This is a genomic window from Streptomyces sp. NPDC043854 (assembly GCF_056436005.1).
Genome location: NZ_JBWKDK010000021.1, coordinates 1 through 111476, shown reverse-complemented (window position 1 = coordinate 111476; position 111476 = coordinate 1). Strand labels below are relative to the sequence as shown.

At 74.8% G+C, this 111476-nt stretch carries 98 protein-coding genes and 6 pseudogenes (1 of these 104 running past the window's edge); 60 read left to right on the top strand and 44 right to left on the bottom strand.

Annotated elements, in window-relative coordinates; all coding sequences use genetic code 11:
• Both AC068A_RS20560 and AC068A_RS20555 read left to right on the top strand, forming a co-directional pair.
• Positions 1-313, top strand: partial view of a MarR family winged helix-turn-helix transcriptional regulator gene (locus AC068A_RS20560; protein ID WP_478586802.1) — the 3' portion only. 149 nt of this gene lie to the left of the window's left edge; only the last 313 of its 462 coding nucleotides appear in the window; the start codon falls outside the window, past its left edge; it ends in the stop codon at positions 311-313.
• Between the two features lie 45 nt (positions 314-358).
• The gene (locus AC068A_RS20555) at positions 359-658 is read left to right on the top strand and encodes a YkvA family protein (RefSeq protein ID WP_478586800.1); all 300 of its coding nucleotides are present in this window, start codon (positions 359-361) and stop codon (positions 656-658) included.
• Positions 659-835: 177 nt separating this feature from the next.
• Here AC068A_RS20555 and AC068A_RS20550 read toward each other — a convergent pair whose 3' ends face one another.
• A complete protein-coding gene (locus AC068A_RS20550; RefSeq protein ID WP_478586798.1) occupies positions 836-1480 on the bottom strand; it encodes an alpha-ketoglutarate-dependent dioxygenase AlkB in 645 nt (214 codons plus the stop codon).
• Positions 1481-1657: 177 nt separating this feature from the next.
• Here AC068A_RS20550 and dhaK point away from each other — a divergent pair, with 177 nt between their 5' ends.
• The 3 genes from dhaK (at position 1658) to AC068A_RS20535 (ending at position 3740) form a co-directional block, all read left to right on the top strand.
• Positions 1658-2656, top strand: coding sequence for a dihydroxyacetone kinase subunit DhaK (gene dhaK, locus AC068A_RS20545; protein WP_478586797.1), 999 nt, complete (start codon positions 1658-1660; stop codon positions 2654-2656).
• 86 nt (positions 2657-2742) lie between these two features.
• Positions 2743-3339, top strand: coding sequence for a dihydroxyacetone kinase subunit DhaL (gene dhaL / locus AC068A_RS20540; protein WP_478586795.1), 597 nt, complete (start codon positions 2743-2745; stop codon positions 3337-3339).
• On the top strand, positions 3336-3740 hold the full coding sequence (locus AC068A_RS20535) for a PTS-dependent dihydroxyacetone kinase phosphotransferase subunit DhaM (protein WP_478586793.1): 405 nt from the start codon (positions 3336-3338) through the stop codon (positions 3738-3740). Before dhaL ends, AC068A_RS20535 begins: the two co-directional genes overlap by 4 nt.
• Before the next feature lie 481 nt (positions 3741-4221).
• Here the strand turns inward: AC068A_RS20535 and AC068A_RS20530 are convergent, their stop codons facing one another.
• On the bottom strand, positions 4222-4605 hold the full coding sequence (locus tag AC068A_RS20530) for an RNA-binding S4 domain-containing protein (protein ID WP_478586791.1): 384 nt from the start codon (positions 4603-4605) through the stop codon (positions 4222-4224).
• Positions 4606-4739: 134 nt separating this feature from the next.
• On the opposite strand from AC068A_RS20530, the gene AC068A_RS20525 reads away from it, so the two are divergent.
• From AC068A_RS20525 to AC068A_RS20510, 4 genes are all read left to right on the top strand, one after another.
• A complete protein-coding gene (locus tag AC068A_RS20525; protein ID WP_478586789.1) occupies positions 4740-5135 on the top strand; it encodes a TOBE domain-containing protein in 396 nt (131 codons plus the stop codon).
• Between the two features lie 67 nt (positions 5136-5202).
• Positions 5203-6024 (top strand): molybdate ABC transporter substrate-binding protein, encoded by an 822-nt coding sequence (modA, locus tag AC068A_RS20520; RefSeq protein ID WP_478586787.1) that lies wholly within the window; start codon positions 5203-5205, stop codon positions 6022-6024.
• 208 nt (positions 6025-6232) lie between these two features.
• Entirely contained in the window at positions 6233-6736 is a 504-nt protein-coding gene (locus tag AC068A_RS20515; RefSeq protein ID WP_478586785.1) for a hypothetical protein, read from the top strand.
• Positions 6691-8241 (top strand): ABC transporter ATP-binding protein/permease, encoded by a 1551-nt coding sequence (locus AC068A_RS20510; protein ID WP_478586783.1) that lies wholly within the window; start codon positions 6691-6693, stop codon positions 8239-8241. Before AC068A_RS20515 ends, AC068A_RS20510 begins: the two co-directional genes overlap by 46 nt.
• A gap of 6 nt (positions 8242-8247) precedes the next feature.
• On the opposite strand, the gene AC068A_RS20505 is transcribed toward AC068A_RS20510, so the two are convergent.
• From AC068A_RS20505 to AC068A_RS20495, 3 genes are all read right to left on the bottom strand, one after another.
• Positions 8248-8751, bottom strand: coding sequence for an FBP domain-containing protein (locus AC068A_RS20505; RefSeq protein ID WP_478586781.1), 504 nt, complete (start codon positions 8749-8751; stop codon positions 8248-8250).
• Between the two features lie 34 nt (positions 8752-8785).
• On the bottom strand, positions 8786-12181 hold the full coding sequence (locus tag AC068A_RS20500; RefSeq protein ID WP_478586779.1) for a phosphodiester glycosidase family protein: 3396 nt from the start codon (positions 12179-12181) through the stop codon (positions 8786-8788).
• Positions 12182-12971: 790 nt separating this feature from the next.
• A complete protein-coding gene (locus AC068A_RS20495) occupies positions 12972-15059 on the bottom strand; it encodes a SpoIIE family protein phosphatase (protein WP_478586777.1) in 2088 nt (695 codons plus the stop codon).
• Between the two features lie 62 nt (positions 15060-15121).
• On the opposite strand from AC068A_RS20495, the gene AC068A_RS20490 reads away from it, so the two are divergent.
• Positions 15122-15619, top strand: coding sequence for an SRPBCC family protein (locus AC068A_RS20490; RefSeq protein ID WP_478586776.1), 498 nt, complete (start codon positions 15122-15124; stop codon positions 15617-15619).
• 57 nt (positions 15620-15676) lie between these two features.
• On the opposite strand, the gene AC068A_RS20485 is transcribed toward AC068A_RS20490, so the two are convergent.
• Complete coding sequence (locus AC068A_RS20485; RefSeq protein ID WP_478586774.1) at positions 15677-16825, bottom strand: DUF6777 domain-containing protein; 1149 nt, start codon at positions 16823-16825, stop codon at positions 15677-15679.
• 452 nt (positions 16826-17277) lie between these two features.
• On the opposite strand from AC068A_RS20485, the gene AC068A_RS20480 reads away from it, so the two are divergent.
• Positions 17278-18570: a streptophobe family protein gene (locus AC068A_RS20480; protein WP_478586773.1), complete on the top strand. Its 1293-nt coding sequence runs from the start codon at positions 17278-17280 to the stop codon at positions 18568-18570.
• A 202-nt stretch (positions 18571-18772) separates the two neighbouring features.
• Here the strand turns inward: AC068A_RS20480 and AC068A_RS20475 are convergent, their stop codons facing one another.
• The 3 genes from AC068A_RS20475 to AC068A_RS20465 all read right to left on the bottom strand — a co-directional run bounded on the left by AC068A_RS20475 (position 18773) and on the right by AC068A_RS20465 (position 22165).
• A complete protein-coding gene (locus tag AC068A_RS20475; RefSeq protein ID WP_478586771.1) occupies positions 18773-19441 on the bottom strand; it encodes a hypothetical protein in 669 nt (222 codons plus the stop codon).
• Positions 19442-19454: 13 nt separating this feature from the next.
• Positions 19455-21899, bottom strand: coding sequence for an FHA domain-containing protein (locus AC068A_RS20470; RefSeq protein WP_478586769.1), 2445 nt, complete (start codon positions 21897-21899; stop codon positions 19455-19457).
• A gap of 119 nt (positions 21900-22018) precedes the next feature.
• A complete protein-coding gene (locus AC068A_RS20465) occupies positions 22019-22165 on the bottom strand; it encodes a hypothetical protein (protein ID WP_478586767.1) in 147 nt (48 codons plus the stop codon).
• Positions 22166-22168: 3 nt separating this feature from the next.
• On the opposite strand from AC068A_RS20465, the gene AC068A_RS20460 reads away from it, so the two are divergent.
• The 7 genes from AC068A_RS20460 to AC068A_RS20430 all read left to right on the top strand — a co-directional run bounded on the left by AC068A_RS20460 (position 22169) and on the right by AC068A_RS20430 (position 30074).
• Positions 22169-23113, top strand: a complete 945-nt coding sequence (locus AC068A_RS20460) for a cation diffusion facilitator family transporter (RefSeq protein ID WP_478586765.1) — start codon at positions 22169-22171, stop codon at positions 23111-23113.
• Between the two features lie 128 nt (positions 23114-23241).
• Complete coding sequence (locus tag AC068A_RS20455) at positions 23242-23727, top strand: NUDIX hydrolase (protein WP_478586763.1); 486 nt, start codon at positions 23242-23244, stop codon at positions 23725-23727.
• A 48-nt stretch (positions 23728-23775) separates the two neighbouring features.
• Positions 23776-25032, top strand: a complete 1257-nt coding sequence (locus AC068A_RS20450) for a Tm-1-like ATP-binding domain-containing protein (protein WP_478586762.1) — start codon at positions 23776-23778, stop codon at positions 25030-25032.
• Positions 25033-25145: 113 nt separating this feature from the next.
• Entirely contained in the window at positions 25146-26828 is a 1683-nt protein-coding gene (locus AC068A_RS20445; protein WP_478586760.1) for a serine/threonine-protein kinase, read from the top strand.
• On the top strand, positions 26825-27394 hold the full coding sequence (locus AC068A_RS20440) for a hypothetical protein (protein WP_478586758.1): 570 nt from the start codon (positions 26825-26827) through the stop codon (positions 27392-27394). Before AC068A_RS20445 ends, AC068A_RS20440 begins: the two co-directional genes overlap by 4 nt.
• A gap of 249 nt (positions 27395-27643) precedes the next feature.
• Positions 27644-29143, top strand: a complete 1500-nt coding sequence (locus AC068A_RS20435; RefSeq protein WP_478586756.1) for a glycosyltransferase family 39 protein — start codon at positions 27644-27646, stop codon at positions 29141-29143.
• A gap of 163 nt (positions 29144-29306) precedes the next feature.
• Positions 29307-30074, top strand: a complete 768-nt coding sequence (locus AC068A_RS20430) for a trypsin-like serine peptidase (RefSeq protein WP_478586754.1) — start codon at positions 29307-29309, stop codon at positions 30072-30074.
• Positions 30075-30307: 233 nt separating this feature from the next.
• On the opposite strand, the pseudogene AC068A_RS20425 reads toward AC068A_RS20430, so the two are convergent.
• From AC068A_RS20425 to AC068A_RS20410, 4 genes and pseudogenes are all read right to left on the bottom strand, one after another.
• Positions 30308-30775: pseudogene (locus AC068A_RS20425) on the bottom strand (NUDIX hydrolase); the annotation flags it as partial.
• Positions 30776-30810: 35 nt separating this feature from the next.
• The gene (gene lnt, locus AC068A_RS20420; RefSeq protein ID WP_478586752.1) at positions 30811-32424 is read right to left on the bottom strand and encodes an apolipoprotein N-acyltransferase; all 1614 of its coding nucleotides are present in this window, start codon (positions 32422-32424) and stop codon (positions 30811-30813) included.
• 124 nt (positions 32425-32548) lie between these two features.
• The gene (locus AC068A_RS20415; RefSeq protein WP_478586750.1) at positions 32549-33064 is read right to left on the bottom strand and encodes a hypothetical protein; all 516 of its coding nucleotides are present in this window, start codon (positions 33062-33064) and stop codon (positions 32549-32551) included.
• Positions 33065-33212: 148 nt separating this feature from the next.
• Positions 33213-33549: pseudogene (locus AC068A_RS20410) on the bottom strand (FAD-dependent oxidoreductase); the annotation flags it as partial.
• 44 nt (positions 33550-33593) lie between these two features.
• Between AC068A_RS20410 and AC068A_RS20405 the strand changes: the two are divergent.
• On the top strand, positions 33594-33728 hold the full coding sequence (locus AC068A_RS20405; protein ID WP_478586748.1) for a hypothetical protein: 135 nt from the start codon (positions 33594-33596) through the stop codon (positions 33726-33728).
• Between the two features lies 1 nt (position 33729).
• Entirely contained in the window at positions 33730-34776 is a 1047-nt protein-coding gene (locus AC068A_RS20400) for an ADP-ribosylglycohydrolase family protein (protein ID WP_478586747.1), read from the top strand.
• 36 nt (positions 34777-34812) lie between these two features.
• Here the strand turns inward: AC068A_RS20400 and AC068A_RS20395 are convergent, their stop codons facing one another.
• Positions 34813-35616, bottom strand: coding sequence for a glutamate racemase (locus tag AC068A_RS20395; RefSeq protein ID WP_478586746.1), 804 nt, complete (start codon positions 35614-35616; stop codon positions 34813-34815).
• Between the two features lie 425 nt (positions 35617-36041).
• On the opposite strand from AC068A_RS20395, the gene AC068A_RS20390 reads away from it, so the two are divergent.
• The 5 genes from AC068A_RS20390 to AC068A_RS20370 all read left to right on the top strand — a co-directional run bounded on the left by AC068A_RS20390 (position 36042) and on the right by AC068A_RS20370 (position 42370).
• The gene (locus AC068A_RS20390) at positions 36042-37211 is read left to right on the top strand and encodes a glycosyltransferase (RefSeq protein ID WP_478586745.1); all 1170 of its coding nucleotides are present in this window, start codon (positions 36042-36044) and stop codon (positions 37209-37211) included.
• Between the two features lie 247 nt (positions 37212-37458).
• Complete coding sequence (locus tag AC068A_RS20385) at positions 37459-37989, top strand: DUF6643 family protein (protein ID WP_478586744.1); 531 nt, start codon at positions 37459-37461, stop codon at positions 37987-37989.
• Between the two features lie 197 nt (positions 37990-38186).
• Positions 38187-39011: an MOSC domain-containing protein gene (locus AC068A_RS20380; RefSeq protein WP_478586743.1), complete on the top strand. Its 825-nt coding sequence runs from the start codon at positions 38187-38189 to the stop codon at positions 39009-39011.
• 131 nt (positions 39012-39142) lie between these two features.
• Complete coding sequence (locus AC068A_RS20375; protein ID WP_478586741.1) at positions 39143-39745, top strand: Rv1733c family protein; 603 nt, start codon at positions 39143-39145, stop codon at positions 39743-39745.
• Between the two features lie 147 nt (positions 39746-39892).
• Complete coding sequence (locus AC068A_RS20370; protein ID WP_478586739.1) at positions 39893-42370, top strand: right-handed parallel beta-helix repeat-containing protein; 2478 nt, start codon at positions 39893-39895, stop codon at positions 42368-42370.
• Here the strand turns inward: AC068A_RS20370 and AC068A_RS20365 are convergent.
• Positions 42321-44855, bottom strand: a complete 2535-nt coding sequence (locus tag AC068A_RS20365; protein ID WP_478586737.1) for a hypothetical protein — start codon at positions 44853-44855, stop codon at positions 42321-42323. The genes AC068A_RS20370 and AC068A_RS20365 overlap by 50 nt on opposite strands.
• 379 nt (positions 44856-45234) lie before the next feature.
• A complete protein-coding gene (locus tag AC068A_RS20360; protein WP_478586735.1) occupies positions 45235-46371 on the bottom strand; it encodes a PLP-dependent cysteine synthase family protein in 1137 nt (378 codons plus the stop codon).
• A gap of 197 nt (positions 46372-46568) precedes the next feature.
• Here AC068A_RS20360 and AC068A_RS20355 point away from each other — a divergent pair, with 197 nt between their 5' ends.
• On the top strand, positions 46569-47228 hold the full coding sequence (locus AC068A_RS20355; RefSeq protein ID WP_478586733.1) for an ATP-binding protein: 660 nt from the start codon (positions 46569-46571) through the stop codon (positions 47226-47228).
• 169 nt (positions 47229-47397) lie between these two features.
• On the opposite strand, the gene AC068A_RS20350 is transcribed toward AC068A_RS20355, so the two are convergent.
• Both AC068A_RS20350 and AC068A_RS20345 read right to left on the bottom strand, forming a co-directional pair.
• Positions 47398-48669, bottom strand: coding sequence for an ROK family protein (locus AC068A_RS20350; protein ID WP_478586731.1), 1272 nt, complete (start codon positions 48667-48669; stop codon positions 47398-47400).
• Between the two features lie 109 nt (positions 48670-48778).
• The gene (locus tag AC068A_RS20345; protein ID WP_478586729.1) at positions 48779-49453 is read right to left on the bottom strand and encodes an alpha-ketoglutarate-dependent dioxygenase AlkB family protein; all 675 of its coding nucleotides are present in this window, start codon (positions 49451-49453) and stop codon (positions 48779-48781) included.
• A 37-nt stretch (positions 49454-49490) separates the two neighbouring features.
• On the opposite strand from AC068A_RS20345, the gene AC068A_RS20340 reads away from it, so the two are divergent.
• Both AC068A_RS20340 and AC068A_RS20335 read left to right on the top strand, forming a co-directional pair.
• Positions 49491-50231, top strand: a complete 741-nt coding sequence (locus tag AC068A_RS20340; protein ID WP_478586727.1) for a maleylpyruvate isomerase family mycothiol-dependent enzyme — start codon at positions 49491-49493, stop codon at positions 50229-50231.
• 98 nt (positions 50232-50329) lie between these two features.
• Positions 50330-50593, top strand: a complete 264-nt coding sequence (locus tag AC068A_RS20335) for a DUF6332 family protein (RefSeq protein WP_478586725.1) — start codon at positions 50330-50332, stop codon at positions 50591-50593.
• A gap of 36 nt (positions 50594-50629) precedes the next feature.
• On the opposite strand, the pseudogene AC068A_RS20330 reads toward AC068A_RS20335, so the two are convergent.
• A pseudogene (locus tag AC068A_RS20330) lies at positions 50630-50779 on the bottom strand (WHG domain-containing protein); the annotation flags it as partial.
• 2 nt (positions 50780-50781) lie between these two features.
• On the opposite strand from AC068A_RS20330, the pseudogene AC068A_RS20325 reads away from it, so the two are divergent.
• Positions 50782-51069: pseudogene (locus AC068A_RS20325) on the top strand (PNPOx family protein); the annotation flags it as partial.
• A gap of 560 nt (positions 51070-51629) precedes the next feature.
• On the opposite strand, the gene AC068A_RS20320 reads toward AC068A_RS20325, so the two are convergent.
• On the bottom strand, positions 51630-52847 hold the full coding sequence (locus tag AC068A_RS20320) for a geranylgeranyl reductase family protein (RefSeq protein WP_478586854.1): 1218 nt from the start codon (positions 52845-52847) through the stop codon (positions 51630-51632).
• Positions 52848-53114: 267 nt separating this feature from the next.
• Here AC068A_RS20320 and AC068A_RS20315 point away from each other — a divergent pair, with 267 nt between their 5' ends.
• Positions 53115-54479 (top strand): M20/M25/M40 family metallo-hydrolase, encoded by a 1365-nt coding sequence (locus tag AC068A_RS20315; protein ID WP_478586723.1) that lies wholly within the window; start codon positions 53115-53117, stop codon positions 54477-54479.
• Positions 54480-54584: 105 nt separating this feature from the next.
• Positions 54585-55286 carry an MBL fold metallo-hydrolase gene (locus AC068A_RS20310; RefSeq protein ID WP_478586721.1) on the top strand — a complete coding sequence of 234 codons (702 nt, stop codon included), beginning with the start codon at positions 54585-54587 and terminating at the stop codon, positions 55284-55286.
• Positions 55287-55824: 538 nt separating this feature from the next.
• Here AC068A_RS20310 and AC068A_RS20305 read toward each other — a convergent pair.
• Positions 55825-56862 carry an NUDIX hydrolase gene (locus AC068A_RS20305; protein ID WP_478586719.1) on the bottom strand — a complete coding sequence of 346 codons (1038 nt, stop codon included), beginning with the start codon at positions 56860-56862 and terminating at the stop codon, positions 55825-55827.
• Between the two features lie 100 nt (positions 56863-56962).
• On the opposite strand from AC068A_RS20305, the pseudogene AC068A_RS20300 reads away from it, so the two are divergent.
• Positions 56963-57070 (top strand): annotated as a pseudogene (locus AC068A_RS20300) (LacI family transcriptional regulator); the annotation flags it as partial.
• A 46-nt stretch (positions 57071-57116) separates the two neighbouring features.
• Here AC068A_RS20300 and AC068A_RS20295 read toward each other — a convergent pair.
• From AC068A_RS20295 to AC068A_RS20275, 5 genes are all read right to left on the bottom strand, one after another.
• Positions 57117-58415, bottom strand: coding sequence for a DUF6986 family protein (locus AC068A_RS20295; RefSeq protein ID WP_478586717.1), 1299 nt, complete (start codon positions 58413-58415; stop codon positions 57117-57119).
• A 162-nt stretch (positions 58416-58577) separates the two neighbouring features.
• Positions 58578-59540, bottom strand: a complete 963-nt coding sequence (locus tag AC068A_RS20290) for an electron transfer flavoprotein subunit alpha/FixB family protein (protein ID WP_478586715.1) — start codon at positions 59538-59540, stop codon at positions 58578-58580.
• A 62-nt stretch (positions 59541-59602) separates the two neighbouring features.
• Positions 59603-60388 (bottom strand): electron transfer flavoprotein subunit beta/FixA family protein, encoded by a 786-nt coding sequence (locus AC068A_RS20285; RefSeq protein ID WP_478586713.1) that lies wholly within the window; start codon positions 60386-60388, stop codon positions 59603-59605.
• Positions 60389-60591: 203 nt separating this feature from the next.
• Positions 60592-61053: a flavin reductase family protein gene (locus AC068A_RS20280; protein WP_478586852.1), complete on the bottom strand. Its 462-nt coding sequence runs from the start codon at positions 61051-61053 to the stop codon at positions 60592-60594.
• Positions 61054-61529: 476 nt separating this feature from the next.
• On the bottom strand, positions 61530-61871 hold the full coding sequence (locus AC068A_RS20275; RefSeq protein ID WP_478586850.1) for a thioredoxin family protein: 342 nt from the start codon (positions 61869-61871) through the stop codon (positions 61530-61532).
• Positions 61872-62226: 355 nt separating this feature from the next.
• Here AC068A_RS20275 and AC068A_RS20270 point away from each other — a divergent pair, with 355 nt between their 5' ends.
• The gene (locus AC068A_RS20270) at positions 62227-62949 is read left to right on the top strand and encodes a lysophospholipid acyltransferase family protein (RefSeq protein ID WP_478586711.1); all 723 of its coding nucleotides are present in this window, start codon (positions 62227-62229) and stop codon (positions 62947-62949) included.
• Positions 62950-63042: 93 nt separating this feature from the next.
• Here AC068A_RS20270 and AC068A_RS20265 read toward each other — a convergent pair whose 3' ends face one another.
• A complete protein-coding gene (locus AC068A_RS20265) occupies positions 63043-63720 on the bottom strand; it encodes a CGNR zinc finger domain-containing protein (protein WP_478586710.1) in 678 nt (225 codons plus the stop codon).
• A gap of 82 nt (positions 63721-63802) precedes the next feature.
• Here AC068A_RS20265 and AC068A_RS20260 point away from each other — a divergent pair, with 82 nt between their 5' ends.
• On the top strand, positions 63803-65053 hold the full coding sequence (locus tag AC068A_RS20260) for an MFS transporter (protein ID WP_478586708.1): 1251 nt from the start codon (positions 63803-63805) through the stop codon (positions 65051-65053).
• Here the strand turns inward: AC068A_RS20260 and AC068A_RS20255 are convergent.
• The 4 genes from AC068A_RS20255 to AC068A_RS20240 all read right to left on the bottom strand — a co-directional run bounded on the left by AC068A_RS20255 (position 64989) and on the right by AC068A_RS20240 (position 68939).
• Entirely contained in the window at positions 64989-65588 is a 600-nt protein-coding gene (locus AC068A_RS20255; RefSeq protein ID WP_478586706.1) for a transglutaminase-like domain-containing protein, read from the bottom strand. The two genes, AC068A_RS20260 and AC068A_RS20255, sit on opposite strands and share 65 nt — an antisense overlap.
• Before the next feature lie 89 nt (positions 65589-65677).
• Positions 65678-66739, bottom strand: a complete 1062-nt coding sequence (locus AC068A_RS20250; RefSeq protein ID WP_478586704.1) for a threonine aldolase family protein — start codon at positions 66737-66739, stop codon at positions 65678-65680.
• Complete coding sequence (locus tag AC068A_RS20245) at positions 66736-67506, bottom strand: SDR family NAD(P)-dependent oxidoreductase (protein WP_478586703.1); 771 nt, start codon at positions 67504-67506, stop codon at positions 66736-66738. The genes AC068A_RS20250 and AC068A_RS20245 overlap by 4 nt, the downstream gene beginning before the upstream one ends.
• 26 nt (positions 67507-67532) lie before the next feature.
• Positions 67533-68939 (bottom strand): DUF6421 family protein, encoded by a 1407-nt coding sequence (locus AC068A_RS20240; RefSeq protein ID WP_478586701.1) that lies wholly within the window; start codon positions 68937-68939, stop codon positions 67533-67535.
• Positions 68940-69321: 382 nt separating this feature from the next.
• Here AC068A_RS20240 and AC068A_RS20235 point away from each other — a divergent pair, with 382 nt between their 5' ends.
• Positions 69322-70014: a glycerophosphodiester phosphodiesterase gene (locus AC068A_RS20235; RefSeq protein ID WP_478586699.1), complete on the top strand. Its 693-nt coding sequence runs from the start codon at positions 69322-69324 to the stop codon at positions 70012-70014.
• Positions 70015-70097: 83 nt separating this feature from the next.
• Here AC068A_RS20235 and AC068A_RS20230 read toward each other — a convergent pair whose 3' ends face one another.
• Complete coding sequence (locus tag AC068A_RS20230) at positions 70098-70640, bottom strand: GNAT family N-acetyltransferase (protein WP_478586697.1); 543 nt, start codon at positions 70638-70640, stop codon at positions 70098-70100.
• 153 nt (positions 70641-70793) lie between these two features.
• Here AC068A_RS20230 and AC068A_RS20225 point away from each other — a divergent pair, with 153 nt between their 5' ends.
• The 4 genes from AC068A_RS20225 (at position 70794) to AC068A_RS20210 (ending at position 73944) form a co-directional block, all read left to right on the top strand.
• Entirely contained in the window at positions 70794-71393 is a 600-nt protein-coding gene (locus AC068A_RS20225; RefSeq protein ID WP_478586696.1) for a DUF5134 domain-containing protein, read from the top strand.
• 125 nt (positions 71394-71518) lie between these two features.
• Complete coding sequence (locus AC068A_RS20220) at positions 71519-72457, top strand: M56 family metallopeptidase (protein WP_478586695.1); 939 nt, start codon at positions 71519-71521, stop codon at positions 72455-72457.
• 104 nt (positions 72458-72561) lie between these two features.
• Positions 72562-73209, top strand: a complete 648-nt coding sequence (locus tag AC068A_RS20215) for a phosphatase PAP2 family protein (protein WP_478586694.1) — start codon at positions 72562-72564, stop codon at positions 73207-73209.
• 102 nt (positions 73210-73311) lie between these two features.
• On the top strand, positions 73312-73944 hold the full coding sequence (locus tag AC068A_RS20210) for a TetR/AcrR family transcriptional regulator (protein ID WP_478586692.1): 633 nt from the start codon (positions 73312-73314) through the stop codon (positions 73942-73944).
• A gap of 42 nt (positions 73945-73986) precedes the next feature.
• On the opposite strand, the gene AC068A_RS20205 is transcribed toward AC068A_RS20210, so the two are convergent.
• Together AC068A_RS20205 and AC068A_RS20200 are read right to left on the bottom strand one after the other, a co-directional pair.
• Positions 73987-75615: an MFS transporter gene (locus AC068A_RS20205; protein ID WP_478586690.1), complete on the bottom strand. Its 1629-nt coding sequence runs from the start codon at positions 75613-75615 to the stop codon at positions 73987-73989.
• A gap of 102 nt (positions 75616-75717) precedes the next feature.
• The gene (locus AC068A_RS20200; RefSeq protein WP_478586689.1) at positions 75718-77217 is read right to left on the bottom strand and encodes an LVIVD repeat-containing protein; all 1500 of its coding nucleotides are present in this window, start codon (positions 77215-77217) and stop codon (positions 75718-75720) included.
• A gap of 77 nt (positions 77218-77294) precedes the next feature.
• Between AC068A_RS20200 and AC068A_RS20195 the strand changes: the two genes are divergently transcribed.
• Together AC068A_RS20195 and AC068A_RS20190 are read left to right on the top strand one after the other, a co-directional pair.
• On the top strand, positions 77295-78002 hold the full coding sequence (locus AC068A_RS20195; protein ID WP_478586687.1) for a DUF305 domain-containing protein: 708 nt from the start codon (positions 77295-77297) through the stop codon (positions 78000-78002).
• 53 nt (positions 78003-78055) lie between these two features.
• On the top strand, positions 78056-79441 hold the full coding sequence (locus AC068A_RS20190) for an FAD-dependent oxidoreductase (RefSeq protein ID WP_478586686.1): 1386 nt from the start codon (positions 78056-78058) through the stop codon (positions 79439-79441).
• 106 nt (positions 79442-79547) lie between these two features.
• On the opposite strand, the gene AC068A_RS20185 is transcribed toward AC068A_RS20190, so the two are convergent.
• Positions 79548-80948: a wax ester/triacylglycerol synthase family O-acyltransferase gene (locus tag AC068A_RS20185; protein ID WP_478586685.1), complete on the bottom strand. Its 1401-nt coding sequence runs from the start codon at positions 80946-80948 to the stop codon at positions 79548-79550.
• A 222-nt stretch (positions 80949-81170) separates the two neighbouring features.
• Between AC068A_RS20185 and AC068A_RS20180 the strand changes: the two genes are divergently transcribed.
• From AC068A_RS20180 to AC068A_RS20170, 3 genes are all read left to right on the top strand, one after another.
• A complete protein-coding gene (locus AC068A_RS20180) occupies positions 81171-82280 on the top strand; it encodes a WD40/YVTN/BNR-like repeat-containing protein (protein WP_478586683.1) in 1110 nt (369 codons plus the stop codon).
• Positions 82281-82343: 63 nt separating this feature from the next.
• The gene (locus AC068A_RS20175) at positions 82344-83030 is read left to right on the top strand and encodes a uracil-DNA glycosylase (RefSeq protein ID WP_478586682.1); all 687 of its coding nucleotides are present in this window, start codon (positions 82344-82346) and stop codon (positions 83028-83030) included.
• A gap of 108 nt (positions 83031-83138) precedes the next feature.
• Positions 83139-84062 carry a sirohydrochlorin chelatase gene (locus AC068A_RS20170; RefSeq protein ID WP_478586681.1) on the top strand — a complete coding sequence of 308 codons (924 nt, stop codon included), beginning with the start codon at positions 83139-83141 and terminating at the stop codon, positions 84060-84062.
• Positions 84063-84172: 110 nt separating this feature from the next.
• Here the strand turns inward: AC068A_RS20170 and AC068A_RS20165 are convergent, their stop codons facing one another.
• The 7 genes from AC068A_RS20165 to AC068A_RS20135 all read right to left on the bottom strand — a co-directional run bounded on the left by AC068A_RS20165 (position 84173) and on the right by AC068A_RS20135 (position 91840).
• On the bottom strand, positions 84173-85204 hold the full coding sequence (locus AC068A_RS20165; protein ID WP_478586848.1) for a lactonase family protein: 1032 nt from the start codon (positions 85202-85204) through the stop codon (positions 84173-84175).
• Between the two features lie 132 nt (positions 85205-85336).
• Positions 85337-86473 carry a nitric oxide synthase oxygenase gene (locus tag AC068A_RS20160; protein WP_478586679.1) on the bottom strand — a complete coding sequence of 379 codons (1137 nt, stop codon included), beginning with the start codon at positions 86471-86473 and terminating at the stop codon, positions 85337-85339.
• A gap of 190 nt (positions 86474-86663) precedes the next feature.
• Entirely contained in the window at positions 86664-88157 is a 1494-nt protein-coding gene (locus AC068A_RS20155; RefSeq protein ID WP_478586846.1) for an FUSC family protein, read from the bottom strand.
• Positions 88158-88434: 277 nt separating this feature from the next.
• Entirely contained in the window at positions 88435-89628 is a 1194-nt protein-coding gene (locus AC068A_RS20150) for an amidohydrolase family protein (RefSeq protein ID WP_478586677.1), read from the bottom strand.
• 13 nt (positions 89629-89641) lie between these two features.
• Positions 89642-90766: an MAB_1171c family putative transporter gene (locus AC068A_RS20145; RefSeq protein WP_478586676.1), complete on the bottom strand. Its 1125-nt coding sequence runs from the start codon at positions 90764-90766 to the stop codon at positions 89642-89644.
• Positions 90767-90768: 2 nt separating this feature from the next.
• On the bottom strand, positions 90769-91284 hold the full coding sequence (locus tag AC068A_RS20140; protein WP_478586674.1) for a hypothetical protein: 516 nt from the start codon (positions 91282-91284) through the stop codon (positions 90769-90771).
• A 97-nt stretch (positions 91285-91381) separates the two neighbouring features.
• Positions 91382-91840 (bottom strand): helix-turn-helix domain-containing protein, encoded by a 459-nt coding sequence (locus tag AC068A_RS20135; protein ID WP_478586672.1) that lies wholly within the window; start codon positions 91838-91840, stop codon positions 91382-91384.
• Between the two features lie 329 nt (positions 91841-92169).
• On the opposite strand from AC068A_RS20135, the gene AC068A_RS20130 reads away from it, so the two are divergent.
• From AC068A_RS20130 to AC068A_RS20070, 13 genes are all read left to right on the top strand, one after another.
• Positions 92170-92601: a GntR family transcriptional regulator gene (locus AC068A_RS20130; RefSeq protein WP_478586670.1), complete on the top strand. Its 432-nt coding sequence runs from the start codon at positions 92170-92172 to the stop codon at positions 92599-92601.
• Positions 92602-92959: 358 nt separating this feature from the next.
• Positions 92960-93079 (top strand): keywimysin-related RiPP, encoded by a 120-nt coding sequence (locus AC068A_RS20125; RefSeq protein ID WP_478586668.1) that lies wholly within the window; start codon positions 92960-92962, stop codon positions 93077-93079.
• 4 nt (positions 93080-93083) lie between these two features.
• On the top strand, positions 93084-94877 hold the full coding sequence (locus AC068A_RS20120; protein WP_478586666.1) for an asparagine synthase-related protein: 1794 nt from the start codon (positions 93084-93086) through the stop codon (positions 94875-94877).
• 13 nt (positions 94878-94890) lie between these two features.
• The gene (locus AC068A_RS20115) at positions 94891-95142 is read left to right on the top strand and encodes a lasso peptide biosynthesis PqqD family chaperone (protein ID WP_478586665.1); all 252 of its coding nucleotides are present in this window, start codon (positions 94891-94893) and stop codon (positions 95140-95142) included.
• Positions 95139-95579: a lasso peptide biosynthesis B2 protein gene (locus AC068A_RS20110; protein WP_478586663.1), complete on the top strand. Its 441-nt coding sequence runs from the start codon at positions 95139-95141 to the stop codon at positions 95577-95579. Before AC068A_RS20115 ends, AC068A_RS20110 begins: the two co-directional genes overlap by 4 nt.
• Positions 95576-97453 (top strand): ABC transporter ATP-binding protein, encoded by a 1878-nt coding sequence (locus tag AC068A_RS20105; RefSeq protein ID WP_478586661.1) that lies wholly within the window; start codon positions 95576-95578, stop codon positions 97451-97453. The genes AC068A_RS20110 and AC068A_RS20105 overlap by 4 nt, the downstream gene beginning before the upstream one ends.
• Positions 97450-97758 (top strand): response regulator transcription factor, encoded by a 309-nt coding sequence (locus tag AC068A_RS20100; RefSeq protein WP_478586659.1) that lies wholly within the window; start codon positions 97450-97452, stop codon positions 97756-97758. Before AC068A_RS20105 ends, AC068A_RS20100 begins: the two co-directional genes overlap by 4 nt.
• 135 nt (positions 97759-97893) lie before the next feature.
• Positions 97894-98079: an FDLD family class I lanthipeptide gene (locus AC068A_RS20095; protein ID WP_478586657.1), complete on the top strand. Its 186-nt coding sequence runs from the start codon at positions 97894-97896 to the stop codon at positions 98077-98079.
• A gap of 97 nt (positions 98080-98176) precedes the next feature.
• Positions 98177-99532, top strand: a complete 1356-nt coding sequence (locus AC068A_RS20090) for a lanthionine synthetase C family protein (protein ID WP_478586655.1) — start codon at positions 98177-98179, stop codon at positions 99530-99532.
• Between the two features lie 5 nt (positions 99533-99537).
• Positions 99538-102606: a lantibiotic dehydratase gene (locus AC068A_RS20085; protein ID WP_478586654.1), complete on the top strand. Its 3069-nt coding sequence runs from the start codon at positions 99538-99540 to the stop codon at positions 102604-102606.
• A complete protein-coding gene (locus AC068A_RS20080) occupies positions 102603-104387 on the top strand; it encodes an ABC transporter ATP-binding protein (RefSeq protein WP_478586652.1) in 1785 nt (594 codons plus the stop codon). Before AC068A_RS20085 ends, AC068A_RS20080 begins: the two co-directional genes overlap by 4 nt.
• A gap of 10 nt (positions 104388-104397) precedes the next feature.
• A complete protein-coding gene (locus tag AC068A_RS20075) occupies positions 104398-105393 on the top strand; it encodes an LLM class flavin-dependent oxidoreductase (RefSeq protein ID WP_478586650.1) in 996 nt (331 codons plus the stop codon).
• 40 nt (positions 105394-105433) lie between these two features.
• Positions 105434-106735 carry an erythromycin esterase family protein gene (locus AC068A_RS20070; protein WP_478586648.1) on the top strand — a complete coding sequence of 434 codons (1302 nt, stop codon included), beginning with the start codon at positions 105434-105436 and terminating at the stop codon, positions 106733-106735.
• A 24-nt stretch (positions 106736-106759) separates the two neighbouring features.
• Here the strand turns inward: AC068A_RS20070 and AC068A_RS20065 are convergent, their stop codons facing one another.
• The gene (locus AC068A_RS20065) at positions 106760-107290 is read right to left on the bottom strand and encodes a hypothetical protein (RefSeq protein ID WP_478586647.1); all 531 of its coding nucleotides are present in this window, start codon (positions 107288-107290) and stop codon (positions 106760-106762) included.
• Positions 107291-107342: 52 nt separating this feature from the next.
• Positions 107343-107936 carry a histidine phosphatase family protein gene (locus AC068A_RS20060; RefSeq protein WP_478586645.1) on the bottom strand — a complete coding sequence of 198 codons (594 nt, stop codon included), beginning with the start codon at positions 107934-107936 and terminating at the stop codon, positions 107343-107345.
• A gap of 191 nt (positions 107937-108127) precedes the next feature.
• Between AC068A_RS20060 and AC068A_RS20055 the strand changes: the two genes are divergently transcribed.
• From AC068A_RS20055 to AC068A_RS20045, 3 genes and pseudogenes are all read left to right on the top strand, one after another.
• Complete coding sequence (locus tag AC068A_RS20055; protein ID WP_478586643.1) at positions 108128-108607, top strand: Lrp/AsnC family transcriptional regulator; 480 nt, start codon at positions 108128-108130, stop codon at positions 108605-108607.
• An 81-nt stretch (positions 108608-108688) separates the two neighbouring features.
• Positions 108689-110053, top strand: coding sequence for a cytochrome P450 (locus tag AC068A_RS20050; protein ID WP_478586641.1), 1365 nt, complete (start codon positions 108689-108691; stop codon positions 110051-110053).
• An 84-nt stretch (positions 110054-110137) separates the two neighbouring features.
• Positions 110138-111306: pseudogene (locus AC068A_RS20045) on the top strand (NAD(P)-binding domain-containing protein).
• Positions 111307-111476 lie beyond the last annotated feature (170 nt).

Genomic DNA, 111476 nt, shown 5'->3' with positions numbered 1-111476 from the left:
CGCCGCGGCCCCGGAACGGGAGCTGCGGATGACGGAACTCGCCAATGGCCTGATCAATTCGAAGAGCGGGCTGACCTACCAGGTCACCCAGCTGGAGAAGGCCGGGCTGGTCCGGCGCCGCAGCTGCCCTTCCGACGTGCGCGGCGTCTTCGCCGTCCTCACGGAGGCGGGCAACGCCCGCCTGGAGGAGGCCGCTCCCGGACACGTGGCCGCGGTCCGGGAGGCGCTCATCGACGTCCTCACCCCCGAGCAGCTCGACGCGATCGCCGCGGGCCTGGGCGAGGTCGGCAGCCGCCTGCGCGCCCAAGGCTGAGGCCTCCGACGAGAGAGGGCCCGGAGGACGGGGTATAGAGGGGTCATGGACGCTTCGGTCTGGCTGGTGATCGCCGCGGTGCTCGCCCTCGGGCTGGCCGCCGCGGCCGCCGTGCTGCTCGTACGGGTCTTCAGGACGCGGCGCCTGCTGCTCGACGCGGGGATTCCGCTGCGCGACAAGGCGCTGTTCTGGCTCGCCGTCGTCTACACCGTCTCGCCGGTGGACCTGGTCCCGGATCCGGTGTACCTGGACGACATCGGCGTGCTGCTGCTCGCCCTGCGCTCCCTCCAGGCCGCGGCGTCCGCGGTGCGGGCCGGCGGCCCGGCCGGGGCGAAGGAGGCCTGAGCCGCCGGGGGGTGCGGGGGCGCCGCGGGCGGAGTTCGCCTCGTGGTCGCACTTCGCGGCGAGGGTGCCGGGCCGCGAGGCCTACGCCCTCACCAAGCCGCGCGCTTGGGGCTTCCGGGGTGCCCGGGAATCCGGCCCCGGCCGGCGCTCCGGCGGAGGCCCCTGCGGGGCCTCTGCTCAGCGCACGCCCCGGGGGCGGTACTGGATGCTGATGCGGGGGCCCACGGCCCGGCTGGACTTGGGCACCGCGTGCTCCATCGTGCGCTGGCAGGAGCCGCCCATCACGACGAGGTCGCCGTGCCCGAGCGGCAGCCGCAGGAGGGTGGGGCCGCCGCCGCACGGGCGGAACGCCAGATCGCGCGGGTCCCCGACGGAGACGATCGCGACCATGGTGTCCTCGGTGGCGGAGCGGCCGATGCGGTCGCCGTGCCAGGCGACGCTGTCCCGCCCGTCGCGGTAGAGGCACAGCCCGGCGGTGGTGAAGGGCTCGCCGAGTTCGGCGGCGTAGTGCCGGGTGAGGGCGTCACGGGCCTCGGTGAGCACCGGGTCCGGGAGGGTTTCGCCCTCGTCGTAGAAGGCGAGCAGGCGCGGCACGTCCACCTCGCGCTCGTACATCTGCCGGCGCTCGGCCCGCCAGGGCACGCATTCGGCGAGCCGCTCGAAGAGGGTGTCGGCGCCGGAGAACCAGCCGGGCAGGTGGTCGACCCACGCACCGGCCCCGAGCGGGGTGCGCTTCAGGCCCGCGAGGGAGCCCGGACGGATCTCGTCCCCCTGGCCGAAGAGGGAGCCCTGGAGTGCGGAGAGACCCTGGATCGTGCGCATGGGTCCAGCGTAGCGCGGTACTCGAACATGCACTCGATTAACGGTCCCGGGGCCGGCCGGGTGTCACCCGTCGTGGCCGTTCGGTGACGATGAGCGGTCCGGGCGCATAGGCTCGCCTCCGGTCCGACCTGCTCCGCCACTCCGCCACTCCGCCACTCGTACACCCGGGGAGACGCCATGAGGATGCTGATCAACAGTCCCGAGACCGTCGTCGCCGACGCCCTGCGCGGAATGGCGGCCGCCCATCCAGAGCTGGACGTCGACGTGGAGCGGCGCATCGTCGTACGGCGCGACGCGCGCGAGGGGGGCCGGGTCGGGCTGGTGTCCGGCGGAGGCTCCGGGCACGAGCCGCTGCACGGCGGATTCGTCGGGTACGGGATGCTGTCGGCGGCCTGCCCCGGGGAGGTGTTCACTTCGCCGGTGCCCGACCAGATGCTGCGGGCGGCCGCCGCCGTGCACGCCGGCCAGGGGGTGCTGTTCGTCGTCAAGAACTACACCGGGGACGTGCTGAACTTCGAGATGGCCGCCGAGCTCGCCGAGGAGGAGGGCCTGCGGATCGAGCGGGTGCTGGTCCACGACGACGTCGCCGTCACCGGGAGCCCGGCGGAGCGGCGGGGCACCGGGGCCACCCTGTTCGTCGAGAAGATCGCCGGGGCGGCCGCGGAGGAGGGCGCCCCGCTGGAGCGGGTCGCGGCGATCGCCCGGCGGGTGGCCGAGTCCTCGCGGAGTTTCGGGGTGGCGCTCAGTGCGTGCACGACGCCGGCGAAGGGCAGTCCCACGTTCGAGCTCCCGGACGGGGAGTTGGAGTTGGGGATCGGCATCCACGGCGAGCCGGGCCGCGAGCGGCGGCCGATGATGCCGGCGCGGGAGATCGCGCGGGTCGCGGTGGACGCCGTACTGGCGGAGCCGGCGGAGGTGGGGCCGGCCGACGGACCGGTGCTCGCGCTCGTGAACGGGATGGGGGCGACCCCGCTGCTGGAGCTGTACGGGTTCCATGCGGAGGTGGCCGCGGCACTGGCGGAGCGGGGGGTGCCGGTGGCGCGGGCGCTGGTCGGAAACTACGTCACCTCCCTGAACATGGCCGGGTGTTCGGTGACGTTGTGTCGGGCGGACGAGGAGTTGCTGCGGCTGTGGGACGCGCCCGTGCAGACGGCGGCCCTGCGGTGGGGCCGCTGATCGTGAGTCGGGGTTGCCTGACCGGCGTATTGCGTATTGCGTATTGCGTGTGACGGGTGCGGCAAGTCGAGGCGAGGAGAACCGGGTTGCGTGACGCAGACTTCTTCCGGCGCTGGATGGCGGCCACCGCGGCGGTGGTGGAGCAGGAGGCGGACCGGCTGACCGAGCTCGACTCCCCCATCGGGGACGCCGACCACGGGGCCAACATGCTGCGCGGGTTCACCGCCGTGCGGCGGGTCCTGGAGGCGGAGGAGCCCGGGACGCCCGGGGCGGTGCTCCAACTGGCCGGCCGGACCCTGATCTCCACCGTCGGCGGTGCGTCCGGCCCGCTGTACGGGACGCTGCTGCGGCGGACCGGCAAGGAGCTCGGGGAGGCCGCCGAGGTCTCCGACGACGCGCTGCGCAAGGCGCTGGACGCGGGCGTCGGCGCGGTGGCGCAGTTGGGCGGGTCCGCGCCGGGCGACAAGACGATGCTGGACGCGCTGGTGCCGGGGGTGGCGGCACTGGGCACCTCGTACCGGGCGGCCGGGGAGGCGGCGCAGGGCGGCGCGGAGGCCACGGTGCCGATACTGGCCCGCAAGGGCCGGGCCCGCTACCTCGGCGAGCGGAGCATCGGCCACCAGGACCCGGGAGCGACCTCGGCCGCACTGCTGCTGGGGGCCCTCGCGGAGGTGGCCGGGTGACCGCGGGCACGGTGGGCATCGTGCTGGTGTCGCACAGCGCCCGCGTCGCGGAGTCCGTGGCGGAGCTGGCGGCGGGCCTGGCCGCGGGCGGGCCGGTGGCGCCGGTCGCCGCGGCCGGCGGCACCGCGGACGGCGGGCTCGGCACGAGCGCGGAGCGGATCGCGGCGGCCGTGCGGGAGGTGGACCGGGGGGCGGGGGTCGCACTGCTCGCGGACCTCGGCAGCGCGGTGCTGACGGTGAAGGCCCTGCTGGCCGAGAAGGAACTGCCGCCGGGGGCACGGCTGGTGGACGCGCCGTTCGTGGAGGGCGCGGTGGCGGCGGTGGTCGCGGCATCGGCGGGCGCGCCCCTGGACGCCGTCGCCCTGGCCGCCTCGGAGGCCTACACGTACCGCAAGACCTGACCCGCCGGGCCGACCACGGCACGGCTACAGGCCGGGCGGACCTACGGGCTGGGGTCGCACCGGCCCGGCAAGGGGCCCGACCCCGTACGACCCCGAGCCCGTACGCAGCCGAGCCCGTACGGCCCCGAGCCCGTACGACCCCGGCCGGCCCGCTCCGGCTGCCGACAGGAACCCGCCCCGGCCCGCGGCTGGGTGCCCGCGCACACCCGGGCTCGGCCCAGTCAGGCCGACACACGGCCCCGGACCGGCAACCGCGGGCAGGCCCGGCGCACCCGCGCGCCTGCGGGCCCGCGCCGACCGGTCGGCGCGGGCCGGGCCGGTGTGCCGCGCCGAACCGGGCCGCGTGAGGCGACACGGGCGGATCAGCGCCCGGCGGGAGCGGGTGCCGGCGCGCGGCGGCCGGAGTGGCCGCCGCCCGGGCGCCCCGGCCCGCGGCTGCGGGCGGGGCGGGCACGGGTGGGCGCGGGTGGGCGCGGGTGGGCTAGCGGCGGCGGAGGAGGTCGAGTTCGCGGCGGTCGCGTTTCGTCGGGCGGCCCGTACCGCGGTCCCGGATGCCGACGACCGCGGCCTCGACGGCGGTCGGGGCCGGCGGGCTGTTGTCGATGAAGCACTCGGCGGCCACCGGCGGGCCCACCCGCTTCGTCACCAGCCGTTTGACCACCACGATGCGCTCGCGCCCCGCGTGGAACAGCCGTACCTCGTCGCCCGCCTTCACCGACTGGGCCGGCTTCGCGCGTTCCCCGTTGACCTTCACGTGCCCGGCGCGGCAGGCCGTCGCCGCGATCGAGCGGGTCTTGGTCAGGCGGACCGACCAGATCCAGGCGTCCACCCGTGCGGTTCCCGTTTCGGTAGTTTCAGCTGCCATGCCCCGACTCTAGCGATCTGCGGTCACGGACGCGGAGCACATTTCGGCGGAACAGCCAATCGAGCAGGCATCTGCCATGGAGATCATCCCAAGAGAATTGCAAATGCGTGCTGCGTGCGCCTACCTTGTCGCACATGCAGTCCTACACCATCGGCCAGGCGGCGCGTCTGCTGGGCGTCAGCCCGGACACCGCCCGCCGCTGGGCCGACGCCGGCCGGATCGCGACCCATCGCGACGAGGCCGGCCGACGGCTGATCGACGGCCGCGACCTGGCCGCGTTCTCCGTCGAGGTCGGCCAGGGGGCCCACACCGAGGACGACGAGCCGCACACCTCGGCGCGCAACGCCTTCCCGGGCATCGTCACCGCCGTGACGCTCGGCGACGTATCCGCCCAGGTCGAGATCCAGGCGGGCCCGCACCGGCTGGTCTCCCTGCTCACCCGCGAGGCCGTCGAGGAACTCGGGCTCGAGGTCGGCATGCGGGCCACCGCCCGCGTGAAGTCGACCAGCGTGCACATCGACCGCGGCTGATCGGCCGCCGTTCCCCCGCACCCGCACCCGCACCGCCTCCCGCCGACCCGACCGAGGAGCACCAGCCATGTCCCTCCCCGTGAACCGCCGCAGCGCCCTGGCAGCGGCCTTCGCCGCAGCCCTGCTCGTACCCGCCCTCTCGGCCTGCGGCAGCAGCGAACCGAAAGCCGCCGACGGCGGATCCGGCGCCAGCGCCTCCGCCTCGTCCGCTGCCGCGCCGAAGGCCGCGCACCTCACCGTCCTCGCCGCGTCCTCGCTCACCGACGTGTTCAAGACCGCGGGCGCCGCGTACGAGAAGACCCACCCCGGTACGAAGATCACGTTCTCCTTCGCGGGTTCCCAGGAGCTCGCCGCCCAGGTCAAGCAGGGCTCCCCGGCGGACGCGCTCGTGACGGCCGACACCAAGACCATGGACGGCCTGCGGGGCGAGACCGGCGAGCCTTCGATCATCGCCAGGAACCGCCTGGTCATCGCGACCGGCAAGGGCAACCCCTTCAAGATCGCCGCGCTCAAGGACCTGGCCGACACCAAGATCAAGGTCGTGCTCGCCGCCCCCGAGGTCCCGGTCGGCCGCTACAGCAGGCAGATCCTCGACGCCCAGAAGGTCGAGGTGAAGCCGGTCTCCCAGGAGCCGAACGTCCGCGCCGTGCTGAGCAAGGTCGAGCTCGGCGAGGCCGACGCCGGCCTCGTCTACAAGACCGACTCCGCCAAGTCCGCGGAGAAGGTCGAGACCGTCGAGATCCCGGACGAGCAGAACGCCGTGGCCTCGTACCCGGCCGCCACGCTCAAGCAGTCCGGGAACGCCGACGCCGCGGCCGCCTTCGTCGCCTGGCTGAGCAGCCCGGAGGCCCAGAAGATCCTCCAGGACGCGGGCTTCCAGAAGGCCTGAGCCGGCACCCGCGCCGGCCGGGGATCGGGGATCGGGAGGGACTGCCCGGACGGGACGGGCGGTCCCTCTCGCATGTCCTGTCCAACGGCCGGCTTTCCCTCGCCCGGGCTCCTCCCACCCGGCTCCCCGCCCCGGCTCTCCCGCACCCGGCTCTCCCGTTGCAGGCGGCGCGCGCCCCTGTCCCCGTACGCTTCAGCCAGGAACCCGCATGAGCAGACACCGCACCGGCATCCGCGCCGGCACCCGCACCCGGCCCCCCGTCGCCCTGGCGCTGCCCGCGCTCGTCGCCGTCGCCTTCCTGCTGCTCCCGCTCGTCGGCATCCTCGTCCGCACCGAGTGGAGCGACCTCGGTACGCACCTCACCAGCCCCGGCGTGGTCGAGGCCCTGCGGCTCTCGCTCGTCGTGTCGTTCTGGGCCCTCGGCCTCTCCCTGCTCCTCGGGGTGCCGCTGGCCTGGCTGCTGGCCCGCGTCGAGTTCAAGGGCAAGGCGTTCGTCCGCTCGCTGGTGCTGCTGCCGATGGTGCTCCCGCCGACGGTGGGCGGTGTGGCGCTGCTGCTGGGCTTCGGGCCCGCCGCGGGCTGCTCGGGCCGTGGCTCGAGGACGGCTTCGGCATCACCCTGCCGTTCCACACCTCCGGTGCCGTCCTCGCGGCGACCTTCGTCGCGATGCCGTTCCTCGTCATCAGCCTGGAGGGCGCGCTCGGCGGCCTGAAGCGGAGCTACGAGGACACCGCCGCCTCGCTCGGCGCCTCACCGGTGCGGGTGTTCTTCACCGTGACGATGCCCATGGTGGGCCCCGGCCTGGTGGCCGGCGCCGCGCTCACCTGGGCGCGTGCACTGGGCGAGTTCGGCGCGACCATCACCTTCGCGGGGAACCTGCCCGGCACCACCCAGACCCTGCCCCTTCAGGTCTACCTGCTGCTCCAGGACAGCCCGGAGGCCGCGACCTCCGTCTCCCTGCTGCTCCTCGCGATCGCCATGGCCGTACTGATCGCCCTGCGCGGCCGCTGGAGCGGCAGCCCGGCCGCCGCCCGCGAGGCCGCAGTGGCGAGCCCGGCCGCAGCCGAGGAGGCCCCGGCCGCCACACGCCCGGCGCGCCACGTCCCGGCCCCCGACGAAGCCGGGGCCGCGGCCGAAGCCGAGGGCGAGGGCGTGAGCGCCGGAAGCCCGCATGGCGGGGGCCGCTGGCCCCTGCACGCCGCGGTCACCGGCTTCACCGAGCTCACCCTCGACGCCCCGCCCGGCACCACCATCGCCGTCGTCGGCGAGAACGGAGCGGGCAAGACCACCCTGCTGCGCGCCCTGCTCGGCCTGACCCCGCGCGCCCGCGCCGAGCTCCGCCTCGGCGACGCCGACGTCACCGCACTGCCCCCGCACCGGCGGCAGGTGGCCTGGGTCCCCCAGGACGGCGCCCTCTTCCCGCACCTCAGCGCGCTGGCCAACACCGCGTACGGGCTGCGGGCGAACCGGGTGCCGCGGTCCGAGGCCCGCCGCGAGGCCCGGCTGTGGCTGGACCGGCTCGGCGTCGGCCACCTCGCCCACCGCAAGCCGGGCCAGCTCTCCGGCGGCCAGGCCCAGCGGGTCGCGCTGGCCCGGGCGCTCGCCGCCCGGCCGCGCCTGCTGCTGCTCGACGAGCCGCTGGCCTCCCTCGACCAGGCCACCCGGGCCCGCGTCCGGCACACGCTGCGCACGCACCTGGCCGGCTTCGGCGGGGTCTGCATGATCGTCACGCACGATCCGGTCGAGGCGGTGTCGCTGGCCGACCGGGTGCTCGTCCTCGCCGACGGACGCGCCCTTCAGGAGGCGCCGCCCGCCGAGGTGACCCGCCATCCGCGGTCCCCGTGGGTGGCCAGGATGCTGGGCCGCAACGCCTGGCCGGGCACCGCGTCCGCGGAGGGGCTCGTCCTGCCGTCCGGGGGCCGGCTGGTGGTGGCCGAGGCACTGCCTCAGGGCTCCGAGGCCCTCGCGATCATCGGCCCGGAGGCGGTGTCCGTGCACCGCGACCGGCCGGGCGGCAGCCCCCGCAACGTGTGGCCGGGCACCGTACGGGAGATCACCTCGGTCGGCAGCCGGCTGCGCGTACTGGTGGGCTCGGCCGAGGTGCCGGACCTGGTCGCGGAGATCACCCCGGAGGCGGCCGCCGAACTGGGCCTGTCCGACGGCTCGCCGGTGTGGACGAGCGTGAAGGCCACCGAGGTGACCCTCGTCCGGCTCTGAGGGCCGTCAGCCGGTGACCTTCGCGGTGAGGACGTCGAGGTTGCCCAGGGCCCGCCCGATGCGCTCGTCCAGGGTCAGCGTCTCCTCGTACCGCCCGCCCCGCAGCTTCGGCTGCCGCTTGCCCCGCAGGTAGAGGGAGCAGGCGAGGTCCGCGCAGATGTAGAAGCCCACGGTGTTGCCCTCCCGGCCGCGCGGGCCGGCGAGCGGGGCGACGAGCAGGGACACTCCGGAGGCGGCGTGCCCGGTCAGGCATATCTGGCACACGCTCGACTTCAGGGCGCTGGTGCGGTTCGTGCCCGGGACGCGGAGGCTGATGCCGACGGCGGACCCGTCGGCCGCGGGGCGTACGAGGTGGGCGCGCAGCGGGGCGCCCGGGTCGACCCAGCCGAGGAAGTCGAGGTCCTCCCAGGGGAGTTCGTCGAAGTCCGGCGGGAGCTTCAGCCGGGCCGCCTCACCCTTGGTGCAGTTCACGAAGGACGAACGGATCTGCTTCTCGGTCAGTGGTTCCATGGGGTGCAACGCTACGTGCCGGTACGCCCCGGGTTCATCGGGTTTTCTCCCGGACCGAGAGCCAGTCCCCCGCGGCGAAGGCGTCCACCCCCACGAGGACGCGGCCCGCGGCGGCCGGCACCGAGACCGCGGGTACGCCCTCGGAGCGGCCGACCGCGAGGGCGGGGGCGCCGACGGTGATGAGCGCGGCGCGCTTGCCGGTGGTGCGCCGGAACTCGGCGAGCAGGCGCGCCGCCAGGGCCGCCTCCTTCCGGTCGACGGTCTGCGGGGCGTGGCGCCGTACGACGGCCAGCGCGCCGGTGTCCGGCTCCTCGGCGGCGGCCGCCAGGGCGGTGCGCAGGGCGCGCAACCGGCTCAGGCCGCCCCCGGCCAGGGTGCGGCGGGCGGTGTCGAGGGTGAGGAAGCGGACACCGCGGTGGACGAAGGGCGCGCGGGGTGCACCGGTGAGGACGAAGTCGGCGCGCAGGCCCGCGTCCGCGGCGGTGCCCGCGGGGGCCGCGGCCGCGGCGGCGGCGGGTTCGACGGCGAACCGCCAGGGCCGGGCCCGGACCGCGGCCTCGCCGGCCAGGATCGGGTCCCGGACGACCGGTTCCGCGACCCGTCCGGTGGGCGGGGTCCGGGCGCCGAGCGTGTCCAGCAGCAGCCGTGCGGGGCGGGCAGCGGCGACCGCGGAGAGCCGGGTGACGGTGAGCGGGGGCTGCGCCGTCACGGGCAGCGGCAGCGTCAGCTCCCGCCAGCCGGTCCAGTCGACGGCGGGCCCGGGAACGCTGACGGCGGCTCCGTCGGCGTCGGTCAGCTCCACCGCCGGCCGGGCCCCGGAGGCGTCCCCGCCGACCCAGAGCGTCAGCGAGCGGGCGAGCTCGGGGACGGGGAGCGGCCGCGGCGGGGTGGCAGAGCCGCGGCCGGCGGCTCCGGACAGCACCAGGGCGAGCCCGCGGCCCCGATGCCCGTCGGCCGGGCTCGCGCCGGGCCCGGTCCAGGCCGCGGCGTCGTCGAGCCCGGCCAGGGGCTGGGTCGCCAGCCCGACGCCGAGGGCGACTTCGGCGACGGTCGGCGCGCCGGCGGGCGGGCGCCCCACGGCAATGCGGGAGGCGACGGACCCCGGCCCGGCAAGCCTCGGCCCGTCCGGCCCCGGTCCGGCGGAGCCTAGTCCGGCGGAGCCCAGTCTGGGGCGGCCCGGTCCAACAGAGTCTGGCCCGGCGGGGCCCAATCCGGGGCGGCCCGATCCGGGGCGGCCCGATCCGGGGCGGCCCGATCCGGGGCGGCCTGGTCCGGGGCGGCCTGGTCCGACAGAGTCTGGCCCGGCGGGGCCCGGACTGGCAGGGCCTCGCCCAGCGGGGCCCGGACCGACAGAGCCTCGCCCAGCGGGACCCGGACCGACGGAACCTCGCCCGGAGGGGCCCGGACTGACGGAACCTCGCCCAACAAGAACCAGGCCAGCGGAACCTCGCCCAGCAGGATCCGAACCGGCAAGGCCACGTCCGACGGGACCCGAACCGGCAGAGCCCGGGCTGGCAGAGCCCGGGCTGGCAGAGCCCGGGTCGGCGGGGCGGCCCGGGCCGGCGGGGGCTGGACCGGGGCGGGCCGGGTCGGGGCGGCCCGGGTCGGGGCGGCCCGGGTCGGGGCGGCCCGGGTCGGGGCGGCCCGGGTCGGGGCGGCCCGGGTCGGGGCGGCCCGGGTCGGCGGGGGCTGGGCCGGGGCGGGCCGGGGCGGGCGGGCGGAGGGTGGCGCGTAGGGTGCCGGTGGCTCGGGCGGTGAGGGCGGTGACCGTGAAGCCGCCCCGGCCGTCGTCCTCGACGCGCCACTGCGACCGGTCGAACCGGAGGGCCACGTCCCGGGGTTCGACCACCGCGGACGCCCCCTGCGCGTCCTGGCCGAGCAGCCGGAACCCGGTGCTCTCCCCTCGTTCGGCGAGGCCGATGCGGGTCCGGTCGGGCCGGATCCGGGTCGGCGGGCCGAGCACCTCCAGGCGCAGCGCCCCTTGCGCCTGCGCGCGCCGGGCGTGCACCGTCGCGCTGCCGGGGCGCGCTGCCGCCCGGAACACCCCGGCGGGGCCGATCGTGCCGTTGCCGTCGGCGGACCAGGCCGGTTCGCCCGCGGCCGGGCCGAGCGCCCGGTCGTATCCGGTGGCGGTCAGGGTCCGGGTGAGGCCGGGGAAGACCCGGGTGAGGGTGGGGTCCTCGGTGGTGCCGCCGGCGGGTTCGACGCGGTAGCCGACGGGCCTGCCGGAGCCCGTCGGCGCCGTCAGGACGAGGCCGTTGGCGACCTGGCGCTGGAACCCGTCCGACGGGGCGTTCTCCAGGGTGAGGGCCGCCGCCCCGGCCTGGGCGGCGAGCAGGGTCGAGGAGCCGCCGCCGTCGAGGTTCAGGGCGTCGTACGCGCCGTTGCGGTGCATCAGACGGCCGAGCTCGGTCAGGGTGAGGCCGCCGCTGTCGCGCCGGCGGCCGTCCACGGTGAGGATCCGCATCTGCCGCCCGTCACGCGAGAAGCCGACGGCGGTGCGCGGGGCGGCGGTGTTGTTCGCCTTGCCGTCGTGGTTCTGCGGAACCCCGGCCACGACGAGGGGTTCCCGCCCGCCGACGGCCGTCACCGGGGCCGGCCCGGCCTTGGGCAGCGGGCGGGCGGTCACGGATAGGGCGTCTCCGGGGTGCAGGGCGGCGAGTTCGGCGACGGCCGCGGCGCCGGTGGCGGTGAGCAAGGTGGTTCCGGGGTCGGGGCGGCCGGGCCGTCGGCGCCGCTCGGGGCGTTCGGCGTGCCGGGCGTGCCGACCGGGGGCGTCTGACGTGACCCGGCCGTCCCGTACGGTCACGGCCGCGCCGGCGGCGGGCAGCGCGGCCCCGGGCCAGTCGGCGGTGTACGCGGCGAAGCCGTCGACGGGCGGCCGGGCCGCGTTGTACCCGGCCAGCGGGCGTACCGCGCCGCCGGGGAGGGTGATGCGGCCGTCGAGGCCGATGCGCTGGACCCGGCCGGTGGTGTCGGCGCCGAAGGCCATGGCCCGGGCGGGGCCGGGTCCGGGGCCGGCGGAGTGCAGCAGCCGGCCCGCGGCGATGCCGGGGCCGAGGGGGGCGCCCGTACCGCGGGCGTCGAAGAAGTCGCCGTTCACGGCGGCGACGACACGCCGCCCGGGCCCGGCGGAGTGGGCGGCGGCGGCCTGCGCGACGGTGGCCGTGCCGCGCCCGCCGAGGTACTCGGCCCGCACGCCGCTGCCACCCTCGCCGAGTTCGACGACCAGTTCGTCGATCCGCAGCCAGCGGTCGGCCTCCAGCCGGTCGTAGGACTCCAGCCGGACCCCGGGGGCGACCTGGCGGGCGGACCGCGCGGTCTCGGTCCCGTCCTCGGCCGCCGCACGGGCGGCGCGGACGGGACCGGCACCCCAGGCGAGGACGGAGACGACGAGAACGGTCACCAGCGAACGAACGGCGTTCGGCACGCAGGCAGCATCACCCGCCCCGCCCCACCCGTGGCCCAAGTCCCCGGCCCCACCCCGGAGTCCACCCGGCCGGCGCACCCGGCGGGACCGCCGGTCGTCTGCCGGCGACCGGGCCGGACGCACTGTCGGCGGCTCCGCTTCCGCCGGGACCGCAGCGCCCCCGGCTGCATCGGGTCGCCATCCGACGGTGACCCGGCCGGTGCGGCTGCGGCCAAGACCGCCGACGACGGCAACGGGCCGTACCGGCCGTCGTCGTGGCGGGCCGGCCGTAGGTCAGCCTCGGCCCCGACCGGCACGCGAGCGACTCCCGCCTTTCCGTGCGATGGCATCGGTGTGACGGCGGGTGCTCGCGCAGGCCCGAGAAACCGTCAGCCGCGTTGACGCCGCCCGAACCTGCCGTCGGGTCGGCTTCGCGCACGGCAGGCGGACATGGTGAGCACGGCGGCCGGCCCCGCGCACCGATCACCGCCGTCCTCCTCGCATCCCGCGTGTCGCGCGGCACGCCCGCAGCCTGTCGGCGTCGGCCGACGCCCGTTCCCGCGGGTATGGAGGTATACCTGCGGGACCCGGGCGGGCACGAGCGCCGCGGGCACGGCCACGGACAATTGGCGGGCCGCCTCAGACCGGTCGGCCGTGTACGCCCGCCCCACGGAACCGCGCACCGCAGGTACAGCCGCCCGCGACGCGTGCATGACCGGCCAAAGCCCTGGCCGACCCGCGCGACCGGGGCCAGGGCGACCTGCAACCAGCCAAGGCCAGGGCCGCGGACCCGTCGGGGCGCGGCCCGGGGTTACGGGGTCGGCGGCGGGGGCTCCGGGAGGGAGAACTCGCACCACACGCACTTGCCGCCGCCGCGCGGTTCCACGCCCCACTCCCGGGCCAGGCTTTCCACCAGCAGCAGGCCGCGGCCGGAGACCGCCCAGTCGCCGGCCTCCCGCCGGTGCGGCAGGGTGCTGCAGGAGTCCTCCACCTCGACGCGGATCCGGCCCTCCGCGGTCATGCGGAGGCTGACCTGGCCGCCGCCGTCCGTGTGCACGAGGGCGTTGGTCATGAGCTCGTCCGCCGCCAGCTCGATCTCGTCCGTCAGCTCCTTCGCGCCCCACGCGGCCACGGCCGCCCGGATCAGGTGGCGGGCCGTCGCCGGTCCCTCGGGGTCGCCGGGGGTGAGCCGCAGCCGCAGGGGGCCGCCGCCGCGCGGGGTGGGAGTGCCGCGGCGGCGCAGCAGGAGCAGGGCCATGTCGTCCCGGCCGCCCTGGTCGCCGACGAGTTCGCACAGGGTGTCGGCGAGCTCCTCCACGTCGACCGGTCCGGCGCAGACCGCCTCCATGAGGGCGTGCATGCCCTCCTCGCGGTTCTTCGTTCCGGGCTGTTCCAGCAGGCCGTCCGTGCAGAGCACGAGGGTGTCGCCGGGGTGCAACTCGATGCTGGTGACGGGGTAGCCCGTCCCGCCGGTGCCGGGCGGTCCGTTCGGCGGGAGTCCGAGCGGGGCCCCGCCGGCCACCGGGACCGGGTGGCAGGTGCCGTCGCCGCGCCGCACCACCGGGTCGTGGTGGCCGGCGCGGACCAGTTGCAGCATGCCGGTGCTGAGGTCCATCTCGGCGTAGGTGCAGGCGGCGAGGCGGTCGGTGGCGAGGTCCTGCAGGAAGGCGGAGGCGCGGGCCATGGCCGTGCCGGGGGTGTGGCCTTCGGCGGCGTAGGCGCGCAGGACGATCCGCAGCTGGCCCATGATCACGGCTGCGTCCGTGTCGTGCCCTTCGACGTCTCCGATCATGACCCCGACCCGGCTGTCGCCGAGCGGGACCACGTCGTACCAGTCGCCGCCGATCTCCCGCCCGGCCCGGGCGGCCCGGGCGGCCCGGTAGCGCACGGCGATCCGCGTGCCGGGCACGTCCGGGATCCGGCGCGGCAGCATGGCCCGCTGGAGGCCCTCCGCCAGGTCGTGCTCCTGCTCGAAGAGGATGGCGCGCTGGAGGCTCTGCGCGATGCCGCTGCCCAGCGCGACGAGCACGTTGCGCTCCTCGTCGGTGAAGTCGCCGTCCCGCTCGTACAGCAGCCCGAGTGCGCCGATGGCCCGGCCCTGGGCGATCAGCGGCAGGTAGACCCCGCTGTGCACGGTCAGCGGCTCGATGTACTGCCACAGGTCGGGGTAGCGGAGGCGGAACTCCTCGCGCGAGCCGATGAAGACCGGCTGGAGGTTCCGTACGGCCTCGCTCATCGGGAACCGGGCCTTGATGCGGGTGTACTCGATCTGCGGCACGTACGTGCCGAGCCGGCCCTCGGCGACCAGGTGGATGCGGCCCCCGTCGACGATGCCGAGCATCACGCTGACGGCGCCGAGGTGGCTGAGGGCCTCGGGGTCCTTGAGGACGTCGGTGACGTCGTTGACGGTGCGGGCGTGGGCCAGGATGGCGGTGGTGCGTTCGACGACGCCCGTCATCCGTCGCCGGCCCTCGGCCCGCTCCCCGCCGGCACCGGGGTCTCCGGGGTCGTGGGCGGCGTCGCGGAGGATCCCGATGATCCGGTAGGGGCGGCCGGCCTGGTTCCGCAGGATGTGGCCCTGGATGTGGGCCCACGCCCGGGATCCGTCGCGCCGCCGGATGCGTACGTACGCCCCGTAGTGGCTGCGGCCGTCCTTGAGGGCTTGCGCCACGCGGGCGTCGAGCCGTGCCTCCTCGGGCGGTGCCATACGTCTGCGGAGCCCGGCGGGGGTGCCGCTGAACTCGTCGGGGCGCAGGTCGAGCACTCCGAGGGCGGTGGAGTCCAGGTACATGCGCCCGCTGTCGAGGTCCCAGTCGAAGGTGCCCATGTGGTTGAGCGCGAGACTCATGTCCGGTTGTGCGGGCCAGTCGACCTCGGGGCTCGTTCCCCTTTCGGCCATGCAGCCAGGGTCTCACCAAACGGTGCCGCGCGCGGGGGCGGCACGGGCGGGACAATCCCGGTATGGGTGAGTCTCGGGTGGTGGTGGAGCGCGAGATGGCGGCCCCCGTGGAACGGGTGTGGCAGGCGCTGACGGACCTCGAGTCGATGCCGGACGTGGTGTCGGGCGTGGACGCGGTGGAGGTGCTCACCCCGGGCCCGTTCCGGGTGGGCACGCGCTGGCGGGAGACCCGGCGGATGTTCGGCAAGCAGGCCACCGAGGAGATGTACGTGACGGTGTGCGACGCGCCGGAGCGCTACGTCGCCGAGGCCGACAACTCGGGCATGCACTACGTGTCGGAGTTCCGGCTCGGCGAGCGGTCCCCGGGGCGGACGGCGGTACGGATGACGTTCTCGGCGGCTCCGGCGGTGAGCGGGAAGCAGCCGGGCCTGTTCATGCGGCTGCTCAACCGGCTGGGGACGAAGGCCGTGGCCAAGGCCGTGATGAAAGACCTGTCGGACGTGGCGGCGTCGGTCGAACGGAACGCGGGGCCGGCGGGGCCGCCGCCCGCGGCGGGCTGAACGCGGGCGCGGCACGCCGGCGCGGCGCAGGTGCGCCGGCGGCCGGCCGCTCGCCGGTCACGGGGGCGACGCGGCCGGTGTCGGGGCGACCGCCGGCGGGGAGGGGACGACCGGGGCCGGGGACGAGGCGATCGGAGGCGGGGTGGCCACCGGGGGCGACGGGGTGGCCGCCGGTGCCGGTTCGGTCGGGGCGGGGGTCGGTTCCGGCGGGGCAGCCGGGGACGTGGTGTCCGTAGGCGTGCCAGTGTCCGTGGGGGTACCGGTGCCGGTGGGCGTACCGGTGTCCTTGGGAGTGCCGGTGTCCTTGGGAGTGTCGGTGCCGGTGGGCGTACCCGTGCCCGTGGGGGTGCCGGTGCCAGTGGGCGTACCCGTGCCCGTGGGGGTGCCGGTCGGGGTGCCGGGAAGCACAGGGCTCGGGGCGGCCTCCGGTGTCGCGGGAGGGGTGGGGGGCAGCGGCGGGGGCGGGATCGGCCGGTCCCGGTCCTTGGGTCCCTTCGGGGCGCCGGGTGCTCTCTCGTACCAGCGTCCGGTGCGCTGGTCGTAGATCGTGATCTCATTGATGATCTTGATCGTCGGTGTGATCACCACCACGTTCTGCGGCCGGTACGCGGCCCAGGGCGACCCCTGGCGCGTCGAGCCCGCCGGCAGCTGCACCGGCTCGCGCAGCGGGTTGCCGCATGCGCAGCGCACCCGGGGCACGCCGTGGCTGTCCACGAGCACGGCGGTTCCGGCCTGGAGCACGGCCTGGTAGGGGGTCGGGCGGCCGTCCCGGTAGCCGTGGTTGGTGACCCGGGTGTCGTTGCGCAGGGTCACCGGGGTGAGCGAGCGCAGATAGCCGGGTACGGCCGACGGCTCGATGCCGAGCGCCTCGGCGAAGGCCCGGTTCTTGGCCGGCTCGGCGGACAGCAGCCGGACCTGCTTCTCGCTGTCGCAGCTGGGGACGTTCCGGGTGCCGCCGTACAGGGTCGGGGACGAGCCGGTGACGGCCCGGGCGGTGATCGGGCCGGTGACGGCGGCCTGCGGCGGGGGCGTGGTGGCGGTCGGCGGCGCGGGCTCGGTGGCCGTGGACTCGGTGTACGGGTCCTGGCCCTGGGCCGCGGTGGATTCCAGGAACAGCTCGCCGCCCGCCTCGGGCGGGCCCGAGGGGCGGGTCAGCACCACGGCGAGCGCCACCACGGCGGCCACCGCCACCGCCGCGGTGACCATCCGGGGTACGGAGCGCCACCACGGCTTGGGGGGTTCGCCGCGGCCGCCCGGCGGGGGCGGGGGCGGCTCACCGCCCCCGGAACCGCCCCACGGTCCTCCGCCCCAGGGCCCTCCGCGGCCCGGTCCTCCGCCGCCGGTTCCGCCGGCGCCCGTACCGCCCGCTCCGGTTCCGGACGGGGTGTCGATCACGGTCGGCGGACCCTCCCGGCCCCGCGGTTCCGCAAGCGGGCCGGCGGGAGGTCCGGTGGGGCGCTCTGGTGGCGGCGTACCGGAAGGCTGTGTGGTCACGTGCGTCCCCTGTCCCGGTCGGAGGGGACATCGGATCGGTCCCCGGGTCGGCGTTCCACGCGCCCTCCCTCATCCGGAAAAATCCGGATATCGATCACTCCTGCGGACCATTGTGTGCGGCCTCCCGGTGGTGCCCGCAAGCCGGGGCTGCCTACGGTGGCGCTGTGAGCCGTACGTCCCGGGGTCCCCTGCAGACTTGGCGCGACGCCCTCGTCGCGGTCGTGGCGGGGTTCGCCGCGATGGCCGCGGTGTCCGCCGCCGGCCTGGCGTGTGCGGGTGCCGCGGAGCTGCCCGGGGGCGCGTTCCCGCACGTGGTGGCGGCCGTTGTGGTGCTGGCGGCCGGCGGCTCCGTCGAGGTGACGGGCGGGGCCGGCTTCCTGGCCGACGCCGACGCGAGCCTGTCCGTGCTCCCCCTCTCGGTGAGCCTGGCCGGGGCGCTCACGGCCGGCTCGCTCTTCCTGCACCCCCTGCACAACCGGGCGGTGGCCCGGCCGCGCGAACTCCTCGCCCACGCCGTCCCGCTGGTCCTGCTCTGGCTGCTCGCGCTGACCGCCACCGCGCTCCTGGCCCGGCAGTCCTTCGGCATCTCGACCGGCGACTCCCCCATCGGGGACCTCGCCGATATCCTCGACTCCGCCCCGACGGTCGGCTTCCGGGCCGCCGTGCCCGCGACGCTCTTCTTCGGACTGCTGTGGATCCTGGGGCTGCTGCTGGTCGCCCTGCTGGTCTCGCGCCGGGCGCCGCTCCCGGCCGGGCTCGTCCGCTTCCACACCGCGGTGCGGCCCGCTGCCTTCGCCACCGTGGCCCTGCTCCTCGCGTGCGTGGCCCTGGCCGCCGTGGTGGGGCTGGTCGTGGCCGCCACCCGCGGCCACGCCGACCGGACCCTCGCCGTGATGCTGCTCGGCCTGCCGAACCTCGCCTGGCTCGCGCTCACGCTCGGCTTCGGCGGGGCCTGGGACGGCAGGGTCGAGGGGCCGTTCGGCCTGCCCGTGCCGCAGGTGCTGGACGCGGTGCTGCGCGCGTCCGGGTCCGAAGCCTCCGCGGACACGTCCTCGGCCGACGTGGCCGCGCTCGCCGAGCACCAGGCGTGGGTGTGGTGGCTGGTGCCGGTCACCGCCGTCCTGCTGCTCGGTACGGGGTTCCTCACCGCCGTGCGCTCCCCCGCCCACGTCCGCCCCTGGCAGCACGCCCTGCACCTGGGTGCCGCCTTGGGGCTCGCCGTCCTGGCGGTGTGTCTGCTGGTCTCGGTGGAGGCCCGGCTCGGCCTGTCCCTGCTGGGCCTCGGCGACGTGTCCGGGCTCGGCGGCACGGTGGAGCTGCACGCGGTGCTGTGGCGTACGGTCGGCCTCGCGCTGCTCTGGGGGGCGCTCGCGGGGTTCCTCGGCGGTCTGCTGGCCCGCCCGGTGCACCGCCGCGGCCTCGTCGCATCCCCGCCTTCGGCCGCCACTGGCCGCTGACCGCCGAACCGAACCGCCCTCCGGGCCGGCCCTCGAACGGCTCCGCTCCGCCTCCGCCTCCGGCGATGCGGGCGCGGCAGCCGTCGGCGCGCCCGGCACCATGCGGAGGGCACCATGCGGAGCCGGGCCTCGCACGGCCCCGGGCCCGCGGCGGCCGCCCGCTGCCCGTGAACCCCGCCCCCGCCCCGCAGCACCGCGGCCGTCAGCCCGCGTCGTCCGCCGGGGGGATGACCCGCGTCGGGTCGAGGTCGGGGTCACGGGGGGTCCCGCCCGCGGCCTCGGCCCGTACGGCACCGTCCCCGCCCCCGCCCCGGCCGGCAGCGGCAGCCGCCCCCTCCGCGTCCGGGTGCGCGTCGGCGTCCGGTTCGCCGGTGGCCGCGTACGTCGACAGGCGGGTCCCGTCGCCGTACATCCAGTGCCCGGTGGACTCGTCGTACAGCCAGACGGACTCCCCGTCGACCACCACCCCGGCCCGCAGCCCCTTGGTGCCGCTGCGGAACCCCTCGCCGTCCAGCCGCCCCGCGGCCAGCTCCTCGACCGCGCGCCGGTAGCGGTCCAGGACGCCCGCATTGCGCGCGACCAGCGGGCGCGGGTCGTCGGTACGGGCCGTCGGCGGCCCGCCGGCCGGCGGCGGCTGCGGTACGGCGACCAGCAGCCGGCCGTCCACCCAGGCGGACCACCCGTTGGCGCAGAGGACCTCCCCCCACTCGCCGCGCCGGGAGAGCAGTTGTACGGGGAGGAAGGCGTCCAGGGACGCGGTGGGCCGGGAGACGTCGGGCGTCTCCCAGGCGGGCAGCCCCTCCTGGGGCACGACATGGGTGGGCCGGAAGCCGGCGACGGCGGCGTAGTCCTCGGGGATGGGGCTGCTCATGGCGCGCCTGCCGCTACTTCCGCATGATGGCGGGCTCGTGGCGGCGCAGCAGCCGCGCGACCAGGACGCCGAACAGCACGGACAGGGCAGCCAGCATGCCGAGGTCGAGCAGCCACACGCCGGTGCTGTGTGCGAAGAGCGGGTCGTCGGTGAGGTCGCCGGGGACGAGTGCGCCGAGGTCGATGGTGCCGGCCATGGCGCCGAGGGCCCAGCGCGAGGGGACCAGCCAGGCGAGTTGGCCGATCACGGGAACGCCGTCGAGCTGGAGCAGGGCTCCGCAGAAGACGACCTGGACGATGGCGAGGAGGACCAGCAGGGGCATGGTGACCTCCTCCTTCCTGACCAGGGCGGAGACCAGCAGGCCGAGCATCATCGCGGTGAAGGACAGCAGGGCGACGGCCAGGGTGATCTCGGCGAGCGGCGGCAGCAGCACCCCTCGGCCGCCCGGGGCGTTGGTGTCGACGCCGTACAGCCCGACGAGGGTGAGGACCACGGCCTGGGCGGCGGTGACGGCGCCGAGGACCAGCACCTTGGACATCAGGTAGGCGGATCTGGACAGGCCGACGGCCCGTTCGCGCTGGTAGATGACGCGCTCCTTGACGAGTTCGCGTACGGCGTTGGCGGCGCCGGTGAGGACCCCGCCGACGCAGAGGATCAGCAGGGCGTTGATCGCGGTCTCCCGGGTGAGGGAGCTGCCGGCCAGGGCGCGGGCCATGGCGCCCATCACGAACGGCAGGGCGATCATGATGACGAGGAAGGTGCGGTCGGCGCTGAGCGCGGCGGCGTAGCGGCGCATCAGGATCGACAGCTGGGCGCCCCAGGTCTGGGCCTTGGGCGGGGCGGCGGCGAAGCCGGCCGGCGGCTCGGCGGCGCGGTGTCCGTCGGCGCCGGGCCGGTGGGCGGGGCTCTGCACGTAGCGGTGGTGGTGGGCGGAGGCGCGGTACTCGCCCGCCCAGTCCCGGCCGTGCTGCGTCTCGAACGCCTCGAAGGCCTCGGGCCACTGGTCGCAACCGAAGAAGGCGAGGGTTTCCTGCGGGGGCCCGTAGTAGGCGATGCGTCCGCCGGGGGCGAGGACGAGCAGCCGGTCGCAGACGTCGAGGCTGAGCACGCTGTGCGTGACGACGATGACGGTGCGGCCGTCGTCGGCGAGCCCGCGCAGCATGTGCATCACGGAGCGGTCCATGCCGGGGTCGAGGCCGGAGGTGGGTTCGTCGAGGAACAGCAGCGAGGGCTTGGTCAGCAGTTCCAGGGCGACGGAGACGCGTTTGCGCTGGCCGCCGGAGAGGCTGTGGATGGGCTGGTCGGCGCGCTGTTGCAGGCCGAGTTCGCCGATGACCTCGTCGACGCGGGCCTGGCGTTCGGCCGGGGCGGTGTCCTGCGGGAAGCGCAGTCCGGCGGCGTAGGTGAGGGCGCGGCGGACGGTGAGCTGGGTGTGCAGGATGTCGTCCTGGGGGACGAGGCCGATGCGGCTGCGCAGTTCGGCGTAGTCGCGGTAGAGGTCGCGGCCGTCGTAGAGGACGGTGCCCCGGTCGGCGGGGCGCAGCCCGGTGAGGGCGCCGAGGAGGGTGGACTTGCCGGCGCCGCTGGGTCCGACGACGGCGAGCAGGCATCGGGCGCCGACGGGGAAGGAGACCTGGTCGAGGAGGGTCTTGCGGCCGCGGTCGACGGCGACGGCGAGGTCCTGGACGTCGAGGGATACCTCGCCGGTGTCGACGTACTCCTGGAGCCGGTCGCCGACGAGGCAGAGCGCGGTGTGGCCGATGCCGATGATGTCGCCCTCGGCGACGGGGGCGGCGGTGACGCGGGCGCCGTTGAGGTAGGTGCCGTTGTGGCTGCCGAGGTCGGCGATCTCGTGGGTGCCGTCGGCGAGGGCGCGCAGTTCGGCGTGCCGGCGGGAGACGATGAGGTCCTGGATGACGAGGTCGTTGTCCTGGTCGCGGCCGATGCGTACGACCGCGCGCGGAGGCAGCGGGTGGACGCCGGCGGGCTCGCGGAAGGTGCTGGTCAGGGACGGCTCGGAGACGGAGTCCGGCCGCCGGGCCGCGGACGGGGGTGCCGCGGGCGGGAGCGGCGGGGGTGCCGCGGGCGGGAGCGGCGGGGGTGCCGCGGGCGGGAGCGGCGGGGGTGCCGCGGGCGGGGTGCGGCCGACGACGCGGACGCGGGGGCCGTCGAGGACGTTGCCGAAGCGGAGTTCGCTGCCGGCTCCGATGCTCCACTCGTGGATGCGGTGCCCGTCCGCCCAGGTGCCGTTGGTGCTGTTCTCGTCCTCGACGGTCCAATGGTCGCCTTCGGTGCGCAGGACGGCGTGGTGCCAGGAGACGCGGGCGTCCTCGAGCCAGACGTCGCAGAGCGGGTCGCGGCCGACGTGGTAGGTCCGGCCCGGGCTCATCGTGGTGGAGCCCGTGTCGGTTTCCAGAACGAGCTCGGGCGCGGTCGGCACACCGGGGCGCTGGACCATGAGCCGATTTTGCCACGGCCCGAACCTGGCGGCATAACCGCAGGTCAGCGGGGGTGTTATGGGTAATGACAACGGTCCCCGTTGCAGCCTTTGCCCATTACTTCTCCGTGCGCTTCACTTCACGCGTCGGAACCGAACAGACGGGGGACGCCATGGGCGTGCACGACCACGATCACGATCACGATCACGCGGGGCGGGGCCGCGTCGGCGACCACGCCCACGCCCGCGCATCCGGCCACGACCACGGCCATGCCGGACACAGCCACGGCGTGTCCGCGGACGCCGACCGGCGCTGGCTGGCCATCGCGCTCGGCCTGATCGGCGCCTTCATGGCGATCGAGGTGGCCATCGGCATCATCGCGCAGTCGCTGGCCCTGATCTCCGACGCCGCGCACATGCTGACGGACGCCGTCTCGATCGTCCTCGCGCTGATCGCCATGCGGCTCGCGACCCGCCCGGCGCGCGGCGGGTACACCTACGGCCTCAAGCGCGCGGAGATACTCTCCGCCCAGGCCAACGGGCTGACCCTGCTGCTGCTCGCGGTCTGGCTGGCGTACGAGGCGGTCCAGCGGCTGATCGACCCCCCGGAGGTGGCGGGCGGGCTGGTCCTGGTCACGGCGCTCGCGGGCATCGTCGTGAACGTGGCGGCGGCCTGGTGCATCTCCAAGGCGAACCGCTCCTCGCTCGCCGTCGAGGGGGCCTACCAGCACATCCTGAACGACCTGTTCGCCTTCATCGGCACCGCCGTCTCCGGTCTGATCGTGCTGACCACCGGTTTCGTCCAGGCCGACGCGATCGCCACGCTCGTGGTGGTGGTGCTGATGGTGAAGGCGGGCTACGGGCTGGTCCGCGAGTCCGGCCGGATCTTCCTGGAGGCGGCCCCGGCGCACATGGACCCGGACGCGGTCGGCGACCGGCTGGTCGCGCACCCCCCGGTGACCGAGGTCCACGACCTGCACATCTGGACCATCACCTCGGGCCAGGCGGCGCTGTCGGCGCACGTGCTCGTCGAGCCGGCCGGCGACTGCCACGCCGTGCGCCGGGACCTGGAGCGGCTGCTGGCGAAGGAGTACGCGATCACGCACACCACCCTTCAGGTGGACCACGCGCAGGAGGCCCTGCTCACGGTCGGCCGCGCCGGCGAGGCTCCGGGGGACCCGCACTGCGCGGACGCCCACGGCCCGGTGCACCGGGAGGGCCCGCACGACCACTGAGGTGGGCACCGACCCACGGGCGCGCCGGCCCGCGGGCGCCGACGTACGGGCACCGGCCCAGGGGCACTGACGTACGGGCACCGACGTACGTGCCGTGGCCGGCCGCCCGGCTGGGCATACATCCGGCCATGACGAACAAGCGAAGCGCCGGGCTGCTCCTGTTCCGCGAGGCGGCCGGCCCCCGGGCCCCCGGTGCGGGGGTCGAGGTGCTCCTCGGGCACATGGGCGGCCCGTACTGGGCGCACCGGGACGACGGCGGCTGGGCGATCCCCAAGGGCGAGTACGAGGAGGACGAGGCCCCGCTGGACGCGGCCCGGCGGGAGTTCACCGAGGAGATCGGGCTGCCCCCGCCGGAGGGCCCGTACCTGCCGCTGGGCGAGGCCCGGATGCCCGGCGGGAAGCAGGTGGTGGTCTGGGCCGTGCGGGCGGACCTCGACCCGGCGCTGATGGTGCCCGGGACCTTCACCATGGAGTGGCCGCCCCACTCGGGCCGGGTGCAGGAGTTCCCGGAGCTGGACCGGGTGGCCTGGTTCACCCCGGAGGCGGCCCGGACCAAGCTGATCGCCTCCCAAGTCACCTTCCTGGACCGGCTGTCAGGGTTACGGGAAGGTTGACTTGACCTCGGCTTGCCATCAAACCCCACCCGAGCGGACATTGCGGGTATGACAAACGTCGTGCTGGTGGGAACCCTGGACACCAAGGGTGTCGAGTACGGCTGGCTGCGCGAGGGGCTGCGGCGCGCCGGCATAGAAGTGATCATGGTCGACACGGGCGTCATGGGCGAACCCCGCGTGCCCGCCGACGTGCCGCGCGCCGCGGTGGCCCGGGCGGCGGGAGCGGACCTGGCGGAGCTGCGCGCGACCGCCGACCGGGGCGCGGCCGTGACGACGATGGCCCGGGGCGCGGAGGCGACCCTGTTACGCCTGCACACCGAGGGCCGGCTGCACGCGGTGCTCGCCATCGGCGGCAGCGGCGGCACCTCCATCGCCACCCGGGCGATGCGCGCCCTGCCGCTGGGCGTGCCGAAGGTGATGGTGTCCTCCATGGCGTCCGGGGACGTGGCCCCGTACGTCGGCTCCTCGGACATCACGATGATGTACAGCGTGGTGGACATCGCCGGGCTCAACAGCATCTCGGAGCCGATCCTGGCGAACGCCGTGGCGGCGGCCGCCGGCATGGCCAGGGCCCACGAGCGGGCCGGCCCGGAGCTGCGCCGCCCGGCCGGGCTGGGCTCCGGCTCGCGCCCGCTGGTCGCGGCGAGCATGGCGGGCGTGACCACGATCGGCGTGGACGCGGCCCGGGAACGGCTGACCGAGCTCGGCTACGAGGTCCTGGTCTTCCACGTCAGCGGCACCGGCGGCCGCACCCTGGAGACCCTCGCCGGGCAGGGCGTCTTCGCGGGCGTCCTCGACCTCACGCTCAGCGAGATCGCGGACGACCTGTGCGGGGGCGTCCTGACGGCCGGCCCGGACCGGCTGACCGCGGCGGGCCGGGCCGGGGTGCCCCAGGTGGTCAGCCTCGGGGCGCTGGACATGGTCAAGTTCGGGCCGCTGGAATCACTCCCCGAACGGGTGCGCTACCGGCGGGTCCGCGTGCACAACCCGTCCATCACGGTGATCCGCACGACCGAGGCGGAGTGCGCGGAGCTCGGCCGCCGGGTCGCGGCCAAGCTCCGGCCGGCGAGCGGCCCGACCGAGGTCTGCATCCCGCTCCAGGGCCTGTCCACGCTCGGCGCGCCGGGCGGCCCCTACCACGACCCGGCCGCGGACCGGGCCCTGTTCTCGGCGCTGCGCGAGGGGCTGCAGGGCAGCGCCGCCGCCGTCCACGACTACGACACCCACATCAACGACCCCGCCTTCGGGCGGGCGGCCGCCGACCGGCTGCACGCCATGATCCGTGCGGAGCGGGCCGCAGCCTGAGGCCCTGGCCGGATTGGGAACCGGCCCGAGCGGAAACCGTGTCCCTGGGGGTGGCCGATCGCGCCGCGACCGGGCCTCGGGGCACGGCGACGCAACGGACGGGGGAGCAGACGATGACGAACGGCTGGACGGTGCCCGGCTACGTGCACGTCCGGGAGCTCGGCTCCGGCGCCAGCGGACGGGTGGTGCTCGCCGTCCATGAGGCGACCGGCACGCCCGTGGCGGTGAAGTACCTCGGCGACCGGCTGCGCCAGGACCCGGCGTTCGTCGCCGAGTTCCGCGGGGAGGCCCGGCTGCTCGGCGGGCTGGACTCGCCGTACGTGGTCCGGCTGTACGAGTACGTGGAGGCGCCCGGCGGCGCCGCCATCGTGATGGAGCTCGTCGACGGGATCTCGCTGCGCGCCGTGCTCAAGCAGTCCGGGCAGGCCGGTCCCGAGGCCGCCCTCGTCGTGCTGAAGGGGTCGCTGCTGGGTCTGGCGGCGGCGCACCGGGCGGGCGTCGTCCACCGCGACTACAAGCCGGAGAACGTGCTGGTCGCGGCGGACGGCCTGTCCAAGCTGGTGGACTTCGGGATCGCGGTGCGCCGTGGCACCACACCCGGGGTCGCCGGCACCCCGGCGTACATGGCGCCCGAGCAGTGGCAGGGCCGGGCGGCCACGCCCGCGGCCGACGTGTACGCGGCGACGGCCACCTTCTTCGAGTGCCTGACCGGGCACCGGCCGTTCCCCGGGCAGAACCTCGCGGAGCTTGCCGTCCAGCACGTGGAGGCGCCCGTACCGGAGGACGAGGCCCCCGAGCCGGTCCGCCCGCTGATCCGGCGGGGCATGGCCAAGGCCCCCGAGCAACGGCCGGCGAACGCCGAGGCGTTCGTCGCGGAGCTGGAGCGGGCGGCGCTGGCCGGGTACGGGCCGGAATGGGAGGAGCGCGGCCAGCGCAAACTCGCTGCCCTGGCCGCATTGTTACCCCTGCTGTTCCCCTCGGCCGGCGGCCCCGCCTCGGGGACCACGGCGGTGGCGACGACCTCGCTGGGGCGGGGCTCCGGCTGGGCACCGGGGCGGCGGGGCACGATCGCGGCGGGCGCGGCGCTGGTGCTGGGCGTGGTGGCCGGGCTGACGGCGAACGCGTCGGGGGGCGAGCCCGGCGGCGCCCGCGCGGTCAATTCGTTCGCCACGTCGAGCCCCGCGCCCTCGGGATCCGGCTCCGGCTCCGGCGGCCCGGGGCCGAGCGCCTCCGGCTCGCCGGGCCCGGCGCCGGTCGCCTCGGGCTCCCCGTCCGCCTCGCTCTCGCCCTCGCCGTTGCCGTCGGTGTCGCCGTCCGCCACCGCGTCGCCCTCGCCCACGCGTTCCACGAGACCGGGGCCGAGTCCGAGCCGTTCGGTGACGGTGCCTCCGCCGAGAACCACTCCCCCGACGAAACCGCCGACCTCGCCGCCCACCCCGGCCCCCGCCCCGGTCGTGTACGCGGTCGGGGTGAGCCTGGCGCAGACCGACGACGACACCGGGGCGGCCGACATCACGATCAAGGCCTCCGGCACGGGCAAGGTGAAGGTCACCGTGCAGTGGTTCACCGGCGACGACGAAAACCCGTTCTCCGAGCCGGACGGCACCACGCAATACGACCACACCGTGGGCCCGGGGGCACCAGCGGCGATGGCGGCGATGGCGGCGGGCGCACCGGTGGCGCACACCTTCAAGGGCGGCGGCTGCGCCTGGGGGGTGCGGGTCACGACGTCCCCCGCCGCCGGCGAGGGCCCGGCGACCGACAGCCTGCTGCTGAGGAGGTGCTCTCCCGCATGAGCGACGACGAGTACAGCGCAACCGTCCTCGGCAGCCACTGGATCAGCGGGCCGCCGCAGCCGCAGGACGCCGCCCCGGACCGGGTCGAGGGCTCGGTGATGCGGTTCGGGCCGGGGGTGACCGCCGCCGTGCCGGCCCCGTTCCCCGTGGTGGTCCCGCCGCGGCGGCGGCGCGAATGGCGCCGCTACACCCTCGCCGGTGCCGTGCTGCTCGCCGTGCTGGCCTACCTGGCCTGGCAGCGGTTCGGGCCGGGGCTGGAGGTGCGGGGCCTGGCGGTGGGCACCGCCACCGGGGAGAGCCCCGGCTGCGGCGCCACGGCCGACGTGGTGGCCGTCGTACGGACCAACGGGCGCCCGGGGACGGTCGCGTACCGGTGGACCCGCAGCGACGGAACCCGCTCGGAGCAACTCACGGAACAGGTGCCGAAGGGCCGGGACGAGGCCCGGCTGCACCTGCTGTGGACCTTCCGGGGCCAGGGGACCTACCCGGCCACGGCCGAGATCCAGATCCTCTCCCCCACCCGGCGCACGGCGACGACCCGGTTCACGTACCACTGCGCCCGCTAGGGAGCGGTCGGGGCCGGGGCGTCAGAAGCGGGCGGCCGCCAGGTGGTCCGCGGTGGTGGTTCCGGCCCGGTCCCCCGCCGCGCCGTGCGCGCCGACCGCCTCCGGGTCCCGTTCGAGGGACACCTGCGCCGCGATCCGCGCCGCGTGCGCTCTTGCTCCGCGGTGCCCGACAGGGGCCGGGAAACCGTCCGTGCCGTCCATAGACTGGTGTTTTCCGCCCGAGGTGCCAGCGAGGATCCGATCCGTTTCATGACTTCCGAGACAAGCACAGGCCGACGGCGGATCCTCGTGTGGCTGGTACCGGTCCTGTGGACGCTGGCGCTCGGGCTGTGGGGGCTGTCCCGGCAGGACAGCGTGTGGCGCGACGAGGCGGCGACCTGGCAGGTGGCGGCCGGGCGCTCGGCCGGCGAGATAGGGCGGATGCTCGGCAACGTCGATGCCGTGCACGGGCTGTACTACCTGCTGATGCACGGCCTCTTCGAGGTGTTCGGGGCGAGCACGGCGACGCTGCGGCTGCCGTCGGTACTGGCGGTCGCGGGCGCCGCGGCGTGCACGGCGCTGATCGGCCGCCGGCTGGCCGGGTTCTGGGCGGGGCTGGGCGGGGGGCTGGCGCTGCCGCTGCTGCCGGCCGTGCAGTTCTACCTCCAGGAGGGCCGGCCGTACGCGCTGGTCGCGGCCGGGGCGGGGCTGTCGACGCTGCTGTTGGTGTCCCTGGTGTCGGACGGGGCGGACGGGGCGGACGGGCCGGGGCAGCCGGGTGGTGCGGGCGTGCCGGGGCGGCGGGTGTGGCCGCGCTGGACGGCGTACGGGCTGACCGTGCTGGTGTGCGCGCTGCTGAACTGGCTGTCGCTGCTGGTCCTGCCCGCGCACGCCGCGACGCTGTGGTGGTCGGGCGCGGGGCGCGGGGTGTTCGGGCGCTGGGCGGCCGCCGCGGCGGCCGCGGTGGCGGGGGCGCTGCCGCTGATCCTGTTCAGCCGGAGCCAGTCCGACCAGGTGTCGTGGATTCCGCCGCTGACCTGGCACATGATGATCGGCCCCGGGATCCTGCTCGCGATCGGCGGGCTGGGCGCGCGGCTGGACCGGCCGCGGGCGGGTCGGCTGTCGCTCGCGGCGGTGGGCCTGCCGCTGCTGGCGGTCCCGCAGCTGGCGCTGATCGTGATCTCGCTGGTCCAGCCCCTGTTCCTGGACCGGTACGTGCTGTTCAGCCTGGTCGGCCTCGCGCTGCTGATCGGCGCCGCGCTGGGCGCCGCCGTACGGGCCGCCGCGCCCCGGTTCCCGCGGGCGTCGCGGCTGCTGGTGCCGGCCGTGGTCGCGGTGGCGGTGGTGGCGCTGCTGCCGGTGGAGCTGGCCAAGCGGGCTCCGTCGAGCCGGGTCGACGACGTGCTGGCGGTGGCCGGCGAGGTGGCCCGGCTGAAGCGGCCGGGGGACGCCGTGCTGTTCGTCCCGGCGGCCCGCCGGGACACGGCGCTGGTCTCCCCCGGCGCCTTCGCGGGGCTGGCGGACATCGCCCTCGAGCGGGACCCGGTCGCCTCGGCGACGCTCAAGGGGGAGGAGGCGGAGCCGGCGCGGATCAGGGCGGCCCTGCTGCGGCAGCGCCGGGTGCTGCTGGTCACGGACGCGGCGAAGGTGGCCAAGCCTCCGGGGGCGGCGCGGGACGTGGCGAAGGCGGCCGTGCTGAAGGAGCACTTCAGGGTGGTGGAGGACCGTCAGGTGCGGGGCCGCCGGGTGACGGTGTACGAGCGCCGGTAGCCCGGCCGGGGAAGCGGGCCGAGGCGGGGAAGCGGGGCGGGGCGGGGCGGGCCAGGGGGCGGGCCAGAGGCGCGGGCCGGGGGCGGGATTCACAGCTGATTCATATGGAATATCGGGCTCCGTTCATGGTTTCGACGGGGAGGCTCGGAGCATGATCCAGCGCATGCCTCTCCGACCGGCCCGCCGCTCCGCCGTCCGCCGGACCTCCCGGACGCGTGCGGTGCTGGCCGCGATGGCGATCCTGCTGAGCCTGAACATGCCGGATGCCGGGGCGGTTCCGCTGCCGGGCGTGACCGTGCGGGCGGTGCCCGACGCGACCGCGGACCGGATCGGGCCGCTGTTCGCGGGCGGCCTCGACGGGGGCCACTTCTGCACCGCCGCCGTGGTCCGCAGCGACGGCCGCGATGTGATCGCCACGGCCGCGCACTGCCTGGGCGGCGACCCGCAGAACACGGTCTTCGCACCGGGCTACCGCGACGGCAGGGCCCCGTACGGCCTGTGGCGGCTCACCGGCGTGTTCGTGGCGCCGGACTGGACGGACGGCCAGGACCCGGACGCCGACCTGGCCTTCGCCACGGTGGTTCCGGTGGGCGGCGGGCACGGCACGTACGTCGAGGACGCCGTGGGCGGGTTGCCGGTGGCCGCCGACCAGCCCGCCGAGGCGGCGGTGACGATCGTCGGCTACCCGAGCACCGAGGACGCCCCGCTGCGCTGTGCGAACACCACCGCCCTGTACTCCGGGACCCAGCGCCGCATCGACTGCCCCGACCTCAGCGGCGGTACGAGCGGCAGCCCGTGGCTGGTGGACGGGGCCCTGGCCGGGGTGCTCGGCGGCCACGAGGGCGGGGGCACGGACCCGGACGTCTCGTACAGCGCGGTGATGGGCGGCCATGCGGTGGAGCTGTACCGCGAGGCGGCCGACGCGGGCTGAGCTGCGGGCCGAACCGCGGGGCGGAACCGCGGGCGCCGGGGCCCGGCCCGGCCTCGGCGTCGGCCCTGCCCCGGGGCGCCGGGTACGGGGCGCCGGGTACGGGCCGCCGCCCTGGGGCGCCCGGGCTACTCCGGGATGCCCTCCGGCACCCACGCCGGGACTCGGTCCCCGCCCCGCCGGTCCGCCGGGAGCTCCGGCCCCGGGCCGGCCGGGACCTCCGCCGGGAGCCCGCCCGCGGGCGCGAACCAGGTCGGCTCGTCACGCAGGGCCCGGCGGACGCGCTCCAGCCCGAACCGGTCCAGCGGGGGCAGCGCGTCGGGCGCGAACCAGGCCACCTCCAGCGACTCCTCGTCGTTGGCCCGCGCCTCCCCGCCGGTCGCCCGGCAGCGGAAGGTGACGTCCTGGAACTGGCAGACGTCGCCGTTGGGGTAGGTGACGGGCCTGAGCATCTCGACCATCACCACGCGCTCCGGGACGCAGCGCACGGCCGTCTCCTCGTACACCTCGCGCACCGCGGTGTCGGCGGGCTGCTCGCCCGGCTCCGCGATCCCGCCGACCACGGCCCACCGGCCGGTGTCGGAGCGCCGCCCGAGCAGCACGTGACCGCGGTCGTCGAAGACGATCGCGGTCACGGCGGGCAGCAGGAGCAGCCGGTTCCCGGCGTGGGCTCGGATCTCGCGGATGAACTCAGGTGTGGTCATGCCCCGACCATACGAGGCCGACGCCGCCGCACCGCTCAGGCGGCGCTGCGGCGGGCCCGGACCCGGCGTACGAGGACCCCGCCGAAACCGCCGGCTGCCAGCGCGAGCAGCGCGTACTCGGGCAGCGGGCCGAGGCGGGTGGCGGGGGTCTCGGTGGAGCGCAGCGGGATCTCGGCGACCAGCGCGTCCGCGGTGAACATCTCGGTCTGCTGCACGATCCGGCCGTCGGGGCGGATGACCGCGCTGACGCCGCTGGTGACGGGGACGAGGACGGTGCGGCTGTGCTCGACGGCCCGGACCCGGTCCATGGCGAGCTGCTGGTAGGTCATCTGGGTCCGGCCGAACGTGGCGTTGTTGCTCGGTACGGCGATCACCCGGGCGCCCGCGCGGACGGTCGAGCGGACGGCGTCGTCGAAGGCGGCCTCGTAGCAGGTGACCATGCCGATGCCGCTGCCCGCCATATCGAACACCCCCGGCTCCTTGCCGGGGCCGAAGTCGCGCTGCACGCGGTCCACGTCGGCGCTGAAGATCCGGACGAAGGACCGCATCGGGATGCGCTCGCCGAAGGGCTGGATCTTGCGCTTGTCGTAGGTGTCGGTGGGGCCCTTGACCGGGTCCCACAGGATCATCGTGTTGCGGAGCGGGCCGGTCTCGGGGGCCAGTACGGAGCCGATCGCGACGGGCACGCCGATGGCCTTGACCGCGTTGTCGATGACCCGGTGGGCGTCGGGCTGGGTGAACGGGTCGATGTCGGAGGAGTTCTCCGGCCAGACCACGAAGTCGGGCCGGGGGGCGCGGCCGGCCCGGACGTCGTCGGCGAGCTGGATCGTGCGCTTGGCGTGGTTGTCGAGGACGGCGCGGCGCTGGGCGTTGAAGTCGAACCCGGCACGCGGGACGTTGCCCTGGATCACGGCGGCCACGGCGGTGCCGTCCTCGGCCGCGTCGGAGACCAGCGGGCGGGCGGCCAGGGCCGTGCCGAGGGGGGCGGCGACGGCGAGGGCGGCGAGGGCGGCGGCACTGCGGCGGGGGTGGTTGCGGGCGCAGCGCAGGGCCTCGTACAGGCCGAATCCGCACAGGGCGGTGCCGAAGGAGAGCAGCGGGGTGCCGCCGAGGGCGGCGAGCGGGAGGAAGAGCCCGTCGGCCTGTCCGAAGGCGAGCTTGCCCCACGGGAAGCCGCCGAAGGGGGCGCGGGCGCGCAGGGCCTCGCCTGCGGTCCAGACCGCGGCCCCCCACAGCGGCCAGGCGGCGAGCCGGCTGACGAGGGCGGTGCCGAGGGTGGTGAGGCCGACGAGGAGGGCTTCGAGGGCGGCGAGGGCGATCCACGGGACCGGGCCGACGCCCTCGCTGGTCCACACGAGCAGCGGCAGCAGGAAGCCCAGCCCGTGCAGGACGCCCAGGCCGAAGCCGGCGCGGGCGCGGCGGCCGTGGAGGCAGCCGGCGAGGACGGCGAGGGCGAGGGGGGCCAGCCACCACAGGGGGCGGGGCGGGAAGCTGAGGTAGAGCAGCACGCCGGAGGCGGCGGCGAGGGCCGCGCGTACGGCCGCGGCGGCCTGCCGCCGGGGCGGACGGCCGCCCGTTGCGGCGGCTTCGGCTCCGGTGGCGGCTTCCGCTCCGGTGGCGCGGGGCTCTTCGGTGACACTGCTGCTCATCTGGCGGAGTGTACGTGGCCCGTCCGGGCAGGCCCGCACGCGCGGGCCGGGCGGCTGCTTCACCGGGGCGGTGGGCCGGCTGGGGCGGCGGCCCGGGCGGGACGGCGCGCCCGGGCGGGACGGCTCAGCCTGCCAGGGCGCGCAGGTGGGTGCGGATGACACGGACCGCGTTCTCGGCGTCGTCGACGGTGACCGTGAACAGCTTGCCGCCCTCGAGGTGGAGGACGAGGCCCTCGCCGCGGCGGACGACGATGGCGGTGCCCTTCCCGGGGCGCCAGCGGTGTCCCCAGCCGCCCCACTGCTGCGGGGTGATGTGGGGGAGGTACTCGGCGGAGGTGACCTCCACGAGGCGGACCCTGCGGCGGGGCAGCCCGATGTGGCCGCAGCGCACCTCGAGGGCGTTTGCGTCGATGGTGACGGCGACCTGCACGAAGGCGAGGGTGCCGTAGAGGATCAGGACGCCGACGGCGACGCAGCCGATCACCGACATCAGCAGGGGCACGATGCCGGAGCTCCAGGGGGAGTCGACGGCCAGTTCGATGCCGAGGGCCAGGGCGGCCGCCCCGGCCGCGGCCAGGACCCACTGCGCGCGGTTGGTTGCCCGGCCCGTCCACAGCGGACCAGGAGGGTGACCCGTCATGAGTAGCAGCGTACCCACGTTCCGCATGTGCGCCACCGCCTCTCGCCGGCGGCCGGCCCGAGGGGCCCGACCGTCGGGACGGCCGCCCTGCATTGCACCTGTCCGCGTTGCCCCCGGGGTAAACGCAGGTCGGCGGGGCAGGCCCGCCTCAGCCGGGCAGGAGGCCGACGATGGCGTCCCGCTGGGCCGGGCGGCGCACCGTCATGAAGCGGTGCGGGGTCCGCGAGGCGGGGGCGACGCGCCGGGCGGCCCGGCCGGGTTCCCCTTCGTACGCGCGCAGGGCGGCGGGCAGCCCGGCCCGCCGTGGGCGGCGACCGCGCGGGTGAGTGCCTCGGCGTCGAGCAGGGCGGTGCAGGCGCCCTTGCCCAGGTCGTCGGGGGGCATGGCGTGGGCGGCGTCGCCGACCAAGGCGGTGCGCGGCCGTCGGTGAGGGCGGGGAGCGCCGGGTGGAGGTGGCGCATCCGGCGCCTGCTCGGCGCGGCCGGGCTCCCGAAACGGGCCCGCACAGTCCCGCGCCGTCACCCTCGCCATGCACGGGGCCGTGTGGCACCTGCCGGCCGGGGCGCCGGATACCCTGGCCGCGGCCGGGCTCGACGACCTGGAGGCCTTCGCGAGGGATGTGCTGGCCGGCGAATGCCCCGAACCACCCGGGGAGGAACGGTGACATGACCTACCCATTCACCCAAATCGACCGTAACGGCCGCATCGACGGCACCGGCGGTGCGGACGGCGTCGGCCGCACCGATCGGATCGACCGGGTTGATCGGATCGAGCGGATCGATCGGGTTGATCGGATCGACCGCGCCGTCGGGGCCGTGCTCGGCTCGGCCGTGGGCGACGCCCTGGGCGCACCCTACGAGTTCGGGCCCGCGGGGGAACTGAGCGCGCGCGGAGCGGAGATGCGCGGGGGCGGCGGCTGGGATCCGGGCGAGGCGACGGACGACACGCAGATGGCCGTGCTCGTCGGCGAGTCGCTGCTGGAGCACGGCGGCCTCGAACCCCCCGACGTCTTCGAGCGGTTCCGCTGCTGGGCCGCGGCCGGGCCGAAGGACATCGGGCTGCAGACCGAGGCCGTGCTGACCAGCGGCGACCCGTGGGATCTGGCCGCGGCGCTGCACTTTCAGGTGAACGCGCGGGCAGCCGGCAACGGTTCCCTCATGCGGGCGTCGACGTCCGCGGTGTACTTCGCCCCCGCGGGGCGGGAGGCCACCATGGCCGCCGCCCGGCGGATCGCGGCCCTGACCCACGGCGACCCGGCGGCCTGGGAGGGCACGGCCGTCCTGCACGAGCTCGTACGGGTGGGGCTGACCGGCGCCGACCCGCTGGCCTGCGTCCCGGAGGTGCTCGCGGCGGTGGACCCGGAGCAGCGCGAGCGGTACGCCCGGGTCCTCGACCCGGGCTGGCACCCGGGCCTGGCCACGGAGTTCAACGGCGCGGTGTGGCCCTGCCTGGGCTCGGCGGTGTGGGCGCTGCGGACCACGACCGGCTTCGCGCAGGCCGTACGGGCGGCCGTGGACCTGGGCGGGGACACCGACACCGTCGCCGCGGTCACGGGCGCGCTGGCCGGCGTCCGCTACGGACAGGCGGCGATCCCGGCGGAGTGGACGGCCCCGCTGCACGTGCCACTGCCCGGCTTCGGGGACCGAGTACTGGACGCGGACGGGCTGCGCACGCTGGCCCGCAGGCTGGCGGCGGGCCCTGCCGGGCCGTGACGCCGGCGCGGACGCGGACGCGGACGCGGAAAAGTCTCAGCGGTGGACGGGCCCGAGGGCCGCACCCTCCCCGACCAGCAGTCGGCCTTCGGCATAGCCGAGCGCGGCGGCGGGCAGCGCGCCCTCGTCCCCGCTGAGCAGCACGGTCAGCGCTCCGGTGGCGGGCAACCCGGGCTCGGGGGCGGCGCCGATGCGGCGCAGCGCCTGGAGGGCGACGGCTTCGGCGGAACCGTGGTAGGTCAGCTCGGCCCCGCCGGTCCGCTCGGCGAGGGCGGCCCGGATGGCCGCCTCCACGAGCTCGTAGTGCGTGCACCCGAGCACGACGTCGGTGACGTCGGCCGGGGTCAGCTCGGCGGCGGCCGCGACGGCGGCGGCGATGGCCGCCTCGTCCGCCGCCTCGACGGCGTCGGCGAGCCCCGGGCAGGGCACCTCGGTGACGCGCGCCCCGGAGGCGAAGTCACGGATGAGCCCGCGCTGGTAGGGGCTGCCGGTGGTGGCGGGGGTGGCCCAGATCGCCACGCGGCCCCCGGCGGCCGCGGCGGGCTTGATCGCCGGGACGGTGCCGATCACGGGGACCGCGGGCTCCAGCTCCGCCCGGACGGTGGGCAGGGCGTGGACGGTGGCGGTGTTGCAGGCGATGATCAGCGCGTCCGGGCGGAGCACGGCGGCGGCACGGGCGACACCGAGCGCACGCCCGGTGAGGTCCTCGGGGGTACGCGGCCCCCAGGGCATGCCGAGGGGGTCGGAGGACAGGACCAGGTCGACGTCCGGCCGCAGCCGCCTCATCGCGGCGGCAGCCGCGATGAGGCCGATTCCGGAGTCCATGAGCGCGATCTTCACCTGGTCACCTTAATCGACGCGCCCCTTTTCCCACCCCCGACAGTCCCCGTCTGTGCCCTGCGGCACACCCCCGCCGGCCACGCGGCGCCGAACCCGGCAGCATCTTCCGCAGCCGCTCCGCGACACCGCCCACCCGGCCACTGCGGAGGTCGGCAGGCCCCGCTCGACCACGCCGACGCCGTCACCGCACAGCTGGGCGGCGCGGGCGCCCGACGCCCACACCACGGCGACCGGGGAAGAACCGGCGCGGCCAGGCCGACGAAGCCGCAGCAGCCCCGGCCCCGCCCGTCCGGCAGTCGGCGCGCCGGCCGGGACGACGGCCGGGCCTTGCGGGGCACGGCGCGCCGGGGCACGACCCGGGCGGGCGGAGGCGCGGCTCGGGCGGGGTGCGGGACAGGGGGCTTCGGCTTCGGCAGACTGCCCGCATGGGCCTTCTCGGCGCCGCGTGCGCCTCCCTCGCCGCCTGGATCTGGCTGACGCTCGCCCAGGGCATGTTCTGGCGGACCGACGTCCGCCTCCCCCCGCGCACCGCCCCCGCCCGCTGGCCGTCCGTCGCCGTCGTCGTCCCGGCCCGGGACGAGGCCGAGGTGCTCCCGTGCAGCCTCCCCTCCCTCCTCTCCCAGGACTATCCCGGCGAGGCCGAGATCATCCTGGTCGACGACGGCAGTACGGACGGCACCGCCGCGCTCGCCCGCCGCCTGGCCCGCGCGCAGCCCGGGCTGCCGCTCACCGTGGTCTCCCCGGGCGAGCCGGAGCCCGGCTGGACCGGGAAGCTGTGGGCGCTGCGCCACGGCATCGCGTTCGCCCGGACGGCCCGCGCCGCCGAGCCGGAGTACCTCCTGCTCACCGATGCCGACATCGCGCACGAACCGGACAGCCTGCGCGAACTGGTCGCGGCCGCGACGTCCGCCCGCCTCGATCTGGTCTCGCAGATGGCCCGGCTGCGGGTCGCCGGCTTCTGGGAGCGGCTCGTCGTGCCGGCGTTCGTCTACTTCTTCGCCCAGTTGTACCCCTTCCGCCGGATCAACCGCCCCACCGGCCGGACCGCCGCCGCGGCCGGCGGCTGCGTCCTGCTGCGCACCGAGGCGGCGGTCCGGGCCGGCGTACCGGACGCGATCCGGCAGGCCGTCATCGACGACGTCTCCCTGGCCCGCGCCGTCCGGGACTCCGGGGGCCGGATCTGGCTGGGGCTCGCGGAGCGGGTGGACAGCGTGCGCCCGTACCCGGCGCTCGCGGACCTGTGGCGGATGGTCTCGCGCAGCGCGTACGCCCAACTGCGGCACAAGCCGCTGCTGCTGGCGGGGACGGTGGCCGGGCTCGTCCTGGTGTACCTCGTCCCCCCGGCCGCCCTCTTCGCCGGGCTCGCCGCCGGACGCCCCGCGGCCGCCTGGGCCGGGGGCCTCGCCTGGCTGCTGATGGCCGGAACGTACCTGCCGATGCTGCGCTACTACCGGCAGCCGGCGGCGCTCGCGCCACTGCTTCCGCTCACGGCTCTGCTGTACCTGCTGATGACGGTGGATTCGGCCGTGCAGCACTACCGGGGGCGCGGCGCGGCCTGGAAGGGCCGCACCTATGCCCGTCCGAGCGATGCCTGAAACGGCGAATTGCCGCCTCGGTCCGATGTCATCCCAGGTCACCTCGTTGTGACGCTGCGTCAGCGGCAAGTCGGTGCAACACCCAACCGTCAAGCACGAGTAGGGACAAGAGGGTGCGCAAGTGGCGAATCGTGCACGTGAACGTGAAGTGAATGGTGTGGCGCTGACCTGCGAATATGCAGGTCAGGGCGGCATTCGTCACACCTCGCTATGGACCCCGTGAAGCCGTGGGCTTAACTTAGGTCCCATGACCTCCCCCCGCTCCACTTATGGCGGCGGTTACTACTCCGCGCCCTCCTTCCCGGACACTCCCATCTACGACTCGCTCGTGGCGGAACGCGGCACTCCGCAGATCGCCCCGATCCGTGTTCCGGCCCCCTACGATTCGCCGAGCTCCGGCTACTCGAGCGGTGGGTACCTGCCGGCCCTCTCCTCTGCGCTGCCCGCGCTTCCGGCAGCGCTGCCCCCGGCCCCGACGCCTGCGCAGCAGCCGCAGCAGTCCGGTGGCTACGGGTACCCGTATCCGGGCCAGGGCGCGCCCTCCCCGGTGCCCCTGCAGAACGCGCCCGCACCGTACATCCCGCAGCAGCAGCCGGTCGCGGCCCGCGCGGGGTACATGCAGCAGGCGCAGCCACAGCCGCCCCGCCCGGTCGCCGCGGGCACCGGCTACGAGGCGATGCGCCCGGCGGCACCGCGTCCGATGCAGGTGGCGGCGCCGGCCGCGGGCCCCTCGTACGAGGACCCGTACGGCCGCCCGTACCAGGGGCGCGGCTACTGACACACGCGCGGCACGCGTGCGAGCGCTTCACCCTGTGCGCGCGGCATGCGTGCCGGCCCGCCGGTGGGCGGACGCGGACGGCCCCGGTCCTCAGGGGCCGGTTCCGGTCCTGAGGGCCCGGCTCCGGTCCTGACGGGCCGGCCCGGGCCGCCGATTACCCGCTGGGGCGGCCGAGGGGCGCCTGACAGGATGCCCCCATGTCGAACTCGTATGTGCAGGCGCTCCACGTCCATCCCGTCAAGTCGGTGGCGGGGACAGCTCCCGACGAGGTGGTCGTGGAGCCTTGGGGCCTGTCCGCGGACCGGCGCTGGGCTCTGGTCGACACCGAGGGCATGGTCATCACCCAACGCCAGCAGCCGCGCCTGGCGTTGGCCTCGGCGCGTCCGCTGGAGGGAGGCGGCGTCGCGCTGTCGGCGCCGGGCATGGCCGAGCTGGTCGTGGAAGTCCCGGAGCCGGGGCCGCTGGAGCCCGTCGCGGTGTTCGGCAAGAAGGTCGAGCTGGTGGTCGCGGCGCGCGCCGCGGCCGACTGGTTCGGCACGTACCTCGGGGTTCCAGTACGGCTCGTGCACATGGACGACCCTGCCGTACGGCGTCCGGTGGACCCCGACTACGCACTGCCCGGCGAGACGGTGAGCCTCGCCGACGGCTATCCGGTGCTGCTCACCACATTGGCGTCGCTGGACGCGCTCAACTCGCTGATCGCGCAGGGGGACCATCCCGAGGAGGGTCCGCTGCCGATGAACCGGTTCCGTCCCAATGTGGTGGTCGCCGGGGCCGAGGCCTGGGCGGAGGACGGGTGGCGGCGCATCGCGATCGGCGACGCCGTCTTCCGCGGGGCGCGGGAGTGCGGGCGGTGCATCGTCACCACGACCGACCAGAGGACGGCGGAGCGCGGCAAGGAGCCGCTGAAGACCCTGGCCCGGCACCGGCGGATCGGCAAGTCGCTGGCGTTCGGGCGGCAGCTGGTGCCGGTGCGGACGGGAACCGTGCGCGTCGGCGACGAGGTCCGCGTCCTGGAGTGACTCTCCCGGAATGACACCTTCGGGGGGCTCTGGCGGATCCCTGGAACCAACCGTCGCGAGAAGGCCGTTGGATCATCCGGAACGTGCCTGAGGCAGACGGAGGCAGGGGGTGCCGGACCGTGTGGACAGCAATGGGTGTGTGGCGTTGGCGGCGCAATCCGCTGCGCCGGCCGACTGATCTCTTCGAGGCGTGGGTGTCGTTCGCCGCGCTGGTGTGCGTCCTGCTGGTGGCCCCGGCCGTCGGCTGTGTGACGGGCCTGCGGGTGGACGGCACGCTGCAGCGGGCCGCGCGCGAACAGCGGCAGGAGCGGTATCTCGTCCCGGCGGTGGTGGTCCGGCCGGCCGCCGCCGAGGCGCCCGAGGGCGCGGGCGGCGAGCCGGCTCCGCAGCGGCAGGCCCCGCAGCGTACGCAGATCGTGGCGTCCTGGACCGCGCCGGACGGCAGCAGCCACCAGGGGACGGTGCCGGCGGCCGAGGAACCGCCGCGGGCGGGCGACCGGTTCCGGATATGGACCGACCTGCGCGGGCGTCTCGTGACCCGTCCGCTCGACCCAGGCTCCGCCAGCGCGCACGCGGCGGTCGTGGGCCTGGCCGCCGCCGCCAGCGCCGCGGCGCTGGCGGAGACCGCCCGCAGGCTCGTCGTACGCAGGCTCGTGCACCGGCGGTACATACTCCTGGACCGGGCCTGGGCCGCGGCGGGACCGGACTGGGGCCGGGCGGGCGCAGGCAGTTGAGCCGGCCTCCCATCGGCTCCCCGCGCGCTACGGTGGAGCGGCCGGAGCGGTTGGCGTCAGCCGCAGCGGGCGGCTCCGGCGGGTTCAGCCGGTTCGGCCGGTTCGGCAGGGCGAGGACGAGAACGAGGGCGGGGGCACGACAGCACCATGGCACAGGGCACGGTCCAGCTGACGCACGGCGGGTCTTCGCGGTGGCGGCGCCGCTCGGGTGAGTATCCGACGCTGGCCGCCGCGCTCGCCGCAGCGGGCGACGGGGACGTGCTGACCCTCGCTCCCGGCACCTACCGGGAGAACCTGGTGCTGCACCACGCCGTCACGCTGCGCGGGCCCGAGGGTGCGCCGGGGTCGGTGCGGATCGCCCCGCCGGACGGGGTCGCGCTCACCCTGCGCGCCTCGGCCGTGGTCCAGGACCTGCACCTGGAGGGCCAGGACCGGGCCGCCCCCGCCCTGCTCGTCGAGGCGGGCGCCCCGGAGCTGGCAGGCCTGCAGGTGAGCACGCGCTCGGCAGCCGGCATCGAGGTGCGCGGCGGGGCCCGGCCGCTGGTGCGCCGGTGCACGGTGGAGAACCCGACGGGCGTCGGGATCGCCGTACTGGACGGCGGCGGCGGGGTGTTCGAGGAGTGCGAGGTCGTCTCCGCCGGCCAGGCGGGGGTCTCCGTCCGCGGGGGCGGTCATCCGCGTCTGGAGCGGTGCCGGATCCACCACGCCGCGGGCGCGGGCATCGCCGTCACCGGCGAGGGCTCGGGGCTGGAGGCGCTGGGCTGCGAGGTGTTCGAGATCAAGGGGACGGGTGTGCAGATCGCCGCCCGTGCGGCGGCCCGCCTCACCGACTGCGCAGTGCACCGCACCACGGCCGACGGGGTCACCCTCGACACGGACGCCGTCCTCGACCTCTCCGGCTGCGACATCCACGACATCCCGGAGAACGCCGTGGACCTGCGGGCCCGTTCGGTGCTCACCCTCGCCCGCACCACCGTGCACCGCTTCGGCCGCAACGGGCTGTCGGTGTGGGATCCGGGCACCCGGGTCGAGGCCGAGTCCTGCGAGATCCACGACAGCACGGGCGACTATCCCGCAGTGTGGATCAGCGACGGGGCCACCGTCTCGCTGAACGGCTGCCGGGTGCACGACGTGCCCGACGCGGTGTTCGTACTGGACCGGGGCTCGCGGGCGGACGTGGTCGACAGCGACCTGTTCCAGGTGCGCAACACGGCCGTGTCGGTGAGCGACGGGGCGACCGCGCAGGTCGAGGACTGCCGGATCCGGGAGGCGGGAACCGGTGCCTGGTTCCGCGACCACGGCAGCGGCGGCACCCTGGCCGACTGCACGGTCGACACCGTCCAGACCGGGGTGATCGTCACCAAGGGGGCCGATCCCTCGGTCCGGCGGTGCACGGTCGCCTCCCCTGCCGAGGCCGGGTTCTACGTGTCGGCCGGCGGCCGTGGAAGCTTCGACTCCTGCCGGGTGACCGGCAGCTCCGGCTTCGGCTTCCACATCCTCGACGGCTGCCGGGCCACCCTGACCCGCTGCCACACCGAGCGCTGCGTGCGCGGGGGTTACGAGTTCGCCGAGGACGGCCCGGTCGCCGAGGGCTGCACCTCCGACGAGTCCGCGTCCCGGCCCGCCGCCCGGCCGGGCGCCGGCGGCGCGCCCGCCGGGGAGGGGCTGAGCGTCCGTACGCTCACGGGGCAGCGCGGCGGAGCGGCGCCGGCTCACGCGGGTCCGGCCGTGCCGGCCGCGGCAGCACCAGCGGCGGCGTCCGGAGCGCGCCCGGCGGTCGGGGCCGACCGGAGTACGGCGGAGCTCCGCGGGTCCGGAGAGGTCCTGGAACGGCTCGAAGCGCTGGTCGGCCTGGAGAGCGTCAAGCGCGAGGTGCGCGCGCTCACCGACATGATCGAGGTGGGGCGGCGCCGGCAGCAGGCCGGCCTGAAGGCCGCCTCGGTGCGCCGCCATCTGGTCTTCACCGGCTCCCCCGGCACGGGCAAGACCACGGTGGCCCGGCTCTACGGGGAGATCCTCGCCTCGCTCGGCGTCCTGGAACGCGGCCACCTGGTCGAGGTGTCGCGCGTGGACCTGGTCGGCGAGCACATCGGGTCGACGGCGATCCGCACCCAGGAGGCGTTCGAACGGGCCCGCGGCGGGGTGCTGTTCATCGACGAGGCGTACGCGCTGGCGCCGGAGGACTCGGGCCGGGACTTCGGGCGCGAGGCGATCGACACGCTCGTGAAGCTGATGGAGGACCACCGGGACGCGGTCGTGGTGATCGTCGCCGGGTACACGGAGGAGATGGACCGCTTCCTCACCGTGAACCCGGGGGTGGCCTCCCGGTTCTCGCGGACCATCACCTTCGGCGACTACGGGCCCCAGGACCTGCTGCGGATCGTGGAGCAGCAGGCGGAGGAGCACGAGTACCGGCTCCGCGAGGGCACGGCCGAGGCGCTGCTGACGTACTTCACGGAGCTGCCGAAGGGCCCGGCGTTCGGCAACGGCCGTACCGCGCGGCAGACGTTCGAGGCGATGGTCGAGCGGCACGCGGGGCGGGTGGCGCACCTGGCGGACGCGGGGACGGACGAGCTCACTCTGCTGTTTCCGGAGGATCTGCCGGCGCTGCCGGCTCCGTGCTGACCCTGGGCGCCGGCACGCCGGGCACGGACCGGGTGTCCGCGGCAGCCGACAGGCTCGGCCGGTCCGGTGTGGCCGGCTCGTCGGGTGCGGCCAACCGGTCCGGCGCGGCCGGCTGGTCGGGGGCCTTCCGCAGGCCCGGTCCGGGCGGGCCGGCCAAGCGGGCGAGGAGGGCGTCGCGTTCGGCCGCGAAGGCCGGGTCGGACGGGTAGTCGAAGTGCCCCAGGACGGGCGCGGGCAGCGGGTGCCGCGCGCTGCGCCCGTAGGCGAGCGGGTCGGCGAGCGGGCCCCGGTCCACGTCCTCGGCGGGATCGGCGATGACCGGACCGCCGATCGGGTCGGTGGCCCGCCACAGGTTGCGCCAGCAGTCGACCTGCCGGTGCAGGGCCGTCAGGGGGCCGGGGCCGAAGTAGGCCGGGAACCAGCACCCGTAGAGTCGGCGCAGCGGGGACCCGTACGTGAGGAGGGCGACGCGGCGGCGCGCGTGCGGCGGGAGCTGCCAGACGGCGGCCGCCGCGAGGACACTGCCCTGGGAATGCCCGGAGATCACCAGGCGGCCCCCGGTGCGGCCGGTCCACGCGGTCATCCGCCAGGTCAGGTCGGGCACGGCGCGCTCGGCGTAGCAGGGCGGGGCGAAGGGGTGGGCGGCGCGCGGCCAGAAGGTTCCGACGTCCCACAGCACGCCGATGGTGCGGCGGGCTGCGGGATCCCGGTAGGCACGGCGGCCCCAGGTGACGAAGAGGAGGAATCCGAAGCCGATCAGCCAGGAGCCGGCGTCCTGTGCCGCGCGGGCGGCGGTTTCCAGGAGCGGGTGGCTGCCGCGGGCGGCTTCGCCGGGAACCCGTCCGCTCAGCCACGCCCCGGCCAGGGCGCCCGCCCCGAGCAGCAGGGTGACCCCGGAGACGGCGGCGACGAACCAGGGCGCGGAGTCGGTGAGCGCGGCGGCGGCCCGGGCTCCGGCGATGCGGCGGCTGCGGTCCGCGTCCGGGGTCTCCCCCGGGTACTCGGCGGCGACCCAGGCGGCGAGACGCCGCCGGTGGCGGGCGCCGCGCACCGCGAACACGGCGGCGAGCAGCGCCAGTACGAGGAGCAGCGGGGGCAGGACGGCGGCCTGCCAGGACAGCAGCACGGGCGGAACGGGCGGGGTGGCTCCGCCGCCGAGCCGGCCGGCGACCCACTGGGCGACCCCGCCGGACATCACGCCGCCGAGCGCGCAGCCGAGCATGGCGATGGCGGGCCCGCCGAGTCCGCGCAGGGCGGTCGCCCCGTCGGGGGCGAGGCGGTACAGGCGTACGGCGACGACGGCGAGGGCGAGGACGAGGACGCCCTGGCCGAGCATGAGCAGCCCGAACGCGAAGTCGCCGGGCAGCCGGCCGGAGGAGGCCCAGCCGGGGCGTGACCAGGAGGCGTGGAGCAGCACGGCGGCGAGCAGGGCGAGGGCGGCACCGGGCAGCAGGGTGACGGCGGCCCGGTCGAGGCGGTGGTCGGCCCGGACCTCGGTACGGCCGCGCCGGCAGACGACCCAGGCGACGGCGGCGGCCCCGGCGGCGAGCAGCACCTCCAGGGCCCAGCCGAGGGCTTCGAGGGCCGGGGTGCCGGCGCGGCGGTCGTAGCGGGCGGCGGGTGCGGCGACCGCGGCGGCGACGGTGAGCAGCCCGGCGGCGGTATGCGCGGCACGCAGCCGGGCCACGATCCGCCGCCCGTACCAGAACCCGGGCCGGCCGAGGGCGGGCGCGGGAGCGAACGCGGCGGCGGGGTCGGGGGCGGCGGGCACGGTGGCGGCGGGGTCGGGCCCCGGGGCGGCTGCTCCGGCTGCCTCCTGGGGCGGGGTCTGGGACTCGTACGCGCTCCACGTCCGGTTCGACAGGAACCACAGCAGCCCGGTCAGCGCGGCCGGGACCAGGGCGCCGAGCGCGAGCCGCCGCCCGGGCTGGCCCCACCAGCCGCCGGGCTCCGCGAACCGCAGCCAGGAGCGGGAGGCCGTGCAGGCGGCGTTGCCCGCGCACTGCCAGGCGAGGAGGTCGAGGGCGACCTCGCAGGCGGCCGCGATCAGCAGCAGGGTGAGGCTGAGGGCGAGGAGCCGGACGAGCACCCCGTACGCCCGGACCGCGCGGGGCGGCGGCTCGCCCTCGGGAGCCGGCGGCGCGGCGGGCCGGGCCCAGTGGGCGAGGTTGACCACCATGAAGGGCAGGAGCAGCAGCCACAGGGCGCGGGAGCCGTTGCCGGAGGTGAGCCGGGACCAGCAGTAGGCCTCGACCACGGGCCGGCCGGCGTACCGCTCGGGGTGGGCTTCGGCATCGGCGTCGGCGGCGCGTCGGAACACGGCGGCGGTCGCGTCGCCGGTGACCCGGACCGTGCGCGGGTCGTCGAGCAGTTCCTCGGGGGCAGCGCCGTGGACTCCGTGGACGCGGAGTTCGAGGGCCGGGGGCCGCGGCGGGGTGAGGAGTTCGAGGGCGAGGGGGTGCGGGGGCTGGGGGATGTCCGGCACGGCGGCCTCCGCTCGCGGGGCGGGATCAGCGCAGGTCCTGCATCCAGCATCCCGCGCGCCGAAGCGCACGCATAGCCCCTGTACGGGCGATCCGCGCACGGGCGCACCGCAGGTGCCTGACGGATCCTCAACTACCCTTCGGGCGCAAGCGCCACCCTCCGGCACGCCGCACCCGCACCCGCACCCGCACCCGCACCCGCACCCGCACCCAGGAGTTACCCGCACGGCTCGCCGACTCCGCCCGGTGGGCCTGGACTTCACCGAGACCGCCCCGGTCCGCCTCACCTTCGAGGCCCTGACGATCGCGGACGGGCGCCACCCGGCCGCAGGACCACCCACGGCCCGACGACCGGGCGTCGGACCGGGCGTCAGCCGGGGGTCATGCGCCCGGCTCGCGCCAGACGCCGGTCGCCAGCATGCTCTCGACGGTCTCGGCGTACGGGGCGATGTCCAGGCCCTGCGCGGCGACCCACTCGTCCGAGTAGTACTTGTCGAGGTAGCGGTCGCCCGGGTCGCAGAAGAGGGTGACGACGCTGCCCGTACGCCCCTCGGCCACCATCTCCGAGATGATCTTCAGTGCGCTCCACACGCCCGTACCGGTGGAGCCGCCCGCCTTGCGCCCGATGGCCTGCTCCAGGGCACGGCACGCGGCGATGCTCGCCGCGTCCGGCACCTTCATCATCCGGTCTATGGCGCCCGGCACGAAGCTCGGCTCCATCCGCGGCCGCCCGATGCCCTCGATGCGCGAGCCGCAATCGCTGCTCGCGTGCGGGTCGTTGTTGGTCCAGCCGTCGAAGAAGCAGGAGTTCTCCGGGTCCGGGACGCAGACGCGGGTGTCGTACTGCATGTAGTGGACGTAGCGGGCGATGGTCGCCGAGGTGCCGCCGGTTCCGGCCGTCGCCACGATCCACGCGGGCTCCGGATACCGCTCCAGGCGCAGCTGCTGGTATATCGACTCCGCGATGTTGTTGTTGCCCCGCCAGTCCGTCGCCCGCTCCGCGTAGGTGAACTGGTCCATGTAGTGGCCGCCGGTGCGGGCTGCGAGGTCCGCCGACTCCTCGTACATCTTCATCGGGTCGTCCACGAAGTGGCATTCGCCGCCGTGGAATTCGATCAGCCGGCACTTCTCCCGGCTGGTCGTGCGCGGCATGACCGCGATGAACGGGACGCCGATCAGCTTGGCGAAGTACGCCTCGGAGACGGCCGTCGAGCCGGACGAGGCCTCGATGACGGGGCGGCCGGGGCGGATCCAGCCGTTGCAGAGGGCGTACAGGAACAGCGAGCGCGCGAGGCGGTGCTTGAGGGAGCCGGTGGGGTGCGTGGACTCGTCCTTGAGGTAGAGGTCGATGCCCCATTCCTCGGGGAGCGGGAAGCGCAGCAGGTGGGTGTCGGCGGAGCGGTTCGCGTCGGCCTGCACCTTGCGGACGGCTTCTTTCAGCCAGGAGCGGTACTCCGCGTCGCTGCGGTCGACGTCAATCGTCGTAGCCGTCGTACCGGAGGTACGGGTGGTGCTCATGCGCCTTGCTCCTTCGTGCGTTCCTTGCCCCCTGCTTTCGCAATGTACCTCTCCCACCTGCACAAACAGTCGCTTTGAGTATCTATGCGGATCGCTTTCGATCGCGTTCGGTTGCATCGCCGGGCACCGTGGGTGACCCTGGTGGGGCATTACCGAGGGTGCAGCACCCGTAACACTCATGTCGGGGAGTCGCAGCCGTGATAAGTCACTCACGCAGGCACTGCGTAGTCGAACTGCAGGCCTTGCCGTCCCGGATCGGCCAGATCCGGAGGATCGTTTCCGCGCAATTGCGCCACTGGCAACTGGATCCGCTCATAGACCGGGCTGCGCTCGGTGTGACGGAGCTCCTCAGCAACGTCCACCGGCACGCGCAGCCGGACAAGAGATGCACGGTCGAGATCGAGCTGCGGCTGGGGCGGCTCACGGTCTCGGTGTACGACAGCGATCCGCGGCTCCCCGTCCGCCGGGCGGCGTTCGCGGAGCCACCGGACGCACGGCACGCAGCCCAGAACGCCCCCGACACCCCGAACGGGCGCGACCTGGCACACCTGCGGGACCTGGCGCACCTGCCTGACCTGCCGGGCCTGCTCGACACCCTGGAGACCTGCGGGCGCGGCCTCGCCCTCGTCGAGGCGGTCAGCGAGGCCTGGGGGGCCCGGCCCCAGGGGGACGGCCCCGGCAAGGTGGTGTGGTTCTCGCTCCGGGCCGCCCCCGCGACGCCGACCCGCCCGCGCCCCGTACGCAGCCGTTCCACGCCCGTACGAGAGCCCGCCCCGGCCGTGTCCCTCGCCGTGGTCCCGGACCCCGAACCGGTGGGCCTGTCGGCGGCCGCCACCACCGCGATCAGGCCCGGCTGACACCCCCGCCGCCCTGCTCCCTGACCGGGAGCCCGACAGCAGCGGCGGCACGGCGGCCCAGGGGGCTCGGGGCGGCACAGCACGCCCCCGCCCCCACCGGCCCGCCCCCGGCCGCGCGGCACCCCCGGCGCCCCGGCGGCCCCAGCGCCCGGCGGCCCTGGCGCCCCGGCTACGCGGCGGCCCCGAGCGCCCCCAGCGGGTCGTCCAGCACCGGCTGCCAGGCCAGCTCCGCCGCCCCCACCAGGCTGTTGTGGTCCAGCGTGCACGGCAGGATCGGCACTCCCCCGCTGCGCCCCCACAGGCTCCGGTCGGCGACCACGGCCCGCAGCCGCTCCGGGTCCGCGTAGAGCAGCTCCCGGTGCAGCCCGCCCAGGATGATCCGGTCCGGGTTCAGGATGTTCACCAGGCCCGCGAGGCCCAGGCCGAGCCGGTCGATGAGCTCCTCCGCAGCCGCCCGTACCGCGGGCTGCGCGTACTCCTCGCGCAGCAGGTCGCGGGCCTGCTGCAGCAGCGACACCTCCGGCCCCGGCGTACGGCCCGCCGCCGTGAGGAACGCCAGCGGGTCCGCCTCCACGTCCAGGCAGCCGCGGCCGCCGCAGTGGCAGGCCCGCCCCTCCGGGTTGACGGTCAGGTGGCCGACCTCCAGGGCCAGGCCGGAACTCCCGCTGTGCAGACGGCCGTCCAGGACGAGCGCCCCGCCCACCCCGCGGTGCCCGGTCGCCACGCACAGCAGGTGCTGGGCGCTGCGGCCCGCGCCGTGCCGGTGCTCGGCCAGCGCGGCGAGGTTGACGTCGTTGCCGGCCAGGGCCGGGCCGTCGATGCCGGCGGCCTTCACGCACTGCTCGAAGATGGCCCGTACCGGAGAACCTGCCGGCCAGGCCAGGTGCAGCGGGTTGAGCGCCGTACCGTCCGGCTCGGCGACGGCCGACGGAACCGCGAGCCCGGCGCCGATGCAGCGGCGCCCGGTCTCGGCGAGCAGCGCGGTGCCGGCTTCCACGACCGCGCCCAGCACCTGCGCCGGATCCTCCGACACGGTGATCTTGCCGGGGGCGGTGGCCACGATCCGGCCGCCGAGACCGACGAGGGCGGCCCGGAAGCCGTCCGGGTGCACCTGTGCGGCCAGGGCGACGGGGCCGTTCTCGTCGATGGCGAGCCGGTGCGAGGGACGCCCCTGGGCGCCGCCCGCCCGGCCGGGGCTGGAGTCGACGCGGATCAGCCCGAGCGCCTCCAGTTCGGCCGCGACGGCCCCCGCGGTGGCGCGGGTGACGCCGAGCTCGGCCGTCAGGACCGCTCGGGTCGGGGCCCGACCGGTGTGGACGAGCTCCAGTGCCGGGCCGAGGGCGCCGCGGCCGCGCTCCAGCCTGGTCTTCGCCGATGCCGCGGCTGCCGTGGACGCCGTCGTCCCGTCCCCCACCCGCCGCGGGGCCCCGTTGCCGTTCATGACAGCGATCCTCGCATGATCCGCGGGCTGCGCGGCGCCGCCGGTCGATCACCGGTCGATCACCGGTCGGTCCCGGCCACAGGCCGACCGGTACCCGGTACGCCGCCCGTCAGTCCGGGGGCAGCTCCAGCCCGCCGACCCGCAGCGTGATGTTCAGCCTCCCGGTCAGCCCGAGCCAGGGCGGGGAGGTCCCGGGCAGTACCTTCGGCACCCCGTGGTAGGCCGTCCTGGCCGGGCCGCCGAAGACGAACAGGTCCCCGCTGCACAGCCGTACGTCCTGGTAGGGGCGGCCCCGCGACTCCGTGTTGCCGAAGCGGAAGACGCACGTGTCGCCGAGGCTGAGGGAGACGACGGGCGCCGGGGACTTCTCCTCGGCGTCGCGGTGCATGCCCATGTGCGCGTCCCCGCCGTAGAAGTTGATCAGCGCAATGTCATAGGCGGCACCCGCCGGAAGCCCACCCCGTCCGGCACCGTACGCAGCGAGCACCGCCTCCCGCCCCAGCTCGGCCAGCCAGTCGGGCATCGGCTTGACGGGGGCTCCGTCCCCGTCGACGGCGGTGCGGGCGTACCCGTACGGATACCAGTGCAGGCCCAGGCACACCTGGCGGGCGGTCATCGTCCCGCCGCCCGGCGTCCGGACCGTGCGCAGGCCGGCGGGCGGGCGCGCCCACACCCGGCACGCGGCCAGCAGCTCCCGCTGGCGCTCCGGGCCGAGCCAGCCGGGCACGTGCACCGCGCCGGGGGCGATCTCGGCCCGCTCGCGCGGGAAGAGTTCCCCGTTCATGGCCCCATTGTCCCGGCTCGGCTGGGACACTGCCCGCATGAAGATCACCGAATACGTCGAGACCCTGGAGCGGGAAGGCGAGCTGCTCGCCGAGACGGCCGAACGGGCCGGCATGGACACCATCGTTCCCAGCTGCCCCACCTGGCGCATCACCGATCTGCTGCGGCACACGGGGGCGGTGCACCGGTGGGCGGCCTCGTTCGTCCAGGACGCGGTCGTGGAGCCGACCCCGATCCCCGACGGGCCCGAGCTCGTCGGCGCCGAGCTGCTGGCCTGGTTCCGGGAGGGGCACGCGGCGCTGGTCCGGACGCTGACCGAGGCGCCGGCCGACGTGCAGTGCTGGACGTTCCTGCCGACGGCCCCGCCGTCGCCGCTGGCGTTCTGGGCGCGGCGGCAGGCGCACGAGACGACCGTCCACCGCATGGACGCGGAGACGGCGCTCGGCACGGCCTTCGCCCCGGTGGCCCCGGAGTTCGCCGAGGACGGCGTGGACGAGCTGCTGACCGGCTTCCACGCGCGGCCGCGCAGCCGGGTGCGGACCGAGCAGCCGCAGGTGCTGCGGATCCGGGCCGCCGACACGGGCGCGGTGTGGAGCGTGCACCTGTCGCAGGAGCCGCCCCGCGCGGTGCTCGGCGACGCGGGCCCGGCGGACTGCGAGGTGACGGGCGAGGCGGCCTGGCTGTACGCGGCCCTGTGGAACCGCCTCCCGCTGACCGGCCCCGGCGTGACGGGCGACGAGGCGCTGGCCCGCCTCTGGGCGGAGACGGCCGGCATCTGACACACCTGTCCGACGGCACGGCAACGAGGCGGCGAGGCGGCGAGGCGGCGACGAAAAGACACCTTGTAACGATGTGCGACCCACACGACACTGCACGTATGGACCAGCACACGGGACGGCGTACGCAGGCAGACCGCGACGCGATCACCATCGAGATCGGCTACGCCTTCGTCAGCGCGTGCTTCGCCGCCGCCCTGGTGTTGGGCGCTGTGTACGGACCCGCCCTGGCCTTCGACCTCTCCCCCACCGCCGAGAGGGCCCTGGCCGTGGCGGGCTGGCTGCTGGCCGCGGTGGTGTTCGTACTCCGCGTCACCCACCTGCTGTGGCGCTTCGCCCGCCGCCCGGAGAACGACGGCCGATGACCCGGGCGCAGCCGCCCCCGACGGGGGCGGCTGCGTTCATGCAGCGGCCAGCCCGACCCCGTGGGCCAGTTGCCCGGCCGCATGCGAGAAGAACGCCTCGCGCTCCTCGACGACCCGGTTGAACTGGCCGAACAGTTCGAAGGAGACCAGCCCGGCCAGCTGCGCCCAGGCGGCGACCAGAGCGGCCGTACGAGGGCGAGCAGTACCTGGTGTCGGCGCGCGGCCACTCCCAGTGGGTCCGCAACATGCGGGTGGCGGGCGGCGGCGAACTGCGCGTGGGGCGCAAGGTCCGCATGTTCACGGTCACCGAACTCACCGACCCGGCGGAGAAGGCCCGCGTGCTGCGCGCCTACCTGAAGCGGTGGGGCTGGGAGGTCAACGCCTTCTTCAAGGGCGTCACCGCGGACTCCCCCGAAGCCGAACTCCAGGCAGCCTCAGCCGACCACCCCGTCTTCCGCCTGACCTCGTCCCGCTGACCCGGCACACCACCCCGGCCACGCCGACCGGCGCCACGCTGGGTGCCGACACAGCCGGCCGCGTCGGCTTGTCGCTGCGGCAGGACACTCTCCGGCCATGAGCCGCCAACTCGGCCGCGTCAGAGCGCTTTCCCCCGGGTCGGCGACTGGGCCGCGGCGAACAGCGTCGAACTGGCCGGCACACCCGCCAACGGCTCGTGGCTGAACCGCAATCGAGGCCCGGTTCACCGCCCTGCGCTAGTTCGCGCTGTACGGCGCCGGCCATCCCGGCCACAAGGAGCAGGGCAGCATGACCCGTCGCTGCACCATCTGGCGGACAAGCACGCCGCCGACGAACGGCTACGGGCCGGGCCGCAGAGGCCCAAGCGGGCCCACGCCGACGATCGAGCGGGCCCGTAGCGGCCGAAAGGCCGAGCCTGCCCGCAATGGCGCCCGGCCCGGGCCGGCCCCAGCGGCCACCGGGCCACGGCCAGGCCCCAACTGCCGCCGGGACCGGGCCAGTCCCCGGCGGTCGCTAGGGGCGGGCCGGGCCCGTCAGCGGCCGACAGTGTCAGGCGGGGTCAGCGGGGCTGGGGCGGGCGGGGGTGCCTGTTGTCCAGGGCGTGGAGGGCCCTGCGGGCCAGGGGGTACCTGCGGACCACGTCGGCCAGCGCCGTCGCGCCCCGCGTGATCCGGGCGAACGCGCGCCACGCCGGGCGGAAGCCCGTGACCGCCGCGTGCATCAGCCCCGGCTTCGCCTCGAAAACGGTCAGCATCCGCTTGCCGACGGCCATCTCCACGCCCAGCCCGGCCTTGATGGCGAAGGCGTAGTTCAGGGCCTGGCGCCGCGCGTCCACCGCGTCCGGCGCCTCGGCGATCTTCACCGCCCATTCCCCGGCCAGCCGGCCCGAGCGCAGCGCGTACGAGATGCCCTCCCGGGTCCACGGCTCCAGCAGCCCGGCGGCGTCGCCCGCCACCAGCACCCGGCCGCGCGACAGCGGCGAATCCGGCTTGCGGCAGCGCGTCAGGTGCCCGGAGGACACGGACGGCTCGAAGCCGGCGAGCCCCAGGCGGGCGATGAAGTCCTCCAGGTACTGCTTGGTGGCGGCGCCTTCGCCCTTCGCCGAGATGACGCCGACCGTGAGCGTGTCGCCCTTGGGGAAGACCCAGCCGTAACTGCCGGGCAACGGTCCCCAGTCGAGGAGGATGCGGCCCTTCCAGTCCTCGGCCACCGTCTGCGGAACCGGGATCTCCGCCTCCAGGCCGAGGTCCACCTGGTCCATTTCGACGCCGACGTGCGCGCCGATCCGGCTGGCGCTGCCGTCCGCGCCGACCACGGCCCGGGCCAGGAGCGTCTCGCCGTCCGCGAGCACCACGGCGACCGTGCGCCGGTCCGGCACTGCCGCCCCGTGCTGCTCGACGCGGGCGACGGCCGTGCCCGTACGCACCGTCGCGCCCGCCTTTTCCGCCTCAGCGACCAGCCCGGCGTCGAACTCCGGCCGGTTGATGAGCCCGAACAGCATGTGCTTCGACCGGCGCGTGCGGGTCAGCTTGCCGTTCAAGGTGAACGTGACCGCGTGGATCCGGTCCTTCAGTGGCAGTTGGAAGCCGGGTGGCAGGGCGTCACGCGACGGCCCGATGATCCCGCCGCCGCACGTCTTGTACCGGGGCAGCTCGGCCTTCTCGAGCAGCAGCACCCGCCGCCCCGCGCTCGCTGCCGCATGGGCCGCCGAGGCGCCGGCCGGCCCGGCGCCGACCACGACCACGTCCCACACTTCGCCGGTCCCCCCGGCCACCATGTCCCCCGCCCCCTCAGCGGACTGCCCTGCTGCGTCGCGTACGTCGTCGTCGCTGCTCACGATGTGCTGCTGCTCCTGATCATGGGTTGCTCCGATGCCGGGGAAATCCTACGGCGCGTGTCCGGCCCGCCCTGCTGTGCGAGGATCGGACTGCCCTGCGCCGTGCCCGGCCGCCGAACCCGGAGGACCGGATCCGGCACACGCCCACCAGGTGGATGCCGGCAGGCGTACACGTGACACAACGTCGCACCCAGGAGGAGCGTGCCCATGTCCCAGAATCCGATCGCCGAGACCATCGCCTCGCTGATGCCCCGCGCCAAGCAGGAGCTGACGGAGCTGGTGGCTTTCCAGTCGGTGGCGGACTGGGCGCAGTTCCCCCGGAGCGAGTGCGAGGGGGCGGCGAACTGGGTGGCCGACGCGCTGCGCGCCGAGGGCTTCCAGGACGTGGCCCTGCTCGACACCCCCGACGGCACCCAGTCGGTGTACGGCTTCCTGCCCGGCCCGGAGGGCGCGCCGACCGTGCTGCTGTACGCGCACTACGACGTGCAGCCCCCGCTGGACGACGACGCCTGGACGTCTCCCGCCTTCGAGCTGACCGAGCGGGACGGCCGCTGGTACGGCCGGGGCACCGCGGACTGCAAGGGCGGTTTCATCATGCACCTGCTCGCGCTGCGCGCGCTGAAGGCCAACGGCGGCATCCCCGTGAGCGTGAAGGTGATCGTCGAGGGCTCGGAGGAGCAGGGCACCGGCGGCCTCCAGCAGTACGCGGAGGCGAACCCGGAGCTGCTGGCCGCGGACACCATCGTCATCGGCGACGCGGGCAACTTCCGCCTGGGCCTGCCGACGGTGACGGCCACGCTGCGCGGCATGTGCCTGCTGAAGGTGAAGATCGACACGCTGGGCGGCAACCTGCACTCCGGTCTGTTCGGCGGCGTCGCCCCCGACGCCCTGGCCGCGCTGATCCGGCTGCTGGACTCGCTGCGCGCGCAGGACGGCTCGACGACCGTGGACGGCCTGGCCTCGGACGCGGTGTGGGAGGGCCTGCAGTACCCGGAGGAGGACTTCCGTGCCGACGCGAAGGTGCTGGACGGCGTCGAGCTGATCGGCGAGGGCACGATCGCGGACCGCCTGTGGGCCCGCCCCGCCGTCACCGTGCTCGGCATCGACTGCCCGCCGGTGGTCGGCGCCACCCCGTCGGTGCACGCGAGCGCGTCGGCGCTGATCAGCCTGCGCGTGCCGCCGGGCGTGGACACCTCCGAGGCCATCAAGCTGCTGGAGGCGCACCTGATGGCGCACACCCCGTGGAAGGCCCGCCTGGAGCTCGAGGTGGTCGGCCAGGGCCAGCCGTTCCAGGCGGACACGACCAGCCCGGCATACGCCTCCATGGCCGCTGCCATGCAGGTCGCGTACCCCGGCCAGGAGATGCAGGTCAGCGGCATGGGCGGCTCGATCCCCCTGTGCAACACGCTGACGTCGCTCTACCCCGAGGCGGAGATGCTGCTGATCGGCCTGAGCGAGCCGGAGGCACAGATCCACGCGGTAAACGAGAGCGTCTCCCCGGAGGAGCTGGAACGCATCGCCGTCGCCGAGGCCCACTTCCTCGTCAACTACGCCGTCTCCAAGCGCGCCTGACCACCCGGGCGGCCCGGCCCCGGCCGGGCCGCTTGCGCCACGGGCGAACTCCGCTCCCGGTGAAACCCGTTCCCCACCCGCCCGGGCCCGCCGTACGTTCGGCGCATGGACCTCATCGAGCTGACCGAACAACTCCACATGCTCCGCTTCCCGATCGGCCAGGCGTACCTGTGGCGGGACGCCGACGACTCCCTGACCCTCGTCGACGCAGGCCACACCACATCCGCCCCGGCGATCGAGGAGGCGATCCGCTCTCTCGGCCACACCCCGAACCAACTGGTCCGGATCGTCCTGACCCACTGCCACCGCGACCACGTCGGCGCAGCGGACGAACTCGCCGGGCGCTGGGGCGCGCAGGTGCTGGCCCACCGCCTGGACGCCCCGGTGATCCGGGGCGAACAACCCGTTCCGGAGCCGGTGCTGCTGGACTGGGAGATCCCGCTGTACGAGCACGGCCTCACGGTCCCCGAGGCTCCGCCGACACGAGTCGACCGCGAGGTGGAGGACGGCGACGTACTCCCGTTCGGCGACGGCGCGGTGGTGGTCCACGCCCCCGGTCACACACCGGGCAGCATCGGCATCCACCTGCCCCGCCACGGCGTGCTGTTCACGGGCGACTGCGTCGCCGGCGTCGGCCAGGTGATGCTCGGCGTGTTCAACGTGGACCGCGAGCAGGCCCAGGCGTCTTTCCGCCGCTTGGCGGCACTGGCCCCGACGGTGGCCTGCTTCGGCCACGGAGACCCCCTGACCAAGGACACAGCGTCCGTCCTCCAGGCAGCAACCACGTCCGAGCCGCTCCTCCCCTGACTCCGGCGACACCCCCCGGCCCCGGCCGCCCGCCGCGGGCAGGCGCTGGTGGTCCTGCGTACGCAGCGCCCCTGCCGGCCGCAGCACGCCCCTGCATCTCTGATGACCCCGCCCCCGAACCGGTCCCCCTGACCGTTCCTCCGGGGCTTCCCGGCTGTCTGTTGGCGTTCCGGGGCGGGTCGGTCGGTCAAGGGTGGCCGAAGGCCATCGCGCAAGCGACGCGACCGGAGGGAGCGCCCTTGAGGGACCGGCCCGCCCCGGAAGGACAATGGGCGGCCGGGAAACCCAGCTCCCATCCGCCGCCGCCCAGCCCCGCCCCCGAACCGAGGCGGAACCAGCCGCCGAACCAAGGCGGAACCAGCCTGCGAACCAAGACTCAGCCCACCCCCCGAACCAAGACTCAGCCCACCCCCCGAACCACTAGCAACCACCCCCGAACCAAGACCCAACCGGCCCCCCTGAACCAAGACCAACCCGACCCCCTGAACCAAGACCCAGCCCGACCCCCTGAACCAAGACCCAGCCCGACCCCCCGCAGCTACCCCACAGGCCGCCCCGCCTCCAGATACAACGCCCGCCCCCGCTCCCGCGCCCGCAACGCCCACCGCAGCCGCTCGTACCGCACCGGCGGCAGCAGCTCCGCCGCCTCCGCCTCCGTCACGAACCGCCAGGCCCGCAACTCCGGCCCCGGGAGCCGCAGTCGGGCCGCCGCCTCGGCGTCGAGGCGGCCCCCGTCGAAGAGCAGCCGGAGCCCGCCGTACGCCGGTCGCACCGGCGGCTCCCAGTCCACCACCAGCAGCCCGGGCAAACCATCCATCTCGATGCCGAGTTCCTCGGCGACTTCCCGGACCCCCGCCCGTGCCGGCGCCTCGCCCGCCTCGACGACCCCGCCCGGGAACTCCCAGCCCGCCTTGTACGTCGGGTCGACCAACAACACCCGGTCCTCGTCGTCGAACAGCAGCACCCCGGCCGCCACCGTCTCCCGTGTCGGCTCCGGGGTCTGCACGATGTCGCAGACCCCGGCCGCCTCCGTGCGCACGGCCTCGGCGATCCGCTCCGCCGTCTCCCGTACGCTCAGCCCGCCGTTGTCGACGACGTGCGCGTCGGCCGTGAGCCAGCCCAGCGCCTGCCGGTAGGCCGGGATGTGGTCGTACGACCACTGTCGCACCCGCAGGTCCACCTCGTGCGGCTCCCCGGGCTCCTGACGGGACGCGATCCGCTGCCGCAGGATCGTTTCCGCCGGCGCCAGCAGCACGTGCCGCACCGGGATCCGCCGCGCCGCCAGCCCGCCGAATATCTCGTCCCGGTACTCCTGCCGCAGCAGCGTCATCGGTACGACGAGCACCCCGCCCACCTCGGCGAGCATCGCGGCGGCCGTGTCCACCACCAGGCGGCGCCAGCTCGGCAGGTCCTGGTAGTCGCTCACCTCCGCGAGGCGTTTGCGCGGCAGCAGCCTGCGCAGTGCGTCGCCGACGAGTTCAGGGTCGTACAGGGTGCTGTCCGGCAGGATGCCGGTCAGTTCGCGGGCCGTGCTGGTCTTCCCGGCGCTGAATGTGCCGTTGATCCAGACAATCACGTCTATCCCTCTCCCCAGGGCTCGTCCGAAGCCCCCTGTGGCTTGCCCAGACCACCCTGCCACGGAAACCCGCGCACCGGCGCAGTGCCTGTCCTCAGAGGAGGCGGCGGCCCGGGCACACGGGGCGCTGCTCGTCAACGGATCCAGCACCGAGGACCCTGACCGGGAGCGGGAGTTGGCGCCGACGCCGGCGCTGTGCGCCCGCCGACGCCCGCGGCGGCGTCGCCCAACGCCCCGTCGGCGCGTGGCCTCCCTCAGGCGCCGGCCGTCAGCGTCGCCGACCGGCGCGGGATCGCGAAGGCGTCCAGCTCGGCGCGGGTCAGGCCGGTCAGGGCGGTGACCTCGTCGGTGCCGACGGCCCCGCAGTCCAGGCCGCGGACGAGGTACCCGGCCAGGGCTTTCGCGGTGGCGGGCTCGTCCATCACATCACCCTCGATCTTGGCGACGTACGCCTTGAGCCGCGCGGCCGCCGCTTCGAGGCCCTCCCGGTAGAAGGCGAACACGGCCGCGTAGCGGGTCGGCAGGTGGCCCGGGTGCATGTCCCAGCCCTGGTAGTAGGCGCGGGCCAGGGCCCGTCGGGTAAGGCCGTAGTGCAGCTTCCAGGCCTCGTGGACCTGCTCGGTGGTGCCGACCGGCTTGACGTTGGTCGAGCCGTCGGACACGCGTACGCCGGTGCCCGCGGCGGCGACCTGCATGATCGCCTTGGCGTGGTCGGCCGCCGGGTGGTCGCTGGACTGGTAGGCGGCGGACACCCCGACGCAGGCGCTGTAGTCGAAGGTGCCGTAGTGCAGGCCCGTGGCGCGGCCCTTGGCGGCCTCGATCATCCGGGCCACGGTGGCGGTGCCGTCGGAGGCGAGGATGGCCTGGCTGGTCTCGATCTGGATCTCGAAGCCGATCCGGCCCGGGCGCAGGCCGCGGGTGGACTCGAAGGCCTCGAGCAGCTTGACGAAGGCGCTGACCTGCTCGGCGTACGTGACCTTCGGGAGGGTGAGGACGAGGCCCTCGGGGAGGCCGCCGTGCTCCAGGAGCCCGGAGAGGAAGACGTCGGTGGTGCGGATGCCGCGGTCGCGGACGTTGGACTCCATGCACTTCATGCGGATGCCCATGTACGGGGCGTTGGTGCCGTTGGAGAAGGCTTCGGAGACGAGCCGGGCGGCGCGGGCGGCGGCCTGGTCCTCCTCCTCGTCGGAGCGGACCCCGAAGCCGTCCTCGAAGTCGACGCGGAGGTCCTCGACGGGCTCGCGCCGGAGCTTGGCGCGTACCCGCTCGTAGACGGGGCCGGCGAGCTCGTCGCCGATGCCGAGGACCTTGGCGAAGGTGGCTGCGTCCGGGGCGTGCTCGTCGAGGGCGGCGAGGGCCTGATCGCCCCAGGAGCGGATGGTGTCCGCGGCGAAGACGTCGCCGGGTACGTAGACGGTGTGGACGGGCTGGCGGGTGCCGGGGTCGCCCGGGTAGTGGCGCGCGAGTTCCGCGTCCACCGGGGCGAGGGAGGCGCTGATGCCCTCGCTGACCGCGCCTGCGAGGCTCGTCGCCACCTTCTCCTGCTGACCCATACCCACACTCTCCTCTTTCCGCTTCACGGAATCATAGATCCGCATAGCAGAATTTAGTCACGGGGTTCCGCTCCGTCAATGGTCCCGCCGGCCGGCTGCGGAAACGACTCGGGGCCGTGCGGTGAACACACCACACGGCCCCGTGACGGAGAGAAGCGCAGGTCAGCCCTTGCGCGCCTGGATCTCCTGGGTCAGCTGCGGGACGACCTCGAAGAGGTCGCCGACGACGCCGTAGTCGACGAGCTCGAAGATCGGGGCCTCGGCGTCCTTGTTGATGGCCACGATGGTCTTCGAGGTCTGCATGCCGGCCCGGTGCTGGATCGCGCCGGAGATGCCGGTGGCGATGTACAGCTGCGGGGAGACCGACTTGCCGGTCTGGCCGACCTGGTTGGTGTGCGGGTACCAGCCGGCGTCGACGGCGGCGCGGGAGGCGCCGACGGCGGCACCGAGGGAGTCGGCCAGCGCCTCGATGATCGCGAAGTTCTCGGCGCCGTTGACGCCGCGGCCGCCGGAGACCACGATCGCGGCCTCGGTCAGCTCGGGGCGGCCGGTCGACTCGCGCGGGGTGCGCGAGGTGACCTTGGTGCCGGTGGCCAGGGCGCCGAAGGTGACGGCGAGCGCCTCGACGGTGCCGGCGGCCGGGGCGGCCTCGACCGGAGCCGAGTTCGGCTTGACGGTGATGACCGGGGTGCCCTTGGAAACACGGGACTTGGTGGTGAAGGACGCGGCGAACGCGGACTGCGTCGCGACCGGACCCTCGTCACCGGCCTCCAGGTCGACGGCGTCGGTGATGATGCCGGAACCGATGCGGACGGCGAGGCGGGCCGCGATCTCCTTGCCCTCGGCGGAGGACGGGACGAGCACGGCGGCCGGGGAGACCGCGTCGTAGGCGGCCTGCAGCGCGTCCACCTTCGGTACGACGAGGTACTCGGCGAACTCGGGGGCGTCGGCGGTGAGGACCTTGACCGCGCCGTGCTCGGCGAGCGCGGCGGCGGTGTTCTCGGCACCGGCGCCGAGGGCGACGGCGACGGGCTCGCCGATGCGGCGGGCCAGGGTCAGCAGCTCGAGGGTGGGCTTGCGGACGGCGCCGTCCACGTGGTCGACGTAGACGAGGACTTCAGCCATGGGGATGCTCCTGCGAATGCGAAGTAGTCAGGGGGCGATGTGGAAGGTGCTGGCTGAAGCTCTTAGATGAACTTCTGGCCGGCCAGGAACTCGGCCAGCTGCTTGCCGCCCTCGCCCTCGTCCTTGACGATCGTGCCGGCGGTGCGCGCCGGACGCTGCGCCGCGGAGTCCACCGCGGTCCAGGCGCCCTCCAGGCCGACCTCCTCCGCCTCGATCTCGAGGTCGGACAGGTTCCAGGACTCCACCGGCTTCTTCTTGGCGGCCATGATGCCCTTGAAGGACGGGTAGCGGGCCTCGCCCGACTGGTCCGTCACGGAGACGACCGCCGGGAGGGAGGCCTCGAGCTGCTCGCTCGCGGTGTCGCCGTCGCGGCGGCCCGTCACGGTGCCGTCCTCGACCTTGACCTCGGAGAGCAGGGTGACCTGCGGGACGCCCAGGCGCTCGGCCAGGATCGCCGGGAGGACACCCATGGTGCCGTCGGTCGACGCCATGCCCGTGATGACCAGGTCGTAACCGGCCTTCTCGACGGCCTTGGCCAGCACCAGGGAGGTGCCGATGACGTCGGTGCCGTGCAGGTCGTCGTCCTCGACGTGGATGGCCTTGTCGGCACCCATGGACAGCGCCTTGCGCAGGGCGTCCTTGGCGTCCTCCGGGCCCACCGTCAGGACGGTGATCTCGGCGTCGTCGGCGTCCTCGGCGATCTGCAGCGCCTGCTCGACGGCGTACTCGTCGAGCTCCGACAGCAGACCGTCGACGTCGTCGCGGTCCACCGTCAGGTCATCGGCGAAGTGCCGGTCGCCAGTGGCGTCGGGCACGTACTTCACACAGACAACGATCCTCAGGCTCACGCCGGCTCTCCTACCGCATCGTCTTGTTTCTGATACCGCCTTATGCAGGCAGCATAGGCGCCTTGTCGGGCGGATCCCGGTCGGGGCGGCCCGCGCTCCGATCAGAATGTTACTCGCCAGTACACCGCGGGTCTCCCCCGGAGGCAAGGCCGCTGAACTGTGATCTGTCCAACGCCGCCCCAACCCGCCCCAGCAGGGACGATTCAGTCACGCAACGCGTTGAATCGCCCCTGGTGGTACAGCAGCGGACGACCCTGCCCCGTCGGGTCCCCGACCACGGCCTCCGCGATGATCACCCGGTGCTCGCCGGCCGGCACCCGTGCCACCACCCGGCACACCAGCCACGCCAGCACGCCGTCCAGCAGCGGAACCCCGTGCGGGCCCCGCGACCAGCCGGTGCCCGGACCGAACCGGTCCGCTCCGCTACGGGCGAACAGCCCCGCCAGCTCCTGCTGGTGCTCGCCGAGTATGTGCACGCCGAGATGGTCGCAGTCGCGCAGGGCGGGCCAGGTGGAGGAGCCGGTACCGGTGGTGAACGACAGCAGCGGCGGATCGGCGGAGACCGAGTTGAGCGAGGTCGCGGTGAACCCGACCGGCCGGTCGCCGTCCACGGAAGTGATCACGGCGACGCCCGCGGCGTGCTGCCTGAAGACCGAGCGCAGCAGCTCGGGCGAGCCGGGCCGGGCCGAGGCGAACGGGCCGACCGGTCCGGCAGGTCCGGCAGGTCCGGCAGGTCCGGCAGGTTCAGCCGGCCCGCGCCGGGCGGCCGCGTCGGCCGGGCCGGGCTGTGCGGGCACAGCGGGCGGCGGGGGCGGGCCGGGCCGCAGGGAGGCCGCGGACCGGGTGGGCGGGGCGGACTGGGCCGTGGAGGCCGTGGAGGCCGTCATCGGGGGGCCTTCCTTCTGTTCTGCCGCAGGGCGGCGGGCGCGAGCGCGTCGGTCATCGGGTCAGGGCGGGGTCGTTCAGTGATCCCGACAGCGCGCACTCGCATGACGGACGAGGTCCACATGGACGCGCCCGTACAGAAGGAGTTCGTACCGCATGCCGCCAGCCTGGCGATCTCCGCTGTACACAGTCAAGCGGCGGCGGGCAGATGCGAGGCGCGTCACGCTGTGTGCGGGCGCACGTACCGGCGCGCCCGTCACACCGCGGCGCCCAGAGCGGCGATCACATCGGCCTTGCGCGGCATACCCGCGGCGCGCCGGACGATCCGGCCGCCCGCGTCCAGGACGAGTACGGTCGGGGTCTTCTCGATGCCCAGGGCGCGGACCAGGTCCAGGTTCCGCTCGGCGTCGATCTCGATGTGCGCGACGCCGTCGACCATGGCAGCCACCTCCGCCAGGATCCGTCGGGTCGCCCGGCAGGGCTGGCAGAAGGCGCTGGAGAACTGCACCAGGCTCGCCCGCTCCCCCGGCTCCGCACCCAGCCGTGCGGCGTCCAGCCGCCCGGCGCCCGCCCCCTGCCCCGCCGCGTCTCCGTGCACTCCCGCTCCCACTCCCACTCCCACTCCCACTCCCACCACCGTCACCGCGTCCGTGTCCGAGTCCGCGTCCACGTCCGCGTCCACGTACTTCCGTCTGTCCGGGCGTCCGCCCGCCGTCACCGGCGGACACCGCGTCCCGCATCATTGAAGTACGTTCGTACGGCGATCCGAGCGCCCGTGGCATGCCCCGCATTCCCCGGGCGATTCCCCGCGTGACGAGAATCTCCCCGGGGACGGGCGTCTGGGCTGGCCAGCAGCCCTGGAATACGGCACGATCCCCAGTGGCCGCGTACCTACGCAGCCGTAACTTACGGCCGGGAGAACCTCCCCGGGCAGAAAGCGGGGTCTCCCCCTCATGGCTGAGCTCGTCTACCCCCCGGTGATCGGCGCCGCGCACGCGCTGTTCCGGGCGCTGGACATCCGGATCGACATGAAGGGTGCCGAGAACATCCCGCGCAAGGGCGGAGCGGTCCTGGTGTCGAACCACATCGGCTACCTGGACTTCATCTTCACCGGGCTGACGGCGCGGCCGCAGAAGCGCCTGGTGCGGTTCATGGCGAAGGAGTCGGTGTTCCGCCACAAGGTGTCGGGACCGCTGATGCGCGCCATGAAGCACATCCCGGTGGACCGGGCCCAGGGTGAGACCGCCTACCGGCACGCGCTCGACTCGCTGCGTTCCGGCGAGATCATCGGGGTGTTCCCGGAGGCGACGATCTCCCAGTCCTTCACGCTCAAGAGCTTCAAGTCGGGTGCCGCGCGGATGGCGCAGGAGGCGGGGGTCCCGCTGATCCCGGTGGCCCTGTGGGGTACGCAGCGGCTGTGGACCAAGGGCAGGCCGCGCGACCTGAAGCGCAGCCACGTCCCGGTGACGCTGCGGGTCGGCGAGCCGATCGAGGCGCCGGCCGACCAGTACGCCGGGGCGATCACGCGGCGGCTGCGGGAGCGCGTGCAGGAGCTGCTGGAGGCCGCGCAGCGCGCCTACCCGGTGGACGGGAAGGACGCCGAGGGCGCCTGGTGGCAGCCGGCGCACCTGGGCGGCTCGGCGCCGACGCCGGCCCAGGTCAAGGAAGCGGGCTGATCCGGTACCACCGGGTCGGGTGAAATCTCGGGCCCGTGCGGCCCCGCCCCCGTGGCGGGACCGCACGGGCTTTCGCATGCCGTCCGGCGGCCGCTACCGCGCGGCGTCGGACGCCTCCGCCGAACCCACAGCCTCCCCCGCCTCCCCCGCCTTCACTGCCCCTGCCACCCCCGCTGCCTCCGCCGCGTCTGCCGCCTCTGCCGCCCCCACTGCCCCTGCCGCCTCGGCGCGCTTGCGGCGGCGGTGGGCGGCGACGCGTTCGCGGGTGGCGCAGGTGCCGGAGCAGTAGCGGCGGGCACTGCCGGGGCCGCCGCCGAGGAAGAGCCGGCCGCAGCGGGCGGCTGCGCAGGCGCCCCAGACGATCCCGCCGTGCTCGGTGAGCAGTTGGGCGAGGGCCAGGGCACCGGAGGCCAGGAACCACTCGCCCCAGCCTGCCTCGTGGCCCCGGTCCACGTGCAGGTGCCAGGGGTGGCCGTCGTGCCGTGTCAGGCGGGGCCGGGAGGCGTACTGCGCGAAGAGGGCGTTGAGGGCCTCTGCCGCGCGGTCCTCGTCCGGCTCGGCGAGGACGTCCGCCATCCGCCGGGCGGCGGCGCGCAGGTCGGCGGCGGCCGCCTCGGTGAAGGCCTCGGCTGTGAGGTCGGCGGGGTTCTCCCCGTGCCGGGCGAGCAGCGCGGCGAGGCCGGCCCGCGTGAGGCCGGGGTCGGAGCGGGCCGCCTCGGCGAGGTCGACGAGCCGCCGGGCGGCCGAGAAGCCCTGTGCGGAGTCGGTCATGCCCTCGTTCCTTTCGCCGTGCATCCACATCACGTAACGTCTTGCGCGGTCATCACGTTACCCGACTGGGGGAGGGTCCGGAATGGGCGGGTTCGGGCGGTACCTGGCGGCGGCGCTGGCCGCGCGCTTCGCCTCGGAGGGCATGAGTCTGGCGGTGGTCCTGCTCGCGCTGGAGCGCACCGGGAGCGCCGCGTACGGGGCGTTCGTCCTGACGGCATGGCTGGCCCCGCACGTGGCGGCGGCCCCGCTGGCCGGAGCGGCCGCGGGCCGGGCCAGGCGGCCGCGGCTCTTCCACGTCGGCGCGCTGGCCGGGTTCACGTCCGCGGCGGCGGTGCTGGCCGTGCTGCTGGGGCGGGCGCCGCTGCCGGCGGTGCTCGCGGTGGCGGTGCTCGGCGGCAGCTGCGGGCCGATGGTGACGGGCGGGATGTCCAGCCTGGTCGCCGTGCTGGTGCCGGCGGGGGCGCGGCGCGACCGGGCGTACGGCTGGGACTCGACCACGTACAACGCGGCGGCGGTGACGGCTCCGGCTGCGGTCGGCCTGGTCACGGCGGCCGGTTCGGCGGCGCCGGCGATGGCGGTGCTCGCGCTGGCCGGCGCGCTCGCGGCGGCGCTGGCCGCGACCCTCCCGTTCGGCGGGGCCGCCCCGGCGGGGGCGCCGGCCGGGGCCGAGCGGGCCCGGGCGGGGCTGGGGGGCGGGCTGGCGGCGCTGTGGCGGATCCGGGAACTGCGGGCGATCACCTCGGCGACCACGCTGGCCTTCGTCGGGCTGGGATCCCTCACCACCACCTCGGTGCTGCTGGCCGGGCGGCTCGGCAGTCCGGGCGCCGGGGGCGTGCTGATGACGGCGTTCGCGGTGGGTGCGCTGACGGGCTCGCTGACGCTGGGCCGGCTCACGGGGGTGGACCCGGGGCGGCTGGCACGCTGGGCGATGGCGGGCACCGGGGTGGCGCTGGGCGCGGCCGCGTTCTCCCCGTCCGTGGCCGTCGGGGCGGTGCTGTTCGCGGCGGCCGGGGTGTGCGACGGGCCGCTGCTGACGGCCACGCTGCGGATCCGGGCGGACCACGCGCCGGGCGCGGTGCGGACGCAGGTGTTCACCGTGGGGGCGGGGCTCAAGATGACCGCGGCCTCGGCCGGCGCCGCCCTCGTGGGGCTGGCGGCCGACGCGCCGCCGCAGCTGCTGCTGTGCGGGGTCGCCGTACTGGTCCTCGCGTCGGCCCTGCTGCACCTGCTGGTGTCGCCGCGCGGCGCCGGGGCGGGCGCGGCCGCCGTTACAGGGCTTCCGGCAGGTTCCGCCACAGCTGCGGCCGATCGGCGGACTCCCGGAGCGCCGTGAGCACCGCCGGGTGCGGGGCGGCGTACAGCTCGGGGTAGTCGGCCTCGCCGAGCTCCGGGCGCACGGGGAAGGCGAGCCGTTCGGCGCCCAGCGAGAAGCGGGCGTCGATGCCCGGTCTGTTGCCGCGCGGGTCCTGGCGGGCCCAGGCTGCGGTGCCGGGCAGCCGGAGGGCGATCAGGCCGTGGACCAGGGGCTCGGAACCGTCGTCCTCGGTGAGGCGCTGGTAGCACAGGCCGGCCGGGATGGCACGGGCGCGCAGCAGGGCGACGAGGGCGTGGGCTTTGGCGTGGCAGATGCCGTTGCGGGTGGCGAGCACATCCGAGGCGCGCCAGGAGACGCGCAGGTCGCCGGAGTCGGCGGAGTGCGGGATGGTGTCGCGGACGAACTCGTAGGCCACGGCGGCGTATGAGTATGCGTTGCCGGTGGCGGCCCAGAGGGCGTCGGCGGTTTCCTGGACGAGCGGGTGTTCATGGTCGATGACCTCGTCCGCCGCCAAATAGGCGTCGGGATCCGGGTCGTTCGGGATCGGCTGCATGATCCGGAGCATAGGCATACCCCCGACCGCAAATCAATGAATTTGCGGTCGGGGGTATATCTATTCAGGTCGGGGGTTGGCTGGGCCGGCTAGTGGGCCAGCTCCTCCTTCAGCGCCTGGAGGAAGCCGTCGACGTCCTCCTCCGTGGTGTCGAAGCCGCACATCCAGCGGACGTGGCCGGCGGCCTCGTCCCAGAAGTAGAAGCGGTAGCGCTGCTGGAGCCGCCGCGACACCTCGTGCGGCAGCTTCGCGAACACCGCGTTCGCCTGCACCGGGTAGAGGATCTCCACGCCGTCGGTCGCGCGCACCCCTGCGGCGAGCCGCCGCGCCATCTCGTTGGCGTGCCGGGCGTTGCGCAGCCACAGGTCCTTGGCGAGCAGCGCCTCGAGCTGGACGGAGACGAAGCGCATCTTCGATGCGAGCTGCATCGACATCTTGCGGATGTGCTTCATCTGCCGGACCGCGTCCGGGTTGACCACGACCACGGCCTCGCCGAACATCATGCCGTTCTTGGTGCCGCCGTACGAGAGCACGTCGACGCCCACCGCGTTGGTGAACGTGCGCATCGGCACGTCGAGCGAGGCCGCGGCGTTGGCTATGCGGGCGCCGTCGAGGTGGACCTTCATGCCGAGCGAGTGGGCGTGCTCGCAGATCGCCCGGATCTCGTCCGGGGTGTAGACCGTGCCGAGCTCGGTGTTCTGGGTGATCGACACGACCTGCGGCATCGCCCGGTGCTCGTCCTCGAAGCCCCAGGCCTCCTGGTCGATGAGCTCGGGGGTGAGCTTGCCGTCCGGGGTCGGGACGGCCAGCAGCTTCAGGCCGGCCATCCGCTCGGGTGCGCCGCCCTCGTCCACGTTGATGTGGGCGGACTTGGCGCAGATCACCGCGCCCCAGCGGTCGGTCATGGCCTGGAGGGCCGTGACGTTCGCGCCGGTGCCGTTGAAGACCGGGAAGGCCTCCGCGTAGGGACCGAAGTGGCTGCGGATGATCTTCTGCAGGTGCTCGGTGTACTCGTCCTCGCCGTAGGCCACCTGGTGGCCGCCGTTGGCCAGGGCAAGGGCCTCCAGGATCTCCGGGTGGACCCCTGCGTAGTTGTCGCTCGCGAAACCGCGTACCGCCGGATCGTGGTGGCGGCGGGCATCGGTCTTCACGGTTGCGGAGTGAGCCACAGACGCTGTCCGTTCACATCGATGGCGGGCCGCTCCCAGACGCCGGCGATGGCCTCGGCCAGCTCCTTGACGTCGGTGAAGCCCGCGAACTTCGCATTGGGGCGCTCCGCGCGCATGGCGTCGTGCACCAGTGCCTTGATCACCAGGATCGCAGCTGCGGCGCCCGGGCCCTCCTCGCCCCCCGCCTTGCGGAAGGAGTCGGCCATGGCGAGCGTCCACGCCTCGGCGGCCGCCTTGCCGGCGTTGTACGCGGCGTTGGTCGCGACGGGCTTGTGCGCGCCGGACTGGCTGACCAGGACGTAGCGGCCCCGGTCGCTGCGCAGCAGGGCGTCGTGGAAGGCGATCGACGTGTGCTGGACGGTGCGGATCAGGAGCTTCTCCAGGAAGTCCCAGTCGCCGAGGTCGGTGTCGGTGAAGGAGGCGCTGCCGCGCCAGCCGCCGACGAGGTGGACGAGGCCGTCCACGCGGCCGAACTCCTTCTCGGTCCGCGCGGCCCACTCCTTGGTGGCGTCGAGGTCGAGCAGGTCCACCGTGTCACCGGTGACGGTGGCACCGCCGTGGGCGTAGCGTGCCGCGTCCACGGCCTCGGCCAGACGGGCCGGGTCGGCGTCGGACGCCACGACCACGGCACCGGCCTCGGCGAGGTGCAGCAGGGCTGCGCGCCCGGCGGGGCCGCCGGCGCCGGCCACGGCGACGACGGCTCCCTTCAGGCTGCCGTTGGCGTTCCCGGTCTCGTTTCCGCTGTTCATCTGTGCAGCCTCCAGTGGGCGAGTGCTCACGCGGCGGCCCGCTCGGCCGTGTCGGAGTTCTGGGCGGTGATGCCCTTGCAGGAGGCGATCACGGTCTTGAGCTTCTTGGCGAGCGCCTCATAGAACATGCTGAGCGGAAACTCGTCCGCAAGCACGTCGTCCACGAGCTTGCGCGGAGGCTGCGTCAGGTCCAGGGCGTCGGGGCCCTTCGCCCACTTGGAGCCCGGGTGCGGGGCGAGGTAGGTGGAGACCAGCTCGTAGGCCTTGAACCAGTGCACGAGCTTCGGGCGGTCGATGCCGGCCCGGTAGAGGTCCTCGATCTCGGCGCACAGCTGGTTGGTGACCTGCGGGGCGCGCACCCAGTCGATCTTCAGCTTGTTGTCCGTCCAGCGCACGACGTCGTGCTTGTGGAGGTACGCGAAGAGCAGCTGGCCGCCGAGACCGTCGTAGTTGCGGTTGCGGTCGCCCGACACCGGGAAGCGGAACATCCGGTCGAAGAGGACGGCGTACTGCACGTCACGGCCGTGCTCGTTGCCCTCCGCCTCCAGCTTCACGGCCTCCTTGAAGGCGGTGAGGTCGCAGCGCAGCTCCTCCAGGCCGTACATCCAGAACGGCTGGCGCTGCTTGATCATGAAGGGGTCGAACGGCAGGTCGCCGTGGCTGTGCGTGCGGTCGTGGACCATGTCCCACAGGACGAAGGCCTTCTCGCAGCGCTCCTGGTCCTCGACCATGCGGGCGATGTCCTCGGGCAGCTCGATGCCGAGGATGTCGACGGCGGCCTCGGTCACCTTGCGGTAGCGGGCGGCCTCACGGTCGCAGAAGATGCCGCCCCAGGTGAAGCGCTCGGGGGCCTCGCGGACGGCGATGGTCTCCGGGAAGAGGACGGCGGAGTGGGTGTCGTAGCCCGGGGTGAAGTCCTCGAAGGTGATGCCGAGGAACAGCGGGTTGTCGTACCGGGTGCGCTCCAGCTCGGAGAGCCACTCGGGCCACACCATCTTCAGGACGACGGCCTCGAAGTTGCGGTCGGGGTTGCCGTTTTGCGTGTACATGGGGAAGACGACGAGGTGCTGGAGCCCGTCGGCACGCTCGGCGGCCGGGTGGAAGGCCATCAGCGAGTCGAGGAAGTCCGGCACGCGGAAGCCCTCCGCGACCCACTTGCGCAGGTCGGCAACGAGCGCCTTGTGGTAGGCGGTGGCGTGCGGCAGGAGCGGCGAGAGCTGCTCGACGGCGGCGACCACGCGCTCGACGGCGGCCTCGGCCTGCCCGGCGGAGGGCGCACCCTCGGCCTCGAAGTCGATCGAACCGTCTTTGGACTGCCAGGGGCGGATCTCCTCCACGGCGGCCTTGAGCTCGGGCCACGCCGGGTGGTCGACCACCCGCGCATCGGCGGTTATCACGGCCCCGCCGGTACCCGGCACAAGAGTTTCCGTCATGTCACTTCCTCCACAGGAGAACCTCACGTAAAGACAGCGTATGCATGTGAGGCTGTCCCGCTCAAGAGGTTGCCCAGGAAATTATTCGGCTGTACCCCCACCGAAACCGCAATTCTTCCCGCCGCCCACCGTTCGGGCGAGCGCTTCGCCGTCCTGTCAAGGTCCGGGAGGCGCGCCCACGCACGGGTGACGCGGCACGGGTCGCGGGCCGGGGGGCGGGGCACCGGGCCCCGGCGGGAACCGGCCACCGGGCGGATCCGGGGCTCTGCACGGGCGGTCTCATCGCGACCGGGGCGCACTAGCATGCGTCCTCACCGCGCGCGGCCGGGTCGGGGACGCCGCGACCGCGCGGGGAGCCGCCGTCGACGGAAGCGAGAGAACCTTGACTTTCCTCACCATCGGTCATCGCGGGGTCATGGGTGTCGAGCCGGAGAACACCCTGCGGTCGTTCGTCCGCGCGGAACGTACCGGCATGGACGCCATCTCACTGGACCTGCGCCTGAGCAAGGACGGGGTGCTCGTCGTCCTGCACGACGCCGAGGTCGACCGGACCACCGACGGCTCGGGCGCCGTCGCCGATCTGACCCTGGACGAGCTGCGCGGGCTGGACGCCGGGCAGGGCGAGCGCGTCCCGGTCTTCGAGGAGGTCCTGGACGCCGTACGGACCCCCTTGCAGGTGTCGGTCCAGGACCGGGCCGCCGCCGCGGCGCTGGCGGAGCTGGTGGCGGGCCGCGACCTGACCGCGCGGGTGGAGGTGGCCTCGTTCCACGACGCCGTGCTCGCCGAGGCGGCCCGGCTGGCGCCGGGCGTGCGGACCGTCCTCCACTCGGACCTCGGCGGGGACGCGGCCGAGGACATCGTGGACCGGGCCCTCGCCGCGGGGGCGCGGGCGCTCGCCCTGAACCTGCGGCGGCTCACCCTGGAGACGGTGGACCGGGCACACCGCGCCGGGCTGCGGGTGACGGGCTGGACGGCCAACTCCCTGGAGCACCTGCGGCTGGCGCGGGCGCTCGAACTGGACGGGGTGGCCACCGACTTGCCCGAGATCCGCAGCACGGGCCGGTTCACGGCCTGACGGTTCCGGGCCGGACGGTTCCGGGCCGGGGCGCCGGGGGCCGAGGCGTCCGGGCCCGGGCGTCCCCGGTCGGTGGACCGCTCCTACAGCGCCTTGACCAGGAGTTCGAAGGCCAGGTCGTCGCGGAGCGGGACGCCGAAGCGGTCGTCGCCGTAGGGGAAGGGGCTCAGCTCGCCGGTGCGGCGGTAGCCGCGCCGCTCGTAGTAGGCGATGAGCTCCTCCCGGATGTGCACCACCGTCATCCGCATCTCCCGGGCGCCCCAGGTTTCCCGGGCCCGGCGCTCCGCCTCGGCGAGGACCTCCTTGCCGAGGCCGGCGCCCTGGAGCCCGGGGCGGACGGCGAACATTCCGAAGTACACGTGGTCGCCGCGGTGTTCGAGCTGGCAGCAGGCGACGAGCTCGCCCCCGCGCTGCACGACGAGCAGGGTGCCGTCGGGGGTCTCGATGACGGCGCGCACCCCTTCGGGGTCGGTGCGCTGCCCCTCCAGGAAGTCCGCCTCGGTGGTCCAGCCTGCCCGGCTGGCGTCCCCGCGGTACGCCGACTCGACGAGCTCCACGAGGGCCGGCACGTCCGCCTCGACGGCGTTGCGGAATTCCAGTGCGGCGGGCTGGGCGGCGGTCGACATCGGGGCTCCGTTCTGCTGTGTGCTCAGCGGCATATGACATGCCCGGTGCTGCCCGGACAGCCTAACGCGGCGCCGCGTGCGGGCCCGTGGGCCGGGGCATCTGTTCACCGTGACGCCGTCGAACCGGGGGTTCTCGCCGTGCACGGTCCCGCGATGTCCTCATGGTCTGCTCCTGCCGCCCTCCCCGCCTGGCTGCTCGTCCTGCTGTGCGCGGTGAGCGGCGCGTACTGCCTGGGGCGCGTGCGCAGAGCGGGCGGACGGGCGCGCGGCGCGGCGGCGGGCGAGGCGCTGATGGGCCTCGGGATGGCGGTGATGGCCGCGCCGCCGGGCATCGGGCCGTGGGGGCCGGAGGTCCTGCTGGTGGTCTTCTGCGGGGCCGCGCTGCACGCGCTGTGGCTGTTGCGGGACGGCCTGCACCACACCCACCACCTGGTCGGTTCGCTGGCGATGGCGTACATGGCGCTGACGATGGCCTCGGGCCACGGGAACGGGGCGGGGGCCTCGGCAGCAGCCTGGTCGGAGTCCTGGGCGGGCCGGCCGCTCGTCACCGCGGTGCTCCTCGTCTACTTCGCGGGATACGTCCTGCTGGGCGGGGCACGGCTGGTGGCGGCTGGTCCGGCGGCCCCGCCGGCCGGCGTCGCGGACAGGGCGGCGGCAGGCGCGGACGGGGGCGCGGCGGGGTCGGCGGAGCTGGCACGGGCCTGCCGACTCGCCATGGGGATGGGGATGTTGGCGATGCTGCTCGGGATGTGACCGGCCGCCGGAATGCTCCGGGCAGGGGCCGTCGGCACCCTGTGCGGAGCCGGGAAACGTGTCCTGCGTCACCAATCGCCCGAGTCCATACCCGCAGGTAGCGCGACGCTCATAGGCTGGCGGCCATGATGGTCCCCGCCGTTCTCCTCTTGCTCGGCGCCGTGACCGCGGTGCTCGCCCCCCGGCTGCTGGCCAGGGCCGAATGGCCCGAGCGTGAACCCGTTGTCGCCCTGTGGGTGTGGCAGTGCGTGGTGGGTGCGGTCCTGCTGTGCTTCGCCCTGTCGATGCTGCTCAGTGCGGCCGCCGCCTGGCACGCCGTTCGGGGCCGGCTCTTCGCGGCCGCCCCGCACGGGGTGGTCGACGCGTACGCCCTGGGTCCGACCGGCGGCCCGTGGGCCGTCGGCACCGCACTGCTGCTGGCGGGCGGCGGGCTGTGGACCGGGTTCCGGCTGGCTCGCGAGGTGCTGCGGGCCCGGGCCGGGCGGCGGGCGCGGGGCGCCGAACTGCTGGTGCGGGCACCGCTGCTGCCCGGGGAGGATCCGGCCGGGGCGCGGCTGGTGGTCCTGGAGGGGCCGCGGCCCGAGGCGTGGTGGCTGCCGGGTGCGGCCCCGCAGCTGGTGGTGACCACGGCCGCGCTCGGCCGGCTGAAGGGCAGCCAGCTGGACGCCGTGCTGGCGCACGAGCAGGGGCACGCGGCGGCCCGCCACGACTGGCTGCTGCACTGCTCGCGGGCACTGGCCGGCGGCTTCCCGCAGGTGCCGGTGTTCGCGGCGTTCGAGGCGGAGATCGCCCGGCTCGTCGAACTGGCCGCGGACGACGTGGCCTCGCGCCGCTACGGGCGGCTGACCATCGCCCTCGCGCTGGTCGGGCTCAACGAGGACCGGGGGGTCTTCGGCCCCTCCCCCGCGCCGCAGCCGCACGTCCCGGAGCGGGTGCGGCGGCTGCTGTCGGCGACGCCGCGGATGTCGCCGGGCCGCCGGCTGCGGCTGACGGCGCTGGCCACGCTGGTGCCGGCGGTTCCCCTGCTGGTGGCGTTCGTACCCGGGCTGAGCGCCCTCGCCTGAACGCGCGGCAGAGCCCGGGCCGGGGCACGGCAAGGGGTGCGAGCCGGGGCGCGCCTCCGGGGCGCGGCGCCGCCGCGGACCGGAGGGGTGCAAGGATCTTCCGCATGCGAAGCGGGCGGGTGTGGCGGGTGGGAATCGGCTGCGCGGTGCTCGCGGCCCTCTTGGCCGCGCTGGTCGCGGCCCGGTGGCAGCCGCTCCTGCGCCTCGACGCCCTCGTCACGCGGGATCTGCACGCGAGCGCCGTCGCCCGGCCCGGGGTCACCGGGCTCATGCGGGTACTCAGCGACTGGGTCTGGGATCCCTGGACGATGCGCGCCCTCGCGGCGGCGGCCTGCGTGTGGCTGTGGCGCCGGGGCGACCGGCCGCGCGCCGTGCGGGTCGCGGCGGTCACGGTGGCCGCCGCGGCGGTGTCGCAGGGGATGAAGGCGGCGGTGGGCCGGGACCGGCCGCTGTGGCCGGACCCGGTGGACGCGGCGCACTACGCGGCCTTCCCCTCCGGGCACGCCATGACGGCGGCGGCGGTGTGCGGGATGCTGCTGTGGCTGCTGCCGCCGTCCGCTCCGAAGGCGTGGGTGCGGGGGGCGTGGGCGCTGGCCGCCGTCTCGGTGCTCGGGGTCGGCTTCACCCGGGTCTACCTGGGCGTCCACTGGCCCTCGGACGTGCTGGCGGGCTGGCTGCTGGGCGTGGTCCTGGCGGCTCTGGCGGTCGCCTGGCCGCGGCGGCGGAATCGGCCGAAAGCCACTGCGCCCTGAGATGCGGGCATGACTGCCCTGCGCGATCCCCCGCGTCGCGCAGAGCAGCGCTCCCCGTGCGCTGAGTATATTGGCTGGAAGCCAGTCAACGCAGGAGTAAGCATGTCCCCGCGCAGCGCATCGGTCAATGAAGAATTGCGCAGACGTTCCCGGGAGCGGCTGCTCCAGGCCACGGTCGAGCTCGTGGCCGAGCGGGGCTACGAGGCCACGACCCTCGGCGACATCGCCGACCGCGCGGGCACGGCCCGCGGCCTGGTCTCCTACTACTTCCCGGGCAAGCGGCAGCTGCTCCAGTCGGCCGTGCACCGGCTGATGCACCGCGCCCTGGAGGCGGCCCTGGAGCGGGAGCCGCGCACCGACGACGGCCGCGAGCGGCTGGCCCGCGCCATCGACGCGGTGCTGGGGCTGGCGCGGGACGAGCCGCTGTTGATGCGGACGCACATGGCGGGCATCCTCCAGGCCGAGGGATTCGTGCAGTGCCCGGAGCAGCAGCGGCTGGCGGCACTGCTGCGGGACACCGTGGCGCGGTACGGCTCGGCGGACGTGGACACCGACTATCCGCTGCTGCGGGCGCTGCTGATGGGGGCGGTGGTGGCGGTCCTGCTGCCGGGCGCGCCGATGCCGTCGGCGCGGCTGCGGGCCGAGCTGTTCCAGCGCTACGGGCTGGACTGGGAACTGGGCGTTCCGCCGGAGGGCGGCCCCCCTGAGGGCGCGCTCCGCCTCGCACCGGTGTGAGCCGGCCCCGCCGCCTGGCCCCGACCCCGGCCACTGTCACTCCTACGGCGCCGGGGCAGGGGCCGGGGCCGCGGGTTGGCGCGCGGGGATCCGCCGGGTGAAGAAGAGCGCCAGGACGGAGGTGAGGGCGAGGACGGCGAGCGCGGCCCGCAGGCCGTCGAGCCGCGCCTCGGTGTTCGCGTCCATCGCGGCCTGGGCGACGTCGGGGCTGGTGCCGGCTTCGGCCAGGGCGTCCTCGAGCTGGGCGTCGGACAGGAAGGGCGCGCCGCTCTCGAGCCGGACGACCGCCTGGGCGGCGACCTCGTCGGGTACTGCCGGGTTCTCCTGGACGGCGGTCAGGAACGAGGTGGTGAGCGCGGCGATGAGGATCGATCCGGCGAGTGCCGTCCCGATGGAGGAGCCGAGGTTGGTGACGGCGTTCTGCACGCCGCCGACCTCCGCGGTCTTCTCGTCCAGCACCGCGGAGACGGTGACCGCGCCGAGCTGCGAGGCCAGCGCCCCCACGCCGAGCCCGATCAGCAGGAGCGGCACGGTCACGACTTCCGCGCCCGCGTCCTCGTCGAGCGCGACGAGGAGCACCACGGCGCCGGCGAGCAGGGCCAGCACGCCGAGGCGGACCACCCGCCGCGGTGAGGCGTGCGGGAGCAGCTTGGGGATGAGCACCGCGGCGCCGAGCAGGGACAGCGACAGCGGCAGGAGCCGGGCGCCGGTCGCCAGGGCGGACAAGCCGAGGGCGACGGACAGGTAGAGCGGTACGACGAAGAACACGCCCATCTGCACCAGGTACTGGAAGAAGAACATGGTCAGGCCCCCGGTGAGCTGCCGGTTCTCGAGCAGGGCGGGGTCGAGGAGCGGTTCGCGGCGGCGTTCGACGAGGCGGGCCTCCCAGTGGAGGAAGATCCGGATGATGAGCAGGCCGGCCAGCACGAGCCAGACGGTGGGCGAGATGCCGAGCCAGGAGGGCCCGCCGGGCTTGGGGACGAACCAGCCCCATTCGCTGGACCGCAGGATTCCGTACACGAAGGCGCCGAGGCCGAGCGCGGACAGTGCCGCGCCGGCGAAGTCGATGCGGGCCCGGGCCTCGGGCGGGGCGTCGGCGAACCGGCGGGCGAAGAAGAGGATGACGAGCACGAGGACGACCTCGCCGGCGAAGACCCACCGCCAGGAGAAGTAGGTGGTCGCGAGTCCGCCGATGAGCGGCCCGACGGCGATCGCGACGGCGCCGGCGGCCGCGACGAGTCCGTAGGCGGCGGCCCGGCGCTCCGCGGCGAAGTTGCCCGCGACGAGCGCCACGATCGCGGGCAGGATCAGCGCGGCTCCGACGCCTTCGAGGAACGACCACCCCAGCAGGAGCACGGTGAGGTTGGGGGCGAGCGAGGTCGTCAGGGAGCCGCAGCCGTAGACGGCGCAGCCGAGCATGAAGGCGCGCTTGCGGCCGATGATCACGCCGACCTTGCCTCCGGGGATCATGCACATCGCCATGACGAGGGTGTAGGCGGTGATCGCCCCCTGGATCCCGGTCACCGTGGTGCCCACGTCCTCGGCCACGGACGCGATCGAGACGTTCATGACCGAGCTGTCCAGCGCCATCAGGAACTGTCCCGAGGCGAAGGTCAGCAGTACGACCCCCGGCTTCGCCGCACTCCTGGGGACTCCGGCGTTGGATTCCATGGCCGCATCCTGCCCTCGACCCACCGGGACGGGTCCCTCGACCCGCCCCGGTGTCAGCCGGTTGGAGGCGGAAGCCGGACAGCGCTCGTCACGCCGTCCGGGTCAGCGGTATTCGGGCTGGGTCTGCACGTTGAGCCGGTCCAGCCGTACCCACTTCGCGCTCTCGGTGCGCCAGTCGTCGATCCGGAGCACGTCGAGTCCCTTGGCGATGTCGTTCGAGTAGATGTGCCCGTTGTAGTAGTACGCCGACCAGGAGCCGCCGATCGACAGGGAGCCGGGGGCGAGCGGGCCGCGTTCGAAGTAGCCGATCTCCTTGGGCCGGGACGAGTCGGTGAAGTCCCAGACCGAGACGCCGCCCTGGTACCAGGCCTGGACCATGATGTCGCGGCCGAGTGCCGGGACCAGGGAGCCGTTGTGGGCGACGCAGTTCTCGGTGTCGGCCTGGTGGCGCGGGATCTTGAAGTAGCTGCGGAAGACGAGCTTGCGCTGGTCGCCGCTGCCGGTGATGTCGTAGATGCCGTCGGCTCCCCGGTTGGGGCCGGTGGCCTCGTTGCAGGTGGCGCCGCCACCGCCGCCGAGCTCGTCGGTGAACACCACCTTGTCGGCCCGCTGGTTGAAGGTCGCCGAGTGCCAGAAGGCGAAGTTCACGTTGTCCTGCACCCGGTCGATGACCCGCGGCTGCTCGGGGTCGGCGATGTCGAAGAGGATGCCGTCGCCCATACAGGCGCCCGCGGCCAGTTTCCTCGAGGGCAGCACGGTGATGTCGTGGCAGCCCGTGGTCTTGGAGACGCCGGGGTTGGTGGGCGCGCCCGGGTTGCCGCCGTCCGGGAAGAGGATGGGGAAGGCGACGACGGCCGCTTGGGTCGGGGCCTTGCGCGGGACCTTGATCACGGAGATGCCGTCGTGCGGGGGCCGGCAGTCCGGGAAGGCCTCGTTCGGCGAGTACGAGGCGACGTAGACGTAGATGTCGGGGCCGCTCGGCACCAGCGTGTGGGTGTGCGAACCGCAGGCGGTCTCGACGGACTTGATGTATTTCGGGTGCTTCTTGTCCTTGATGTCGAAAATCTTGACGCCCTCCCACGAGGACTTCTCCGTGGCGGGCTGCGACACGCTGGTGCAGGAGTCGTCGCTGCGGGAGGAGTCGGTGGAGAGGAAGAGCAGGTCGCCGTGGACCGAGACGTCGTTCTGGCCGCCGGGGCAGAGCACCGTGCTGACGGTCTTCGGGGCCTTGGGGTCGGCGATGTCGTAGATCGTGAAGCCGTTGTAGTTGCCGGCGTAGGCGTACCGGCCCTGGAAGGCCAGGTCGGAGTTGACGGTGTCCGGGAACGAACTGGGGATGTTGGTCAGCGGCTTGATGTTGCCGCTGTGGACGACCTGGTCCTGGCCCGGGATGTCGCCGGGGGCCGGTTCGCGGCCGGTGGCGGGGGACGAGCTGCGCGGGAAGTCGCCCCCGGGCAGTAACTCGCCCGGGTCGGGGGTGGCGGACGCGGGCCCGGCGGACAGGAACGCCGCGAGCAGTCCGGCCGCGACGGCGAGCACCCCCGGGGCCCGCCGGCCGGCGGGCCTTCTGCGGGGCAGCCCGCTGGTGTGTTGCGAGGTCACTGTGGCCTCCCATGAGGTCCGGTCGATTCCGCTCCGGGCGGGAACGGAATGAGGACTCACGCAGTATGGTCCTTACCATGGACATGGCAAAGGGGTTACCCGGTCGAATCATCCGGGCTGTCGCCGCCGCGGGAGTCCTGCTCGCCCTCGCCGGCTGCCGGGGCGGCCCCGGCGAGGGCGGCGCGGCCGACGGGCCCCCGGTCATCGCCCCCGGCCGGCCGGGCGAGGCGGCCCGCACCCTCTCCCCCGGCGAAGCCGCCCGCAGCCGGCCGGACGACAGCCCCAACGCGGCCGACCGCTCCTACGTCCGGCGCATGGTCGAACACCACCGGCAGGCCCTCGACATGACCGCCCTCGCCCCGACCCGCGCCTCCGCCGACGGGGTCAAACGGCTCGCCGAGCGCATCGCGGCCGCCCAGCAGCCCGAGATCGCCGTCATGCAGGCCTGGCTGGCCCGGCACCCCGCGCCCGCCCCGACCCCGACCGCGGGCGGCCACGACCACAGCCACGGCAACGGCAACGGCAACGGCAACGGCAACGGCAACGCCGCCATGCCCGGCATGCCCGGCATGGCGACCGAGCAGCAGATGAAGGACCTGGCCAACGCCCGGGGCGCCGACTTCGACCGGCTCTTCCTCACCCTGATGACCGCCCACCACGAAGGCGCCCTGAAGATGGCCGGCGAGGTCCTGTCCGGCGGCAACAACACGGTCGTGGAGGAGATGGCCAACGAGGTCGTGGCCACCCAGAGCGCCGAGATCCACCGAATGCGCGCGATGGGCTGACGCCCCGCCCCGCCCGGTGCCATGCTGGAGTTCCCGCGGGAGGGAGTTCCGCAGTGCTTCGTGTCGCCGTCGTCGGTTCGGGCCCGAGCGGGGTCTACGCCGCCCAGACCCTGGTCCAGCAGCGCGAGGTGCCGGGCGTACGCGTCGACGTACTGGACCGGCTGCCGGCGCCGTACGGGCTCGTGCGGTACGGGGTGGCCCCCGACCACGAGAAGATCAAATCGCTTCAGGGGAACCTGCGCACGGTCCTGGAGGACGAGCGGATCCGCTTCCTCGGCAACGTCGAGGTCGGCGGGGCGCAGCTGCCCACCGAGCGGATGCTGGAGCTGTACCACGCGGTGGTGTACTGCGTGGGCGCCGCGCGCGACCGGCTGCTCGGCATCCCCGGCGAGGAGCTGGCCGGGGTGCGTTCCGCGACGGCCTTCGTGGCCTGGTACAGCGGGCACCCGGACGCGGCGGGCGAGGGCTTCGACCTGTCCGGGGTCCGCTCGGCGGTGGTCGTCGGGGCGGGCAACGTGGCCGTGGACGTGACGCGGATGCTGGCCCGCGGCGAGCCGGAGCTCGCGCCCACCGACATGCCGCAGCCGGCGCTCGGCGTGCTCGCGGACAGCGGCGTGCGCTCGGTGGCGATGGTGGCCCGGCGCGGCCCCTCGCAGGGCAAGTTCACCACCAAGGAGCTGCGGGAGCTGGGCACGCTGCCCGGGGTGGCCGTCCGGGTGGACCGGGCCGAGCTGGCGATCGACCCCGCGTACGCGGGCGGTCCGGCCGCTGCCGCCGCTCTGCCCGCGGTGGCTCGGCGCAACCTGGAGGTGCTGCGGGGCTGGGCGGAGCAGGACACCGGTCCCGCGGATGACGCGGGGCGGCGGATCGCGCTCCGCTTCTACCTGCGCCCGTTCGAGGTGCTCGGCGGCCCCGACGGCCGGGTCGCCGCGGTGCGCTTCGAGCGGACGGCCCCGGACGGCCGCGGCGGGGTGACCGGAACCGGCGTGTACGAGGACGTCGAGGCGCAGCTGGTGCTGCGCTCGGTGGGCTACCAGGGCGTTCCGCTGCCCGGCCTGCCCTTCGACCCGGCGACCGCCACCGTCCCGCACGCGGCGGGCCGGGTGGTGCGCGCGGGCCGGGCCTCGGTCGGCGAGTACGTGGCGGGCTGGATCAAACGCGGCCCGACCGGCGTGATCGGCACCAACCGGCCCTGCGCGAAGGAGACGGCCTCCTCCCTGCTCCAGGACGCAGGCGCGCTGGCCCGGCGGGACCTGCCGGACGACCCGCTGGAGCAGCTGCGGGCGGCCGGGCTGCGTCCGGTGGAGTGGCCGGGCTGGCTGGCGATCGAGGCGGCCGAGGCCGAGCTGGGGCATTCGCTGGGCCGGCACTCGGTGAAGATCCCGGACTGGGCCGGGCTGCTGGGCGCGGCCGGCGCCGGTGCGGGCGCCGCCGGCTGACCTGCCGAAGCCGACGGCTCACGTCCTGCGGCCGGCCCGCACAGCGCGCGGCGGGCCGGGCCCGGGACGGTCCGTCCCGGGGCGGGCCGTGCGCGGGGCCGGCCGGCTACGAGACCTCCCGGACGAGCACGTCGAGCTCCTCCTGAAGGGCCTCCGCGAGGGCGGCCAGGTCCGGTACGGCGGCCGCGTCGGCGACCAGCCCGTAGTGGACCGTGTCCTTGTACGTGGACACGGCAACGGCGAGGGCGTGTCCGCGGGCCAGCGGGGCCAGCGGGTAGACCTCCCGGACCCGGCTGCCGCCGAGGGTGAAGGTGAAGCCGGGCAGCGGGACGCTGGTGACCAGGATGTCGAAGAGCAGCCGGGCCGCCTGGGCGACCAGCGGACCGCCCAGCCGGTGGCCGAGCGGGTGGACGTGGTCGGCGAGCAGGGCGACGGCCCCGGCGCCCCGCGCGGACCCGGCCTCCTTGTTGCGGTCCATTCCGGTCCGTACCCGCTCCAGTCGGCGCAGCGGGTCCGGCTCCTCGATCGGGAGCCGCAGCAGGTAGCCGGAGAGCCGGTTGCCGTACCGCGCGTCGGCGCCGGGCCTGCGGCGGGACACCGGTAGCAGGGCGCGCGGGCCGGGCCCCTCGGGCACGGTGTCGCCGCGGTCGGTGAGCCAGCGCCGCAGACCGCCCGCGACCAGGGTGATCAGTACGTCGTTGACGGTGCCGCCGGCGACCTTGCGGATGCGGTTGACGTCGTCCAGCGCGAGGGCGAGGCCGGCGACGGCGCGCGTGCCGGTCCCGCCGGCGCCCGCGGTCAGGGCGGCCGGGACGGCGAGGGGAAGGCCGGAGCGGGCCATGGCCGCGCCGATCTCCAGGGCCTGCCCGACGCCCTGGATGCGGGCGGCCAGGAGGCCGGGGAGTTCGCGCAGGGCTGGGCGGGGAGCCGGTGGTTCGGGCTGCGGGCGCGCGGGCCCGCGTACGGTCGGGCCCTCGTCGAAGAGGGTGGCCGCGAGGGCGAGGGCCGCCAGCCCGTCGGCGAGGGCGTGGTGGAACTTGAACAGGACGGCGAAGGAGCGCGGGTCGGGCCCGGCCAGGACGTGCGCCTCCCAGGGCGGCCGGTCCCGGTCGAGCGGCCGGGCCATCAGCGGTCCGGCCGCGGCCCGCGGGTCCGTGGTGCGGACGAGGAACACGTGCCGGGCCGGGTCGAAGTCCGCGTCGGGCGCCCAGGCGGCCGCCCCGACCGGCAGCAGCACGTCGTGGATCCGGCGGCGCAGGCCGGGCACGCGCGTGCAGCGGGTGGTGAGGAGCGCGGCGGCACGGGTCGCCGCGTCGGGTTCGGGGTCCTTCCCGGAGCCGGGGCCCCGGCCCCGGCCCCGGCCCCGGCCGGAGCCCGGTCGGGGGCCGGGCCCGGAGTCCTGCGCGGCGGCCTCGAAGACCGCGAGGGCGCCCAGATGCATGGGGTGGTCGGCGGATTCGATCCGCCAGAAGGCGAGGTCGAGCGGGGAAAGGTGCTCTGTGACCACGTAGTGCCTCTCGCGAGCAGTGGCTGAGGCTGGAAGTCAACCCCTTTCGCCCTCCTGCGATCAAGTAGCCACACTTTTCACGCACCTGCCGGTCGATGCCGATCAGCCGGACAGGGCCGCGGTGCGGCCGCCGGGCCGTTGTCGGCGGGCGGGTGCAGACTGTCCGGAAGACGATCGGCACGACGACCGGGACGGCGGTCGGAGAAGTCGGAGGTGTCGGCGATGGCAGAGGTGCTGCTCCTCGCGGGGACGCGCAAGGGGCTCTTCATCGGCCGCCGGGAGGCCGGCGGTCCGTGGCGGCTCGACGGGCCGCACTTCAACGCCCAGGCGGTGTACGCGGCCGCGATCGACCGGCGCGGCCCGGTGCCCCGGCTGCTCGTCGCCGGGGACAGCTCGCACTGGGGGCCGTCGGTGTTCACCTCGGACGACCTGGGGGCGAGCTGGCAGGAGCCGGCCGAGCCCGCGGTGCGCTTCCCCCGGGACACCGGGGCCTCGCTGGAGCGGGTCTGGCAGCTGCACCCGGCCGGGCCCGAGGCGCCGGACGTGGTGTACGCGGGCACCGAGCCCGCCGCCCTGTTCCGCTCGAGGGACCGCGGCAGGTCCTTCGAGCTGGTCCGCGCACTGTGGGAGCACCCGACCCGCAGGAGCTGGATGCCGGGCGGCGGGGGCGAGGGGCTGCACACGGTGCTCACCGACCCGGCGGACCCGGACGCGGTGACGGTGGCGGTGTCCACGGCGGGGGTGTTCCGCACCCTGGACGGCGGTGCCAGCTGGGCCCCGGCCAACCACGGTGTCTCGGCGGTGTTCCTGCCGGACCGGCATCCGGAATTCGGCCAGTGCGTGCACAAGGTCGTCCAGGACGCCGGGGACCGGAGCCGGCTGTACCTCCAGAACCACTGGGGGGTGTACCGCAGCGACGACGCCGGCGGGCAGTGGACCGACATCGGCGGCGGTCTGCCGTCCGACTTCGGCTTCGCCGTGGCCGCGCACCCGCACCGCCCCGGCACCGCGTACGTCTTCCCGCTCAACGCCGACTCCGACCGGGTCCCCGCCGAGCACCGGTGCCGGGTCTTCCGCACCCGGGACGCGGGCGCCACCTGGCAGCCGCTCACCCGCGGGCTCCCGGACGGCGACCACTACGGCACCGTGCTGCGCGACGCCCTGTGCACGGACGACGCCGACCCGGCCGGCATCTACTTCGGCAACCGCAACGGCGAGCTGTACGCCAGCGACGACGACGGGGAGAGCTGGCGGCTGCTCGCCGAGCACCTGCCGGACGTGCTGTGCGTACGGGCGGCGGTGCTGGACGGCCAAGGCGGCGCGGCCGGTTGAGACGGGGCGTGCGGCCGGGGCGGCGGTGCCGGGCCGCCGATTCGGCCAGTAGAGTGACTCCCCGTGGCAGCACGACCGTTGAACGAGATCGTCGAGCCGGGCTGGGCCCGTGCTCTGGAGCCGGTGGCGGCGCAGATCGCCGTGATGGGCGACTTCCTGCGCGCCGAGATCGCGGCGGGCAGAACCTACCTCCCGTCCGGGGCGAACGTCCTGCGCGCGTTCCAGCAGCCCTTCGACGAGGTGAAGGTGCTGATCGTCGGGCAGGACCCGTACCCCACCCCGGGGCACGCGATGGGCCTGTCCTTCTCGGTGGCGCCCGACGTGCGCCCGCTGCCGCCGAGCCTGGAGAACATCTTCCGGGAGCTCCACACCGACCTCGGCGTGCCGCGCCCCGCCAACGGCGACCTGACCCCGTGGGCCCGCCAGGGCGTGCTGCTGCTCAACCGCTCGCTCACCACGGCCCCGCGTAAGACCAACGCCCACCAGGGCAAGGGCTGGGAGGCGGTCACCGAGCAGGCGATCCGGGCGCTCGCGGCGCGCGGCAAGCCGCTGGTGTCGATCCTGTGGGGCCGCCCCGCGCGCAATCTGCGGCCGCTGCTGGGCGAGTTGCCGGCCGTGGAGTCGGTCCACCCCTCCCCCATGTCCGCCGACAACGGGTTCTTCGGCTCCAGGCCGTTCAGCAGGACCAACGACCTCCTGGTCGGCCAGGGGGCGCAGCCGGTGGACTGGGGACTTCCCTCCGCCGGTTGATGTTCGGTTGAACCGTATACGACATTCATCGGATAAATACGGACAGATGCCGCCCGGGTGGACCCTGACCGAACACCTTGTTCCGATAAGCCAGTAGCATGCGGCGCCATGAGCTCCCCCACTGGGCCCGCAAATGGCCTGCCCGTACGAATGCCGCGACCCCGCCAGACCGGACGCCACCGCCGGCCCGAGCCCGCGGTGGCCCCCGAGGGAGCACCCGCACTGGTGCTCGCCGTGCCCGGCGCTCCTTCGGCCGCGTCGCGCGGTCTCGCGGAAGAGATCATCAGCATCGGCCGCTCCGAGCTGCCCGGTCTGGAGGCCCGTATCGGCTTCCTCGAGGGTGAGGGCGACGAGGCCGCCGAGTTCCCGTCGCTGTCGACCGTGCTGAGCGCGGTCGCGGCCGAGCGGGTCGCGCGCGCCGAGTTCGCCCGCTCCGCCGGGCACGAGGTGCCCGAGCCGACCGGCCCGGACGCCGTGGTGGTGCCGCTGCTGGCCGGCCCGGACGCCGACCTGCTGCGCCGGATCCGCCAGGCCGTGATGGACTCCTCGGCCGCCGTGGAGCTGGCCGAGGTGCTCGGCCCGCACCCGCTGCTCGCCGAAGGCCTGCACGTGCGCCTGTCGGAGGCCGGCCTGGCCCGTGCCGACCGGGCGCGCCTGTTCACCGTGACCACCGCCGCCGACGGCATCATCGTGGCCACCACCGGCGGCGAGGAGGCCGTGCAGGTCGCCGGGGTGACCGGCATGCTGCTGGCCGCCCGCCTCGCGGTGCCGGTCAAGGCCGCCGCGCTGGACCAGGAGGGCTCGGTGGCCGCGGTCGCCGAGCAGCTGCGCAGCGAGGGTTCGACGCAGCTCGCGCTGGCGCCGTACCTGATCGGCCCGGAGGCCGCCGAGGGGCTGCTGGACACGGCGGCCAAGGAGGCCGACTGCGCGGCCGCCGAGGTGCTGGGCGCGTACGGCGCGCTGGGCAAGCTCGTCGTGACCCAGTACGCCGCGGCCGTCGGGATCAACCAGGGCACACCCGGCGCCCACTGACCCGGTTCCACCCGTTCCGTACCAGGGCCCGCTCCCGCACTCCGGGGGCGGGCCCTCGCGTCTTCCGGGCCGCGGCCGGCGCCCCGGCGGCACGGCGGCACGCGTCCCGGTCAGCCGAAGACCACGCAGGCGGCCGCCGGGACGGCCACCGAACCGGCCCGGCGGGGGTGGCCGGTCCGCCGGTCCACCTCGAACCAGGTGACGTCCCCGGAGTGCTCATTGGCCGCGTACAGCCGGCGCCCCGAGGGGTCGGCGGCCAGATCGCGCGGCCGGCTGCCGCCGCAGGGCACGCTGCCGGTGAGCCGGGGCCCCTCGGCCCCGTCGGCGAGCGAGAGGGTGGCGATGGTGTCGGTGCCGCGCACCGCGGCCCAGACGGTGGACCCGTCGGGCGAGGCCACCACGGCCGAGGGGTGGGCCCGTACGCCCTCCGGAAGGCCCGTGGAGGCGAGCGGGACCTCGGTGACCGGCTCCAGCCGACCGGACCCCGGATCCCAGCGGCAGACGGTCAGCTGCGGCTCCAGCTCGTGCAGCACGTAGACCGTCCTGCCGTCCGGGTGGAAGGCGAGGTGGCGCGGCCCCGACCCGGGCCGCAGGGCGGTCTCGGCGTGCAGCCGGAGCGCCCCGTCGGCCTCGTCCGCTGCGCAGACCCGCACCGAGTCGGTGCCGAGGTCGACGCTCAGTACCCAGCGGCCGGCGGGGTCGGGCAGGACCTGGTGGGCGTGCGGCCGTTCCTGGCGGCTCGCGTCGGGCCCGCTGCCCCGGTGGACGAGGACCCGGGCGGGTCCGCCCAGGCTGCCGTCGGCGGCGATGGGGAGGCTGCTGACGCTGCCGGAGGTGTAGTTGGCGGTCAGCAGCCGGCGCCCGGCGACGCTGAGGTGGGTGGGGCCGCAGCCATCGACCGGGACGGCGGGGCCGAGGGCGGTGAGGCCCCCGCCGGTGGGCCGGAAGGCGCCGACCGCGCCCTGCCGGGTCTCGCTCACGGCGTACAGCAGGCCGGTGCCGTGGTCGAAGGCCAGGTAGGAGGGGTCGGCGAGCTCGTCGGTGGCGGAGAGGAGGGTCAGTGCTCCGGTGTGCGGGTCGACGGCCGCGGTGGTGATGCCGCGGCCGCCTCCCGAGGTGAACGAGCCGATATGGACGCGCAGTGCGCGGCCGCCGGACCGTGCAGCACCGTGCGCGCCCTGCGCACCGTGCGTGCCCTGAGCGCCGTCCGCGCCGCTCACGGGGTGCCCCTCTCCGCCGTTCCTGATCCGTCCGGAGCGACCGTAGCAGAAGGTCTAGACCAAATCCCGGCCTTGGGCGCGTTCCACGGCACCGACGTGGTGCACGTACGTCGTCGCGCTGGGCCGGTCCTCGTACGTGCGGTGGAAGACCGGGGTCGCGGCGCCCGAGATCGGCGGCACGATCCAGGACCAGTCCGCCCCCACGTCCCGCCCCTTGCGCTCCTCGCGCGCCATGTGGGCGAGGAACCGCCGGGACTCGCTGTGGTGGTCGGCGATGGTGACCCCCGCCCGGTCGAAGGAGTGCAGCACGGCCCGGTTGAGCTCGACCAGGGCGCGGTCCTTCCACAGGGAGCGGTCGCTGGAGGTGTCGAGGCCCAGCCGGCGGCCGACGGCCGGGAGGAGGTTGTACCGGTCGGTGTCCGCGAGGTTGCGCGCGCCGATCTCGGTGCCCATGTACCAGCCGTTGAACGGCGCGGCCGGGTAGTGGATCCCGCCGATCTCCAGGCACATGTTGGAAATGGCCGGAACGGCGTGCCAGCGCAGCCCCCAGTCCGCCCAGCCGGGGTCGTCCGGGTGCTCGATCGGCACCTCCGTCACGGCGTCGGCGGGGGTGTCGAACCAGCGGGGCTTGTCGTCGACCCCCTGGACGACCAGCGGCAGCAGGTCGAAGGGGGTGCCAGCGCCGCTGCTCCAGCCGAGGGCGAGGAGGGCGCTGGTGAGCGGGGCGTTGCGGGCGTCGCCGACGGTGACCGACGGGTGGTCGCCGTAGCCGGCGTACCGGATCAGCTGCTCGCTCCAGATCAGCGGGCCGGGACGGTCCGGGGCGTCCGGGGCGAAGACCGTGATGGTGGGTCTGACCCTGCCGCCGTTGGTGGCCTCGCGCAGGTGCTGGAAGCATTCGGCGGCGATCGCGTCGGCGTCGGTCAGCTCGCGGCGGTCGCGGACCCGCAGCGAGTTCCAGTAGAGCCGGCCTATGCAGCGGTTGCTGTTGCGCCAGGCGACCCGGGCCCCGTGGGCCAGCTCCTGCGCGGTGTGCCGGTAGGTTCCGGTGTCCGCGAGTTCGGCCCGCACGTCTGCGAGCCGTCGGCGCGGGTCCCCCGCCTGCGGATTCTCCCGATGGAAGAGCAGGACGAACTCCTCTGCCGCTTGCCGCACCTGGTCGGTGGTCGAGCGTTCCCGAAGTATTTCCATCCCGGGCCGTTACCCCCTGTCCGGACAGATCCACCCTGTACATGCCGCATGAATGTGCGGTGAACAATCACCCGTTGTACATGCCGCAGGTCAACCGGGTGACGGCACGAGTGGCCGAAACACACCACCGGGTGATCCTCCGGCGAACGGACTGCGGGGTGGAACTGACGCGGCGTAGGATCCCTGGCGGTCAGGCCGAGATGACGAGCGGGGCCCGCGGATCGGTGCGCAGCGGGGCGTGCAGGGCCGCCAGGGCGTGCTCCAGGCCGTGCAGGTGGACGAGGGCCGGCTCCGCGGCGGCGGGCCGCGGGACGGCGGGCGGGTTGGGCTCGGTCGTTCCGTCGGGGGTGGTCAGCGCCTCCACCGCCGCCTCCACCCGCCAGCAGGCGGCGGCCAGCCGGGCGTCGTGCGAGGCCTGCGGGTCTGCTGCGACGGCCACGAGGCCGCGCACCTCGCGGGCGCAGTCGTCGAGCAGCCCGAGGACCTGCCGGGCGCGGGCCTTGCGGGCGCGCAGCGGGCTGAGCGGGTGGACGAGCGGGGCGAGGGCCGCGCGGGCGCGGCCCAGGATCAGCTCGAGTTCGGCAGCGTGCGGGGCGGGGTCGGCGTCGGGGTCGCCGGCGAGCCGGTCGAGGGCGGCCGAGGTGGCGGCGCGGACGCAGCACAGGGCCCGCTGGATCCAGGCGTCGTTGGCGGCGTGCGTGGTCACCGGGAGGATCAGGGCCACGGCGAGCCCGGCGCCCAGCGCGCCGACCGCGGTCTCCTGGAAGCGCAGGAGCAGCAGCCCGGGGTGCAGGACCCCGAGGAGCCCGTACAGCAGGCCCGCCATGACGGTGACGAAGAACATCATCCAGGAGTACGAGGGGGCGGCGGTGTAGAAGATGCCGAAGACGCACACGGCGACCAGCGCGGCGGTGGGCGCGGGGGCGCCGTGCAGCGGTACGGCGATCAGCAGTCCGGCGGCGATGCCGAGGACGGTGCCCAGGACCCGGCGGAAGCCGCGGACCAGGGTCTCGCCGCGGGAGGCGGTGTTGACGAAGATCCACCAGGCGGTGCCGACGGCCCAGTACCAGCGGTCCTCGGAGAGCGCCTGGCCGACGGCGAGGGCGAAGGCGCAGGCGGCGGTGGTCTGGAAGGCCTGCCGGGTGGTCGGCCGGGCCAGGCCGGTGCCGGGCAGGGCGGGCGGCGCGGGAGGGGGCGGCGTGCGCCGCTCGATGGGCCACAGCACGAACCGCGCCGCGGCGGAGGCGAGCAGGGCGAGGCCGACGGCGGCGTACAGCTCGGGCAGCTGGGCCGGCACGGCGTGCAGGAACTGCGTGACGAAGAACATCATGAAGCCGAAGATCCCGAGGGCCTGCCCGCGCGGCCCGAAGCGGCGGGCGTAGACCCCGGCGAACACGACGGCGAGGAAAGCGGCGTCGCGGACGTACGGCATGCCGTGCAGGGTGGTGGCCACGGCCAGGACGGGGAACCCGGCGACGGGCAGCAGCGCGGTCGTCACGCGCTGGGCGCGCACGTCGGCGTCGAGCACGGTGAAGAGCGCGAGCAGGGCGGCGAGGCCGCCGGTGATGGACGCCGTGAGGGAGAGGCCGCACAGTTCGGCCACCGCCACGGCGAGGCTGACGCCGATCACGGCCCGCAGCGAGTTCCGCAGTCTCAGGAGCCCCGGATCCGGAGCCACGAACATCCTCTTCACGGCGGTGTGCCGCCCCCCTCAAGGTGGTGCGCGCCGGCCCGGCGTCCGCCCGGGGGTGGTGGGCGGGTGCGCGGGCACAGCGAAGGCACCGCGCCCCGGACCGGCCTCGTTGCCGCCCGGCGCTGCGCGGCGCCGAAAGTACATGGATAGGACACAGATAAGCACCTTCCGGCCCGGCGGCTCAAACGAGCTCGGGATCACTGGGCCATTGGCCCAGTCAGGGCGGCATATCGTCGGCCGTGTGGGGGCCATTGGGGCTGCGGCGGGCTCAGGGGCGTTCCGGGGCGTACGGGCGGCCGCCCGCCATCACCAGGCGGACCCGGCGCAGCGCCTGGAGGTCGTCCAGCGGCCGGCCCCGTACGACGAGGAGGTCCGCCCGGTAGCCGGGGGCGATCCGGCCCGTCTCGTGCCCGATGCCCAGCGCCTCGGCCGCCTCCCGGGTGGCAAGGTCCACGATCTCGGCCGGGGTGCAGCCGATGTGCGCGAAGAATTCCAGGCTGGAGACGAAGTCGTCGAAGACCGCCCGGCTCACTCCGGCGTCCGTGCCGGCGATCAGCTTCACGCCGCGCTCGCGCATCCGGCGCAGCCCGCCGAACATCTCCTCGGCCCGCTCGGGGCCGAACCGCTGCGCGAAGCCGCGCCAGTCGGGACTCGCCGCGGGGCAGACCCGGATGTCCCGGTCCGCCATGGCCGCCACGACGTCGTCGAGGACGCGGAACCCGTCCGGGGCGATCCAGGTGCAGTGCTCGACGGTGCGGACGCCGGCCGCCACCGCGGCCTCGATGCCGTCGGTGCCGTGCGCGTGGGCGGCGACGGGCAGGCCCGCACGGGCGGCCTCGTCGACGATGAGGCGGAGCTGGTCCGCGGTGAACTGCGCGGCCCAGACCGGGGGGCCGTCCTTGGTGATGCCGCCGCCGGTCGCCATCACCTTGATGAGGTCGGCGCCGGCCTCGGCGTTGTGCCGGACCATCCGCCGGATGTCGTCCGCCCGCGCCACCTCGCCGCCGAGGAACCAGCAGTGGCCGCCGGGCCCCGTCAGCGGTGTGCCGGCGGCCAGGACGCGGGGGCCGGGCAGCCGCCCCGCAGCGATGCGGTCGCGCAGCCGCAGCGCCAGCCCGTTGCGGTCGCCGAGGTCGCGCACGGTGGTGACGCCGCCGGCGAGCAGGCGGCGGGCGCGCTCGGCCATGCCCGCGGCCACCGCCTCGTCGTCCGCGCCGCGCAGCGCGGCGACCGGGTCGGGTCCGGCGTCCAGGGCGAGGTGGACGTGTGCGTCGATCAGGCCGGGCAGGAGGGTGCCGTCCGGGTGGTGGTACCGGGCGGCGCCGGGCGGCGTGCGGGCCTCGACCTCGCGGCGCGGCCCGACGTCCGCGATCACTCCGTTCCGGACGAGCACCGCGCCGTCGGTGAGCCGCCGGCCGTGCGGGCCGGTGAGCACGGTCGCGGCCGAGACGAGGGCTTCCATGGGGTTCCTCCTGTCACGCGTGCGACGCCAGAGCGTCGGAGAGTCGGGTGAGCTGGCGTACGTCGCCCTCGAGGCTGCCGCCGGGCGGCAGGGCCACCGGTACGGCCCGGGGCGGGGCGGGCTGTCCGGCGGCGTGGGCCCGCAGCGCGGTCCGCAGGTGGCGGGCGGCCGCCTCGGGCGGCAGCGTTCCGTCCGGGCCGGCCGGTTCCAGCAGGGCCAGGTGGGGACTGATGCGCACCAGGCCGTCCCGGCACTCGATCACCCTCCGGTAGTACCTGCGGTGTACCCCTCGCGGGCTCAGCACCTCCCACCAGCGGCCGGGTCGGGTCCGCTGGAGCGCGTCCTCGGGGAAGGCCGCGTGCAGTTCCGTCCACAGCGGGCCGAGCCGCCGGTACACCCTGCGGTGGTGCCACCAGAGGCGGAGGCTCGCCCACCGGGTCGCCAGGGCGGGGAAGACCACCCCGGCCACGAAGAGCGGGATCGCCAGGTCCAGCAGCAGCTTCACCCCGAGGATCACCGGCCGGGGCACGTCCCCGCCCAGCCAGCGCATCAGGGTGAGCGCCTCGCGGGTGGCCGACGCGAGCAGCATGGCGGCCAGGGACCCGGCCATCGTCCACAGGCCGATGGCCAGCGGACGGCCCGCGAGCCGGGCGTAGCGGACGGTCCAGAACAGGGCCATGGCCAGGGCGTAGGCGAGGTAGAGCCCGGCCGTCAGGTAGAAGACCGCGACTCCGGTGGCCTGCATGTCGGCCGTGGCGTAGGTGTGGCTGCGCTCGGCCTTCGGCGTCAGCACCATCGCCAGGGTGGCGACGCCGGCGGTCGCGGCCAGCGGGACCGCCTGCCTGCGGGTGCGGGCGCGGGCGGATGCGGGGTCGGCGGCCGAGTGGATGAAGAAGCAGGCCAGGAAGTAGACCGCGCCGACCAGGCACAGGTTCTGCAGGAGTTTCGCGGTGCCGTCGCCGACCAGGCCGTCGGCGGCGCGGATGCCCGCGGGGACGCCCAGCGGGAAGGAGAGCGCCGCGCAGAGCAGGCACAGGAAGACCGCGCGGAGCGGCCGGTCGGCGGGGTCCCGCAGGACCTGGCGGCCCTTCCAGAGCAGTGCCCCGTACAGCACGGTGCCGAGGATCACGGAGAGCATCCTCAGAGCCACCCCTGACGGTCGCTCAGCGCGGTGTGCACCCGGCGTGCGGATGCGTTCTGCGGTGCGCGCGGGGTGACCCGGTCCAGCACGGAGGCCCACTCCAGGATGATCGTCGCGACCAGTTCGGCCTCGCGCTCGCGCTCCTCGTCGTAGGAGGTGCGGCGCAGTGCCCGGTTGACGGCGTCGAGGGAGATGTCCGGAAGCAGCTCGTGCCAGACCTCGCCGTCCGATGCGTCGCTGGCATGGTCCGCGAGGATGTGGCCCACTTCGTGCAGGATGATGTGGTCCTGGTGGGCTTGGCTGGTTTCCTTCTGGTAGAAGATGTAGTCCGCCCTGTCCGTGGCGATCCACAGGCCGAACGGGCCCGGGACGGGGAGCGAGTAGGGGATCAGCCGGATCGGGCGGCCCCGGTGTTCGCCGAGGAGCCGGCACAGCTCCGGCACTCGCAGGGGCGGGCTGACACCGAGCATGCGCAGGATGTTCCGGCAGTGCTTGCGCAGTTTGCGCTCGTTCAAGGATGGTCTCCCGCGGCTGTCGGAGGCCGGAAGGTGCCGACCCGTGTCCGGTTCCATCCAACGCGCCCTGAAGAAGACGATCCAGAACGGTTTTCGGTCATTCGTCCTGCGGTGAGGTGTTCTCCCGCTCGGCCTGCTCCAGGCGGTAGACGATGTCCAGGAGGTCCATCACCTGCTTGCGGTGCTCCTGCGAGAGCTGCCCGGCCCGCATGGCCATCAGCTTCACGTCGCTGCCCTGGGAGGCCTCCTTGAGCCGCGCCTGCTCCTGCGCGAGGGCGGCGAGCTGCTCCTCGATGCGCGCCGTCGCCGCATCATCCACGAAGTACGCGGCGGGGACGCCGAAGAACTGGGCCAGCGCCTGGAGGTGCTTGAGGGTGGGATTGGTCTTCTTGCCCTTGCGCAGCTGCCAGATGTAGCTCTGCGAGATCGACACGCCGGCCCCCCTGATGGCCGTGGCGACCTGCTCGTTGCTGTACTCGTGCGCGGGGTCCGGCCTGACGGTCGCGAACAGCCGGTTGAGCTTGTCGGCGAGGCTGCGGCCTTCGTCGTCTGGCATGACGTCCACCCCATGTCCGGCCTCGTGCATCACGCTTCCACTCACGTGAAAAGCTTCAACCGACAGTCTCTCCACGCTGGTTGAAGAGCGTCAAGCCCCGGGGTTACGGTGGGGCCCGCCCAAGGTTTCGACTGAGGTGAAGGCTCCTGCCGCACGGGCATCGACATGGGTCGATGCCCGACCGGGGCACGGGGCGACGCGGAGTCCGGTCCCGCCACGACCGTCCCGGATCCGCACCGCGGGATGCATCCTCCGATGCCCGCACCGCCGCGCCGGCGCCACGGCGCGAGAGCTTGGGCGGCACGTGAGCCAGAAGGGGGAACAGAGCAATGACGCTTGCGCCGGGTTCGACCGGTTTCCGCCAGGGGGACGGGGGTTCCGCCACCCCGCTCTACGCCCGGATCCGGGCGAGGATCAAGATGGACATCGCGGCCGGGGTGTACGCCCAGGGTGACCACCTTCCCGCAGCCGACCGGCTCGGGAAGAAGTACGGAGCCAACAAGAACACCATTCTGCGGGCCCTGCGGATGCTCCGCAGCGAGGGAATCATCGATTTCGGACGCGGGCGCGGAGCCGTGGTGCTCCATTCCGCGCACCGCGTGGAACTGGCCGATCTCTCCGCCCAGCTCCAGCAGGTGGTCAAACTCGCCGACTCGTCCGGGATTTCCCGGGCGGCCATCATCTCCGCGATCGAGCACATGCCCCGGACCGCCCGGCCGGCCCGGGGCCCTCGCGGGCCGTACCGGACCAGCCGTCCCTGAGGGCAGCCGGCCGACCGCAGCCGGCTCTGAGGGACCGCGCGGCCTGGTGCCAATGGAGCTCATGCGGAGAGTGAGCAAATATCCAGGGGAACCACGCCGGTTCACCGCGCCGGGGCGGCTCGGAGCGGGGCCGGCGGGCACCGGGTCCGGCAGCGTCCGCGCAGGTGGGGGCCCGTCGGGCGGCCGGCCGGGCGGGCCCCGGGCCAGGGGCCACGCACCGTGTTCGGGCCGGGCGCACCTTGATCCGCGGAGGCCGCGCGGACGACGATTTCTCCCGGAGCGGCCGCGGATTTCCGCACATCGCAATTCTGCTCCGGCCCGAAGAGAACAAAGGTGAGAACAACTCGAGGAGAACGACATGGCCAGGAAGATCTACGAGGTGCCGGCGCTTTTCAAGGCCGGTGATTTCCGCAAGGACACCGGATTCCTGAAGCGCGGGCCGCACGAGCCCAAGGTCCGCCTGCCGCTGGGCTGGTAGTCCGATGACAGGCCACGGCGAGGGATGGTTCGTCCTCTTCCCGGACTGTGGGGCCGCCCTCGCCGTGGCCTCCCGGATCGGACCGAACGCCCCCAGGACCGTCACCCATCCGTCCGGAAACCCGTTCGTCGTGGGCGACTGGAGCACGTCCGTCCACGCCCGCAACGGACACGGCCTGTCCGTGTCCCTGATCGGCCGGACCCCGGTCACCACCGGGGAACTCGAAGCCCACATCGCCGGATTGCGCGACCTCGACGCCCTCGACCGCCTCGCGCCGCGCCTGCCCGGCGACTTCCACCTCGTCGGCGCCGCGGACGGCGAGGTCCGCGCCCAGGGCACCGCGTCGGGACTGCGCCGCCTCTTCCACGCCTGCGTCGACGGCATGACCGTGGCGGCCAACCGCAGCGACGTGCCGGCCCGGCTGATCGCGGCTCCGCTGGACGAGGACGTCCTCGCCCTGCGGCTGCTGGACTCCGTCCCCCACCCGCTCGGCGACGCCCCGCTGTGGCGCGGCGTCCACGCGGTCCTGCCCGGCCACCGGCTCCGGTTCGGCGCCCGGGGGACCCGTACCGCCCGCTGGTGGGAGCCGCCGCGCACCGCGGTGCCGCTCGCCGAGGGCGCGCAGGCCCTGCGCCACGCGCTCGACGAGGCCGTCCGCACCCGCGTGGAGGCCGCCGGGAGCATCAGCTGCGACTTGTCCGGCGGCCTGGACTCCACCAGCGTCGCCGCCCTGGCGGCCCGGGCGAGCACCGCTGCCGTCCCGGCCCTGACCATGCCCAGCCGCGACCCCGGCGACGACGACCTGCACTGGGCCCGGCTGGCCTCGGCGCAGATCCCCGGCCTGGAGCACACCGTGCTCGGCATCGAGGAGATCCCCCTGTTCTACAGCGGCCTGCTGGAGGTGACCGGGCCCGTCGACGAGCCCCTGCCCACCCTGCTCGACCAGCCCCGCCAGCTCGCCGGACACGACGCCCTGCGGGCCGGCGGGTCCCGGCTCCACCTCACGGGGATGGGCGGGGACCACGTGCTCTGGGGCCACCCCGCCCACCACCGCGACCTGCTGTCCAGGCGCCCGTTCGCCGCCCTGCGCAGCATTCGCGGCTACCGGGCGCAGAACCGCTGGACGCTCCGGGAGACCCTGTCGGTCCTCGCCGACCGGCGCCCGTACGGGCAGTGGCTGGCGGACGTCGCCGACCAGGTCACACACCCCCGGCCCGCCCCGCACAGCCCGGACGTCCTCGCCTGGGACCTGCCGCCGCGGCTGCCCGGCTGGGTGACCCCGGACGCCGCCGCCTCCGTGCGCCGGAGCCTGCGGGAGGCCGCACGGACGGCCGAACCGCGTGGCGGGACCCGCGCCCTGCACAACGAGCTGCACACCCTCCACCACGGCACCCGCGCCACCCGCATCCTGCACCAGGTCGCGGAGCACAGCGGACTGCCCCTGGCCAGCCCGTTCTTCGACGACCGGGTGGTGGAGGCCTGCTGGTCCGTACGGTCGGAGGAGCGCAGCACCCCGTGGGAGTTCAAACCGCTCCTCAAGGCGGCGATGCGCGGGGTCGTCCCGGACGCCCTGCTGCGCCGCTCCACCAAGGGGGAGGCGTCGGCCGACGCGGCCAACGGCCTGCGGGAGAACCGCGGCCGGCTGGTCGAGCTGTGGCAGGACTCGCACCTGGCCAAGCTCGGCCTGGTGGACGCCGAACGGCTCGTGGACACCACGCTCCGGCCGTCCTCGCCCGAACTGCGGCACGGCGGGCTGGACGCCACGCTCGCCTGCGAAATCTGGCTCCGCACCATCTGAAAGGGACATCTCCATGCGACTGACCGAGGACGTCTCCCTGGTGGACACGGACTACGGCAAGGTCCTGCTGAACGGCAGCACCGGCGAGTACTGGGAGCTCAACCCGACCGGCGGGCTCGTGCTGGCCGGCCTCCTGGAGGGCCGCGCGCCGGCCGACATCGCCGGCACCCTCGTCGCCGAGTTCCAGGTGGACGAGGAGCGGGCCGCGGCCGACGTGACGGCCCTGCTGTCCGCCCTGCGCGACGCCCGCCTGGTACGCCCGTGAGCTTCCACCCCGTTCCCGAGGCCCGCGCCGGGACCTCGCCGGTGCACCGCCTGGGCGCCCGCCTCGCCGTCGCCGCGGCGCGGCCGCTCGTCCTGCTGCCGCCGGCCCGGCTGCACCGGCTGCTCGGCCGCATGGCGCGCGGGGCCCGGCCGGCCGACCACGCCCGGGTGCTCGCGGCCCGCCGGGCCGTCACGACCGTGAGCGCGGTGTGTGCCGGGCGGGAGGGCTGCCTTCCGCGGTCGGTGGCCACCGCACTGCTGTGCCGGGCCCAGGGCCTGTGGCCCACCTGGTGCGTCGGCGTGCGGGCGGCGCCCCCGTTCGGCGCCCACGCCTGGGTCGAGGCGGAGGGCCGGCTCGTGGGCGAGGACCTGCCCCAGGACTACTTCCGGGTGCTGATGAGCGTCGGCCCCACGGCAGAGGAGAGGAATCGCCGGTGAGCGACCCGGTCAAGACCCCCGCCGCACCCGGTGGGCCCGCCGAGCCGGCCGAGCCCGCCGAGCCCGCCGCGTCGGACGCCGCGAACGCCACGAACGCCGCGGACGCCGGGCGCCCCGGCGTGCGCTTCGGCGACCTCATGCGCCTGCTGCACGGCAGCGGGCGCACGGTGGGCTGGGCGCTCGCCCTGACCACCGCCGGCACCGTTCTCGGCCTCCTCCAGCCCCTTCTGACGATGCGTCTGATCGACCGGGTCGGGGACGGCGGCGCCATCGCCTCGCTGGTGGCCGTGCTCGCCGCCCTCTTCCTCGGCCAGGCGGCCCTGGAGGCCGGCGGCCAGTTCCTGCTGGACGTGACCGGGGAGAGCGTGGTGCGGCGGCTGCGGCACCGGCTGATCGGCCGGCTGTTGTTCGTCCGGGTCCGCGAGTTCGACCGGCAGCGCGTCGGCGACCTCCTCTCGCGCGCCGGCACCGACACCACCGTGCTGCGGGACATGGTGGCCGGCAGCTTCGTCCAGCTGGTCACCGTCACGTTCACGGGGGTCGGCGCCGTCGGGCTCATGCTGTGGATCGACCCGATGATGTTCCTCGTCGTCGCGGGGACGCTGGTGGTCGCCGCGCTCCTCGTCGCCGGGGTGTTGGCCGGCATCCGCAGCAGCACCGAGCAGGCCCTCGCGGCCGTCGGCGCGATGACCGCCGACCTGGAGCGGGCCCTGAGCGGCATCAGGACCGTCCGCGCGAGCCGCGCCGAACACCGGGAGGCGGAGCGCATCGGCGCGGACGCCGACGCGGCGTACGCCGCCGGGGTCCGCTCCGCCCGGCTGGGCTCCGTGGTCGGACCGGCCATGGAGATCGCGGTCAACGGCTCCTTCCTGCTGGTCCTGCTCGTCGGCGCGGTCCGGGTGTCCGGCGGCTCCATGTCCGTCAGCGAACTCGTCGCGTTCCTGCTGTTCGCCACGTACCTCGTCATGCCGCTGGCCGGGCTGTTCAACGCGCTCAGCCTCATCCAGCGCGGCATGGGCTCCCTGGGCCGCATCGGGGACGTGCTCCGCCTGCCCGTGGAGGAGGGCGCGGGCCTTCCGGCGGACCCGCCCGCCGTGCCCCCGTCCGCCCTGGTCGACGTACGGAACGTGTGGTTCTCGTACGACGGGCGGCCGGTGCTGCGCGGGGTCTCCTTCACCGTCCCCACCACCGGACTGGTCGCGGTCGTGGGCAGGTCCGGGGCGGGAAAGTCCACCGTCCTGTCGCTGCTCGAGAAATTCCACGAACCCGACGGAGGACAGGTGCTGTTCGCGGGCGCGGACATCGCCGGAATGGATCCGCGGGAGCATCGCGGCCGGATCGGGCTCGTGGAACAGCACGCCCCGCTGCTCCACGGAACACTGCGCGACAACCTCGTGTACGCCGCCCCGGAAACGGACGAGGAGCACATGCGCGAGGTGCTCGCCATGGTGAATCTCGGCGAACTCGTCGAACGCCTGCCGGACGGCCTGGAAACCGACGTGGGCGAACGCGGGTTCAACCTGTCCGGCGGCGAGCGCCAGCGCGTCGCCATCGCCCGGGCCCTGCTCGCCGACCCGGACCTGCTGCTGCTCGACGAGCCGACCTCACAGCTCGACTCGATCAACGAGCGGCAGCTCACGGACGTCCTGCGCGGCATCGCCCGGGAGCGCGCGCTGCTCGTCGTCGCCCACCGGATGTCGACGGTGCGCGCCGCCGACCGGATCGTGGTGCTCGACGGCGGCCGGGTCAGCGCCACGGGCACGCACGAGGAGCTGTTCACCGCGGATCCCTTCTACCGCCGGCTGGCCGCCGTCGACCTCGCGCGGACCCCGGACGACGACCGGGGCGTGATCACATCACCGGGGGCGCCGTGAGTACCAGCCCGCCCGGTGTCCCCCGCGGCGTGCGCGAGCCGTCCTGGAAGCCCGCCCTGAAACGGGTGGGCCGGCTGACGCCGCGCGAGCGGGAGACCTTCCTGCTGCTCGCCGAAGGACTGTCCAACGACGGCATGGCGCAACGTCTGCACGTCACGGAGCGAACCGTGCGCGCACACGTCTCCGCCGTCATGGAGAAACTGGAACTCGACTCCCGCCTTTCCGCGTGCCTGGCGTCCTACGTTTTCGGTACGGAAATCCTGCCCGCCGCCCTCCCGGATTCCGCTGCGCACGCCCGGAACTGAAGCCCGGGGAAATACTGTCGCCGACGCCAATGGAGACGGGTTGCCGCAATCGGCAGGATTTTCCCAGCGCCGGGGAATTCACCCGGAGCCCCGGGGCATTCGCGCCGGGACGAACCATCCGAAGGGAATGTGAAGATGTCCGACGTATTCGACCTGGACGCCCGTATCTCGGCCCCCGCCGGCCCCGCCGGCGAGCAGGCCCCGCCGCCGTCCATCTCGACGATCGCGACCCGCACGATCTGCACCAGGGTCGGCTGCCAGGTGACCAAGACCTGCGCCTGCACCTCGCTGTGCACGAGCCTGTGCCACGGCGGCAAGTGACCACCGGGTGAACGCCCGACGGGTGCTGCCGTGCTGCTGACACGGCAGCACCCGTCCCCGGTCCGCGCGGGCCGTACGCCGACAGACAGGACTCACCATGCAACTCGTCCACAACGGTACCGATCCCTGGGTCCGTGCAGAAGACGCCGGACTGGTCCGGGACGCAACGACGGCCGTCCGGCACATCGTCGAGCGGACCGCCACGACCCCCCGGGTGAACGACCTCGCGCTGACCGCCGCGGAACAGAGCGACACCGCGGGCGGCTGGTACCCGCCCAGCCTGGCGCACGGGCAGGCGGGCACGGCCCTGCTGCACCTGTACGCGGCCCGGGCCGGGCTCGGCGAGCACGCCACCGCCTTCGGCCACCTGCGGGACGCCGTCCGCTCGACGCAGGTCGAACCCCTGGAGCACCACGGCCTGTTCGCGGGCACCAGCGGTCTCGCCCTCGTCCTGGCCGACGCGGCCCGCGACGAACCCCGGTTCCGGCCGAGTCTGGACCGGCTGCACGGGCGGCTCGCCGCCCAGGTCCTCGCCAGGCCGCCGGCCCGGACCGAACGCGGCATCAGCGACCTGGACTACGACCTCATCACCGGCGCCGCCGGCGTCCTCGTCCAGCTCAGTTCCCTGTCCGACCCCGATGAGCAGGCCGCCGAGGCCGCCGCGGCCCTCGTCGACTACCTCGTGTGGCTCTCCGGGCCGGCCGAGACCCCGGGCACGCCGCACCGCTGGCTCATCACCCCCGGCTTCTACCCGCCGGTCGACAGCTACCGGCAGCGGTACCCGTACGGCTACCTGAACCTGGGCCTCTCGCACGGCATGCCGGGCGTGGCCGCCGCCCTGGCGACGGCCTGGGAGGCAGGGCACCGCCGTCCCGGGCACCTGGAGGCCGTCGGCACGCTCACCGGCTGGATCCGGGACCGGGCCGGCTCCGACGCCCACGGCCCCGTCTGGGCCGACGGCACACCGGTCGACGAGCACGGCCGCGAGGTCCTCGCCCCACCCGGGCACGGGCACGCGCACGCGCACGACCGGATCGCCTGGTGCTACGGCACCCCGGGCGTGGCCGGCGCCCTGCTCGGCGTCGCCTCGGCCACCGGCGACGAGGCCCTGCGCGCGGCCGCCGTGGCCGCCTTCGAGGGCGCCCTCGCCCGGGCCGAGCACGTCCGGCCGCTGTCGCCCACGCTGTGCCACGGGCAGGCCGGACTGGTCATGCTGGCCCTGGAGTTCGCGCCCTGGAGCGAGGCCGCCCGCCGCCGCCTCCCGGACCTGCTCCGGCAGCTGCTCGACCGCTACGACCCGGCCCTGCCGCTGGGCTTCGCCGACCTGGAGGAGCCCGGGAAGCCGGTGGACAACCCCGGGCTGCTCACGGGGGCCACCGGCGTCGCCCTCGTCCTGCTCGCCGCCCTCGGCGGCGAGCGTCCCCACTGGTTCCGCGCCTTCCTCGCCCGGTGATGCCCATGTCCCCCTACGAGCCCGCGGGCTTCTTCCTGCTGCGCACCCCCGCCCTGCCCGTCCGCACCTTCCTCGACGTCACCGCGGACCCCGAGCACACCCCCGCGGCCCTGCTCGGCCTCGCCCGCCGCCCCGACGTCGAACGCGCCCTGCTCATCGCGAGCGAGGACCTCGCCGACACCCTCGGCCGCCTCGACCGGCTCAGCGGCAAGCGCACCCGCCGCCTGCACTCGCGGCTGCTGCGGTACGTGACCCGCATGGCGACCCGGCCCACCCCGTTCGGCGCGTTCTCCGGCGTGGCCATGGGCGGGTTCGGTCCCCGGACCCTTGCGGAGCTCGGCCCCGCGGGCAGCCACCGCACCCGGTTCCGGGCGGACATGGGCTGGCTCCTGTCCCTGGTCAAGGGCATCGAGGAGGACCCCGCCCTGCTGCGCCGGCTCCGCCTCGTCCTCAATCCGATGGCCCATGTCGCGGGCGACCGCGTCGTCCTCCCCCAGGCCGACAAGTACGGCCAGCACGACGAGCGGAGCGTACGGATCCGCGCCACGGCCGCCGTCGACGTCGTGATGCGGGCGGCCGCCCTGCCCGTACCGTACGAGCAGCTCGCCGCCGAGGTGTCCGCCGCGTTCCCGGACGCCGCCCCGGACGCGGTCGACGGCCTGCTCCGGCAGATGTGGGACCTGGGCTTCCTGACCAGCGACCTGCGGCCGCCGCAGACCGCCGCCCGGCCCGAGCACCACGTCCTCAAGAAGCTCACGGGGCTACCGGGCGCCGCCCCGGCCGCGGTGGAGGGGCTACGCGCCGCCGCCGAGCTGGCGGACCGGGCCGGTGACGCCGCGTCGCTGCGCCGGCTGAGTGCGGCCCAGCGGGCCCTGGTGCCCGGGCACACGGGGCAGACGTACCAGGCCGACACGGCGGTGGACCTGCGCTCCCCCGTCATCCACGAGGCGGTCGCGGAGGCGGCGGCGGACGCGGTCGGCGTCCTGGTGCGGCTCAGCGCCGCCTACGGCAGCCACAACCACCTCACCCGGTACCGCGAGGAGTTCACCGAGCGCTACGGCATGGACACCCGGGTGCCGGTCCTCAGCCTGCTCAGCCCCGACACCGGGCTCGACGCGCCCCCCACGTACACCAACCCGGCCCGCAGCATCGAGCTCCCGGCCGGGCCGCCGGCCGACACCGCCCGCACCGACGCCCTCCTCGTCGAGTTCGCCCAGGAGGCCTGGTGGAACCGGGCCACCGAGGTCGAGCTGACCGACGCCTGGCTGGACCGGCTCGCCCCGGCGGGGCCGCGCCAGGACGTCCCGCCGGTCATGGACGTGTACCTCCAGCTCGACGCCGCCGACCGGGACGCCGTCGACCGCGGCGAATGGCGTGCCGTCCTGCGCGCCGACAGCCTCGCCTACGGGGGCCGCACGTTCGGCCGCTTCGCCGACCTGCTCGGCGAGGACGCCGTGGCGCGGCTGCGCGCGTACGCCCGCGAGGAGGAGGCGCTCCTGCCGGACGTCGCCCACGCCGAGCTGGCGTTCCTGCCGCCCTACGGCCGGGCCTCGAACGTCACCCTGCGTCCCGCCGTCCGGCGGTACGAGATCCCCGTCAACACGGCGCCGTCCGTGGACCCGGACCGGGTCATCGCGCTGGACGACATCCTCGTCGGCGTCAGCGGCGGCCGCTTCCACCTGTGGTCCCGGCGCCTCGACCGGGAGATCGTCATCGCCCAGCACCACATGCTCAGCCCCACCCTGGCCCCGAACGTGGCGCGCTTCCTCATCGAGGCCTCGCAGGACGGGTACGTCCAGCCCGGCGGGTTCCACTGGGGTCCGGCCGAGTCCGCCCCGTTCCTGCCCCGGGTGACCCGCGGACGGATCGTGCTGCGTCCCGCCCAGTGGAGGCTCACCGCCCGCGACGCCGACGACCTCGCCGCCTGGCGCGCGCGCCGGCTCGTGCCCCGCCACGTCTACCTGGCCCATGCCGACCAGCGGCTGCTCCTCGACCTCGACCACCCGCAGGGCCGGGAGGAGCTCGCGGGTGAACTCCGCAAGCAGTCCGCGCTCGTCCTGCACGAGATGCTGCCGTCCTTCGACGGGATGTGGCTGGCGGACGCGGAGGGCGAGCGGTACGCGGCCGAGATCGTGGTTCCGGTCATCGCCCGCGACGCCGCGCGCGTCTCCCGGCGGCCCGTCCCGCGGCGCCGCGAGGTGCCCGTCGAACGCCATCTGCCGGGCAGCGACTGGACCTTCCTCAAGGTGTACGCGGCCCCCGAACGCCACGACGAGATCATCACCGGGCCGCTGCGCGAGGTCGTCGCCGCCCTGCGCGACCAGGGCCTGCTGGACCGCTGGTTCTACATGCGCTACGCCGACCCCTTGCCCCACCTGCGGCTGCGGGTCCGCAACACCGATTCCGCGCGGGCCCTCGCCCTGCTGACGGCGTGGGGCCGGGACCTGGTCGACGGAGGGCTCGCCCAGGACACCGCGCTGGCGAGCTACGCCCCGGAGATCGCCCGCTACGGCGGCCCCGAGGCGTTCGACGCCGTGGAGCGGCTGTTCCAGGCCAACAGCGAGACCACGGCCGGGGTACTGGCCGCTCTGCCCGGCATGGGCCCCGGCATCAAGCCGGAGTTCCTCGCCGTCGCCGCCCTGGACACCCTGCACGCCCAATGGGGCATCCCGCTCGCCCGGCGGCTGTTCCCGGCCGACGGCCCCGAGGACGCCCCGGCGCGGGAGGCCCGCACCCTGTTCCGGGCGCACCGCGACTACCTGTGCGAACTGCTCAGCCCTTGGCCCCGGGCCGTCCACGCGGAGGGCAGCGCCCACCGCCGGCAGCTCGCGGACGTCTTCGCCGCCCAGGCGCCGGCCGTGGCGCAGACCGCGGCCGCCGTGCGCCGGGCCGCCGAGAGCGGCCTCCTGGTCGGCTCCGAGGAGCAGGTGCTGGCGAGCCTCGCCCACATGCAGATCAACCGGCTGCTGCCCATCGACCTGGAGCGCGAGGCCCGCAGCCACGCCCTGTGGCGGCAGGTGCTGCGCGCGGTCCGCGGACGCCTGGCCACCACCGCCGAAGGGGAGGCACGATGATCTGGCTCCGGGTCGCCGGACTGTTCTGGCGGCTCAGCCCCGCCCGGGTATCCGGCTTCACCGCCGTGACGGTGCTGCTCGCCCTCGTCCCCGCCGTCCAGATCGGGCTCGTCGCCGCAGCCGTGCAGCACGTGGCCGACGCCATCGGCGGTGACGGGCAGGCCGAGCGGTCCGCCTTCCTCGCCGGGTCCGCCCTGCTGGCCGTGGCACTGGCCAACCACCTGCTGGGCACCTGCCTCCAGTACCTCGACAGCCTCCTGCGCCTCGAACTCACCGCGAAGATCGGCGAGTCCGTGATGCGCAAGAGCACCCTGCTCGACCTGCGGCAGTACGAGGACGCCGCCACGTACGACACCCTTCAGCGGGCCTTCCAGGAGAGCAGCGGCGGCCGCGTCTACCAGGTCTTCACCCAACTCCTGGACACCGTCCGGGAGTCGCTCACCCTCGTCACCGTGAGCGTGGTGCTGTTCTCCTGGAGCCCCTGGATCGGGCTGGCGATCCTGCTCGCCCCCGTCCCGTCGGTGATCTCGTACATGGTGTACAGCCACAAGGCGTTCGAGATCGAGTACGAGCGGGCCGCGGACCGGCGCCGCCTGTACTACTACCAGCACCTGACCACCACCGACCATTCGTTCAAGGAGATCCGGCTCTTCCAGCTCGGCCCCCACCTCCTGGACCTCTACACCCGCCTGGTGCGCACCTTCTTCCGCGTCGACCGGCGCCTGGCCCGCCGCCAGTCCCTGCTCGGCGGCACCCTAGGGCTGATCAGCGTGGTCGCGTCCTCCGGAGCCGTGCTGTGGGCCGTCCACGCGACGATCCGCGGCGGGGAGGTCGGACAGCTGGCCGGGTACCTCCAGGCCGTCGGCTCGATCCAGGTCTCCGCCCACGCCCTGCTCCTCGGCCTCGCCTCGCTCTACAAGGACGGCCTCTTCCTCGGCAACCTCTTCACCTTCCTCGCGTTGCCCGAGCAGCAGATCAAGGGCGGCACACGGCGTTTCCCGAAGGAGCTCCGCACGGGCATCGAGTTCCGCGACGTCCGCTTCGTGTACCCCGGCACGGACCGCGTCGTCCTCGACGGCGTCAGCTTCCGCATCCCCGCGGGCGAGTGCGTCGCCCTCGTCGGGCAGAACGGCGCGGGGAAGACGACGCTGGTCAAGCTGCTCACCCGGCTGTACGAGCCGACCAGCGGGCGGATCCTCATCGACGACGTGCCCATCGAGGAGTACGACCTCGAGGACCTCCAGCGCCACATGGGCGTCATCTTCCAGGACTTCATCCGCTACGAGCTGCCCGTCCGCGACAACATCGGCTTCGGCCGGGTCGACGAGCGCCACGACGCGGACCGCGTCGCCGAGGCGGCCGCGGCGGGCGGCGCCGCCGGGCTCGTCGAGGAACTGCCGCAGGGGTACGACACCGTCCTCGGACGCCACTTCGAAGACGGGCACCAGCTCTCCGGCGGCCAGTGGCAGAAGATCGCCCTGAGCCGGGCCTTCATGCGGAAGGCTCCGGTCGTCGTCCTGGACGAGCCGACGGCCGCGATCGACGCCGAGGCGGAGGCCGATCTGTTCGCCCGCCTGCGGGACATCGCCCGCGGCGCCACCTCCCTCGTCATCGCCCACCGCTTCTCCACCGTGCGCATCGCCGACCGGATCATCGTCCTCGAGAACGGGAAGGTGACCGAACAGGGCGCGCACGAGGACCTGGTGACCGCCGGCGGTGTCTACGCCCGTCTCTTCCACCTGCAGGCTTCGGGCTACCTGACCGAAGCCGGATCCCGATAGGGGCCGAGGAATGCGCGTATCCGTCCTGTTCCCCGCCATGCCGACGGACCCGAGGGACATGGTGCCCTTCGCCGAGCTGGTCCGGGACGGGCAGGCCGCCCGCCTGTGGCAGGGGCAGTCCCTGAGCGTGGAGACCCACCAGGCCTTCGCCTACCTGGCCGGCATGGGCTTCCGCATCCCCACCGGGACCAGTGTCGTGCTGATGCCGCTGCGGCACGCCATGGACGCGGCGATCCAGGCCCGGTCGCTGGCCCGGCTCACCGGACACCGCATGGTCCTCGGCCTCGGGCCGGCGACCCCCGACTTCGTCACCGGGCTGCACGGAAAGCCGTATGACAGCCCCCGCGACCAGTGCCTCGCCTACCTCGGGGAGGTGCGACGCCTGCTCGCCGGCGGGAACCCGCCGGCCCCGGCCGGCGGCCCCGCGGACACCGCCGTGACCCTGCCCGGCATGTCCCACCCGGGTGTGGAGACCGGGCTCGGCGTGCTCCGGCCGGTCCTGGCACGCGCCGCGGGACGGGCGGCGGACGCCGCGATCAGCTGGATGACCCCGCCCGGCTACGTGCGCGACACGCTGCTGCCGGCCATGGCGGAGGGGGCCGCCGAGGCGGGCCGACCGGTCCCGCGCATGGTCACCGTCGTGCACGCCGCCGTCGACCGGCCGCACCGGGACCCGTACCGCCTCGCCTTCTCCGCGGCCCGCGTCCACCTCGGCGGGCAGCACTACAGCGACATGCTGCGGCGGGCCGGCCTGCGCGTCCATCCCACCATGCCGCAGCTCGGCGCCCGCGCCCTGGTCGACTCGGGCACCTTCGTGTACGGCTCGCCCGACGAGGTCGCCGGCCGGTTGGCCGAATACGGCCGGGCCGGCGTCGACGAAGTTGTCCTCAACATCACGGGCGTGTATGCCGAGCACGGACACCCGGACGCCGTACGGGACCTCCAGGAGATCCTCACGGCGTGGCAGGGGCACGTCCCGCTCCGGCGGCAGGAGCGGGAACGCTGACGGACCGCGCAGCCGCGCACGCGAGGGAGGGGGCACCGCCGTGCCCGACGGCATCACACACTGGCTGACCGCACACGCCCGGACCCTGGACACCCTGGATCCCGGCGCCCCGTACGAGGACCTCGAGCCGCTGCGCGGCGTACTGCGGGACGTGCGGGTCGTGGGCCTGGGCGAATCCACCCACGGCACCCGGGAGTTCTTCCGGCTCAAGCACCGCGTCCTCGAGTTCCTGGTGCGGGAGATGGGGTGCACCACCCTCGCCATGGAGGCCAGCGAGTCCGCCGCCCTCGCCCTGGACGCGTACGTGCGGCACGGCGCCGGGGATCCGGCGCGGCTCATCGCCCGGCTGGGCTTCTGGACCTGGCGCACCGAGGAGATGCTCGACGTCGTCGAGTGGATGCGCGCCCACAACCGGGGCGTGCCGCCGGACCGGCAGGTGCGGTTCGCGGGCATCGACCCGCAGCTGTGCGGCGACTCGGTCGAGGCGGTCGCCTCGTTCCTCGCACGGGTGGCACCGGAGCGCGCCGCGGACCTGGGAGAGCTGGAGGTGCTGGCGCACGCCCGGCCCGGCACCCGTCCCGACCCGGACCGGCTCCTGCTGCGGCTCGCCCAGTCCCTCACCGGCTTCCTCGAGGGGCACCGGGCGGAGTTCGCGGCGCGCACCACGCCGGAGGCCGCGGCAGCGGCCGTCGAGCACGCCCGCATGATCAGCCGGGCCGCCGACGTGGTGACCCGGGCCCCGGATCCGCGGTCTCCGCAGGACGGCATGTTCGCCGTGCGCGACCGGTACATGGCCGAGGCCGTCGCACGGCTCGTCGACGGAGCCGGAGACGGATGCGGAGACGGCGGCGGACGCGGAGACGGTGGCAGTGGCAGTGGCAGTGGCGGAGGGGTGCGGGTGGCGGTCTGGGCGCACAACGGCCACATCGCGAAGGAGGTGTACAACGGCGGTGTGCCGGCCCTCGGCAGCCACCTGCGCGAGCGCTACGGCGACGCCTACTACGCCCTCGGCCTGCTCTTCGGGAAGGGCTCCTTCCGGGCGCGGCGCGGCACCACCGCCCAGGGGCCCGGTGTCCGGCACCGGGTCGGCTCCGGGCTGCGGTTCGTCGAGTCCCGGTTCGCGGCCGCCGTTCCCGGGGACTTCTACGTGGACCTGCGGGCCGCCGACCCGTCCTCCGAGGCGGCGCAGTGGCTGCGGCAGCCGCACATCCAGCGCAGTTTCGGCGCCAGTGTGCCCCGCTGGACCTACCGCTTCCACGCGGCCCCGCTCGTACCGGCCGGGGACTACGACGGGCTCGCGTTCGTCTCCCGCTCGACCTGCTCCCGCCCGCTGCCGCAGTGACCCGGGTGCCGCCGTGACCCGGGCTCAGGGCCACAGGGCGAGCACCGCCTCCAGGGTGAGCTTCCACATCGGCTCGGCGCCGGTGCCGAACGCGGCCGCGAGGGCGTACCCGACGGACGCGTCGTACGCCTCCGGCCGCCCGCCCGCGCCGTCCTCGGTCCACTCGGCGGTCACCAGGCCGTCCCCGGTCGAGGTGAACTCGCCGAGGGGCAGACCGCCGCGGAGCAGCCGGCTGGTGCCGAGCGAGACGGGCACCAGCCGGTACGCGTACCCCGCCTCGCCCTCGCCGGCGTCCACCCGGTAGGACCGGCGGGTCAGGAACCCCTTGGCGGGCCGCAGGGCGACGGGCGTGCCGCCGACCTCGAGGGCCAGGGCGTCGGGGTCCCGGGTGCCGATGGGGACCTGGGCGTCCACCGGGGTCGCGGCCGCCCGCCGCAGGTCCGCCCGGGGGATCCCGTCGCCGTCCACGAGGAGCCGTCCCGTTTCGTGGTCGAGTTCGACGGTGATCGCGCCGAACAGCGGGTCATCGGCGGGGACATAGGCGTACGAGGACATCAAGGGGCTTCTCTCTTCCGGGAACTCCCTGCATTGTCGGTGAACGCGCCGCTCAGGGGCGGGTGTTCCAGCCGGAGATCACCGGGAGTCCGTGTTCGGTGGACAGCACGCTGACGGTGCCCGTGCCCAGCAGGAAGAGCCGGCCGTCCTCGGGCGGCAGCCCCAGGTAGCGGGCGGTCAGGACGCGCAGCAAGTGGCCGTGCGCGACGAGGACGGCGTTGCCGCGGTCCTCGGCGAGGACGGGGGCCACCCGGGCCAGGGCGCGGTCCGCGCGGGCGCCGACCTGGGCCGCGTTCTCGCCGGGGTGTTCGGCGTCGCCGGGCGGGACCCCGTCCTTCCACAGGGACCAGTCCGGCCGGGTCCGACGGATCTCCGCGGTGGTGACGCCCTCGTAGCCGCCGTAGTCCCATTCGCACAGGTCGGGGTCGGTGGCGTCGGTGGTCAGCCCGGCGAGGCGGGCGGTGGCGACGGCCCGGCGCAGCGGGCTGGTCAGCACCAGCGCCGGCTGCCGGACGAGGAAGTACGGGGCCAGGGAGACGGCCTGGTCGGCGCCGTCGGCGGTCAGCGGGACGTCGGTGCGCCCGGTGTGCCGGCCGGTGGCGCTCCACTCGGTCTCGCCGTGCCTCACCAGCAGCAGGTCACTCACCCTCCGGACGATAGCCGGTCGGGCCGCCGCAGGCCGGTCCGGCGCGGGCGATGCTGCGGGCCGAGCCGCCGAAGACCACGGCGCGGAACGGGGACACGCCCGTACGGGGATTCGGCGGGCCGGCGTGTCCGGATGCACCGCGGCCGCGGACGGCACGGCCGCCGGCACCGGGCCGTTGGTACAGTCGCGGCATGGCGGTGGACGAACTCGACACCCGGATTCTGCGCCTGCTGATCGAACAGCCGCGCACGAGCGTCCGCGAGTACGCCCGCATCCTCGGGGTCGCCAGGGGGACCCTCCAGGCCCGGCTCGACCGGCTGGAGCGCACCGGTGTGATCACCGGAACGGGTCCCGTGCTCTCCCCCGCGGCGCTCGGCCATCCGGTGCTGGCCTTCGTGCACATCGAGGTGACCCAAGGGCGCCTCGACGAGGTCGGCGAGGCGCTGGCGGAGGTCCCCGAGATCATCGAGGCGTTCTCGATCACGGGCGGCGGGGATCTGCTGACCCGGGTGGCGGCCCGCGACAACGCCCATCTGGAGGACGTGATCCAGCGGCTGATCCGGCTCCCGGGCGTGGTCCGGACCCGTACCGAGGTGGCGCTGCGGGAGCGGGTGGCGCACCGGCTGCTGCCGCTGGTCGAGGCCGTGGGGCGGGCGGCCCGCAGGCCCTGACGGCCTGGCCCCCTCCGTTCCGCGCTGTCCGTGCTGTCCGTGCGGCACGGGGCCTGGCGGGGCGGGCGGGGCGCTGCGACCATGCGTGGCGTGACCGCCACCCTGCTGCCCCCGGGCACCGAGCGCGGACCGCGCCGGTGGCCCCTCGTCGGGAACCTGCCGGCCTTCGCCCGCGATCCCCTGGCCTTCTTCGAGTCCCTGCGCGACGGGTACGGCGACTGGGTGCCGTGGGCCCTCGGCCCGCAGCGCAACGTCCTGGTCTCCCGGCCCGAGCACGCCGGTGAGCTGCTGGGCTCCGTGGAGAAGACCTTCCGGCCCATGGAGCTGGGCTGGGCCTTCCACCAGCTGCTCGGGGACGGCGTGGTCGTCGCCACCGGGGCGGAATGGCGGCGCAAGCGGGCGCTGGTGCAGCCTGCCGTCCGCCCGCGGCAGGTGCGCTCGTACGCCGCCACGATGGTGGAGTGCGCCGACGCGCTGGCCCGCGGCTGGGCCGAGGGCGGGCGGATCGACGTGCACCGGGAGATGGCCGGGCTCACCCAGCGGATAGCGGTGCGGACCCTGTTCGGAAGCGATGCCGCCGGCCGGGAGGCCCGGATCAGCGCGGCCATGGCCACGGCCCAGCGGGAACTGGGCGCCGAGTTCCGCGGTCTGACGCTGTTCCTGCCGCCCTGGATCCGGACTCCTGGGCGGCGACGGATGCGCCGGGCCGTGGCCGTCCTGGACCGGGAGATCGCGCACGTCATCCGGGAGCACGAGGCGGCCTCGGCCGGCGGGGCGGAGCGGGACGACCTGCTGAGCCGGCTGCTGGCCGCTCGTGACGAGCACGGCGGCCCGCTGTCCCGCAAGGAGCTGCGGGACGAGTCGATCACGCTCTACATCGGCGGGCACGAGACCACCTCGACCACCTTGACCTGGGCCTGGCAGCTGCTGGCGGCTGCCCCCGGGGCGCGGGCCCGGCTGACGGAGGAGCTGGACCGGGTGCTCGGCGGACGGCTGCCCGCGTACGAGGACTACGAGCGGCTGGCCTGGACCCGGCAGGTGGTCAAGGAGGCGCTGCGGATGTACCCGCCGGTCTGGCTGATCTCGGCGCTGGCCGGGGAAGGGGCGGCGATCGGCGGGCGGAGCGTGCCCGCGGGGACGGCGGTGTGGACCAGCCCCTGGTCGATGCACCGTGACGGGCGCTGGTTCCCGGACCCGGGGGCCTTCCGCCCGGAGCGGTGGGACGCGGATGCCGGGCACTTGGCGGTGGAGCAGGCCTGGATCCCCTTCGGCGGCGGGCCGCGGGCCTGCCTGGGAGCCCGGTTCGCCCTGGTGGAGGCCGTGCTGCTGCTGGCGGTGCTGGGCCGGCGCTTCCACCTGGACACCGGTCCCGAGCCGGTCGGGGTCTTCCCGGGGCTGACGCTTCAGCCGGCCGGGCCGGTGCCGGCGACGCTGCGGCGGCCCTGACCGGGTCCGGAGGGGGCTCCGGCAGGGCTCCGGCCGACGGGGAAGATCCCGGCACCCGCCCGAGTTGGTAGAACCGTGAACGAACTGACGCGGGAGACGACGAGGGCCGCAGCCGCCGCCGGGGCCCCCGGCGCCGAGGTCGAGGTGGTGGTCGTGGGCGCCGGGCAGGCGGGCCTGTCGAGCGCCTACCACCTGGCGCGGGCGGGCATCGGGCACGTGGTCCTGGACCACGCGCCCCACCCGGGCGGCGCCTGGCAGTTCCGCTGGCCCTCGCTGACGTACGGCAAGGTGCACGGCATGCACGCGCTGCCCGGCATGGAGCTCGTGGACGCCGACCCGCTGCGCCGTCGTCGGCGGTGATCGGCGAGTACTTCACCGCGTACGAGCAGCGGTTCGGCCTGGACGTGCGCCGCCCCGTGCACGTGACCGCAGTCCGGGAGGGGGCCGGCGGACGGCTGGGGGTGGAGTCCTCGGCGGGCGTCTGGTCGGCGCGGGCGCTGATCAACGCCACCGGCACCTGGGACCGGCCGTTCTGGCCGCGCTACCCGGGCCAGGAGTCCTTCCGGGGGCGGCAGCTGCACACGGCGGACTATCCGGGACCGGAGGCGTTCGCCGGGGCCCGGGTGGTCGTGGTGGGCGGCGGCACCTCGGCGGTGCAGCACCTGCTGGAGATCGCGCAGGTGGCGGCCGGGACGACCTGGGTGACGCGCCGGCCCCCGCTGTTCCGCGACGGGACCTTCGGAGAGGCGGAGGGCCGGGCGGCCGTGGCCCTGGTCGACGCGCGGGTGCGGCAGGGGCTGCCGCCGCAGAGCGTGGTCAGCGTGACCGGACTGCCGCTGAACGAGGCCGTGCGGGACGGGATCGCCTCGGGTGTGCTGGAACCCCGGCCCGTGTTCGAACGGATCACGCCGACGGGTGTGGCCTGGGCGGACGGGCAACGGGTGGAGGCCGACGTGATCCTGTGGGCGACGGGCTTCCGGGCGGCCATCGACCACCTGGCCCCGCTGCGGCTGCGGGAACCGGGCGGCGGGATCCGCCTCGACGGCACCCGCGCGGTCCGCGACGAGCGGATCCACCTAGTCGGATACGGCCCGTCGGCATCGACGATCGGGGCCAACCGGGCGGGCGGCGCGGCGGTCCGCGCGATACGCCGCCTGCTGGCCCGCCGGGCGCAGGACGGAACCGCGGAGTCCAGGAACGCGGAGTCCCGGGATCCGGACCCCGGGGGCGTCCTCCAACCGGTCGGGGCCTGACGGGCGGAGCTTGACGGGCGGGGTTTGACGGGTGGGCCTCACCATGGCCTGACCGGGGGCTAACCGTGGGCTAACCGCAATGCTGTTGACATAGGTCTGGATCGGTGGGATGACGTCATCGGGGGTGGTGATGGTGGCGTCGTCTCTTCCGGATCTGGCCGGGGTGGGTG

What these genes read in the sequence shown, in the direction of transcription:
- AC068A_RS20555 (WP_478586800.1), top strand. Translation starts at nt 359, where the DNA reads ATGGACGCTTCGGTCTGGCTGGTGATCGCCGCGGTGCTCGCCCTCGGG.
- AC068A_RS20550 (WP_478586798.1), bottom strand. Translation starts at nt 1,480, where the DNA reads ATGCGCACGATCCAGGGTCTCTCCGCACTCCAGGGCTCCCTCTTCGGC.
- dhaK (WP_478586797.1), top strand. Translation starts at nt 1,658, where the DNA reads ATGAGGATGCTGATCAACAGTCCCGAGACCGTCGTCGCCGACGCCCTG.
- AC068A_RS20530 (WP_478586791.1), bottom strand. Translation starts at nt 4,605, where the DNA reads ATGGCAGCTGAAACTACCGAAACGGGAACCGCACGGGTGGACGCCTGG.
- AC068A_RS20525 (WP_478586789.1), top strand. Translation starts at nt 4,740, where the DNA reads ATGCAGTCCTACACCATCGGCCAGGCGGCGCGTCTGCTGGGCGTCAGC.
- modA (WP_478586787.1), top strand. Translation starts at nt 5,203, where the DNA reads ATGTCCCTCCCCGTGAACCGCCGCAGCGCCCTGGCAGCGGCCTTCGCC.
- AC068A_RS20515 (WP_478586785.1), top strand. Translation starts at nt 6,233, where the DNA reads ATGAGCAGACACCGCACCGGCATCCGCGCCGGCACCCGCACCCGGCCC.
- AC068A_RS20510 (WP_478586783.1), top strand. Translation starts at nt 6,691, where the DNA reads ATGCCGTTCCTCGTCATCAGCCTGGAGGGCGCGCTCGGCGGCCTGAAG.
- AC068A_RS20505 (WP_478586781.1), bottom strand. Translation starts at nt 8,751, where the DNA reads ATGGAACCACTGACCGAGAAGCAGATCCGTTCGTCCTTCGTGAACTGC.
- AC068A_RS20495 (WP_478586777.1), bottom strand. Translation starts at nt 15,059, where the DNA reads ATGGCCGAAAGGGGAACGAGCCCCGAGGTCGACTGGCCCGCACAACCG.
- AC068A_RS20490 (WP_478586776.1), top strand. Translation starts at nt 15,122, where the DNA reads ATGGGTGAGTCTCGGGTGGTGGTGGAGCGCGAGATGGCGGCCCCCGTG.
- AC068A_RS20485 (WP_478586774.1), bottom strand. Translation starts at nt 16,825, where the DNA reads ATGGTCACCGCGGCGGTGGCGGTGGCCGCCGTGGTGGCGCTCGCCGTG.
- AC068A_RS20475 (WP_478586771.1), bottom strand. Translation starts at nt 19,441, where the DNA reads ATGAGCAGCCCCATCCCCGAGGACTACGCCGCCGTCGCCGGCTTCCGG.
- AC068A_RS20470 (WP_478586769.1), bottom strand. Translation starts at nt 21,899, where the DNA reads ATGGTCCAGCGCCCCGGTGTGCCGACCGCGCCCGAGCTCGTTCTGGAA.
- AC068A_RS20455 (WP_478586763.1), top strand. Translation starts at nt 23,242, where the DNA reads ATGACGAACAAGCGAAGCGCCGGGCTGCTCCTGTTCCGCGAGGCGGCC.
- AC068A_RS20450 (WP_478586762.1), top strand. Translation starts at nt 23,776, where the DNA reads ATGACAAACGTCGTGCTGGTGGGAACCCTGGACACCAAGGGTGTCGAG.
- AC068A_RS20445 (WP_478586760.1), top strand. Translation starts at nt 25,146, where the DNA reads ATGACGAACGGCTGGACGGTGCCCGGCTACGTGCACGTCCGGGAGCTC.
- AC068A_RS20440 (WP_478586758.1), top strand. Translation starts at nt 26,825, where the DNA reads ATGAGCGACGACGAGTACAGCGCAACCGTCCTCGGCAGCCACTGGATC.
- AC068A_RS20435 (WP_478586756.1), top strand. Translation starts at nt 27,644, where the DNA reads ATGACTTCCGAGACAAGCACAGGCCGACGGCGGATCCTCGTGTGGCTG.
- AC068A_RS20430 (WP_478586754.1), top strand. Translation starts at nt 29,307, where the DNA reads ATGCCTCTCCGACCGGCCCGCCGCTCCGCCGTCCGCCGGACCTCCCGG.
- lnt (WP_478586752.1), bottom strand. Translation starts at nt 32,424, where the DNA reads ATGAGCAGCAGTGTCACCGAAGAGCCCCGCGCCACCGGAGCGGAAGCC.
- AC068A_RS20415 (WP_478586750.1), bottom strand. Translation starts at nt 33,064, where the DNA reads ATGACGGGTCACCCTCCTGGTCCGCTGTGGACGGGCCGGGCAACCAAC.
- AC068A_RS20405 (WP_478586748.1), top strand. Translation starts at nt 33,594, where the DNA reads ATGCACGGGGCCGTGTGGCACCTGCCGGCCGGGGCGCCGGATACCCTG.
- AC068A_RS20400 (WP_478586747.1), top strand. Translation starts at nt 33,730, where the DNA reads ATGACCTACCCATTCACCCAAATCGACCGTAACGGCCGCATCGACGGC.
- AC068A_RS20390 (WP_478586745.1), top strand. Translation starts at nt 36,042, where the DNA reads ATGGGCCTTCTCGGCGCCGCGTGCGCCTCCCTCGCCGCCTGGATCTGG.
- AC068A_RS20385 (WP_478586744.1), top strand. Translation starts at nt 37,459, where the DNA reads ATGACCTCCCCCCGCTCCACTTATGGCGGCGGTTACTACTCCGCGCCC.
- AC068A_RS20380 (WP_478586743.1), top strand. Translation starts at nt 38,187, where the DNA reads ATGTCGAACTCGTATGTGCAGGCGCTCCACGTCCATCCCGTCAAGTCG.
- AC068A_RS20375 (WP_478586741.1), top strand. Translation starts at nt 39,143, where the DNA reads ATGGGTGTGTGGCGTTGGCGGCGCAATCCGCTGCGCCGGCCGACTGAT.
- AC068A_RS20370 (WP_478586739.1), top strand. Translation starts at nt 39,893, where the DNA reads ATGGCACAGGGCACGGTCCAGCTGACGCACGGCGGGTCTTCGCGGTGG.
- AC068A_RS20360 (WP_478586735.1), bottom strand. Translation starts at nt 46,371, where the DNA reads ATGAGCACCACCCGTACCTCCGGTACGACGGCTACGACGATTGACGTC.
- AC068A_RS20350 (WP_478586731.1), bottom strand. Translation starts at nt 48,669, where the DNA reads ATGAACGGCAACGGGGCCCCGCGGCGGGTGGGGGACGGGACGACGGCG.
- AC068A_RS20345 (WP_478586729.1), bottom strand. Translation starts at nt 49,453, where the DNA reads ATGAACGGGGAACTCTTCCCGCGCGAGCGGGCCGAGATCGCCCCCGGC.
- AC068A_RS20340 (WP_478586727.1), top strand. Translation starts at nt 49,491, where the DNA reads ATGAAGATCACCGAATACGTCGAGACCCTGGAGCGGGAAGGCGAGCTG.
- AC068A_RS20335 (WP_478586725.1), top strand. Translation starts at nt 50,330, where the DNA reads ATGGACCAGCACACGGGACGGCGTACGCAGGCAGACCGCGACGCGATC.
- AC068A_RS20320 (WP_478586854.1), bottom strand. Translation starts at nt 52,847, where the DNA reads ATGGTGGCCGGGGGGACCGGCGAAGTGTGGGACGTGGTCGTGGTCGGC.
- AC068A_RS20315 (WP_478586723.1), top strand. Translation starts at nt 53,115, where the DNA reads ATGTCCCAGAATCCGATCGCCGAGACCATCGCCTCGCTGATGCCCCGC.
- AC068A_RS20310 (WP_478586721.1), top strand. Translation starts at nt 54,585, where the DNA reads ATGGACCTCATCGAGCTGACCGAACAACTCCACATGCTCCGCTTCCCG.
- AC068A_RS20295 (WP_478586717.1), bottom strand. Translation starts at nt 58,415, where the DNA reads ATGGGTCAGCAGGAGAAGGTGGCGACGAGCCTCGCAGGCGCGGTCAGC.
- AC068A_RS20290 (WP_478586715.1), bottom strand. Translation starts at nt 59,540, where the DNA reads ATGGCTGAAGTCCTCGTCTACGTCGACCACGTGGACGGCGCCGTCCGC.
- AC068A_RS20270 (WP_478586711.1), top strand. Translation starts at nt 62,227, where the DNA reads ATGGCTGAGCTCGTCTACCCCCCGGTGATCGGCGCCGCGCACGCGCTG.
- AC068A_RS20265 (WP_478586710.1), bottom strand. Translation starts at nt 63,720, where the DNA reads ATGACCGACTCCGCACAGGGCTTCTCGGCCGCCCGGCGGCTCGTCGAC.
- AC068A_RS20260 (WP_478586708.1), top strand. Translation starts at nt 63,803, where the DNA reads ATGGGCGGGTTCGGGCGGTACCTGGCGGCGGCGCTGGCCGCGCGCTTC.
- AC068A_RS20255 (WP_478586706.1), bottom strand. Translation starts at nt 65,588, where the DNA reads ATGCAGCCGATCCCGAACGACCCGGATCCCGACGCCTATTTGGCGGCG.
- AC068A_RS20245 (WP_478586703.1), bottom strand. Translation starts at nt 67,506, where the DNA reads ATGAACAGCGGAAACGAGACCGGGAACGCCAACGGCAGCCTGAAGGGA.
- AC068A_RS20240 (WP_478586701.1), bottom strand. Translation starts at nt 68,939, where the DNA reads ATGACGGAAACTCTTGTGCCGGGTACCGGCGGGGCCGTGATAACCGCC.
- AC068A_RS20230 (WP_478586697.1), bottom strand. Translation starts at nt 70,640, where the DNA reads ATGTCGACCGCCGCCCAGCCCGCCGCACTGGAATTCCGCAACGCCGTC.
- AC068A_RS20225 (WP_478586696.1), top strand. Translation starts at nt 70,794, where the DNA reads ATGTCCTCATGGTCTGCTCCTGCCGCCCTCCCCGCCTGGCTGCTCGTC.
- AC068A_RS20220 (WP_478586695.1), top strand. Translation starts at nt 71,519, where the DNA reads ATGATGGTCCCCGCCGTTCTCCTCTTGCTCGGCGCCGTGACCGCGGTG.
- AC068A_RS20215 (WP_478586694.1), top strand. Translation starts at nt 72,562, where the DNA reads ATGCGAAGCGGGCGGGTGTGGCGGGTGGGAATCGGCTGCGCGGTGCTC.
- AC068A_RS20210 (WP_478586692.1), top strand. Translation starts at nt 73,312, where the DNA reads ATGTCCCCGCGCAGCGCATCGGTCAATGAAGAATTGCGCAGACGTTCC.
- AC068A_RS20205 (WP_478586690.1), bottom strand. Translation starts at nt 75,615, where the DNA reads ATGGAATCCAACGCCGGAGTCCCCAGGAGTGCGGCGAAGCCGGGGGTC.
- AC068A_RS20195 (WP_478586687.1), top strand. Translation starts at nt 77,295, where the DNA reads ATGGACATGGCAAAGGGGTTACCCGGTCGAATCATCCGGGCTGTCGCC.
- AC068A_RS20180 (WP_478586683.1), top strand. Translation starts at nt 81,171, where the DNA reads ATGGCAGAGGTGCTGCTCCTCGCGGGGACGCGCAAGGGGCTCTTCATC.
- AC068A_RS20170 (WP_478586681.1), top strand. Translation starts at nt 83,139, where the DNA reads ATGAGCTCCCCCACTGGGCCCGCAAATGGCCTGCCCGTACGAATGCCG.
- AC068A_RS20160 (WP_478586679.1), bottom strand. Translation starts at nt 86,473, where the DNA reads ATGGAAATACTTCGGGAACGCTCGACCACCGACCAGGTGCGGCAAGCG.
- AC068A_RS20155 (WP_478586846.1), bottom strand. Translation starts at nt 88,157, where the DNA reads ATGTTCGTGGCTCCGGATCCGGGGCTCCTGAGACTGCGGAACTCGCTG.
- AC068A_RS20150 (WP_478586677.1), bottom strand. Translation starts at nt 89,628, where the DNA reads ATGGAAGCCCTCGTCTCGGCCGCGACCGTGCTCACCGGCCCGCACGGC.
- AC068A_RS20145 (WP_478586676.1), bottom strand. Translation starts at nt 90,766, where the DNA reads ATGCTCTCCGTGATCCTCGGCACCGTGCTGTACGGGGCACTGCTCTGG.
- AC068A_RS20135 (WP_478586672.1), bottom strand. Translation starts at nt 91,840, where the DNA reads ATGCCAGACGACGAAGGCCGCAGCCTCGCCGACAAGCTCAACCGGCTG.
- AC068A_RS20130 (WP_478586670.1), top strand. Translation starts at nt 92,170, where the DNA reads ATGACGCTTGCGCCGGGTTCGACCGGTTTCCGCCAGGGGGACGGGGGT.
- AC068A_RS20125 (WP_478586668.1), top strand. Translation starts at nt 92,960, where the DNA reads ATGGCCAGGAAGATCTACGAGGTGCCGGCGCTTTTCAAGGCCGGTGAT.
- AC068A_RS20120 (WP_478586666.1), top strand. Translation starts at nt 93,084, where the DNA reads ATGACAGGCCACGGCGAGGGATGGTTCGTCCTCTTCCCGGACTGTGGG.
- AC068A_RS20115 (WP_478586665.1), top strand. Translation starts at nt 94,891, where the DNA reads ATGCGACTGACCGAGGACGTCTCCCTGGTGGACACGGACTACGGCAAG.
- AC068A_RS20095 (WP_478586657.1), top strand. Translation starts at nt 97,894, where the DNA reads ATGTCCGACGTATTCGACCTGGACGCCCGTATCTCGGCCCCCGCCGGC.
- AC068A_RS20090 (WP_478586655.1), top strand. Translation starts at nt 98,177, where the DNA reads ATGCAACTCGTCCACAACGGTACCGATCCCTGGGTCCGTGCAGAAGAC.
- AC068A_RS20085 (WP_478586654.1), top strand. Translation starts at nt 99,538, where the DNA reads ATGTCCCCCTACGAGCCCGCGGGCTTCTTCCTGCTGCGCACCCCCGCC.
- AC068A_RS20080 (WP_478586652.1), top strand. Translation starts at nt 102,603, where the DNA reads ATGATCTGGCTCCGGGTCGCCGGACTGTTCTGGCGGCTCAGCCCCGCC.
- AC068A_RS20075 (WP_478586650.1), top strand. Translation starts at nt 104,398, where the DNA reads ATGCGCGTATCCGTCCTGTTCCCCGCCATGCCGACGGACCCGAGGGAC.
- AC068A_RS20065 (WP_478586647.1), bottom strand. Translation starts at nt 107,290, where the DNA reads ATGTCCTCGTACGCCTATGTCCCCGCCGATGACCCGCTGTTCGGCGCG.
- AC068A_RS20055 (WP_478586643.1), top strand. Translation starts at nt 108,128, where the DNA reads ATGGCGGTGGACGAACTCGACACCCGGATTCTGCGCCTGCTGATCGAA.
- AC068A_RS20050 (WP_478586641.1), top strand. Translation starts at nt 108,689, where the DNA reads ATGCGTGGCGTGACCGCCACCCTGCTGCCCCCGGGCACCGAGCGCGGA.